At 65.5% G+C, this 110480-nt stretch carries 113 protein-coding genes, 2 tRNA genes, 1 pseudogene and 1 riboswitch (2 of these 117 cut by a window edge); of the genes and pseudogenes, 53 read left to right on the top strand and 63 right to left on the bottom strand.

The window, feature by feature from the left end:
• From ACO2Q5_RS03855 to ACO2Q5_RS03830, 6 genes are all read right to left on the bottom strand, one after another.
• On the bottom strand, positions 1-84 hold the 5' end (the start) of the coding sequence (locus tag ACO2Q5_RS03855) for a TRAP transporter substrate-binding protein (RefSeq protein WP_423288284.1). The gene continues 915 nt to the left of window position 1, outside the view; only the first 84 of its 999 coding nucleotides appear in the window; it begins with the start codon at positions 82-84; its stop codon lies beyond the left edge, outside the window.
• A gap of 109 nt (positions 85-193) precedes the next feature.
• Positions 194-1225 (bottom strand): transketolase family protein, encoded by a 1032-nt coding sequence (locus tag ACO2Q5_RS03850; RefSeq protein WP_423288283.1) that lies wholly within the window; start codon positions 1223-1225, stop codon positions 194-196.
• A complete protein-coding gene (locus ACO2Q5_RS03845; RefSeq protein ID WP_423288282.1) occupies positions 1222-2073 on the bottom strand; it encodes a transketolase in 852 nt (283 codons plus the stop codon). The genes ACO2Q5_RS03850 and ACO2Q5_RS03845 overlap by 4 nt, the downstream gene beginning before the upstream one ends.
• A 12-nt stretch (positions 2074-2085) precedes the next feature.
• The gene (locus tag ACO2Q5_RS03840) at positions 2086-2838 is read right to left on the bottom strand and encodes an SDR family NAD(P)-dependent oxidoreductase (protein WP_423288281.1); all 753 of its coding nucleotides are present in this window, start codon (positions 2836-2838) and stop codon (positions 2086-2088) included.
• 228 nt (positions 2839-3066) lie between these two features.
• Complete coding sequence (locus ACO2Q5_RS03835; RefSeq protein ID WP_423288280.1) at positions 3067-3966, bottom strand: LysR substrate-binding domain-containing protein; 900 nt, start codon at positions 3964-3966, stop codon at positions 3067-3069.
• Positions 3967-4245: 279 nt separating this feature from the next.
• A complete protein-coding gene (locus ACO2Q5_RS03830) occupies positions 4246-5127 on the bottom strand; it encodes a sugar phosphate isomerase/epimerase family protein (protein ID WP_423288279.1) in 882 nt (293 codons plus the stop codon).
• A gap of 198 nt (positions 5128-5325) precedes the next feature.
• On the opposite strand from ACO2Q5_RS03830, the gene ACO2Q5_RS03825 reads away from it, so the two are divergent.
• The 5 genes from ACO2Q5_RS03825 to ACO2Q5_RS03805 all read left to right on the top strand — a co-directional run bounded on the left by ACO2Q5_RS03825 (position 5326) and on the right by ACO2Q5_RS03805 (position 11910).
• Positions 5326-6912 carry a GMC family oxidoreductase gene (locus ACO2Q5_RS03825; RefSeq protein ID WP_423288278.1) on the top strand — a complete coding sequence of 529 codons (1587 nt, stop codon included), beginning with the start codon at positions 5326-5328 and terminating at the stop codon, positions 6910-6912.
• A gap of 402 nt (positions 6913-7314) precedes the next feature.
• Positions 7315-8460 carry a substrate-binding domain-containing protein gene (locus ACO2Q5_RS03820; RefSeq protein ID WP_423288277.1) on the top strand — a complete coding sequence of 382 codons (1146 nt, stop codon included), beginning with the start codon at positions 7315-7317 and terminating at the stop codon, positions 8458-8460.
• A gap of 50 nt (positions 8461-8510) precedes the next feature.
• Positions 8511-10019 (top strand): sugar ABC transporter ATP-binding protein, encoded by a 1509-nt coding sequence (locus tag ACO2Q5_RS03815; protein ID WP_423288276.1) that lies wholly within the window; start codon positions 8511-8513, stop codon positions 10017-10019.
• On the top strand, positions 10016-10963 hold the full coding sequence (locus ACO2Q5_RS03810) for an ABC transporter permease (RefSeq protein WP_423288275.1): 948 nt from the start codon (positions 10016-10018) through the stop codon (positions 10961-10963). The genes ACO2Q5_RS03815 and ACO2Q5_RS03810 overlap by 4 nt, the downstream gene beginning before the upstream one ends.
• Positions 10960-11910, top strand: a complete 951-nt coding sequence (locus tag ACO2Q5_RS03805) for an ABC transporter permease (protein ID WP_423288274.1) — start codon at positions 10960-10962, stop codon at positions 11908-11910. The genes ACO2Q5_RS03810 and ACO2Q5_RS03805 overlap by 4 nt, the downstream gene beginning before the upstream one ends.
• A gap of 55 nt (positions 11911-11965) precedes the next feature.
• On the opposite strand, the gene ACO2Q5_RS03800 is transcribed toward ACO2Q5_RS03805, so the two are convergent.
• From ACO2Q5_RS03800 to ACO2Q5_RS03780, 5 genes are all read right to left on the bottom strand, one after another.
• On the bottom strand, positions 11966-12343 hold the full coding sequence (locus ACO2Q5_RS03800) for a VOC family protein (RefSeq protein WP_423288273.1): 378 nt from the start codon (positions 12341-12343) through the stop codon (positions 11966-11968).
• Positions 12333-13349: a glycoside hydrolase family 3 N-terminal domain-containing protein gene (locus tag ACO2Q5_RS03795; protein WP_423288272.1), complete on the bottom strand. Its 1017-nt coding sequence runs from the start codon at positions 13347-13349 to the stop codon at positions 12333-12335. Before ACO2Q5_RS03795 ends, ACO2Q5_RS03800 begins: the two co-directional genes overlap by 11 nt.
• A gap of 32 nt (positions 13350-13381) precedes the next feature.
• Positions 13382-14749 (bottom strand): aspartate ammonia-lyase, encoded by a 1368-nt coding sequence (locus ACO2Q5_RS03790; RefSeq protein WP_423288271.1) that lies wholly within the window; start codon positions 14747-14749, stop codon positions 13382-13384.
• A gap of 27 nt (positions 14750-14776) precedes the next feature.
• Entirely contained in the window at positions 14777-15472 is a 696-nt protein-coding gene (locus ACO2Q5_RS03785) for a hypothetical protein (RefSeq protein WP_423288270.1), read from the bottom strand.
• Positions 15473-15594: 122 nt separating this feature from the next.
• Entirely contained in the window at positions 15595-16437 is an 843-nt protein-coding gene (locus ACO2Q5_RS03780; protein ID WP_423288269.1) for a helix-turn-helix domain-containing protein, read from the bottom strand.
• A 150-nt stretch (positions 16438-16587) separates the two neighbouring features.
• Here ACO2Q5_RS03780 and ACO2Q5_RS03775 point away from each other — a divergent pair, with 150 nt between their 5' ends.
• The 9 genes from ACO2Q5_RS03775 to ACO2Q5_RS03735 all read left to right on the top strand — a co-directional run bounded on the left by ACO2Q5_RS03775 (position 16588) and on the right by ACO2Q5_RS03735 (position 28470).
• Positions 16588-18390, top strand: coding sequence for a thiamine pyrophosphate-binding protein (locus tag ACO2Q5_RS03775; protein ID WP_423288268.1), 1803 nt, complete (start codon positions 16588-16590; stop codon positions 18388-18390).
• A gap of 105 nt (positions 18391-18495) precedes the next feature.
• Positions 18496-19803: a histidinol dehydrogenase gene (gene hisD / locus ACO2Q5_RS03770; protein WP_423288267.1), complete on the top strand. Its 1308-nt coding sequence runs from the start codon at positions 18496-18498 to the stop codon at positions 19801-19803.
• A gap of 77 nt (positions 19804-19880) precedes the next feature.
• Positions 19881-21134: an ABC transporter substrate-binding protein gene (locus tag ACO2Q5_RS03765; RefSeq protein WP_423288266.1), complete on the top strand. Its 1254-nt coding sequence runs from the start codon at positions 19881-19883 to the stop codon at positions 21132-21134.
• Between the two features lie 80 nt (positions 21135-21214).
• Positions 21215-22111, top strand: a complete 897-nt coding sequence (locus tag ACO2Q5_RS03760) for a carbohydrate ABC transporter permease (protein ID WP_423288265.1) — start codon at positions 21215-21217, stop codon at positions 22109-22111.
• Positions 22101-22979: a carbohydrate ABC transporter permease gene (locus ACO2Q5_RS03755; RefSeq protein ID WP_423288264.1), complete on the top strand. Its 879-nt coding sequence runs from the start codon at positions 22101-22103 to the stop codon at positions 22977-22979. The genes ACO2Q5_RS03760 and ACO2Q5_RS03755 overlap by 11 nt, the downstream gene beginning before the upstream one ends.
• Positions 22980-22984: 5 nt before the next feature.
• Positions 22985-24082, top strand: a complete 1098-nt coding sequence (locus ACO2Q5_RS03750; RefSeq protein WP_423288263.1) for an ABC transporter ATP-binding protein — start codon at positions 22985-22987, stop codon at positions 24080-24082.
• A 10-nt stretch (positions 24083-24092) separates the two neighbouring features.
• On the top strand, positions 24093-25595 hold the full coding sequence (locus ACO2Q5_RS03745) for a GMC oxidoreductase (RefSeq protein WP_423288262.1): 1503 nt from the start codon (positions 24093-24095) through the stop codon (positions 25593-25595).
• 446 nt (positions 25596-26041) lie between these two features.
• Positions 26042-26959 (top strand): LysR family transcriptional regulator, encoded by a 918-nt coding sequence (locus ACO2Q5_RS03740; RefSeq protein WP_423288261.1) that lies wholly within the window; start codon positions 26042-26044, stop codon positions 26957-26959.
• 113 nt (positions 26960-27072) lie between these two features.
• Positions 27073-28470, top strand: a complete 1398-nt coding sequence (locus tag ACO2Q5_RS03735) for an aspartate ammonia-lyase (protein ID WP_423288260.1) — start codon at positions 27073-27075, stop codon at positions 28468-28470.
• Positions 28471-28582: 112 nt separating this feature from the next.
• Here ACO2Q5_RS03735 and ACO2Q5_RS03730 read toward each other — a convergent pair whose 3' ends face one another.
• On the bottom strand, positions 28583-29314 hold the full coding sequence (locus tag ACO2Q5_RS03730; RefSeq protein ID WP_423288259.1) for a LysR substrate-binding domain-containing protein: 732 nt from the start codon (positions 29312-29314) through the stop codon (positions 28583-28585).
• Here ACO2Q5_RS03730 and ACO2Q5_RS03725 point away from each other — a divergent pair.
• From ACO2Q5_RS03725 to ACO2Q5_RS03715, 3 genes and pseudogenes are all read left to right on the top strand, one after another.
• Entirely contained in the window at positions 29257-29568 is a 312-nt protein-coding gene (locus tag ACO2Q5_RS03725) for a TOBE domain-containing protein (protein WP_423288458.1), read from the top strand. The genes ACO2Q5_RS03730 and ACO2Q5_RS03725 overlap by 58 nt on opposite strands.
• A gap of 29 nt (positions 29569-29597) precedes the next feature.
• Positions 29598-30380 (top strand): inositol monophosphatase family protein, encoded by a 783-nt coding sequence (locus tag ACO2Q5_RS03720; protein WP_423288258.1) that lies wholly within the window; start codon positions 29598-29600, stop codon positions 30378-30380.
• 45 nt (positions 30381-30425) lie between these two features.
• Positions 30426-31216 (top strand): annotated as a pseudogene (locus ACO2Q5_RS03715) (DeoR/GlpR family DNA-binding transcription regulator).
• Between the two features lie 199 nt (positions 31217-31415).
• Here ACO2Q5_RS03715 and ACO2Q5_RS03710 read toward each other — a convergent pair.
• Positions 31416-32069: a flavin reductase family protein gene (locus tag ACO2Q5_RS03710; protein ID WP_423288257.1), complete on the bottom strand. Its 654-nt coding sequence runs from the start codon at positions 32067-32069 to the stop codon at positions 31416-31418.
• Entirely contained in the window at positions 32066-32566 is a 501-nt protein-coding gene (locus ACO2Q5_RS03705; RefSeq protein WP_423288256.1) for a M24 family metallopeptidase, read from the bottom strand. The genes ACO2Q5_RS03710 and ACO2Q5_RS03705 overlap by 4 nt, the downstream gene beginning before the upstream one ends.
• 22 nt (positions 32567-32588) lie before the next feature.
• On the opposite strand from ACO2Q5_RS03705, the gene ACO2Q5_RS03700 reads away from it, so the two are divergent.
• The 6 genes from ACO2Q5_RS03700 (at position 32589) to ACO2Q5_RS03675 (ending at position 37979) form a co-directional block, all read left to right on the top strand.
• Positions 32589-33155 carry an NAD(P)-dependent oxidoreductase gene (locus ACO2Q5_RS03700; RefSeq protein ID WP_423288255.1) on the top strand — a complete coding sequence of 189 codons (567 nt, stop codon included), beginning with the start codon at positions 32589-32591 and terminating at the stop codon, positions 33153-33155.
• A gap of 125 nt (positions 33156-33280) precedes the next feature.
• Positions 33281-34183, top strand: a complete 903-nt coding sequence (locus ACO2Q5_RS03695; RefSeq protein WP_423288254.1) for a VOC family protein — start codon at positions 33281-33283, stop codon at positions 34181-34183.
• Positions 34184-34186: 3 nt separating this feature from the next.
• On the top strand, positions 34187-35614 hold the full coding sequence (locus tag ACO2Q5_RS03690; RefSeq protein WP_423288253.1) for an aldehyde dehydrogenase family protein: 1428 nt from the start codon (positions 34187-34189) through the stop codon (positions 35612-35614).
• 27 nt (positions 35615-35641) lie between these two features.
• Positions 35642-36520, top strand: coding sequence for an alpha/beta hydrolase (locus ACO2Q5_RS03685; protein ID WP_423288252.1), 879 nt, complete (start codon positions 35642-35644; stop codon positions 36518-36520).
• 33 nt (positions 36521-36553) lie between these two features.
• Positions 36554-37591, top strand: a complete 1038-nt coding sequence (locus ACO2Q5_RS03680) for an Ldh family oxidoreductase (protein WP_423288251.1) — start codon at positions 36554-36556, stop codon at positions 37589-37591.
• A 13-nt stretch (positions 37592-37604) separates the two neighbouring features.
• Entirely contained in the window at positions 37605-37979 is a 375-nt protein-coding gene (locus ACO2Q5_RS03675; RefSeq protein WP_423288250.1) for a YciI family protein, read from the top strand.
• Positions 37980-38001: 22 nt separating this feature from the next.
• Here the strand turns inward: ACO2Q5_RS03675 and ACO2Q5_RS03670 are convergent, their stop codons facing one another.
• The 12 genes from ACO2Q5_RS03670 to ACO2Q5_RS03615 all read right to left on the bottom strand — a co-directional run bounded on the left by ACO2Q5_RS03670 (position 38002) and on the right by ACO2Q5_RS03615 (position 50312).
• On the bottom strand, positions 38002-39183 hold the full coding sequence (locus ACO2Q5_RS03670) for a CaiB/BaiF CoA transferase family protein (protein WP_423288249.1): 1182 nt from the start codon (positions 39181-39183) through the stop codon (positions 38002-38004).
• Entirely contained in the window at positions 39167-40666 is a 1500-nt protein-coding gene (locus ACO2Q5_RS03665) for a tripartite tricarboxylate transporter permease (protein WP_423288248.1), read from the bottom strand. Before ACO2Q5_RS03665 ends, ACO2Q5_RS03670 begins: the two co-directional genes overlap by 17 nt.
• 3 nt (positions 40667-40669) lie before the next feature.
• Positions 40670-41131, bottom strand: a complete 462-nt coding sequence (locus ACO2Q5_RS03660; RefSeq protein WP_423288247.1) for a tripartite tricarboxylate transporter TctB family protein — start codon at positions 41129-41131, stop codon at positions 40670-40672.
• A gap of 100 nt (positions 41132-41231) precedes the next feature.
• Entirely contained in the window at positions 41232-42200 is a 969-nt protein-coding gene (locus ACO2Q5_RS03655) for a Bug family tripartite tricarboxylate transporter substrate binding protein (protein ID WP_423288246.1), read from the bottom strand.
• A gap of 195 nt (positions 42201-42395) precedes the next feature.
• Entirely contained in the window at positions 42396-43073 is a 678-nt protein-coding gene (locus ACO2Q5_RS03650; RefSeq protein WP_423288245.1) for an FCD domain-containing protein, read from the bottom strand.
• 115 nt (positions 43074-43188) lie between these two features.
• Positions 43189-44022, bottom strand: a complete 834-nt coding sequence (locus tag ACO2Q5_RS03645; RefSeq protein ID WP_423288244.1) for a fumarylacetoacetate hydrolase family protein — start codon at positions 44020-44022, stop codon at positions 43189-43191.
• Positions 44023-44339: 317 nt separating this feature from the next.
• On the bottom strand, positions 44340-45704 hold the full coding sequence (locus tag ACO2Q5_RS03640) for an Nramp family divalent metal transporter (protein WP_423288243.1): 1365 nt from the start codon (positions 45702-45704) through the stop codon (positions 44340-44342).
• 61 nt (positions 45705-45765) lie between these two features.
• Positions 45766-46431 (bottom strand): DsbA family protein, encoded by a 666-nt coding sequence (locus tag ACO2Q5_RS03635; protein WP_423288242.1) that lies wholly within the window; start codon positions 46429-46431, stop codon positions 45766-45768.
• Complete coding sequence (locus ACO2Q5_RS03630) at positions 46428-46817, bottom strand: disulfide bond formation protein B (protein ID WP_423288241.1); 390 nt, start codon at positions 46815-46817, stop codon at positions 46428-46430. Before ACO2Q5_RS03630 ends, ACO2Q5_RS03635 begins: the two co-directional genes overlap by 4 nt.
• Positions 46818-46833: 16 nt before the next feature.
• Complete coding sequence (gene lspA, locus ACO2Q5_RS03625) at positions 46834-47307, bottom strand: signal peptidase II (RefSeq protein WP_423288240.1); 474 nt, start codon at positions 47305-47307, stop codon at positions 46834-46836.
• The gene (locus tag ACO2Q5_RS03620; protein WP_423288239.1) at positions 47307-47945 is read right to left on the bottom strand and encodes a methyltransferase family protein; all 639 of its coding nucleotides are present in this window, start codon (positions 47943-47945) and stop codon (positions 47307-47309) included. The genes lspA and ACO2Q5_RS03620 overlap by 1 nt, the downstream gene beginning before the upstream one ends.
• A gap of 3 nt (positions 47946-47948) precedes the next feature.
• The gene (locus ACO2Q5_RS03615) at positions 47949-50312 is read right to left on the bottom strand and encodes a heavy metal translocating P-type ATPase (RefSeq protein ID WP_423288457.1); all 2364 of its coding nucleotides are present in this window, start codon (positions 50310-50312) and stop codon (positions 47949-47951) included.
• A gap of 366 nt (positions 50313-50678) precedes the next feature.
• Between ACO2Q5_RS03615 and ACO2Q5_RS03610 the strand changes: the two genes are divergently transcribed.
• Entirely contained in the window at positions 50679-50933 is a 255-nt protein-coding gene (locus tag ACO2Q5_RS03610) for a hypothetical protein (RefSeq protein WP_423288238.1), read from the top strand.
• A gap of 79 nt (positions 50934-51012) precedes the next feature.
• Here ACO2Q5_RS03610 and ACO2Q5_RS03605 read toward each other — a convergent pair whose 3' ends face one another.
• On the bottom strand, positions 51013-51678 hold the full coding sequence (locus ACO2Q5_RS03605; RefSeq protein ID WP_423288237.1) for a L,D-transpeptidase: 666 nt from the start codon (positions 51676-51678) through the stop codon (positions 51013-51015).
• A 707-nt stretch (positions 51679-52385) separates the two neighbouring features.
• On the opposite strand from ACO2Q5_RS03605, the gene ACO2Q5_RS03600 reads away from it, so the two are divergent.
• From ACO2Q5_RS03600 to ACO2Q5_RS03580, 5 genes are read left to right on the top strand one after another with little or no spacing between them, the layout of a single operon-like run.
• A complete protein-coding gene (locus tag ACO2Q5_RS03600) occupies positions 52386-52598 on the top strand; it encodes a DUF1127 domain-containing protein (RefSeq protein WP_423288236.1) in 213 nt (70 codons plus the stop codon).
• Between the two features lie 9 nt (positions 52599-52607).
• Positions 52608-53702 carry an ABC transporter ATP-binding protein gene (locus tag ACO2Q5_RS03595; protein ID WP_423288235.1) on the top strand — a complete coding sequence of 365 codons (1095 nt, stop codon included), beginning with the start codon at positions 52608-52610 and terminating at the stop codon, positions 53700-53702.
• A complete protein-coding gene (locus tag ACO2Q5_RS03590) occupies positions 53699-54562 on the top strand; it encodes an ABC transporter permease (protein ID WP_423288234.1) in 864 nt (287 codons plus the stop codon). Before ACO2Q5_RS03595 ends, ACO2Q5_RS03590 begins: the two co-directional genes overlap by 4 nt.
• Complete coding sequence (locus ACO2Q5_RS03585; protein WP_423288233.1) at positions 54559-55356, top strand: ABC transporter permease; 798 nt, start codon at positions 54559-54561, stop codon at positions 55354-55356. Before ACO2Q5_RS03590 ends, ACO2Q5_RS03585 begins: the two co-directional genes overlap by 4 nt.
• 10 nt (positions 55357-55366) lie before the next feature.
• Positions 55367-56368 (top strand): extracellular solute-binding protein, encoded by a 1002-nt coding sequence (locus ACO2Q5_RS03580; RefSeq protein WP_423288232.1) that lies wholly within the window; start codon positions 55367-55369, stop codon positions 56366-56368.
• 143 nt (positions 56369-56511) lie between these two features.
• Here the strand turns inward: ACO2Q5_RS03580 and ACO2Q5_RS03575 are convergent, their stop codons facing one another.
• Positions 56512-57189 carry a response regulator transcription factor gene (locus ACO2Q5_RS03575; protein ID WP_423288231.1) on the bottom strand — a complete coding sequence of 226 codons (678 nt, stop codon included), beginning with the start codon at positions 57187-57189 and terminating at the stop codon, positions 56512-56514.
• A 179-nt stretch (positions 57190-57368) separates the two neighbouring features.
• Between ACO2Q5_RS03575 and ACO2Q5_RS03570 the strand changes: the two genes are divergently transcribed.
• Entirely contained in the window at positions 57369-60470 is a 3102-nt protein-coding gene (locus ACO2Q5_RS03570) for a PAS domain S-box protein (protein WP_423288230.1), read from the top strand.
• On the opposite strand, the gene ACO2Q5_RS03565 is transcribed toward ACO2Q5_RS03570, so the two are convergent.
• From ACO2Q5_RS03565 to ACO2Q5_RS03555, 3 genes are read right to left on the bottom strand one after another with little or no spacing between them, the layout of a single operon-like run.
• The gene (locus ACO2Q5_RS03565; protein ID WP_423288229.1) at positions 60434-61366 is read right to left on the bottom strand and encodes a helix-turn-helix transcriptional regulator; all 933 of its coding nucleotides are present in this window, start codon (positions 61364-61366) and stop codon (positions 60434-60436) included. The two genes, ACO2Q5_RS03570 and ACO2Q5_RS03565, sit on opposite strands and share 37 nt — an antisense overlap.
• Positions 61367-61419: 53 nt before the next feature.
• Positions 61420-62166: a response regulator gene (locus ACO2Q5_RS03560; protein WP_423288228.1), complete on the bottom strand. Its 747-nt coding sequence runs from the start codon at positions 62164-62166 to the stop codon at positions 61420-61422.
• The gene (locus ACO2Q5_RS03555; protein ID WP_423288227.1) at positions 62166-62534 is read right to left on the bottom strand and encodes a YgjV family protein; all 369 of its coding nucleotides are present in this window, start codon (positions 62532-62534) and stop codon (positions 62166-62168) included. The genes ACO2Q5_RS03560 and ACO2Q5_RS03555 overlap by 1 nt, the downstream gene beginning before the upstream one ends.
• A gap of 149 nt (positions 62535-62683) precedes the next feature.
• Between ACO2Q5_RS03555 and ACO2Q5_RS03550 the strand changes: the two genes are divergently transcribed.
• From ACO2Q5_RS03550 to ACO2Q5_RS03540, 3 genes are all read left to right on the top strand, one after another.
• Positions 62684-64366, top strand: coding sequence for a type I secretion system permease/ATPase (locus ACO2Q5_RS03550; protein WP_423288226.1), 1683 nt, complete (start codon positions 62684-62686; stop codon positions 64364-64366).
• A 24-nt stretch (positions 64367-64390) separates the two neighbouring features.
• On the top strand, positions 64391-65659 hold the full coding sequence (locus ACO2Q5_RS03545) for an HlyD family type I secretion periplasmic adaptor subunit (RefSeq protein WP_423288225.1): 1269 nt from the start codon (positions 64391-64393) through the stop codon (positions 65657-65659).
• 63 nt (positions 65660-65722) lie between these two features.
• Positions 65723-66997 (top strand): calcium-binding protein, encoded by a 1275-nt coding sequence (locus ACO2Q5_RS03540; protein ID WP_423288223.1) that lies wholly within the window; start codon positions 65723-65725, stop codon positions 66995-66997.
• A gap of 135 nt (positions 66998-67132) precedes the next feature.
• Here ACO2Q5_RS03540 and ACO2Q5_RS03535 read toward each other — a convergent pair whose 3' ends face one another.
• The 4 genes from ACO2Q5_RS03535 to ACO2Q5_RS03520 form a co-directional block, all read right to left on the bottom strand.
• Positions 67133-68527: a calcium-binding protein gene (locus tag ACO2Q5_RS03535; RefSeq protein ID WP_423288221.1), complete on the bottom strand. Its 1395-nt coding sequence runs from the start codon at positions 68525-68527 to the stop codon at positions 67133-67135.
• A gap of 141 nt (positions 68528-68668) precedes the next feature.
• Entirely contained in the window at positions 68669-69625 is a 957-nt protein-coding gene (locus ACO2Q5_RS03530; RefSeq protein WP_423288219.1) for a M10 family metallopeptidase C-terminal domain-containing protein, read from the bottom strand.
• A 57-nt stretch (positions 69626-69682) separates the two neighbouring features.
• Complete coding sequence (locus tag ACO2Q5_RS03525; protein WP_423288217.1) at positions 69683-69901, bottom strand: hypothetical protein; 219 nt, start codon at positions 69899-69901, stop codon at positions 69683-69685.
• A gap of 450 nt (positions 69902-70351) precedes the next feature.
• Positions 70352-70427, bottom strand: a tRNA-Lys gene (locus ACO2Q5_RS03520).
• 96 nt (positions 70428-70523) lie between these two features.
• Between ACO2Q5_RS03520 and dapF the strand changes: the two genes are divergently transcribed.
• The 4 genes from dapF to ACO2Q5_RS03500 all read left to right on the top strand — a co-directional run bounded on the left by dapF (position 70524) and on the right by ACO2Q5_RS03500 (position 74805).
• Entirely contained in the window at positions 70524-71366 is an 843-nt protein-coding gene (gene dapF / locus ACO2Q5_RS03515) for a diaminopimelate epimerase (protein WP_423288215.1), read from the top strand.
• Positions 71363-72625, top strand: coding sequence for a tRNA (N(6)-L-threonylcarbamoyladenosine(37)-C(2))-methylthiotransferase MtaB (gene mtaB / locus ACO2Q5_RS03510; RefSeq protein WP_423288213.1), 1263 nt, complete (start codon positions 71363-71365; stop codon positions 72623-72625). The genes dapF and mtaB overlap by 4 nt, the downstream gene beginning before the upstream one ends.
• A 61-nt stretch (positions 72626-72686) precedes the next feature.
• A complete protein-coding gene (locus tag ACO2Q5_RS03505) occupies positions 72687-74033 on the top strand; it encodes a TldD/PmbA family protein (RefSeq protein ID WP_423288211.1) in 1347 nt (448 codons plus the stop codon).
• Between the two features lie 13 nt (positions 74034-74046).
• Entirely contained in the window at positions 74047-74805 is a 759-nt protein-coding gene (locus ACO2Q5_RS03500) for a 3'(2'),5'-bisphosphate nucleotidase CysQ (RefSeq protein WP_423288209.1), read from the top strand.
• On the opposite strand, the gene ACO2Q5_RS03495 is transcribed toward ACO2Q5_RS03500, so the two are convergent.
• The 3 genes from ACO2Q5_RS03495 to ACO2Q5_RS03485 are packed head-to-tail and all read right to left on the bottom strand — an operon-like array spanning position 74802 to position 76401.
• Positions 74802-75242 (bottom strand): NUDIX hydrolase, encoded by a 441-nt coding sequence (locus ACO2Q5_RS03495; protein ID WP_423288207.1) that lies wholly within the window; start codon positions 75240-75242, stop codon positions 74802-74804. The two genes, ACO2Q5_RS03500 and ACO2Q5_RS03495, sit on opposite strands and share 4 nt — an antisense overlap.
• On the bottom strand, positions 75226-75510 hold the full coding sequence (locus tag ACO2Q5_RS03490) for an NfeD family protein (RefSeq protein ID WP_423288205.1): 285 nt from the start codon (positions 75508-75510) through the stop codon (positions 75226-75228). The genes ACO2Q5_RS03495 and ACO2Q5_RS03490 overlap by 17 nt, the downstream gene beginning before the upstream one ends.
• Positions 75511-75522: 12 nt before the next feature.
• Positions 75523-76401 carry an SPFH domain-containing protein gene (locus tag ACO2Q5_RS03485; RefSeq protein WP_423288203.1) on the bottom strand — a complete coding sequence of 293 codons (879 nt, stop codon included), beginning with the start codon at positions 76399-76401 and terminating at the stop codon, positions 75523-75525.
• A 158-nt stretch (positions 76402-76559) separates the two neighbouring features.
• On the opposite strand from ACO2Q5_RS03485, the gene ACO2Q5_RS03480 reads away from it, so the two are divergent.
• From ACO2Q5_RS03480 to lpxK, 3 genes are read left to right on the top strand one after another with little or no spacing between them, the layout of a single operon-like run.
• The gene (locus tag ACO2Q5_RS03480) at positions 76560-76802 is read left to right on the top strand and encodes a DUF4170 domain-containing protein (protein ID WP_423288201.1); all 243 of its coding nucleotides are present in this window, start codon (positions 76560-76562) and stop codon (positions 76800-76802) included.
• Positions 76803-76806: 4 nt separating this feature from the next.
• Positions 76807-77994, top strand: a complete 1188-nt coding sequence (locus ACO2Q5_RS03475; RefSeq protein WP_423288199.1) for a 3-deoxy-D-manno-octulosonic acid transferase — start codon at positions 76807-76809, stop codon at positions 77992-77994.
• A complete protein-coding gene (gene lpxK, locus ACO2Q5_RS03470) occupies positions 77994-78980 on the top strand; it encodes a tetraacyldisaccharide 4'-kinase (protein ID WP_423288198.1) in 987 nt (328 codons plus the stop codon). The genes ACO2Q5_RS03475 and lpxK overlap by 1 nt, the downstream gene beginning before the upstream one ends.
• A gap of 4 nt (positions 78981-78984) precedes the next feature.
• On the opposite strand, the gene dxs is transcribed toward lpxK, so the two are convergent.
• The 6 genes from dxs to ACO2Q5_RS03440 all read right to left on the bottom strand — a co-directional run bounded on the left by dxs (position 78985) and on the right by ACO2Q5_RS03440 (position 84231).
• On the bottom strand, positions 78985-80910 hold the full coding sequence (gene dxs, locus ACO2Q5_RS03465) for a 1-deoxy-D-xylulose-5-phosphate synthase (protein ID WP_423288197.1): 1926 nt from the start codon (positions 80908-80910) through the stop codon (positions 78985-78987).
• A gap of 14 nt (positions 80911-80924) precedes the next feature.
• A complete protein-coding gene (locus ACO2Q5_RS03460) occupies positions 80925-81785 on the bottom strand; it encodes a polyprenyl synthetase family protein (RefSeq protein WP_423288196.1) in 861 nt (286 codons plus the stop codon).
• Positions 81782-82021, bottom strand: a complete 240-nt coding sequence (locus ACO2Q5_RS03455; protein ID WP_423288195.1) for an exodeoxyribonuclease VII small subunit — start codon at positions 82019-82021, stop codon at positions 81782-81784. Before ACO2Q5_RS03455 ends, ACO2Q5_RS03460 begins: the two co-directional genes overlap by 4 nt.
• Positions 82022-82030: 9 nt before the next feature.
• Positions 82031-82936, bottom strand: coding sequence for a histone deacetylase family protein (locus ACO2Q5_RS03450; RefSeq protein WP_423288194.1), 906 nt, complete (start codon positions 82934-82936; stop codon positions 82031-82033).
• 75 nt (positions 82937-83011) lie between these two features.
• On the bottom strand, positions 83012-83737 hold the full coding sequence (locus tag ACO2Q5_RS03445) for a response regulator (protein ID WP_423288193.1): 726 nt from the start codon (positions 83735-83737) through the stop codon (positions 83012-83014).
• Complete coding sequence (locus tag ACO2Q5_RS03440; protein ID WP_423288192.1) at positions 83734-84231, bottom strand: MarR family winged helix-turn-helix transcriptional regulator; 498 nt, start codon at positions 84229-84231, stop codon at positions 83734-83736. The genes ACO2Q5_RS03445 and ACO2Q5_RS03440 overlap by 4 nt, the downstream gene beginning before the upstream one ends.
• A gap of 143 nt (positions 84232-84374) precedes the next feature.
• On the opposite strand from ACO2Q5_RS03440, the gene ACO2Q5_RS03435 reads away from it, so the two are divergent.
• Positions 84375-85241: a branched-chain amino acid aminotransferase gene (locus ACO2Q5_RS03435; RefSeq protein ID WP_423288191.1), complete on the top strand. Its 867-nt coding sequence runs from the start codon at positions 84375-84377 to the stop codon at positions 85239-85241.
• Positions 85242-85293: 52 nt separating this feature from the next.
• Here the strand turns inward: ACO2Q5_RS03435 and ACO2Q5_RS03430 are convergent, their stop codons facing one another.
• Together ACO2Q5_RS03430 and ACO2Q5_RS03425 are read right to left on the bottom strand one after the other, a co-directional pair.
• The gene (locus ACO2Q5_RS03430) at positions 85294-85722 is read right to left on the bottom strand and encodes a glyoxalase superfamily protein (protein ID WP_423288190.1); all 429 of its coding nucleotides are present in this window, start codon (positions 85720-85722) and stop codon (positions 85294-85296) included.
• 176 nt (positions 85723-85898) lie between these two features.
• A complete protein-coding gene (locus ACO2Q5_RS03425) occupies positions 85899-86327 on the bottom strand; it encodes an organic hydroperoxide resistance protein (RefSeq protein ID WP_423288189.1) in 429 nt (142 codons plus the stop codon).
• 105 nt (positions 86328-86432) lie between these two features.
• Between ACO2Q5_RS03425 and ACO2Q5_RS03420 the strand changes: the two genes are divergently transcribed.
• A complete protein-coding gene (locus ACO2Q5_RS03420; RefSeq protein WP_423288188.1) occupies positions 86433-86891 on the top strand; it encodes a MarR family winged helix-turn-helix transcriptional regulator in 459 nt (152 codons plus the stop codon).
• Positions 86892-86901: 10 nt separating this feature from the next.
• On the opposite strand, the gene ACO2Q5_RS03415 is transcribed toward ACO2Q5_RS03420, so the two are convergent.
• Complete coding sequence (locus tag ACO2Q5_RS03415; RefSeq protein ID WP_423288187.1) at positions 86902-88047, bottom strand: alkane 1-monooxygenase; 1146 nt, start codon at positions 88045-88047, stop codon at positions 86902-86904.
• Between the two features lie 153 nt (positions 88048-88200).
• Between ACO2Q5_RS03415 and ACO2Q5_RS03410 the strand changes: the two genes are divergently transcribed.
• On the top strand, positions 88201-88821 hold the full coding sequence (locus tag ACO2Q5_RS03410) for a DsbA family protein (protein ID WP_423288186.1): 621 nt from the start codon (positions 88201-88203) through the stop codon (positions 88819-88821).
• On the opposite strand, the gene ACO2Q5_RS03405 is transcribed toward ACO2Q5_RS03410, so the two are convergent.
• Complete coding sequence (locus ACO2Q5_RS03405; protein WP_423288185.1) at positions 88818-89852, bottom strand: A/G-specific adenine glycosylase; 1035 nt, start codon at positions 89850-89852, stop codon at positions 88818-88820. The genes ACO2Q5_RS03410 and ACO2Q5_RS03405 overlap by 4 nt on opposite strands.
• A gap of 91 nt (positions 89853-89943) precedes the next feature.
• On the opposite strand from ACO2Q5_RS03405, the gene ACO2Q5_RS03400 reads away from it, so the two are divergent.
• Positions 89944-90471: a DUF721 domain-containing protein gene (locus ACO2Q5_RS03400; protein WP_423288184.1), complete on the top strand. Its 528-nt coding sequence runs from the start codon at positions 89944-89946 to the stop codon at positions 90469-90471.
• A 10-nt stretch (positions 90472-90481) separates the two neighbouring features.
• A complete protein-coding gene (locus tag ACO2Q5_RS03395; protein WP_423288183.1) occupies positions 90482-91126 on the top strand; it encodes a DsbA family protein in 645 nt (214 codons plus the stop codon).
• A 105-nt stretch (positions 91127-91231) separates the two neighbouring features.
• On the opposite strand, the gene pip is transcribed toward ACO2Q5_RS03395, so the two are convergent.
• A complete protein-coding gene (gene pip / locus ACO2Q5_RS03390) occupies positions 91232-92200 on the bottom strand; it encodes a prolyl aminopeptidase (protein ID WP_423288182.1) in 969 nt (322 codons plus the stop codon).
• A 51-nt stretch (positions 92201-92251) separates the two neighbouring features.
• Between pip and ubiG the strand changes: the two genes are divergently transcribed.
• Complete coding sequence (gene ubiG / locus ACO2Q5_RS03385) at positions 92252-92992, top strand: bifunctional 2-polyprenyl-6-hydroxyphenol methylase/3-demethylubiquinol 3-O-methyltransferase UbiG (protein WP_423288181.1); 741 nt, start codon at positions 92252-92254, stop codon at positions 92990-92992.
• 5 nt (positions 92993-92997) lie between these two features.
• Positions 92998-93954, top strand: coding sequence for a DUF4105 domain-containing protein (locus tag ACO2Q5_RS03380; RefSeq protein WP_423288180.1), 957 nt, complete (start codon positions 92998-93000; stop codon positions 93952-93954).
• Here ACO2Q5_RS03380 and mgrA read toward each other — a convergent pair.
• Positions 93951-94985: an L-glyceraldehyde 3-phosphate reductase gene (mgrA, locus tag ACO2Q5_RS03375; protein ID WP_423288179.1), complete on the bottom strand. Its 1035-nt coding sequence runs from the start codon at positions 94983-94985 to the stop codon at positions 93951-93953. The genes ACO2Q5_RS03380 and mgrA overlap by 4 nt on opposite strands.
• An 86-nt stretch (positions 94986-95071) precedes the next feature.
• On the opposite strand from mgrA, the gene ACO2Q5_RS03370 reads away from it, so the two are divergent.
• The gene (locus ACO2Q5_RS03370) at positions 95072-95941 is read left to right on the top strand and encodes a YihY/virulence factor BrkB family protein (RefSeq protein WP_423288178.1); all 870 of its coding nucleotides are present in this window, start codon (positions 95072-95074) and stop codon (positions 95939-95941) included.
• 211 nt (positions 95942-96152) lie between these two features.
• On the opposite strand, the gene ACO2Q5_RS03365 is transcribed toward ACO2Q5_RS03370, so the two are convergent.
• Complete coding sequence (locus ACO2Q5_RS03365) at positions 96153-96905, bottom strand: SDR family oxidoreductase (protein ID WP_423288177.1); 753 nt, start codon at positions 96903-96905, stop codon at positions 96153-96155.
• A 360-nt stretch (positions 96906-97265) separates the two neighbouring features.
• Positions 97266-98369, bottom strand: a complete 1104-nt coding sequence (gene aroC / locus ACO2Q5_RS03360) for a chorismate synthase (RefSeq protein ID WP_423288456.1) — start codon at positions 98367-98369, stop codon at positions 97266-97268.
• A gap of 297 nt (positions 98370-98666) precedes the next feature.
• Between aroC and ACO2Q5_RS03355 the strand changes: the two genes are divergently transcribed.
• The 4 genes from ACO2Q5_RS03355 to ACO2Q5_RS03340 all read left to right on the top strand — a co-directional run bounded on the left by ACO2Q5_RS03355 (position 98667) and on the right by ACO2Q5_RS03340 (position 103072).
• Positions 98667-99680, top strand: a complete 1014-nt coding sequence (locus tag ACO2Q5_RS03355; RefSeq protein ID WP_423288176.1) for a TerC/Alx family metal homeostasis membrane protein — start codon at positions 98667-98669, stop codon at positions 99678-99680.
• 80 nt (positions 99681-99760) lie between these two features.
• Positions 99761-99869, top strand: a riboswitch (TPP riboswitch).
• Positions 99870-99907: 38 nt separating this feature from the next.
• Positions 99908-100882 (top strand): thiamine ABC transporter substrate binding subunit, encoded by a 975-nt coding sequence (gene thiB / locus ACO2Q5_RS03350; protein ID WP_423288175.1) that lies wholly within the window; start codon positions 99908-99910, stop codon positions 100880-100882.
• A complete protein-coding gene (locus ACO2Q5_RS03345; RefSeq protein ID WP_423288174.1) occupies positions 100858-102381 on the top strand; it encodes a thiamine/thiamine pyrophosphate ABC transporter permease ThiP in 1524 nt (507 codons plus the stop codon). Before thiB ends, ACO2Q5_RS03345 begins: the two co-directional genes overlap by 25 nt.
• A complete protein-coding gene (locus ACO2Q5_RS03340; RefSeq protein WP_423288173.1) occupies positions 102368-103072 on the top strand; it encodes an ATP-binding cassette domain-containing protein in 705 nt (234 codons plus the stop codon). The genes ACO2Q5_RS03345 and ACO2Q5_RS03340 overlap by 14 nt, the downstream gene beginning before the upstream one ends.
• Before the next feature lie 70 nt (positions 103073-103142).
• Here the strand turns inward: ACO2Q5_RS03340 and ACO2Q5_RS03335 are convergent, their stop codons facing one another.
• The 8 genes from ACO2Q5_RS03335 to ACO2Q5_RS03300 all read right to left on the bottom strand — a co-directional run bounded on the left by ACO2Q5_RS03335 (position 103143) and on the right by ACO2Q5_RS03300 (position 107979).
• Positions 103143-103937: a cytochrome c1 gene (locus ACO2Q5_RS03335; RefSeq protein ID WP_423288172.1), complete on the bottom strand. Its 795-nt coding sequence runs from the start codon at positions 103935-103937 to the stop codon at positions 103143-103145.
• 19 nt (positions 103938-103956) lie between these two features.
• Positions 103957-105270, bottom strand: coding sequence for a cytochrome b (gene petB, locus ACO2Q5_RS03330; protein ID WP_423288171.1), 1314 nt, complete (start codon positions 105268-105270; stop codon positions 103957-103959).
• Between the two features lie 11 nt (positions 105271-105281).
• Positions 105282-105842 carry a ubiquinol-cytochrome c reductase iron-sulfur subunit gene (petA, locus tag ACO2Q5_RS03325; protein WP_423288170.1) on the bottom strand — a complete coding sequence of 187 codons (561 nt, stop codon included), beginning with the start codon at positions 105840-105842 and terminating at the stop codon, positions 105282-105284.
• Between the two features lie 187 nt (positions 105843-106029).
• A complete protein-coding gene (locus ACO2Q5_RS03320; RefSeq protein WP_423288169.1) occupies positions 106030-106635 on the bottom strand; it encodes a glutathione S-transferase in 606 nt (201 codons plus the stop codon).
• Positions 106632-106928 (bottom strand): hypothetical protein, encoded by a 297-nt coding sequence (locus tag ACO2Q5_RS03315; protein ID WP_423288168.1) that lies wholly within the window; start codon positions 106926-106928, stop codon positions 106632-106634. The genes ACO2Q5_RS03320 and ACO2Q5_RS03315 overlap by 4 nt, the downstream gene beginning before the upstream one ends.
• Before the next feature lie 74 nt (positions 106929-107002).
• Positions 107003-107635: an FMN-binding negative transcriptional regulator gene (locus ACO2Q5_RS03310; protein WP_423288167.1), complete on the bottom strand. Its 633-nt coding sequence runs from the start codon at positions 107633-107635 to the stop codon at positions 107003-107005.
• A gap of 75 nt (positions 107636-107710) precedes the next feature.
• A complete protein-coding gene (gene ykgO / locus ACO2Q5_RS03305; protein ID WP_100196728.1) occupies positions 107711-107836 on the bottom strand; it encodes a type B 50S ribosomal protein L36 in 126 nt (41 codons plus the stop codon).
• Between the two features lie 68 nt (positions 107837-107904).
• Positions 107905-107979: transfer RNA gene (locus ACO2Q5_RS03300), tRNA-Val, on the bottom strand.
• A gap of 179 nt (positions 107980-108158) precedes the next feature.
• On the opposite strand from ACO2Q5_RS03300, the gene ACO2Q5_RS03295 reads away from it, so the two are divergent.
• Positions 108159-109034 carry an N-formylglutamate amidohydrolase gene (locus ACO2Q5_RS03295; protein WP_423288166.1) on the top strand — a complete coding sequence of 292 codons (876 nt, stop codon included), beginning with the start codon at positions 108159-108161 and terminating at the stop codon, positions 109032-109034.
• 1 nt (position 109035) lies between these two features.
• Here ACO2Q5_RS03295 and ACO2Q5_RS03290 read toward each other — a convergent pair whose 3' ends face one another.
• The 3 genes from ACO2Q5_RS03290 to ACO2Q5_RS03280 all read right to left on the bottom strand — a co-directional run.
• Positions 109036-109350 (bottom strand): H-NS family nucleoid-associated regulatory protein, encoded by a 315-nt coding sequence (locus ACO2Q5_RS03290; RefSeq protein WP_423288165.1) that lies wholly within the window; start codon positions 109348-109350, stop codon positions 109036-109038.
• A 71-nt stretch (positions 109351-109421) separates the two neighbouring features.
• Complete coding sequence (locus ACO2Q5_RS03285) at positions 109422-109976, bottom strand: ActR/PrrA/RegA family redox response regulator transcription factor (RefSeq protein WP_423288164.1); 555 nt, start codon at positions 109974-109976, stop codon at positions 109422-109424.
• A gap of 63 nt (positions 109977-110039) precedes the next feature.
• A protein-coding gene (locus ACO2Q5_RS03280; protein ID WP_423288163.1) for an SCO family protein crosses the window boundary here: on the bottom strand, positions 110040-110480 show its 3' portion. 186 nt of this gene lie beyond the right edge of the window; 441 of the gene's 627 nt are visible here — the last part of the coding sequence; the start codon falls outside the window, past its right edge; its stop codon occupies positions 110040-110042.

Genomic DNA, 110480 nt, shown 5'->3' with positions numbered 1-110480 from the left:
GGCCAGCGCAGGCCCGGTCAGGCCCAGCGTCAGTGAAAATGCCAGCGCGATGCCGGTGGTAAAACGGAATGCGGAATGGGTCATGGTATCCTCCTCATGGCCTTTTGTGATGATCGCCGGCGGTCTCCATCCGGGGGGCCATACCCGGCCCGCGCGGCGATCCTGTTTCAGGTCGGTTGCGATCTTTCCCCGCTCAGATGGCGGCGCGGATCTGCCCGGACAGACGTTCTGTCGAAAGGCCATAGCGGTCGTGCAGGGTCGGCAGGGCGCCCGCATCCAGAAACTCGTCCGGCAGGGCCGCCTGACGGAAGCTGGCAGGCGTCACGCCGTGGCGCAGCAGGGCCGTGGCCACCGCCTCGCCCAGACCACCGATCCTTGTGTGGTTTTCGGCCACGATCACATGGCGTCCGCCCTTGCCCACTTCGGCAAGGATCGTGGCTTCGTCCAGCGGCTTGATCGTGGGCACATGCAGGACCGACACGTCGATCCGGTCGACCTCCAGCGCCTTGGCCGCCTCCAGCGCGCGCATGGTCATGATGCCGGACGAGATGATCAGCACATCGCTGCCCCCGCGCAGCACCTTCGCCTTGCCGATTTCGAAGCGGTAGTCGTATTCGTCCAGCAAAAGCGGCACCTGCCCGCGCAGAAGACGCATGTAGACCGGCCCTTTGTGCGCAGCCATGGCAGGCACGGCCTGTTCGATGTCCAGCGCGTCGCAGGGATCGATGATCGTCATGTTCGGCAGGCCGCGGAAGATCGCCAGATCCTCGGTCGCCTGATGGCTCGGGCCATAGCCGGTGGTCAGACCGGGCAGGGCGCAGGCGATCTTCACGTCCAACATCTCTTCCGCGATGGCCATGGCGATGAAGTCATAGGCGCGGCGGGCGGCAAAAACCGCATAGGTGGTGGCGAATGGCAGGAAGCCTTCGCGCGCCATCCCGGCCGCCGCCCCGAACAGAAGCTGTTCGGCCATCCCCATCTGGTAATAGCGATCCGGATGCGCCTTCTGGAAGATGTGCAGATCGGTGTATTTGCCCAGATCCGCCGTCAGGCCCACGATCTCGGGCCGCTCTTCGGCCAGTTTCGCCAGCGCATGGCCAAAGGGGGCGGGCTTGGTGCGCTGATCGGGACCGGCCAGCGAGGCGATCATGGCCGAGGTGGTCAGCCGCTCTCCGCTGCGCGGATGCGACAGCCAGGCGGGGCGTTCGTATTTGCTGCGTTTCATTGCACATCCTCCGCGTCGATCAGCGCCAGTGCATCCTGCCATTCCTGCGGTTCGACCCGCAGGAAGTGATTGCGCTCGCGCGCTTCAAGGAAGGGCACGCCCTTGGCCATTCTGGTGTCGCAGATCACGATCCGCGGCTTTGGTTCGGTCAGATTGCGGCAGGCATCGAAGGCGGCGACCAGCGCGCCGATGTCGTTGCCGTTCACCCGTTCGACATGCCAGCCGAAGGATTGGAAGCGGTCGGCCAGCGGCTCGAACCCGGTCACATCGCGGGCGGGGCCATCGGCCTGCTGGTTGTTCACGTCCACGATGCCGATCAGATTGTCCAGCTTCCAGTGGGCGGCGGACCATGCCCCCTCCCAGGTGGAGCCTTCGCCCAGCTCGCCATCGGAGAACAGGCAATAGACGAAATTGCCGGATTTCTTGCGCTTCAAACCAAGCGCCACGCCCACGGCGACGGCCAGACCCTGACCAAGGCTGCCGCCGGTCATTTCCATGCCCGGCGTATAGGCGGCCATGCCGGACATCGGCAGGCGGCTGTCGTCTGCGCCGTAGCTTTCAAGCTCGTCCATCGGCAGGATGCCCGCCTCCAGAAGGGCCGCATAAAGCGCGATCGCGTAATGGCCGATCGACAGCAGGAAACGGTCGCGCCCTTCCCATTCCGGGTCTTCCGGGCGGTAGGTCATGGCGTGGAAGTAGGACACGGCCAGAACATCGGCCACGCCAAGGGCCTGCGCGATATAGCCCTGACCCTGCACCTCGCCCATGCGAAGGGCGTGGCGGCGGATGTTGCGGGCGCGCTGGGCCAAGGTCAGCGCATTGGGAAGATCGGGGATCTGCTGGGACATGATGCGGCGCTCTCAGTGGATCAGCATTCCGCCGTTCACATCGATCACCGCGCCGGTGATATATGCGGACAGATCGGAAGCAAGGAACAGATAGGCCCGGCCCACATCGCGGGCCTCGCCCAGACGGCCCAGCGGGATGCCTTCGATGATCTTCGCGCGCAGATCATCGGTCAGCTTGTCGCCGGTAATGTCGGTCTGGATCAGGCCCGGCGTCACCGAATTCACCCGGATGTTGTCGGGGCCCAGTTCGCGCGCCATAGCCTTGGCCAGCGCCATCACGCCGCCCTTCGCGGCGCTGTAATGCGGGCCGCCGAAGATGCCGCCGCCGCGCTGCGCCGAGACCGAGGACATGCAGATGATCGAGCCCGACTTTTGCGCCCGCATCTGCGGCACCACGGCCTGGCTCATGTAAAGCGTGCCGCGCAGGTTCACGTCCAGCACCGCCTGATAGCCTTCGGGGGTGATATCCATCAGCTTGACCGGCTGGGTGATCCCGGCATTGTTCACCAGAACGTCGATACGCCCGGTGGTGTCCAGCACATGGGCGACAGCGGCAAGGCAGGCGTCCTTGTCGGTGACGTTGCAGGCCAGCCCGATATGGCGGCCCTCGCCCAGCGAGGCGGCCGCGGCCTGCGCCGCCTGTGCATCAAGGTCCAGAATAACGACCCGCGCGCCCTGTTCGGCGAACAGTCTGGCCGCAGCCATCCCGATGCCTCGGGGCGATGCCGCCCCGGTGATGATGCATGTCTTGTCAGCAAGCAGCATTGGCCACTCCATATCGGCGCGATGCGCCTGTGGCGCACCGGAATTGCGATTGCGTGGAATGAGTTGGCGCTTGTCGAGCGTCCTGGCGCACCCGCGGCGCGCCCGGTGTGGTTCTCCCGCTCGGCCTCCCCGCCGATCTCCTCCTGAGCTATTCACTAAGCGACTGGCAGGGTTGCAACAAACGAATGTTTGGCACCAATAGGTGACAAGGATTCATCTTTCCGAGCGTCAACCGTCCATGGACGGGCCGCCCACCGCCAGTTCCGCCAACAGCCATGTGCGGAACAGCCGAAGCGGTGCGCGGGGCCTTTGTCCGCGCGGGCAGACGAAGTAGTGTCCGATGTAAGTCAATGGCTTGTTTCGATCTTTCAAAGGCTCCACCAGACGCCCAGCGGCAAGGTCTGCCTGCGCCAGAAGTGTGGATTCCAGCGCAACGCCAAGGCCGTTGGCGGCCGCGATCAGCGCCAGAAAGCTCCGGTCGAAACGTGAACCCAAAGGCACATGAGCATTGGCGGCACCGTTCGCCTCAAGCCATTGCGGCCAGCGGATCTGCTTGAACTCGCTTTGAATCAGCGGGTGCCGCAGCAGGTCTTCGACCGAATGGATATGCTCGGCCAGCTTGGGCGAACAGAGCGGCGTGACCGCTTCTTCACAAAGCGGGGTCACGTCCAGCCCCTTCTGCCGCGGTGGTCCGTAGACGATATCGGCGTCGAATTCATCGGTGTCGAACCGTGCGTAATCCACCCCGGCGGAAAGCCGGACCTCGATCTCGGGATGCAGGGCAAGAAAGCCCGCAAGACGCGGGGTCAGCCAGTTGGCCGCAAAGCTGGGCGCGGAATGCAGCCGCAGCAGATGCGACTTGCGGGCCGAGACCATATCCAGCCCCAGCCGCATTTCCTCGAACGCGCGGGAGGCATGCAGTTTCAGCGTCTCCCCGCTGGCCGTCAGCCGCAAGGACCGGCCCTCGCGCTCGAACAGCACGATGCCGAGCGAATCTTCCATCCGTTTCATGGCGTGGCTGATCGCGCTGGGGGTCAGCCCCAGTTCCTGTGCCGCCGCGTGGAAGGACTGCCAGCGCGCCGCAGATTCGAAAATACGCAGTGTTGCCACCGGAACTTTGAGTGTCATGTCGAACGCTCCCGGTCGTCGGATGGCCAGTGGTATGCAAGCCGTGAACGCTCTTTTGCATCAGGACGGCGGCATCGCGCAATTCAGCTCCGGCGTCATTGGTCTGATTGATGCGCGTCCGGTCACGTTCCGGCCGCCCGGATGGGCCAGCCGGGGACATGCATTGTGGAACCCGGCCGCATTCGCCTGAGGCGATCCTTTGAGGGCAGGGCGAGTTGCGACGAGGACCGCGCCGGGGAGACGATCACCGCAGGGAAGTATCTGCCCGTTTCGGAAACGCTAGAGCACCAGCCGGTCCAGAAGCTTCTTCATCCCGGCGGCAACCGCGAAACTGTCGTCCTGATGCTGTTTGCGGCAGAACAGTTCCCCGCTCCACCAGCCGACATAGCCGGTCGCCTTGACGGCATCCACCCATTCCTGAAGGTTCAGCACACCGCCCCCGGTGGGCACGTCGCGCAGCAATGATTCATCGGGGTGGCCACCGTCATGGCGCAGGGAATCGCAGACATGCACGCCATAGATCATGTCCCGGTCAATCCGCGCGATCACCTCGGGCGTGTCGCCCGAGACGTAGCAATGCCAGAAATCGACCACCATCTTCACATTGGGCCGGGCCGTCCGGTCGATCAGTTCCAGCTGGTCCGAGACGGTGTTGAGCGGGCACCAGCCTAACGCTTCAAGGTAAAGGATCAGGCCTTTCTCGGCCGCCATATCGGCCAGCCGGGCCAGATTGTCGGCAGTGATCCGGATCTGGTCTTCGCGCGGCAGGCCAAGAACACCCGTATAGCCATCGACCGCCAGGCCCGCGCCATGACGTCTGACCGTCGCGACGGAGACGGGGCCGGTAATCACCTGTACGCCCTTGGCTCCCGCAACCTGTGCCAGATGAAAAAGCTGTTCTGCGTCCTGCCACAGCGAGGCGGCGTCCTTGCCGTGCCGTTCGATATCCAGCAGAAAACCCGTGCCGGGAATGTCATAACCGCGCAGGCGGGCGGCCAGATCGGCCTCTGTCCAGCCCGCGGCAAGAAAGGCGCGCATCTTGGCGGCGGAAATCTCGATACCGTCATAACCCAGATCGGCCGCGATCTTCAGGTCTATCGCCATCGGCGCGTCCTTGGCGATCAGCGAATGCAGGAGGATTTTCTGGCGCGGGGCGGACATCGGCATCTCCTTTTCCGGGATAGGGGAACTTTCCGCGCAAGCCACCGTCCTGACAATTGCGCAGCGCAACGAATTCCTGCGCAATCTGACGCAACCTCTGCGCGCCGTTGCGTCATCAGCCTCATGCTTGCGAAATTGCCAAGGCCCCCGCCGCCCAGCTTACTGCGTCAATCATGCCGGAGGACGATTGGGGGAACGATGGACTGGGCGGATTATGTCATCATCGGCGGAGGATCGACCGGCTGCGTCATGGCGGCACGCCTCAGCGAAAACGCGGATGCGCAGGTTGTCTTGCTGGAGGAGGGTCCGCGCGATCTGAACCCCTACATCCATATCCCCGGCGCCTATTACAAGACGGCCCAGGGCCCGTTGCTCAAACGCTTCCCCTGGGAGCCGACGGATGGTCAGAACCGCACCGAACAGCCGACGATGGTGCAGGCCAGCGTGTTGGGGGGCGGTTCTTCGGTCAATGCGATGATCTACATCCGCGGGAACCCCGGCGATTACGCGATGTGGGAACGTCTTGGTGCGACCGGCTGGGGTTACGATGACGTCCTGCCCTATTTCAAAAAGGCAGAAGACAACAACCGCTTCTGCAATGAGGCCCATGGCATCGACGGCCCCTTGGGTGTGTCGGATGTGGACCATATCCATCCGCTGACGCGCGCCTGGCTGAAAGCCTGCCAGCAGAAGGGGGTGCCGCTGAACCCGGATTTCAACTCGGGCGCACAGGAAGGCTGCGGACTTTACCAGATCACCGCCAAAAACGGACGTCGCAGCAGCGCGGCGGTTGCTTATCTGAAACCCGCCCGCAAACGCAGGAACCTGTCCGTGTGCACCGGTGCGCGTGTGGTACGGGTTCTGGTTGAAAACGGCCGCGCGGTGGGCGTCGAATATGTCCACAAGGGTCAGACCCGCACCATCCGCGCCCGACGCGAGGTCATATTGTCGGCGGGCGCCATCAACACGCCCAAGCTGATGATGCTTTCCGGGATCGGCCCGGCAGAGCAGCTGCGTCGCCATGGAATTGAAGTCATCCATGACCTGCCCGGCGTCGGCCAGAACCTGCAGGACCATATCGAGATTTCGCTGATCTATCAGCTGAACGGCCCCCACAGCTACGACAAGTACAAAAAGCTGCACTGGAAGGCTCTGGCCGGGTTGGATTACCTGTTGTTCAAGGGCGGCCCGGCGTCGTCCAACCTGATCGAGGGCGGGGCCTTCTGGTGGGCAGACCGTGCCGAAAAACATCCCGATATCCAGTATTTCATGGTGGTCGGCGCCGGGATCGAAGAGGGCGTCGAGGCGGTTCCGGGCGGCAATGGCTGCACGGTCAATCTGGGCCAGATCCGTCCGCGTTCGCGCGGCGAAGTGCAGCTTAACAGCGCCGATCCCGCGGCCTTCCCGCGTGTGATCCCGAACTATTTCGGCGATCCCTATGATCTGGATGCGATCACCGACGGCACCATGTTCGCATTGGATGTGATGGAGCAATCCCCGATCAGCCGCTATGTGGAGCGTCGCCATCTGCCCGTGCCGGGGCCGGTGTCACGCGATCAGGTGCGCCGCTTCTGCCAAACCACGGCCCATGCGGCGCTGCATCCGGCAGGCACCTGCCGCGCAGGAACCGACGATATGGCGGTCGTCGATCCGCAGTTGCGCGTCCATGGAATTGAGGGGCTGCGGGTCGCCGATGCCTCGATCATGCCGACCTTGATTTCTGGCAATCCGAATGCGGTCTGCATCATGATCGGTGAGAAGCTGTCGGATATGATGCGGAGGTGAGGCGGATAACGCCCGGCACTCTTGGCGGAGGGGGCCGTGGCGGCCATCATCCGCCTTGTCCCTCGGACCGCCGGCCCGGCGCTGGCGGCAGAAGAGACGGTCGCCAGCGAACATCAGGACACGCTGGCCTTCAAGCTGTCCGCAGACCTTCCCCGGCGTCGATGGTCTGGCGGCGCCGGATTGGGGCGACGCTCCGGCCCAATGGCATCAGGTGATCGGGTCGCGGTGGAACGGGCGCCCGGAACTGTCGAATGCTGCGCGTCCAGCCCAAAGTGCCTGACCTGTTCATGACGCACTTGCCCGCTTCAGGTTGCGTCAGGTTTCTTGCGGGCGCGAAGTCGCAAGAATCTATCAATCCCCGATAAATCTCCCGCATCGGAATTCAAAAATGGCGGGGAGCCCATGAAGAAAACGATCCTGTCCTGTTCGCGCCGCGTGATCGGCGCGCTGGCCCTTGGCACCATGCTTGCACCGGTGGTTGCGCATGCCGAATACGATGGCCTGCCGCGCACCTTCATCTGGAATCCGGGCACGACCGATATGGTCGACACCTCGGGCTTCAAGAAGGATGGCCCGTATCGCATCGGTTTTGCCAATGCCTCGCAGGCCGATCTGTGGCTGGTGACATTCGCACAGGGGGTTCAGTTCCAGGTCGCGCAGCGCAAGGACCTGATCGAAAAATTCATAATGACCGATGCGAATTCGGATCCGGCCAAGCAGATCTCGGACATTCAGGATCTGGTCAATCAGGACATCGACCTGCTGATCGTGAACCCCGCCACCGCCGATGCGCTGAACCCCATTCTGGGCCGCGTCATGCGCCAAGGCATCCCGGTCATAACCGTCGCCCGCCGCGTCGAGGATGACGAGAATTTCGTATCCTTCGTCACCGCCTCGGACGCCTCGCTGGCCCGCACCTGCGCCGCCTGGATGGCTGAGACGCTGGGTGGAGAGGGCAAGATCGTGCTGCTGCCCGGACTTGCCGGTTCCAGCCCCGCCGAAGCCCGTCTGACCGCCGCCCGCGAGGTGTTCGCCCAGTTCCCCGGCATCGAGATTCTGGACACGCAATATACCGGCTGGAGCCCGGCGAATGGTAAGCAGATCATGTCCGCGATCATCCAGCGTTCGGGCCGCGAGATCGACGGCGTCTGGTCCGACAGCGGCCTGCAGGCGTCTGGCTCGGTCGAGGCGTTTCTGGCTGCGGGCTTCAAGCCCGAAGAAATCCCGCCCCATACCGGTGGCGACATGAACGGCATGTATAAAGCTGCGCAGACCAATGGCTTCAAGTTCTGTGGTGCCGACTACACCCCGTCCATGGGCATCAAGGCGGTGGATGTGGCGCTTGAGGTGCTTCAGGGCGCTTCGGTGCCGAAACAGGTCGACGTGAACTTCCAGATCGTCGTGTCCGAAGGCGATGACACCGCGTCGATCAAGGCTGATGTTCCGCTGGCGGATTATGTGGCCACTGACAAGCCCGACGATTTCATCATGGGTCATGGCATGGGCCCCGACTATGACCCCAAGACCTTCAAGGTTGAGCTGCCCTGAGACATCGGCAGGGGCGCCCCCCGGGTGCCCCTGCCATCATGGAGAATGAGATGCTGATCGAACTGAAGGCGATCGAGAAGGGCTTTCCCGGCGTCAAGTCGCTGGATGCGGTCGACTTCTCGGTCGCGGCGGGCGAAGTGCATGCGCTGGTGGGCGAAAATGGCGCGGGCAAATCCACGCTGATGAAGGTGTTGTCGGGGAACTATATCCCCGATGCTGGCACCATCTTTTACGATGGTGCCGCCCGGGTCTGGCGCAGCCCGGCCGATGCCATCGCAGCGGGAATTCACGTGATCCATCAGGAGCTGATGCTCTTCCCCGAACGGACCGTGGCCGAAAACATCTTTCTGACCAATCCGCCGCGCAACCGGCTTGGTCTGATAGACCGCAGGGCCATGAACCGGCAGGCAAAGGCCATTCTTGACCGGCTGGGGCATCATCTGGACCCGCGCGCCAAAATCCGCAGCCTCAGCGTTGCCGATCAACAGATGGTCGAGATCGCCAAAGCGTTGTCGTCCGATGTGCGGCTGCTGGTGCTTGATGAACCGACAGCCGTGATTTCGGGGCGCGAGGCCGAGATGCTGTTCGAGCGGATCGAGAAGCTGCGCGCCGATGGCGTCGGCATCGTCTATATCTCACATCGGCTGGAAGAGGTCTTCCGCCTGTCCGACCGCATCACCGTGCTGAAAGACGGTGGACTGGTCCGCACGGTGGTGACGCGCGACATCGACCGCGACCGGCTGATCGCGATGATGGTGGGGCGCGATCTGGCCGACATCTATCCCCCTGCGCGCGCTGTCATACCCGCGGGTCCGCCGGTGTTGCGGGTCAGGAACCTGTCCGCTGCGCCGCGGGTCAAGGATGTGAGCTTCGACCTGTTCCCGGGCGAGATCCTTGGCATCGGCGGTCTGGTCGGCGCCGGCCGGTCGGAACTGGCCCATGCGATCTTTGGTTCAGGGCCCTCGGCGGCCGGAACGGTGGACCTGTCGGGACAGCCGTATAGAAGGCGCAGCCCCGCCGCCTCGATCACCGCCGGCATCGGCTTCGTGACCGAAGACCGCAAAGGCGAGGGGGTCCTGATGCTGATGGACTGCGCGCGCAACATGTCGGCCCCGGTGCTGTCCCGTTTCGCCCGCGGCGGCGTCATCGACCGCTTTGCCGAAGAGGCCGCTGCGGTTGATGAGATCGCCCGGTTCCGCATCGCCATTCCCGGCCCGCGCTTCATGGTCCGCAATCTCTCGGGCGGGAACCAGCAGAAGGTGTTGCTGGCCCGCTGGGCGCGTGCCTGTCACAAGGTGCTGATCCTGGACGAGCCGACGCGCGGCGTCGATATCGGTGCCAAGGTCGAGATCTATCGCTTCATGCGCGAACTGGCCGACAGCGGCATCGCCATCCTGATGATCTCGTCCGAGCTGAACGAGCTTGTGGGCATGTCTGACCGCATCGTGGTGATGCGAGAGGGGCATGTCACCGGCACCCTGAACCGTAACCAGATTTCCGAAGAGGCGGTCATGGCCCTTGCCACCGTGGACATCCCTGCGGGAGCGCATGCGGCATGAGTGGCATGATCCTGAAACGCATCCCGAACCCGGCGCTGGCTATCGCCTCGGTCGCGCTGGTCGCGCTGATCATCGCGGGTCTGACCCTGACCGAGCGGTTCGGCACCGCCCGCAATGTCTCGAACCTGCTGGAACAGGCGGCACCTTTGGGCCTACTGGCGCTGGGGCAGATGCTGGTGGTGCTGGCGGGGGGCATTGATCTTTCCATCGGTACGATCGTCACCGCGACCTCTGTCTTCGTTGCCGTGCTGTGTGACCTTTATCCCGAACTGGCCCCGCTGATCCTTGTTGTGACGCTGCTGCTGGGGATTGTGATCGGTGCGATCAACGGGCTGATCATCAACGGTTCTGGCGTGCATCCCCTGATCGTGACCTTGGGCACATCCTCGGTTCTGGGCGGAGCGGTGCTGCTTTACACGATGCGGCCCGTCGGAGGTGTGCCGGTCTGGCTGGAGGATTTCGCCTATGGCGGGGCAGGCGGCATTCCCTTTGTCGCCATGATCACCGTCGCGGCCTTTCTGATCCTCGGCTTGGTGCTGCGTTCTACCCGCACCGGGCAGGCGATCTATGCCGTCGGCGGCAATCCCGTCGCGGCCAAGGCCGTGGGCATGTCGGTCGGCCGGGTGACGGTGCTGGCCTATGCGGCCTCCGGCTTTTTCGCGGCGCTGGCGGGGATCTATTTCGCCTGCCGCACCGGCACGGGCGATCCGCGTGTCGGCGATGCGATGACGCTGGCCTCGATCACGCCGGTCGTGGTCGGAGGCACTATGCTGGGGGGCGGTGTCGGCACGGTTTTCGGCACCCTGATCGGGGTCGCGCTGGTCGCCGTGCTGGGCAATGTGCTGAATTACATGAATGTCTCGACCTTCGTGCAATGGGTCGTGCAGGGGTTGGTGATCCTTGCCGCCGTCTCGATCTATGTTGACCGGAGCCGCAAATTATGACCGACGCCACCCTGTCACGCCGTCTCCGGCTTCCGCCGGGCCTTGCCCTGCCGCTGGCGCTTGGCGTCCTGCTGATCGCTGCCGGGCTGGTCCAGCCCTCGTTCCTGTCGTTCAGAAACATGCGGGACATCCTGACCCAGGCCGCGCCACTGTGCATCGTGGTGATCGGCCAGACCTTCGTCATCCTTGCGCGGGGGCTGGACCTGTCGGTTGCATCGCTGATGGCGACGGTGGCGGTGATTGCCACATCCTTCAACACCACGGGGAATGAGGTGCTGCCGCAGGTCGTCCTGATGTCGCTGGCGCTGGGCGTTGCGGTCGGCTTCGTCAACGGCTGGCTTGTGGTCCGGCGCAACGTCTCGCCCTTCCTGGCCACGCTGGCGATGATGACGGTGCTTCAGGGCGCCCGGTTCTATTACACGCAGGGCGCACCGGGCGGCAGCCTGCCTTCGGCACTGCGCTTTCTCGGGGCGGGCGAGGTCGCCGGCGTTCCGGTCAATCTGATCGTGCTGCTTGTGTTGCTGGCCGGCGCGGCCTTCCTGCTGGGCCGCACGGTGCCGGGTCGCAAGATCTATATCACCGGCGGCAACCCCCGATCCGCCGAGCTGGTGGGGATCAATGCCGGCCGGACGACGATCCTGTGCTATGTGATCTGCAGCGTGATGGCGGCCATCGCCGGGCTGGTGCTGGTCGGCTATGTCGGCAGCGTTGATAACTGGGTTGGCCGCGGCTATGAGCTGGACAGCATCGTTGCCGCGGTGATCGGCGGCATCGCCCTGACCGGCGGACGCGGATCGGTCGTGAACAGCGTTCTGGGCGCGATCATTCTGGTGCTGACCTTCAACTTCGTGGTGATCGTGGGCCTTCCGGTGCAGGCACAGTTCATCATCAAGGGCGTGGTCATCATCGTCGCGGCGACGCTGTTCAACCGCTTCGCCAACCGTTGACCGATGCGGACCCGTGCCCGGCTGGACACGGGTGGCAGGACACGGGTGACAGCCGTCAGACGGTGATTTCGATATGCATTCCGCCGGGGCCGGCCACCACGGCCTCGTAATAGCCATCGCCGGTCAGGCGCGGGCCTGAATGCAGCAGGCCAAGCATGCGGAACACTTCGGCCTTGTCGCGCACCGCCTGCTCGCTGCCAAGTGACAGGGCGACATGGGCCCAGCCCTCGGCCTCTGGGGCCGGGGCGCCCACCCAGGGGCCGGTCATCAGTTCGATCCGCGCGCCGTCCGAAAGGCTCAGGAAGACCGAGCGAAAGCCGGGCCGGTTGCGGCTGGCATATTCGGCCGAGGCGCAGGCACCAAAATGTGTCTGCCAGAATGCAACCGCCTCGCCCAGATCCCGGGTCCAGAGCGCGACATGCTCAATCCGCATCGCGCGCACCCGTGCTGTCGGCCAGCGTCCGGACCCGTGCGGCCGCCTCGGCCAGCCGGGCGGCGGGCAGGATGCCCTGATCGACGGCGGAAAGGATGCGGTCACGGACCAGCGCCAGATCGTTGGCCCCCGACAGCAGCAGCAGGTCCGAGCCCGCGACCAGCGCCTCGACCGCCGCGGTCGGCACGTCACGCTGATCGCGCAGCGTGCCCTGCGCATCAATGTCGTCGCTGACCACCAGCCCGGCAAAGCCCAGATCGCGCAGCGCGCGGACCGTTGGCGCCGACAGCGAAGAGGGCATGGCCGCATCCATTCCGGGCACAAGCGCCGGCCCGGTCATGATTGCGCGGGTGCCGGCGGCGATGGCGGCACGGAACGGGGTCAGGCCCGGGGCCAGTGCATCGGCATCGCCGCGGACGGTTGCGATCTCGACCGCCGGGTCACCGTCGATGTCGCGATGGCCGGGGAAGTGCTTGGCAGTGGTGACAACGCCTGCCGCCTCAACGCCGCGGATATAGGCCGCGCCGATCCGCGCCACCTCGGCGGGGTCCCGACCCAGCGTGCGGCCCTGCAGCCACGGATTGCTGCCGCTGACCACGTCGATCACCGGGGACAGGAACATTGTCACGCCCAGATCCCGTGCGGCGGCGCCCATGGCGCGGGCGACAGCCTCGATCTCGTCCGAAGACATGGCCTGCAGCGCTTCGGTGCCGGGCAGCTGCGGCACCAGACCGTGCAGGCGACAGATGCCCGAGGGTTCCTGATCCAACGCGATCAGCGCCGGACCGGCCAGCGCGTTGATGGCGCCGGTCAGGGCACGCAAGTCATCCGCGGTCTCGGCCGCGCGGCGCTCCGGCGACATCGCGCGGGCGACGTATTCCGCACGCGTTTCGCCGATCAGGAAGGCGCGGCCACCTTCGGACAAAAACCGGGCCAGCGGGTCGGTCAGGGTAAGGTCGTCAATCGCCGGCAGCAATACGGCATAGGCATCTGCCCGTGAGCTCATGATATGGTCCTTTGCGGAAGAAATCGGATCGGTCACTCGGCCGGACCGCGGCGCCCGAGGCCCTGTGCGCGCAGCAGATCGCCCAGAGCTTCGCCCTCGGCCACGGCCCAGGCGATATCGGCGGCGGCATCGGCGCCGACCAGCGGCACCAGTCCAGCGGTCAGCGTGCCGGGGGCGGCCAGATTTGCGGCGCATACCTCGGCCACCGCGCGGATACCGCTGACGCAGCGTTCGGCAAAAATACAGGCGGCGTTCTCGATCATGCCCAGGCTGGTCAGCAGGCAATGTGCCATCAGGGGCTCGAACGCGTTGCGCTGCAACTGTCCGGCTTCTGCGGCCATGCCGACCGACACATCCATGCCGGCGACATGAAAGGCGACCTGATTGACCATTTCGGGGATGACCGGGTTCACTTTTCCCTTGATCAGCGGCGAGCCGGGCTGGATGGCGGGCAGGGCGATTTCGCCAAAACCACCGCGCGGACCCGAGGAGAGCAGTCGCAGATCATTCGCAATCTTGGACAGCGTCACCGCGATGCCGCGCATCAGCGCCGAAAAGCGCACAAGTTCGGCATTGTTCCAGGCGGCACAGACCAGATCGTCTGCCCGACGCAGCGGCAGGTCGGTCAGGCGCTGCAGCTCGGCGATGACGGCTTCGGCGAAATCGGGCTGGGCGGCCAGCCCGGTGCCGACCATCGTGCCACCCAGATTCAGCCCGGCCAGACTTTGCGTGGCGGGCCAGATCTGCGCCGCGTCATGGCGCAGCGCACTGGCGAAGGCATGGAATTCTTCGCCCAGCGTCATCGGCACCGCATCCTGCAGATGGGTGCGCCCAAGTTTGAGGATGCCGCCGAATTCCTGCGCTTTGGCAGCGAAGGCCTCTGCCAGATTCAGCAGGGCGCGTTCCAGCATCGGCGCGCCCTGCATCAAAGCGATGCGCAGCGCCGTAGCATGGACATCGGTTGTCGATTGCGAACGGTTGATGTCCCGGATCGGGTGAAGGTGTTCATACTGCCCGCAGGCATGGCCCATCAGCTCCAGCCCGCGGTTGGCGATCACCTCGTTCAGGTTCATATGGCTGGAGGTGCCGCCGCCCCCCTGGAACACGTCAATGATGAAATGGCTGGTGTGCTGGCCGGCCATCACCTCTTCGCAGACCCGGCCGATGATCTCGGCCTTGCGGGCGGACAGCTTGCCCAGCCGGTAATTTGCGGCCGCCGCCGCCTTCTTGGTCAGCGCCATGGCGCGGATCAGCGGGACAAGCTGTTCGATCTTCATGCCTGAGACCGGAAAGTTCTCGGCCGCGCGCAGCGTGTTGATCCCGTAAAGCGCCTCGCCGGGCAGCGAACGGCTTCCCAGCCCGTCGGTTTCCGTTCTGGTCCAGGAGCCGGTGGAATTCATGGCGCCTCCTCAGCTTTCAGGCTTCGATCAGCACTTCGGGTGTAGTTCAATTGCCAGCCAGACCGAGTCGGTGTCTGCGTAATAACGGTGCCAGGGATAGGTCCACTGGTTGTGGCCGGTGACCCGGCAGAACGGATCATGCGTATAGCCGATCGGCATGACCACATCCTCATACAGGGCGGTGGCGTCGCGTTGGGCGAATTTCTGCATCCGGCCGATGCCGTGAATCTGGGTATGCACTTCGAGGAAGGGGTGCTCGTTATGGATGAAGCAGTCGGTATCGCCGGGCGACCACCACAGGTTCAGCTTCAGTTCGAACTCCTGGGGTGCCTCGGGGGCGCGACGTTCGTTGGTGAACACGAACGGGTCGGTCGTGACCGAGCCGATGGTGTCCTGCGCCGAGATGAACAGCGGCGTGTCGCGCGGAAAGCTTTTGATGCGATTGCCGAGCCAGTCCCACCCGCGGAACATGCAGCCGCCAAGGTTGGTGGGTTTCAGCACCTTGATGATCGCCGCCCGCTCACCCGAACGAATCGTGCCGCCGTGCAGCCAGGTCGATTTCCAGGCGGGGACGATGGCCGGATGGTCAATGCCGGTCACCATCGGTTCGGTCGACAGGTTGACGACGACGGCGTCCTCTACCACGAAATCTTTGGGATTTTCGATAAGCTGCGCCTGGATGAAGTCATCGGCGAAGGCAAGATCGCGGATCTGGTTGTGCATGGCTGGTCCCGGAAGGATGCTAGGATTTGGCGCAGGACACCATGGAATTCTGCGTCAAACCATTGCGCGACCAATGCAAAACTGAAGCAGACTGGCGCATTGTCACGCGTTTCGATGCGCACTCATGCCGGTTTGATCATCTCCGGGCTTTCGCCAAGATAGTCGCGCGCCTCCCGCGGGATCGAGGGGTCGTTCATGTCCAGCGTGGTTGTGGCCTGCAATTCTGCCCGGCTCAGCAGGCCCGGGCGGCGGTAATGCAGCACGGCGCGGGTGGAGAAGGGTTGCCGGAACATGGTGGCCGCCACGCCACTGACGATGCCGAACATGAAGCGCTTGGCGCTGCGCTGCACCGTCGAAAAGATGCCAAAGGTGAATTCGTTGCGCTGCACCGTCTCGAAGTCGATGGTGAAGACCCGGTCATCAACCGGGAAGGTGAAGCCGTGATATTTGAAGATATATTCTATGCGTGACGGGTCGTCGTAGCTGGGGAAACGCTCGACGTAATAGTGGTTCAGGAAGTCCCCGCTTCTAAAGATGCAGAAGGCCGAGCGCAGGATCTTGCGTGCATAAATTGACGAATACTGATAGCGGTCATAGCAGCCGACATATTCGCCCATGTCGATCTTGTTGGCCACCGCCACCGTGTCGAGGAAGCGCACGACCTGCGGCGCGCGGCGCAGATGGTCCAGCACGTCAAAGAAATTGCCGTCGACCAGTGCGCGGAAATGGTCATGTTCGGTAAACAGCACCTCCGGGCCAAGCCCGAAATAATTTGCGATCACCCGCGTGTTGCCCGATGAGGGCATGTGCCGGCCCGACAGGTATTTGTTGAACTGCTGGCGATTGATCCCCAGCTTGCGGCAGATCTGTGAGATCGACCCCTGCCGGTCGCACAGCAGGCGCAGGTTGGTGGCGAAATTCTCCATCCGGTCAGAAGGGTCGCGCGGCAGGTCGGTCTGGGCCATATCACCATCCTTCGCAGTCGGTGCGTCAGTTTGCGCCATGAATCGAATGGATGCGAAATTGCGACAAATTCGTCAAGCCCGCAGCATGCAGGTCAGTCATTTCAGACATGCGGCACCTGCAAAGCTGCCGCCAACCAGACGGGGAAGCGTATGAAACTCACCGGCGGACAAGTCGTAGCGCGCGCGCTGAAAGAATACGGGGTTGAATATGTGGCGGGCGTGCCCGGTCACGGCATCTGGTCGCTGTTCGACGCCTTCCTGCAGGAAGGTTCGGAGATCCCCTTTATCCAGGTGATGCATGAGCAAAGCGCCGTTCACATGGCTGACGGCTATTTCCGCGCCTGTGGCAAGCCGATGGCCTGTTCGACCTCGGTTGGGCCGGGTGCCGCCAATACCATCATCGGTCTTGCCACGGCCTATACCGACTCGACCTCGCTCTTCTACGTCTCCGGCTCGCCCCAGACCTATATGCAGGGCCATGGCACCATGCAGGAGCTGGAGCGCCAGCAGGACAATGCCTTTCCGCGGATCACAGAACAGGTGACCAAGCGCGCCTGGCAGGCCCATTCGGTCAAGACCCTGCCCTCGATCATGCACCGCGCCTTCAGCGAAATGCTGACCGGCCGGCCCGGCCCCGTCCATGTCGAAGTGCCGATGGATGTGCAGGTCGAGGCCGAGGAGGTGATGATCCATCCGCTGGACAAGCGCCTGCCGACCGGCGTGGCCTATCCCGATCCCAAAGCCATCGAAGCCGCCGCCAGAGTTCTGCTGTCCGCGCGCCGCCCGGTCATCGTCGCCGGCGGCGGTGCGATCACCGCCAATGCCTCGGCCGAACTGACCGCGCTTGCGGAAAAGCTGGGCGCGGCGGTGTCGATCACCTGGAATGGCAAGGGCGCCATCGCCGAAGACAACGATCTGTTTATCGGCGCTGTCGGCCAGACCGGCACCACCTGCGGCAACAAGATCACCGCTTCGGCCGATGTCGTCATCTCGGTCGGCTGCCGCTTCACCGACTGGTCGGCCTCGTCCTATGCGAAGGGCGTGTCCTTCAGCTTTCCGCCGGGTCGCCTGATCCACATCGACCTTGATCCGCGCGAGATCGGCAAGACCTATCCGACCGAGGTGGGCATCGTTGCCGATGCGAAAATCGCTCTGGCGCAGCTGCTCGGCGCGATCAGCGACGCGGATGCCGTCAAACTGCGCGACGACAATGCCGACTTCCTGGCAGATGTTCAGCAGGCCAAGGCCGACTGGCGCGCTTTGGTCGAGCCGCGCGAAACCAGCCGCGAGACCCCCTTCACCTCGCAGCGGCCGCTGGTCGCGCTGCGCAAGGTGCTGCCGCGTGACGGCATCGTCGTCGTCGGATCGGGCAACACCCAGGGCTCGGTCAAGCAGAGCTTCCCGGTCTATGAGCCCCGTACCCACATCACCTCCGGCTCCTATTCGCCGATGGGCTGGGCCGTGCCCGCCGCCATGGGCGCCAAGCTTGCCTGCCCGGAAAAGAAGGTCGTGGCCATCGTCGGCGATGGTGACTTCATGATGTCGCTGCCGGAAATGGGCACCGCGGTCATGAACGGCATAAACGTGGTGTTTCTGGTCCTGAACAATCAGGGCTACATGTCGATCCGCGGCGGTCAGCGCAAATTCATGGGCCGTCACATCGCATCCGAATTCAACCACCACGCCGGAAACGGCCAACCCTATTCGGCCGACATCACCGCCACCGCCAAGGCCTTTGGCCTTGAGGCATGGAAGGTCGAAAAGGATGAGGATCTGGAATCGACGCTGGACAAGGCGTTGAACACGAATGGCCCGACCCTGGTCGAGGTGATCGTATCGCGCGACGCCGCCGGTCCCTTCGCCACCGGCTGGTGGGATTTCCCCTCGCCCGCCTATTACGAAAAAGAACAGGCGGCCTATGCCGAAATGCGCGCGAAAGAGCAGATGCTCTGATCCGCGCGGCGGGAACGGCGCTGCCCGTTCCCGCCTCTCCTCCTCCCATTTTTCCAAATCCAGCACGGGTGGCCAACTGGCGTCACCCCCAGAGGAAAATTTGCCATGATCCGGCATGTGAAGACCGCGCGCCTTTCGCACGGTGACCAGACCGATCCCGCCGTTACCAAGACCGTACAGGATTTGCTGGAGAAGGTGGCCCAGGACGGCGACAAAGCGGTGCGCGAGCTGAGTGTCAGGTTCGACGGGCTTGATCGCGACAGCTATCGCCTCTCGGACGCCGAGATCGCGGCCTGCGTTGACGGGCTGACCAAACAGGAACGCCACGACCTGGATTTCGCGCAGGACCAGATCCGCAACTTCGCCCAGGCACAGCGCGACACGATGCTCGACCTTGAGGTCGAGACGCTGCCGGGCGTGATCCTCGGGCATCGCAACGTGCCGATCCAGAACGTCGGCTGTTATGTCCCGGGCGGGAAATATCCGCTGCTGGCCTCGGCGCATATGACGGTGCTGACCGCCAAGGTTGCCGGATGCGAGCGGGTCATCACCTGCGCCCCGCCCTTCAAGGGCCAGATCGCCGAGAAGATCGTCGCGGCTCAGGCTTTGGCCGGTGCGGATGAGATCTACTGTCTGGGCGGTGTGCAGGCCATTGCCGCGATGGGCTATGGCACCGAGACGATCAGGTCGGTCGACATGCTGGCCGGTCCCGGCAATGCCTATGTTGCCGAAGCCAAGCGGCTGCTGTTCGGCAAGGTCGGCATCGACCTTTTCGCCGGCCCGACAGAGACGCTGGTCATTGCGGATGACAGTGTCGATGGCGAAATCTGCGCCACCGATCTGCTGGGGCAGGCTGAACACGGCGCGAACTCGCCCGCCGTCATGATCACCAATTCCGAAAAACTGGCGCAGGACACGCTGCGCGAGATCGAGCGGCTGCTGAAGATCCTGCCCACCGCAGAGATTGCCGGCAAGGCCTGGGAGGATTTCGGCGAGATCATCCTGTGCGACACGCTGGAGGAGATGGTGGCGGAAGGCGACCGCGTGGCCTCGGAACATGTGCAGGTGATGACGGCAGACCCGGATTATTTCCTGAACAACATGACCAACTATGGGGCGCTGTTCCTTGGCGCGCGGACCAATGTGGCCTTTGGCGACAAGGTCATCGGCACGAACCATACGCTGCCGACCCTGAAATCGGCGCGCTACACCGGCGGGCTTTGGGTCGGCAAGTTCCTGAAAACATGCACCTATCAGAAAGTGCTGACCGATGAGGCCTCGGCGCTTGTGGGCAGCTATGCCTCGCGGCTTTGCCATATGGAAGGCTTCGTCGGCCATGCCGAACAGGCGAATGTGCGCGTCCGCCGCTATGGCAAGCGCAACGTGCCCTATGGCGGTGCCGTCGAGGCCTGACCCGATCCGGCCCGAGACGAGCGGAACGCCACCGGGCCACCCCCCCTTCACCAACCAACCTGCTCAGGGAGAAGACGATGATTACCATTCGTAAGGCGCTGACCACAACTGCGATGGCGTTCGCCGCGGCCATTCCGGCACATGCCGAAACCAAGATCGAGGTGCTGCATCACTGGGTTTCCGAAAGCGAAGTCGCAGCGCTGAACACCGTGCGCGAAGCCCTGGCGGCCAAGGGTTACGGCTGGCAGGACAGCGCCGTGGGCGGCATGTCCGGAGGCAACATGCAGCAGGCCCTTCGCTCGCGTCTCGCTGCGGGCAATCCGCCCGGCGCGATGCAGTTTCTGGGCTGGGAAGGCATCGACTGGTCGAACGAAGGCGTGATGCGCGACCTGAACGCGCTTGCCGCAGCCAATGACTGGGAAGCCACGATTGCCCCGCAGGTGCTGCCGTTCGTCAAGAACGGTGTCAATCTGATCGCCGTGCCGATCAACATGCACCGCCAGAACTGGGTCTGGGCGAACAAGGCCGCGCTGGACAAGGCAGGCATGAGCCAGCCCAAGACCTGGGCCGAACTGATCGAAAGCGGCGAGAAGCTGCGCGCCGCCGGTATCATCCCGCTGGCCATGGGGGATGAGCCCTGGCAGATCCAAGTCATTTTTGATGCGCTGGTTGCAGATATCGGCGGGCCGGATTTCTACAAGAAGGCGATGATCGATCTGGATGAAGAGGCGCTGGCCTCGGATCAGATGAAGCAGGTCTTCGACACGCTGCGGCAGGTGCGCGGGCTGGTCGATGATGGCTTCACCGGTCGTGACTGGGCCGTGGCCACCGGCATGGTCATTGATGGTCAGGCCGCGATGCAGGTCATGGGGGATTGGGCCAAGGGCGAATTCCTGGCCAAGGGCCAGAAGCCGGGGCAGGATTTCCTGTGCTTTGCCACGCCTTCGGAAACGACGTCCTTCCAGTTCATCATCGACAGCTTTGGCATGTTCAAGGTCAACGATGAGAACGTGACCAAGGCACAGGACGCACTGGCCGAGGTGGTGATGGATCCCAAGGTCCAGCACGATTTCAACATGATCAAGGGTTCGATCCCGGCGCGCACGGATCTGAGCGTCGACGATTTCGACGATTGCGCCAAGCTGGGCTTTGCCGAACGTGCGGCTGCCATCGAGAGCGGCGCGATGCTGGGCGCTGCGACGCACGGCTTCGCAGCACAGCCGCAATTCTCGGCGGTGTTCGGTGATGTGGCTGCACAGTTCTTCGTGACGGATATGTCGTCGGAAGATGCGGTCCAGATGCTGGTTGACGGTATCAACAACGCGCGCTGATCCGACCGGGGACGTCCCGCGCCCGTCGCCTTTCTGGCGGGCGCGGACCATCCCATTCCCTTTTTCTGGCGAGGATCATCATGGCCCGAAAGAAAACATTTTCCGACCGGCTGGCGGATTCGCTGCCACGCCTTGTTATGGCGCCGAGCCTTCTGGTCATTCTTGTCGGTGTCTATCTGTTCATCGCCTGGACCGGGTGGATCTCGCTTTCCTCGTCCAGAATGGTGCCGAGTTACGATTTCGTCGGGCTGGAGCAGTATTACCGGCTCTGGGCTACACCGCGCTGGCATACGGCGGTGGCCAACCTGTTCATATTCTCGGCGCTGTTCCTGCTGGTCAGTATCGGTGTCGGCCTGATCATGGCGATCCTTCTGGACCAGAACATCCGCGCCGAAGGGGCGCTGCGGGCGATCTATCTCTATCCGATGGCGCTGTCGTTCATCGTCACCGGCACTGCGTGGAAATGGATTCTGAACCCCGATCTGGGCATTCAGAAGGTGGTGAACGGGCTGGGCTGGGAAAGCTTTGTCTTCAACTGGATCACCCAGCCGAATTTCGCGATCTACACCATCGTCATCGCGGCGGTCTGGCAGTCTTCGGGATTTGCCATGGCGATCTTTCTGGCCGGGCTGCGCGGGATCGACAATTCGGTGATCAAGGCCGCCCAGATCGAGGGGGCCACCCTGCCGCGCATCTATGCGAGCATCATCGTGCCGATGCTGCGCCCGGCATTCCTGTCGGTGATCGTGCTCTTGAGCTATATCGCGATCAAGAACTTCGACCTCGTGCTGGCGATGACCAATGGCGGTCCCGGCAATGCGACCGAGGTGCCTTCGACCTTCATGTTCCAGGCCACCTTCCGCCGCAACCAGATGGGGATCGGCGCGGCCTCGGCCATCATGATGCTGATGACGGTTGCCGCGATCATCATCCCTTACCTCTATTCCGAGCTGAAGGAGAGCCGCGATGGCCATTGAACACGGCTCTGCTGCGCGCACACGCATGATCGGGCGCCTCTTCATCTATGGCAGCCTGATGGTTCTGGCGGCCGTCTACCTGATGCCCCTTTGGGTCATGGTTACCACCTCTCTGAAATCGCTGGATGAAATCTACGGCGGATCGTTCATCGGACTGCCGCAGGCGGTCACCTTCGAGGCCTGGGCAAAGGCCTGGAGCCAGGCCTGTATCGGGACGTCCTGCACCGGGCTGAAGCCTTATTTCATCAACTCGCTGATGATGGTGATCCCGGCGGTGCTGCTGTCCACGGGCATTGGCGCGCTGAACGGCTATGTCCTGACGAAATGGCGTTTCCGCGGATCGAATCTGGTCTTTGGGCTGATCCTGTTCGGATGCTTCCTGCCGTTTCAGGCGGTGCTTCTGCCGATGGCGCAGGTGCTGGGGCGACTGGGCCTGTCGGGCTCGATATCGGGGTTGGTGCTGGTTCATACCGTCTATGGCATCTGCTTTACCACGCTGTTCTTCCGCAACTATTTCGTCACCATTCCGGATGAGCTGACCAAGGCGGCCCAGATCGACGGGGCGGGCTTCTTCCGCATCTTCTTCTCGATCATGGTGCCTGCCGCACTGCCGATCATGGTCGTGTCCTGCATCTGGCAGTTTACCCAGATCTGGAATGACTTCCTGTTCGGCGTGTCCTTCACAGCCGGGGATTCCTCGCCGGTGACGGTGGCCCTGAACAACATCGTCAACGTCACCATGGGCCGCAAACAGTATAACGTCGACATGGCTGCCGCCATGATCGCCGCTCTTCCCACCCTTGTCGTCTATGTCGTCGCGGGCCGCTATTTCGTCCGTGGGCTGACTGCCGGCGCAGTGAAAGGCTGACCGATATGGCTACTCTTGAAATCGATCGCGTCCGCAAGGCCTATGGCAATATGGAGGTGCTGAAAGAGGTCAGCATCTCAATCGGCAGCGGCGACTTTCTGGTGCTGCTGGGGCCGTCGGGTTGCGGCAAATCCACGCTGCTGAACATGATCGCCGGGCTTGAGGGCATCACTTCGGGCGAAATCCGCATCGAAGGCGAAACGGTCAATGATCTGTCGCCCAAGGACCGCGATATCGCCATGGTGTTCCAGTCTTACGCGCTTTATCCCACGATGACCGTGCGCCAGAATATCGAATTCGGCATGAAGATCCGCGGCGTGCCCGCAGCCGAACGCGAAAAGGCCACCCGTGAGGCGGCAGCCCAGCTGCAGATGGAGCATTTGCTGGACCGCAAGCCGTCGCAATTGTCGGGCGGCCAGCGCCAGCGCGTCGCGATGGGCCGGGCGCTGGTGCGCCATCCCAAATTGTTCCTGTTCGATGAGCCGCTGTCGAACCTGGACGCAAAGTTGCGCGTCGACATGCGGACGGAAATCAAGCGCCTTCACCAGCGGCTGAAGACCACCATCATCTATGTGACCCATGACCAGATCGAGGCGATGACGCTGGCGACACGGGTGGCGGTGATGAAGGACGGGATCGTTCAGCACCTCGACGAGCCGCAGGCGGTCTATGACCGGCCGGCCAATGTCTATGTGGCGCGTTTCGTGGGGTCTCCGGCGATGAACATCATCCCCGGCCGGGTGCAGGACGGTCCGGCGGGCCCGGAAATCGTCATCGACCAGCCCGACGGTGGCCAGTCGCGGATCAGCGGCGTGGAGATCAGCGCGGCGGCGCGGCAGCGCTATGCCGGACAGCCTGTGCTGGTCGGTATCCGCCCGGAAGGTTTTTCCCTCGCGGCGGCGGGACAGCAGGCGGTGCAGGCTGCGATAGAGGTCGTCGAACCGACCGGCCCCGATACGCTTGCGATGTTCACATTGGGGGGCGTCGAGGTGATCGCGCGTCTTGCACCCCGGACCGTCGGCGCAGGGCAGAGCGTTCCGCTCGCGGTCGAGACCGCCAAGGTGGTTCTGTTCGATCCGAAAACCGAAATCCGTATCGACTGAGGCAAGCGCTATGACCACCGACAGCGACGTCATCATCATCGGTTCGGGGATCGGCGGCGGCACATTGGCCTCGGCGCTTGCACCCTCTGGGGCCCGCATTCTGGTGCTTGAACGCGGCGAGCATCTGCCGGACAGCCCCGATGCCCGCGATGACATCGCCATCTTCGAACGGGGCGTCTATCGCTCGACCGAGGAGTGGTATGGCTCGGACGGCAAGAAGTTCCTGCCGGGCAACTACTACTATGTCGGTGGCAATTCCAAATTTTACGGTGCGGTGATGTATCGCTACCGCGCCGAAGATTTCCGTGCCCGCCCGCATCTGCAGGGGGCATCTCCCGGATGGGACATGCCCTATGAGGTCATGGAACCCTGGTACGCCCGGGCCGAAGCCCTGTTCAAGGTTCGCGGCGCCGCCGGGCAGGACCCGACCGAACCTCCCCGGTCGGGTCCATTCCCCTATCCGCCCGTGCCGGACGAGCCGGCGCTGCAGAAGGTGCGCGCGCGGCTGGAACGTGCAGGGGTCCATCCCTCCAGCCTGCCGCTGGCCATCGACATCAACGCCTGGCTGCGCCGCGGTCAGACCGGCTGGGATGCCTTTCCGAACACCGGCGGGGCCGGCAAGATCGACGCCGAGGTCGGGCCGCTTGCACAGGCGCTGGAACATCCCAACGTCCGGCTGATGACCGGCGCACAGGTGATCCGGCTGGAAACCGACGCCGCGGGCCGGCAGGTCACCGCCGCCGTCATCCGCCGCAACGGACGCGAGGAACGGCTGACCGCGCGGCATTTCGCAGTGGCAGCGGGGGCTGTGCAAACGGCGGCGCTTTTGCTGCGGTCTGCCAATGCGGCGCATCCGACGGGTCTGGCCAATGGCTCGGACCAGGTGGGGCGCAATTTCATGAACCACAACACCAGCGCGATGATCACGCTGAACCCGTTCATCCGTAACGATTCAGTCTATCAAAAAACCTTTTGTTTCAATGATTTCTATAGTGACGATCCTGACGTCCACGCGCCTCTTGGCAATGTCCAGCTGTTGGGGCGGATCACCGGCAACATTCTGAAGGCCCAGGTTCCGGCACTGACCCGGCCTCTGGCGCGTCTGATGGCCAACCGGGCATTCGGCTGGTTCCTGACATCCGAGGACCTTCCCAATCCCAACAGCCGCGTGCTGGTGCGCGGGGATGACATCATCATGGATTGGCAGCGTTCGAACATGGATGCGCATCACCTGCTGATCAAACGCACGAAACAGGTGATGAAGAAGGCCGGGTTCCCGGTGGTGCTTGTGCGGATCTTTGGCAACAAGACCACATCGCATCAATGTGGCACCGCAAGGCTGGGCAGTAACCCAGGCGCATCGGTCGTTGATCTTGATTGCCGCAGCCATGATATCCCCAATCTCTGGATCACGGATGCCTCGGTCCTGCCGACCTCGGCCGCGGTCAACCCGGCGCTGACTGTTGCGGCACTTGCATTGAAGGCCGGAAGCAAGATGGCCGCACAAATCTGAGGCGGTTGCGCAGCCCCGATGTGCGCCCGCCGCTTGTCGGACGGCACCCCGCGCTGACTTTGCAACCGCTGCCCTGTTGAGCGTCAGGAATGCAGGCTTCCTCTCATATCGGCGGCATGGGGTTTTGCACTTCAGCCGAGGGCGGCACTGTATCGCGCCAGCTGCTGCTGGGCAATTCTGAGGCCTTTAGCGGGGGGCTGTCAGGGGCCACTTTACCGGAGCCGTCCGGAATATGCTTGCCGGAATGACCCGAAAATCGGCGCCCACATGCGGCCTGGGCGTGAAATCCGGCTGGGGACTTCTGCCCACCAGATCAGGGTGTAGAAAGGCAGGGGGGGGGGCGAGGGGTTGCTGCACCTTGTCCGATTTACAATACCAAGATTGGCGCGAACGGCTGGCAGATCGCTTCCTGACCCGGGATGATGACAGGGGGCCGGTTCTTCCCGGTGCGCGCCCGGCACAAAGGCTTTTTGGACCGAGGTATCGGAATGGAACTCAAATGGCTGGAAGATTTCCTTTCTCTGGCAGAGACTCACAACTTCTCGGCGTCGGCCAAAGAACGAAATGTGACCCAATCGGCGTTCAGCCGCCGGATCCGCTCGCTTGAGGTCTGGCTTGGGACTACGTTGCTTGACCGGTCGACCTATCCCATCCGGATGACCCCGGACGGCCGCGCGTTTCGGGAAGCGGCAGAGGAAATCGTCCGCCTGACCTACAAGAGCCGTGCCGCGCTGCGGCAGGACAATTCCGACGGGCCGACGATTGCCGTGACCGCGCTGCATTCGCTTGCCCTGACCTTCCTGCCGCGCTGGTTGTCGCAGGTTCAGACACAGCTTGGCCCCGTGTCGAGCCGTGTCCTGCCCGAGAACTATGCGCTCTGCCTTGAGGCACTGGTGGATGGCGGCTACGATTTCATGATGACCTATCATCATCCATCGGTTCCCGTGCCGCTGGATGCGCTGCGGTTTCCCTTCAAGGTGATCGGGGAAGACCGGCTGACAGCGGTTGCCGCACCGCAGGCCTTGTCAGGCTGGCAGTCCCCGTTGCCATTGCTGCAATATTCGCGTGGTTCCTTTCTTGGCCTGCTGTCCGGGCTGGCGCAAAATCAGCCCGGCGCGCCGGCGACACGGACCGCCCATATCAACGAGAACTCTCTGGCCGAGGCGCTGAAGTTCATGGCGCTTGAAGGGCATGGCCTGGCATGGTTGCCACGTCAGCTGGTGGCGGCGGAATTGTCCGAGGGGCGACTGGTCTGTGTCGCGCCGGAATTGCCGATGGAAATCCGGCTCTACCGAAACGGTGAAAGATCGCGCGCAGTCGTGGAAAAAGCCTGGCGTCACGCAAACTATTCCGTTTCGGAATAAGCGTCTCATTCTTGGCATTGGGCGCAGGGCCGGCAGGCTGGTAGGAAACCGGCGACGAAACCTGCGAGAGCAAGCACAGAGCGTTGTTTTCGCTTCAACATGTGTGAAATCCAATGCCGGGACCGACGCGCCTTGAACATGACCTCATCGGTGATCGTGAGGTGCCTGACGATGCCCTGTGGGGCATCCATACCCTGCGCGCCACCGAGAATTTCTGCATCTCTCGACGGACGATCGCCGACACGCCCGACCTGCTCGTGGCGCTTGCGACAATCAAGGAGGCTGCTGCCGAGGCCAATTCCGAACTTGGCGTGCTGGATGCGTCGCGCCGCGATGCCATCGTCGCAGCCTGCCGCGAGATACGCGCGGGCCATTGGCATGATCATTTCATCGTTGACCCGATTCAGGGCGGGGCAGGGACCTCGACCAACATGAACGCGAACGAGGTCATCGCGAACCGCGCGCTGGAGCTGATGGGGCATCCCCGCGGGGCCTATCATGTCATCCATCCCACCGATCATGTGAATGCGGGCCAATCGACCAATGACGTCTATCCGACCGCACTGAAGCTGGCAGCCAGAGCGGGCGTCCTGCGCCTTTCCGAGGCGATGGAGCGGTTGCGGCTGGCGTTCGCGGACAAGTCGGCCGAATTCGCGGACATCCTGAAAATGGGCCGCACGCAGTTGCAAGATGCGGTGCCCATGACACTGGGCCAGGAATTCGGCACCTATGCGATGATGCTGTCCGAAGACAGGATGCGTCTGGCCGAGGCCGTCGACCTTATCCGTGAGGTGAACCTTGGCGCCACGGCGATCGGAACCGGCATCAACTCGCATCCGGCCTATGCGGCTCTGGTGCGCGAGCGGCTTTCGGGCCTGATCGGCTATGATCTGATTACCGCCCCCGATCTGGTCGAGGCGACGCAGGATTGCGGCGCTTTTGTCCAGCTCTCCGGCGTCCTGAAGCGGATCGCGGTCAAGCTGTCCAAGACCTGCAACGATCTTCGCCTGCTGTCCTCGGGGCCGCGTGCGGGATTGAATGAGATCAACCTTCCCGCGCGGCAGGCCGGCAGCTCGATCATGCCGGGCAAGGTCAACCCGGTCATTCCCGAAGTCGTCAATCAGATCGCTTTCGAGGTCATCGGCCATGACATCACGATCACCATGGCCGCCGAGGCGGGGCAGCTTCAGCTGAACGCATTCGAGCCGATCATCTTTCACAGCTTGCAGCAAAGCCTTTCCCACCTTGCGGCGGGCTGCACGACACTGGAAGTGAACTGCATCCGGGGGATCACTGCAAACCGGCAGAGGCTGGCGGATATCGTGGAAAACTCGATCGGCATCGTCACGGCGCTGAACCCCTATATCGGCTATCGCAATGCCACCGAGGTCGCGATGGAGGCCTACCGCAGCGGCCGTGGGGTGAAAGAAATCGTCCTTGAGCGTGGGTTGCTGGACCGGGAAAAACTGGCCGAGGTGCTGCGCCCTGAAATGCTGACCTCACCGCACTGAGGGGGGCGGCACGCTTAGCCGGGCAGGGGCGGGGTGTTCAGCCCGGCCCTGCCACGTGCAGCCATGCGCGGCAGGGCCGGGGCTTTTTGAGGGGGCTTGGCCTATGCGCAATCTATGCGGGCTGGTCCCGCATCGTCTGCCGTATTTCGCTGATCAGCCATGTGCGGAAGCGGCGCACCGCGGGGTTCTGGCGCTTGGTGTCCGGGCTGACGAACTGGAAGGTCCAGCCGGTGGTTATCGGCGTGTCATGGAGGGCGACCAGGCTTGAATCTGCGACCTCCTGCTCGACCATGAACGGGGGCATCAGCACCGCGCCAAGCCCGCCGGCGGCCGCCCTGATCCCCATCTGATACTGCTCGAACCGATGGCCAAGCGTGGCGCCGGGGCGGGACAGGCCGACCGCCTGAAACCAGTCACGCCAGGCCGTCGGGCGATGGGTGTGCTGGATCAGGGGCAGATCCAGAAGGAGTGCAGCGGATGGCGTCCGGCCCTTGAGCAACATGGGCGGGGCATAGGGCAAGAGTGTCTCTTGCATCAGCGTTTCGGACCGCGCGCCCTCGGGCCAGGCAGAGGATCCGTAATGGATCAGGCAGTCGATATTGCCATGGGCGAAATCGACGATACCGATGCTTTCCACCACGGCCAGCGCGATCTGCGGATTGCGCCGGGTAAAATCCGACAGGCGCGGCGCCAGCCAGAGGCTGCCCATGCTGGGAAGTGTGGCGATGTGCAAAGTATTGACCGCGCTATCAAACCTAGAGAAGCGATGCGTCGCCGCGCCAAGATCTGACAGCAGGCCGCGGATTTCGATCAGATATTGCTTTCCGGCCTCGGTGGTCGTCATGCCACGCGACCGGCAAGGCGGAACTCGCGATACGCCCCAATTCCATCCACATACAGGCCCCCGCACCCGGCCTGTTGTCCGGGCGCATCCGCACCAGCTGCTATCTGGGGGACCACATCGAATATGAGATCGAGACCGAACAGGGTGTGCTTTTCGCCGTCGACACCGCGGTGGAGCGCCAGCTGAGCCATGGCTGCGACGTGGGCATCGGGCTGGCGCCGCGCGGCGTTGCCCTGATCGCGGCCTCATCCTGACCAGTGACAGATTTGCAGAAAGACCACAGATGACCCAGCTTCCCGGCGCCGACTTCATGCATCGTCTTGCCGATGCTGCAGAGCTTGAGACCATGTCGCGCTATCGCAAGCCGATCAAGGTCGACAGCAAGGACAAGCCCGGCTGGCGCTTCGATCCCGTGACAGCCGCAGACCGTGAGGCCGAGCGGGCGATGCGCGCCCTGATCGCCGCCGAATACCCGCATCATGCCATCCTTGGCGAGGAATTCGGCGCTTCGGGAGAAGGCCCGATGTGCTGGGTGCTGGACCCGGTCGATGGCACGCGGCCCTTCCTCTGCGGCATTCCTGTCTGGGGCACGATCTTTGGCATGACGGTCGAAGGCCGTTCAGAGATGGGGATGCTGGCGCAGCCCTTCACCGGCGAACGGTTCTGGGCCACGCCCGAGGGGGCATGGGGATCGCGGGGCGGGCAGCAATATCCGTTGCGCGTGCGCGAGGTGGACACTCTGGCGGATGCCATCCTCCACACGACATCGCCCGAGCCGTTCACGGGCGATCTGGCTGCCAGCTTCGGGCGGCTGACAGAGGCTGTCCGCATGACCCGCTATGGCGGTGAATGCTATGCTTTTGCCATGCTTGCGGCCGGACATATCGACCTTTGTGTCGAAATCGGCCTGCAGCCCTATGATATCGTGCCGATCATTCCCATCGTCGAAAGGGCAGGGGGGATTGTGACCCGGTTCGATGGCAGCCGGGCCGAGGGGGGCGGGAATGTCCTTGTATCGGCTACGCCCCGCCTTCATGAGGCGGCCCTCCGCATCTTGAAAGCATAGGGCTGACTCCTTACCCTTCGCGTCAGCCCGGTCCGCCCAGGGCCAATGAGCCACGGATGGACGATGCCCGCCAAGACCAAGAAGGAACTGCGACAGGAGCGCCTGCTTCAGATCATTGAATCCGGAGGATTTTCCACTGTCGAGGCCTTGGTGGCGCAACTGGATGTCACCAACCAGACCGTCCGCCGCGACACGGCGGAACTGCTGGAGCAGGGGCGGGTGCGGCGCTATCATGGCGGGGTGGCACCTGGCGTCCGGACCGACGATTTCGCCTATCGTCAGCGCCGGGGCTACAACCGTCAGGCCAAGGAGCGGATTGCCCAGGCTGTCGCTGCGGCCATCCCCGACAATGCCTCGGTCTTTCTTGAAGTGGGCGGCACGACAGAAGCGATCGCCCATGCCCTGTGCCGCCACAATGGTCTGCACATCGTGACCCATTCGCTGCGCACCGCCGCCATCCTGAGGAGCGCACAGATTTCCGCATCGCCTTGCCTGCGGGTTATGTCCGCAACGGCGATGGGGCAATTTTCGGCGATGACGTTGCCGCATTCGTCTCGGGCTTCCGTTATGATGTCGCCGTGCTTTCGCCAAGCGGCATCACAAGCGACGGCATGATGACCGTCGAGACCCTGGCCGAGGCGCGGATCCTGCAGGCGGCCATTCGTCAGGCGGCCCACCGGATTCTGGCGGCAGACGCCACCAAGTTTGGTCTTGCTGCGCCAGTATCGGTGGACAGCCTGTCCGGGATGCAGGCGCTGATCACGGATCAGATGCCCGAACCGCATCTGGCCAGCCTTCTGCGCCGTTCCGGCGTCGAGGTAACGGTCGGCGCGTGAGGTGACCCTGTGTCGCTGACCCCGGTTTCCCTGCCGCAGCGCGCTGCATGTGCCGATGCGCTGTTCCGGTGTTTCACGAACCGGACCGCACTTGCCCCACCCTCATGAACCTATCCACGGGACGCCCGCGCCGACGGCCTTGACCGCTGTTTCGGGTGCAAGGCATCGGGCGATCAAGGCCATTTGCGGGCCCTTCGTTTCACCCACGGTGCTGCATGGAATTCGCGGCCGTGAACTGCTCCACCGTTTGGGTCACACGTTCGAACTGGTCAAGCTGGCGGGCGTAGAGATGCCCGCCAAGCCGCCCGACCGCGTCGATGCCGATCTGGTCGACGTAGAGCGTTTCCGGATCGACCAACCCTTCGCGCACGAACATCCGCTTGACCTCGCCCAGTACGATCACCCGGGCGGGGGTGACGGGGACGGTCTGCACCAGATGGCATTCGAACGCAGCGGGAGCGGCCAGGATGCGGGGGCTGCGCACCGTCACGCCCGGTACGGTGCGCAGCCCTGCAACCTGCAATTCGTCCACATCCGGGGGGAACTTGATTGAGCAGATTTCCATCTGATCGACCAGCGCATGGTCCGAGATGTGGACGGTGAATTCCCCGGTGGAAAGGATATTGGCCGCCGTGTCCTTTGGCGTGCCGTCGGGCTTGTATTCGATGCCGACCGCCATGATCGCGGGATCATGGGTCAGGATGTTGAAGAAGCTGAACGATCCCGCGTTCGGCGTGCCATCCTGCGACAGGGTGGTGATCAGTGCGATCGGGCGCGGGATCACGGTGCCGATCAGCAGCTTGTAACGCTCCTTGGGCGTCAGCGCCGCGAAGTCGAGGGCGAGGGAATTCATGCGGCGATCCGATGCGTCTCAAGGGGAGTATGGCGCGAGAGATTCTCGAACCCGTCTCTGGTCACGACATACATGTCGCCGATGTTGCAGCCCGCCGACATCGGTTCCAGCCATTGGGCATGCAGGACGAAGACCATCCCCTCCTCCAGCCGGTCGTAATTGTGGGAGGAGATGTTGAAGGCGTTCTGCCCGCCCGCCATGCCGACCGAATGGCCAAGGTTGGGGTTATGCGGGCCATGGGTCGCGGGGTAGACATGCATCAGGCGGCGGCCCTGCGCCTCATAATCCGCGTCGGGGACATATTGGCGCAGGATCTCGCGCGGGGTGCCGTCCTCTGCGGTGGACCAGTTGTAAGGCATGGTCCGCGCCTCGGCATCCTTCAGCAGGCCGGCCTTGATATAGCTGTCGAAGGCAGCGTTGTTCAGGTCACGGATCAGGGTGCCGGGGCGGATCAGCGCCTCGGCCGCCTTCACACCGCGGGTGCAGGCGTCCAGCACCAGCTCCTGCCGGGCGGTCAGGGTGCCGTGGCCGCAACCCCTGCTCCTGAACCGTACCGCCTGCATTGCGGGTCTTGGGGCCATTTCGCGCGAACTGGCAATCCGCCTACTGCCGTTCGGCATGCGTCTGACCGGCGTTTCCGATGGTCGGGCGGCGGCCCCCGGATTTGACCGCATCTATCCGAGGCGTGACATCGCAGTTGCAGCAAGCGAAGCGGATTTCCTGATCGTGCTGACGCCCTATTCCGCCAGGACCCATCACCTTGTGGATGATACGGTTCTGCGGGCGATGCGGCCCGATGCGGTTCTGCTGAACCTGTCGCGCGGGGGCTGCATCGACGAGGCGGCGCTTCTGCGCCACCTGACTGAGGGGCATCTGAGGGCCGCCGCGCTTGATGTCTTTGCGCAGGAACCCTTGCCGGCCGACAGCCCGGTCTGGTCCGCGCCCCGGCTGATTGTCACGCCGCATGTCGGCGGTCGCAGCGATATCTACCACCATCAGGTGCTGCCCGGAATCAGGGCGAATCTGACTGCATGGCTTCAGGACCCCGATGGTCTCCTGCCCGATCTCGTCATGCGCCCGTCCTAGGGGCGTAGCCCCTGCAAGGCGCTATAATTTCGAATTACTAATCTTTTTCGAAAATAATTGCATCTGTCGATCTCTCGCGCTATGACGATGGTGACAATGGATACTGGACGTGCGGGAGGAAGACGATGGCGCACCTGGTTCATGCTCTTGGGCATGTGAAAATAAATACGAATAATATCAATGATATGATCCGGGATTCGACCGACATCCTCGGCCTGCGCGTCACCCGGCAGAAAGAGGGTGAGGTCTGGCTGAGCTCAAACGGACGGGCCGCCGAGCTGGTGCTGGTCGAGGCTGACGAAAACTCCACCCATACCATCGGGCTGGAGGCTCTGACGCCCGAGGCTGTCCGCGCTGCCGCCTCGCGTGTGGCAGAGGCGGGCTGCACAATTCTGTCCGAAGAGCCCAGCCTTGATGGCGTCGTGGCCAGCGTCACCTTCGCAACCCCCGAAGGTTTGCGGTTCGAGGTGCACACCCCGATTCAGGATGACATGTACCGCCCGCGTTACGCGACCAATGGGGTCGGGCCGCGCCGGCTGGATCACGCCAATATCCTGTCGCCCGATCCCGAAGCCACGCGCATGCAGCTGACCCGGATCTGCGGCATGCGGTTGTCAGAGCGTATGGTGAACGACGCCTTGTCGTGGATGTATGGCGGCAACCGCCAGCACCACATTCTGGGCGTGGTGAAAAGCCATGCCCCGGGGCTGCACCATTATTCCTTCGAATTCCCTGAATTCAACATGTACTGCCGTCTGGGTGACATTCTGGACCGTTACGACCGCCAGTTGATGTGGGGGCCGGGGCGGCATCGGCCGGGTGACAACACCTATGCCTATTACCTCGACAGTGCGGGCTGCATCGTCGAATGTTCGGGCCCGATGATGGTCGTGGCCGATGACGCCGATTTTGAACCGCGGATCATCACCAATCTGGCCCGCCCCGGCAATGTGCGCGACATGAATGTCTGGGGGACGCCTGCACCGCTTGAATGGCGGGAACATTTCTTTCCGTTCCAGGCGCTTTGACCGATGCAGGGAAATCTCGTCAACGGTCGCTGGGTCGAGACCGGGGGCCAAGAGAATATCAACCCCTCGGACACCGATGATGTGATTGGCATCTATGCCACCGGCGATGCGGCGCTGGTTGGCGAAGCCATCGCGGCCGCACGCGCCGCCCTGCCGGGCTGGGCCGCTTCGGGGCCGCTGGTGCGTCATGCGGTGTTGTCGGCAACTGCGCGCGAGCTGTCTGCAAGACGCGCGGAGCTTGGCCATCTGCTGGCGCGCGAGGAGGGCAAGACCCTGGCCGAGGCCATCGGCGAGGTCAACCGTGCTGCGCAGGTCTTCGAATTCTTCGCGGGAGAGGTGTTGCGGCTTTCGGGGGAAACGGGCGTCTCTGTCCGCCCCGGAACAGAGGTGATGGTGACGCGAGAGCCGGCGGGCGTGGTCGGCCTGATCACCCCTTGGAACTTTCCCATCGCAATTCCGGCCTGGAAAATCGCGCCCGCTCTGGCCTGGGGCAATACGGTCGTGTTCAAGCCCGCCTCGCTGGTGCCGGGTTCGGCATGGGCCTTGGTCGACATTCTGCACCGGGCGGGCGCACCGGCCGGTGTGATCAATCTGGTGGTGGGCGGTGGTTCGACCGTCGGGCAGGCTTTGATCGAGGGCGAGATCGACGCCATTTCCTTCACCGGTTCCACCGGGATCGGGGCGCGGATCGCGGCCGCCTCTGCGGCGCGACTGCGGCGCTTCCAGCTGGAGATGGGCGGAAAGAACCCGCTTGTGGTGCTGGACGATGCGGATCTGGACCGGGCCGTCGCCTGCGCGCTGGACGGGGCCCATTTCGCCACCGGACAGCGCTGCACCGCCTCATCGCGGTTGGTGGTCACCGAAGGGATCCATGACCGCTTTGTCGATGCCATCAAAGAGCGGATCGCAGGCCTTCGCGTGGGTCACGCGCTGGATCCGGAAACCCAGATCGGCCCCGTGGTCGATCAGGATCAGCTGAACGGCAATCTTGGCTATGTCGAGACGGGGCTGGCCGAGGGCGCCAGACTTGAGACCGGCGGCATGCGTCTTGATCGTCAGACGCCGGGATATTTCCAGCAACCGGCCCTGTTTACAGAAGTCACCAACGACATGCGCATCGCGCGGGAAGAGATATTCGGCCCGGTCGCCGCCGTGATCCGCGTGAGGGATTACGACGAAGCCCTTGCGGTGGCGAATGACACAGCTTTCGGCCTGACCTCGGGCATCGTGACCCAAAGCCTGAAGCATGCCAGCCATTTCCGCCGCGCCTCGTCCGCCGGGATGGTGACCGTGAACCTGCCCACCGCGGGGGTCGATTTCCACGCCCCCTTCGGCGGGCGCAAGGGATCAAGCTTCGGTCCCCGCGAACAGGGCAGCTATGCCCGCGAGTTCTATTCGGTCGTCAAGACCGCCTATGTCCACGCCGGCTGATCGGTCCGGCGGCCCAGGGAGCACAAGATGCAGGAAAAAGTCACTTTTGAATCCGATGGCCTGAAGATCTCGGCCGTGATCCATGTCCCTGAAGGATATGATGGCACCCCTTTGCCAGCCTTTATCGTCTGCCACGGTTTTGTGGGCACCAAGGACGAAAGCCATGCCCAGCTGCAGGCCGAGATGATGGAGGCGTTCGGCTATGTCGCGCTTCGCTTCGACTTTCGTGGCTGCGGCGAGAGTGAGGGCGCGCGGGCGCAGGTGCGCTGCATGGATCAGGTGGCCGATGCCAAGAACGCGCTGACCTGGCTGGCCAAGCGGCCCGAGGTGGACCCCCTGCGCATCGGCATCACCGGCCACAGCTTTGGCGCTGCGGTATCCGTCTATACCGCCGGGATCGACGAGCGGGTCGCCTGCTGCATCTCTTCCTGCGGCTGGGGCAATGGTGAGCGGAAGTTCCGCGGCCAGCATCCTACGCCCGAGCAATGGGAGCGTTTCACCGGCCTGCTGGACGCCGGCCGCCGGCACAAGCGCGAGACGGGCGAAAGTATGTGGATTTCGCGTTTTGACGCGGTGCCGATCCCCGAGGCTTTGCGCAAGAACCTGTCGCCGAAAGCGATCATGGAAATTCCGGTCGAAACCGCTTGGTCGATGATGGATTTCCGGGCCGATGATGTGGTGGCGAATATCGCGCCGCGGCCCCTGCTGCTGTTCCATACTGCGCATGACATCATCACCCCCACCATCGAATCCGTGCGGATGTTCGAGAAGGCCGGACAGCCGACCGAGCTGCTTCTGGTCGACACCACCGCGCATTTCCCGCTGGCCCCGGCCGATGCGCCGCGGACCAAGGCGGTCATGAAGGGTTGGCTCGACAAGTTCTTTCCCACCCCGCTTGCGGCCTGACCCTTCGAACCGCCGAACCTCCAGGAGAAGACCATGCCCGTCATAACAGCCTCTGCGCTGACCGAATTCTCGCAGAACCTGCTGGTTGCAGGGGGCTTTGCGGCAGATGACGCGCGGCAGATGGCGCGGCTTCTGATCTGGGCCAATCTGCGCGGGACGGACAGCCATGGTGTGCTGCGCATTCCCCGCTATATCGAAATGCTGGGTCAGGGCAGCGTTTCAACCGGGGGCGCGCCGGAGGTGGTCAGCGCTTTCGGGGCGGTGACGGTGATTGACGGCGGGCGCTGCCCGGGCGCCGTCGGGATGGGTCTTGCCGTCGAAAAGGCGGCGGCGCTTGCATCGCGTCTGGGCGTCGGGATCTGTGCCGCGCGCGCCATTTCGCATGCCGGTGCTGTGGGTTTCTTCGCCGAAAGTCTGGCGCGGCAGGGGCAGGTGGGCATCGTCATGACGGCCTCGAAACCGCTGATGAGCTATTTTGGCGCGCGGGGCGAGGCGCTCTCGACCAATCCCATTGCCATCTCCGCCCCGGTTCCCGGCGCAGACCCCGTTACGCTGGACATGTCGACCGCTGCGGTCGCACTGGGCAAGGTTCTTGCCGCGCGCGACACCGGCCGCGCGCTGGAACCGGGCTGGGCCATAGACGAGACCGGGGCCGAAACCACCGATGCAAACCGTGTTGCCGCCCTGTTGCCGATGGCGGGGGCCAAGGGGTCGGGGCTGTCATTGATGATCGAGGTGCTGGCTTCGGTTCTGGCAGGAAATGCGGTGATTGCCCCGGTGCTTCTGGGCCGCAAGAAGGGCGGTTTCAACGGGCTTGTCATCGCGCTGGATCCGGCGGCCTTTGGTCCGCGTGACAGGTTCGATACGGATATGGCCGAACTTGCCGATGCCATCCACGCACTGGTCCCGGCCGAAGGCACCCCTTCGGTATTGCTGCCGGGGGAGCGTGGGGCGGCAACCGCACGCAAGCGACTTGAAAGCGGCATCCCGCTGGCCGTCGGCACCGCCCGGCGTCTGGCAGAAGCCGCCGCGGAACTGAACGTAGCCATGCCGCCCGAACTGGCGGTCTGAAGGAGGAATTGCGATGACCAGCCCGGTCCCCGAAGAACGCCTTGTTGCCACCATGCGCCGGATGGAGCTTTTCGTCATAGAAAGCGGACCGGCCAGCGCGCCCGGCACGCTTGAAGTGCTGCCCGAGCATCTGGCGCATCAGATCCGTCTTGAGCGGGAGGGTATCCTGTTCGGCGCGGGCCCGGTCTGGGAGGAGGGCAGCGACATTCCCGTCGCGGGCATGATCATCATCCGTGCCTCCGGTTTCGAAGAGGCGCGGCGCATCGCCGACAGCGACCCGTTCCATATCCGAGGCCTGCGCAGCTACAGGCTGCGCCGCTGGAATCTGAACGAAGGCGCGATGACCGTGACGGTGCGCCTGTCAGACCAGAGCGCCGAGTTCCGCTGAACCGGCGCCCCGGGCAGCGGCGCTATTTTCCGAAGCTCCACTTTCCTGCGCCGAGTGCGGGGGCGGCGCGGGTGGTGGTGAGGGTGCTTTCGGAGAACCGGATCGGGGTGCGCAGGCCCGGAATCCCCTCGGGGGCGATCTGCAGCCCGCGGGACAGGATCTGCGGTTCGGCCAGCGCCTCGGCCACGTCGTTGATCGGCCCCGCGGGCACGCCCGCCGCCTCCATCGCCGCGATCAGATCGGCGCGCGTCCGCCCGGCCATCGCCGCCGCCAGCTGCGGCACCAGCCTGTCGCGGTTCTGCACCCGGGCCGGGTTCGTGGCATAATCCGGGTCGCGCTCCAGCCCGGCCAGACCCAGCACCCGGCACAGAGCCGCGAATTGCCGGTCATTGCCGCAGGCCACGATCAGATGCCCGTCCGAGGTGCCAAACACCTGATAGGGCACGATATTCGGATGCGCATTGCCCAGACGGTGCGGCACCGCCCCGCCCAGAAGGAAGTTCGTCGCCTGGTTGGCCAGCACCGCCGTGCCGCAGTCCAGAAGCGACAGGTCCACATGCTGGCCCCGGCCCGTCCGTTCCCGCGCGGCCAGCGCCGCCTGCACCCCGATCACCCCGTAAAGCCCGGTGAAAATGTCGATCCAGGCGACACCGACCTTCTGCGGCTCTCCGCCCGGATCGCCGGTCAGGTCCATGATCCCGCACATGCCCTGGATCAGGAAATCATAGCCCGGCTGCGCGGCCCGCGGCCCGTCCTGGCCGAAACCGGTGACCGAGGCATAGACCAGCCGCGGGTTCAGCGCCGAGAGCGTCTCGTAATCCAGCCCGAATTTGCGCAATCCGCCGACCTTGAAATTCTCCACGAGAACATCGGCCCCGGCGATCAGTGCGCGCAGCCGCTCCAGATCGCCCTCGTCCGAGAAATCGCAGGTGACCGAGGTCTTGCCCCGGTTGGCGGCGTGGAAATAGGCCGCCACCCGCTCGGTCCCGCCATGGGCGCGCGGCCGGTCGATGAAGGGCGGGCCCCAGCGGCGGGTGTCATCCCCCTCCGGCGCCTCCACCTTGATCACCTCCGCCCCAAGATCCGCGAGAGTCTGACCGATCCAGGGCCCCGCCAAAATCCGCGCAAGCTCAACAACACGAAGGCCGGTAAATGGGGCGGCGGAGCCATTGTTCTCTTTGGTCACGTCATTCCTCGAACGCATCCTCACGCTTCCGGCGCAGGGCCGGCAGAGCGATCATCAGTACAAGTATCAGGGCCATCAACAGGAACGCCGCGCTGAGCGGCCGGGTCAGGAATACGGTCGCATCCCCGCGCGAGATCAGCATGGCACGGCGGAAATATTCTTCGACCATTTCACCCAGAATGAAGCCCAGCAGCAATGGCGCGGGTTCGCCTCCCAGCTTGATCAGACCGTAGCCGATCAGGCCGAACGCCGCCAGCATCCAGATATCAAAGACCGAATTGCCGATCGAGAAGACACCCACGGCACTGAAGAACACGATGACCGGAAAGATATGCCGGTAGGGCACCCGCAGCATGCTGACCCATATGCCGATCAGCGGCAGGTTCAGCAGAACAAGAAACAGGTTCCCCACCCACATCGAAACGATGATCCCCCAGAACAGCGCGGGCTGCTCGACCATGACCGAGGGGCCGGGCTGGATGCCCTGGATCACCATGGCGCCGATCATCAATGCCATGACCGGGTTCGATGGAATTCCCAGCGTCAGCATCGGGATAAACGACGTCTGCGCCCCGGCATTGTTGGCGGCTTCCGGTCCGGCGACCCCCTCGATGGCACCGGCGCCAAAGGTCTCGGGGTGGCGGGACAGCCGCTTTTCCAGCACGTAAGAGCCGAACGAGGCGAGGATCGCACCGCCGCCCGGCAGAATCCCGAGGATCGAGCCGAGCGCGGTGCCGCGCAGCGCAGGCGGCAGCATCTGCCGCAGTTCCCTTCGCGAGGGCATCAGGCCTTTCACCTTGGCCACCATCACCTCCCGATCCTCGGGGGATTCCAGATTGCGGACCACCTCGGCCACGGCGAAAAGACCCATCGCCACCACGACGAAATCAAGGCCATCCGCCAGATTCAGCTCTCCGAAGGTGAAACGCTGGACGCCCGAGTTCACATCGGCCCCGACCAGCCCCAGCAAAAGTCCGGTCAGCGCCATGCCGATGGCCATCAGCACCGAGCCATTGGCCAGCAGGATAGAGGCGAGGAGGCCCAGGATCATCAGGGAGAAATATTCGACCGCCGTGAATCCCACGGCAATCTTTGCCAGGGGCGGCGCGAACAGGGCGATCACCACCGTGGCGATGGTTCCCGCCAGAAATGAGGCCAGTGCCGCCGTGGCCAAAGCCACCCCCGCCTTGCCCTGCCTTGCCAGCTGATGGCCGTCCAGCGCGGTTACGACAGAAGAGCTTTCGCCCGGAAGGTTGATGAGGATCGCGGTTGTCGATCCCCCGTATTGTGCGCCGTAGAAAATGCCCGCCAGCATGATCAGCGCAGCGGTCGGGTCCAGACCGAAGGTCAGCGGAAGCAGCATCGAAATGGTCGCCACCGGACCCAGCCCCGGCAATACTCCGATCAATGTGCCGAACAGCGCACCGACAAAGCAATAGAACAGGTTCCAGGGGCTGAGCGCCGCTTCGAAGCCGATGGCAAGATTGGTCAGCAGATCCATCGTTCAGAATCTCAGCATCGGGCCGACAAGCGGCAGGGGCAGCCCAAGGCCATAAATGAAGACAGCACCGCCGAAGACCGTGACCACCGCGGCCAGCGACAAGGCGCCGGGCCAGGTGAAGTCCGGATGGGCGCGGGCGCTGAGGAGAACCATGACGACAGTCGCGACACCGAAGCCCGCCAGCGGCAGCAAGAGTGCGAAGGCGGCGATTGAACCGGCGATCAGGGCCAGTGGCCGCCAGGCCAGCCGGCCGATCCGGGGACCCTCCCGCAGCAGGCCGCGCAGCAGGATGACCGAACCGGTCAGGACAAGGAGTGCCGCCACGATTGCCGGAAACACCCCGGCCCCGATGTGGCGTGGCGTGCCGAAAGGGTAACCCAGGGACATGGTCAGAAAGCCTGCACCGATCAGCGCCATGACAAGGCCGCCCATGACCTCGCGCCGCAAAATGGGATTGGTTTGCATCACTACCTCGCCATTGACGGCGGCCGGAGGGCGACCACCGGAAACCCGGGATGCGGAGAGGGCCGGATGCGGATCGACCGCAGCCCTTTCCGCGTCCGGCTTACTGCTTTTCGAGGCCTGCGCCTTCGATCACCTCGGTCCAGCGCGCGACATCGGCGACAACGCGATCATGCATCTCTTCACCGCTCGACAGGACCACGGTGCCACCCACGGTGGATTCGATGGCCTGCTTCACGTCAGGCTCTGCCAGCACTTCGGTGATTGCCGTGCGAAGCCTGTCTTCGATGGACGGGGGCAATCCGGCAGGCGCTGCGATGCCGTGCCAGCTGACGACGTTGAACCCGGGGACGCCCGCTTCGGCAACGGTCGGCACGTCCGGCATCCCGTCCCACCTCTGGTCCGAGGTTACAGCCAGTGCACGCAGGGCGCCCGCCTTGATCTGGGGTTCAAGCGTCACAGGGCCGGCGATGATCAGCGGGATTTCTCCACCCAAGAGGCCGGTTATCGCGGCGGCTTCGCCACGGTAGGGGACATGTTCCAGCTCTACCCCGGCCATGCTGCCAAGAAGCAATCCGGTCAGATGGTGCGTCGTGCCCACGCCGGCCGAGCCGAAGGCGATGTCGCCCGGGGCATCCTTGGCGGCCGCCAGCAGATCCCCAAGTGTCTGGAACGGGCTGTCCGCCGGGACCGCCAGCATGAAATCGAATTCGACGACGGTGGAAAGCCATGTGAAATCGGCAACCGTATCGTAGGGCAGGCTGGCATAAAGACCCGCCGCCACCGCATGGCCGCCGGTGACCAGTCCGATGGTCTGACCGTCAGGCGCGGCCTGCGCCAGCGTGGCCGATGCCAGCGTGCCACCAGCGCCTGTCTTGGACTCCACCACGACAGGGACACCCAGCCGTTCCGACAGCGGGCCTGCCAGAAGGCGTGCCACGGTGTCGGCGCTGCCGCCGGGCGCGAAACCATGCAGCAGGGTGACGGGGCCATTGGGATAATCCTGTGCCGGCGCCATGCCGGCCATCATGATTCCTGCCACCGTCAGTGCGGCAAAGATCTTTGATCTCATGGGCTTTCCTCCCCTCTGATCCCCGGGCCTCCCCGACCTCTGGGGTCACGAATATGTTTCGACATACATCATTAATTTCGAAACTCAAAGTTTATTCGTAAATAATGGGTGCAAAGAGGAATGACCGAAGCGCATGAAGCATCGGTCGACGGCATCTGCATGCCGCCGTTTCAACGGGCTGATGCGGTGGTCACTTCAGAGAAAGGCCAGCGCGCGCTCGGCAGTTTCCCGGATATGGCTTTCCAGCAGGCTGGTCGCGCGTGCGGTGTCGCGGGCAAGAACCGCCTCCATGATCTGGCGGTGTTCCTCGAACTTGCTTTTGCTGCCCTTCTCGCTGGATCGCTTGGTGATGAAGCGGTAGCGGTCCAGCTGGTTGAACATCTGCGACCGCAGCCGGAACAGCCAGATGCCGTTGCAGGCCGATACGAGCGACTTGTGGAATTCGCGGTGACGGTCCACCCATTCGGCATGGCGCGCCATGCGCCCCTCCCAGGGCAGGCCTTCGATCAGGCTCAGCCGGTGGTGCTGCGCAACGATGGTGCTTTCCCAATCCTCATCGCCGTTGGCGATGGATTCGGCCAGGGCCCGCTTTTCGAAGTCAACAAAATGATCGACGATCTCCCGCAGTTCGGCACCCGAAACCGGCGCGACCTTGAACCCTTTGCCCGCATCCAGCGTGACAAAGCCTTCCGACACAAGTTGTGACAGCGCTTCGCGCAGCGTCCCGATGCTGACATCATAGCGTTCGGTCAGATCGGCAAACTTCAGGCGGGTTTCGGGTTCGAAGACAGAGCTGACGATATCCGAGCGCAGCCGTGTCACGACATCGCGTCCGGGCTCTGTATCGGATTTCGTTGCAGCTTTGCGTCCCATTCCATGCCCTTATTTTTGCCTGATGGCGGCCAGATGCCCATTGGATGACCACGCTAGCAACGTCGCCCCGGATGTTCAATTACATTGCATGTTTCGAATATCCGGGGGTCCTGCATCAGCCCTGCATCACCGGATTGCGCAGCAGGCCAAGGCCCGTCACCTCGACTTCGACCACATCGCCGGGGACCAGAAATTCGGGCGGCCGGCGTGTCGCCCCAAAGCCCGAGGGCGTGCCCGTGACGATCACGTCACCCGGGTTCAGCGGCGTGAACGTGGACAGATAGGAGATCAGCCAGGGGATGTCGAAGATGAACCGGTCCAGACCGATGGCCTGCCTGACGATGCCGTTCACCCGCACTTCCATTTGCAGCAAAGCCGGATCGGGCACCTCGTCTGTCGTGACCAGCCACGGCCCGAAGGCGCCGCTTTGCCAGAAGTTCTTGCCCGGTGTGAATTGCGACGAATGCCGCTGCCAGTCCCGAACGCTGCCATCGTTGAAGCAGGCGTATCCCGCCACATGGTTCATCGCCGCCTCGCGCGGAATCCGATGGCCTGCGCGTCCGATCACCACGGCAACCTCGCCCTCGAAATCGAACGAGTCGCTTTCCGGCGGACGCAGCAGCGGCGATCCGTGGCCGACCAGCGTATCGGCGAAACGGGTGAAAACCAGAGGATGCGACGGAAGCGGCCTGTCCGGGGTCTGCATTTCCCTGAAATTGGTGGCAACACACAGGATCTTTCCGGCATCGGGAATCGGCGGCAGCAAGGTGATCTCATCCAGCGGCAGTTGCGGCCCCTCCATCGGCACCGGCTGACCCTCGGCCCGGGCGGCCAGCCAGGACCGCAGTCCCGAAAGCGCATTGTCCTGTCCGCTCAGCACCACGATCTTATGGTCGGCGACGATGCCGAACCCCGCCTGCCCACCCTGTTTGAAGCTTGCCAGCCGCATTTCAATCTTTCTGCCATAAGACAGCGTGTATTCACTGTTGTTCGTAAATGTTTATCATATTCGATAATATGTGGTATGGTCGACAATCTTTGCATGGCGCCGGAATTTCGCAGCCGTTGGTCGGGTTTGCCCGCTCTGGCCCGGGCCTGTTTCAAAGCCCGGTCCTTGCAGCCATGAGGCTGGCTGCAGCCGCCATGTTCTGGCGATGATCGGGGCAAAGACCTGACCCCAAGGCAAGGTCTGTATCCCACGCCGTAAACCCGCGGTGCGGATGAACCTCTGTCCAGAAATGCAGGGGGCGTTGCGTTGACCTTGGGTCAGATCGCGGCGATGGACATCAGCAGGTTGATGTTGAGGAGGATGATCGTGATGGCAATCGCCCCGCACAACACGGTCAGCCAGCCCGGCGCGACAAGATCGCCCATCTTTTTTCGGCTGGCGGTGAAAAGCACCAGCGGCACGATGGCGAAAGGCAACTGAAAGCTCAGCACCACCTGGCTCAGGATCAGAAGCCGTCCCATCCCGTCGCTGCCCCAGATCAGGATGACCGCAACCGCGGGAATGATGGCGATGGAGCGGGTGATCAGCCGCCGCAGCACCGGGCTGATGCGGAAGTTGATGAAGCCTTCCATCACGATCTGCCCGGCCATCGTTGCCGTCACCGTGGCATTCAGGCCTGAGCACAAAAGGGCGATGCCGAACAGCGTCGGCGCCAGCGCGCCGCCCAAAAGCGGGGCCAGCAGGGCATGGGCCTGATCAATCTCGACGATGGCGGTATTGCCCGTCGTGTGGAAGGTGGCCGCTGCAAGGATCAGGATCGATGCGTTGATCAACAGGGCCAGCATCAATGCGATGGTGGAATCCCATGTGGCCATGCGCAGCGCCTGATGCCGCGCCTCGGGCGCGGTGCCCCAGTTGCGGGTCTGCACGATGCCCGAATGCAGATAGAGGTTATGCGGCATCACCGTCGCCCCGATGATGCCAAGCGCGAGATACAGCATCTCGGGGTTGGTCGCGATCTCGACCGAGGGGGCGAACCCGCGGATCACTGCATTCCAGTCCGGGTCCGCCATGGCGATCTGCACGAAGAAACAGGCCGAGATCACCACCAGCAGCGTGATGACAAAGGCCTCGACCCAGCGGAAGCCGCGGTTCTGCAGCCACAGGATCAGGAAGACGTCGATGGCTGTCAGAAAGACGCCGATTTCCAGCGGGATGCCAAACAGCAGGTTCAGGCCGATGGCGACGCCGATCACCTCGGCCAGATCGGTGGCGATGATTGCCGCTTCGGCGAAAAGCCAGAGCGGCCAGGACACCCAGGACGGAAAGGCATCGCGGCAGGCCTGCGCCAGATCGCGCCCCGAACCGATGGCCAGCCTTGCGCACAGGGATTGCAGCAGGATCGCCATGATGTTCGACAAAAGCGCGATGAAGAGCAGCGTATAGCCGAACTTCGCCCCCCCGGCGAGCGAGGTCGCCCAGTTGCCCGGATCCATGTAGCCCACGGCCACCAGATATCCCGGCCCGACGAAAGCCATGAAGCGGCGCCAGGGCGTGCGTCCCCCGGGCACCACGACCGAGCCATAAACCTCGGACAGCGAGGGTGTGGGGCTCTGGCTGCGCCAGCCTTCGGACGGCTGGAAATGTCTTGGCAGGTTCAGGGGGCCTGGGCTGGCGGTCATGTCGGCACAGTTGAGAATGATTTGCGTTTGCAATTTAGCCGCAACAGTGCCGGTGCGTCAATCACCCGCCTGCGGCCGCGCTGACGGCTGCGGTCAGCGCCTCGAAACTGTCCACGCTCAGGGGTTGGCCCTGCAGGAAGAAGGTCGGGGTCGCGCGAACACCGAGTGTTTCGATATCGGCGCGGTCCTGATTGAGGATGGCAACGGTCCCGGGGGAGCGGACCTCATTCGCCCGGTTCGAGATGTCCAGCCCCGCCTGCGCCGCCGCAGCCCAGGCGATCTCCAGATCCGGCCCGTCGTGCAGCGCCCAGTTCGGCTGGGTTTCCAGCAGGGCATTCAGCACCGGCTCGAACAGGTTCTGGCGGCGCGCGGCCTCCAGGATGGCCACCGCCTCGTCCGATCCCTGATGGAAGGCCGCATAACGCATGACGATGCGCAGATCGTCGGGATATTGCGCGCGCAGCTGTTTCAGAACCGGATGGAAGGCGCGGCAGGCCTCGCAGGAGGGGTCGAAGAATTCCACCAGCGTCACCTTCGCGGTCTCCGGACCCAAGACCGGCGCCGCGGGCCGCAGCAGGACGGCATTCAGGTCGGGCACCGCCGCGGCGCGGGCCTTGGCTTCGGCTTCGGCGGTGCGGAATTGCCGGTCAAGGACATACCATGCCCCGCTTGCGAAAACGGCGATGCCAAGGGCACTGGTCCCCAGAAGGAAAAGACGACGGTTCATCGGGTTTGTCCTTTCGGAAGCAGTAGAAGCGTGATCGCGGCAAAGGCCGCGCATGACAGGAACGGGATCGGCAGGCCCAGAATGGTTTGTGCCGCACGGTCGGTGCAGGACGGGCCAGTCTGCGTGCAGGGCAGGATGGGTTCGGGGATCAGCCCGGCATAAAGGCCGGAATGCCAGCTGGCGACCGCCAGCCCGGTCAAGGCCAGCGGCAGCGCATAGATCCGACCGCGCGGGTCGCCGGACCACAGCGCCACGCCAAGCACCGCGACCAGAGGGAACATGGCGATGCGCTGATACCAGCACAATGTGCAGGGCATCCGGCCCAGGATCTCGCCGATGAACAATGCCGACAGCGTGGCGGTCAGCGCGATCAGAAAGGCTGCCATCTGACGGGTGGCAGGATCACGCGTCCTTCACCTCTGTCGGCTGCCGGAAACCGGCGGCAAGGATGGCGGCGGCCCCGAGGAAGATGGCGATATCGGCGCCATTGAAGGCGGGCCAGTGCCAGTCACGCCAATAGAAATCCAGAAAGTCGGTAACGGCCCCCTGACGAAGCCGGTCAAGGATATTGCCCGCCGCGCCGCCGGCGATCAGTGCAAATCCGGCCCCCTCCAGCGCGTGCCTTGCCCGCAGGCCCATCCAGCCAAGGAACAGGGTCAGCACCCCGGTCAGCGCGGCCATCAGAAGCGGCGCCTGGGCCATGGTGCCGGAGAATATCCCGAAACTTGCCCCGGTGTTGAAGCCAAGGGTCAGATTGAAGCCGGGCAGGACCGGGACCGGGCGAAAGGGGTCAAGCGACGCCAGCGCCACCGCCTTGCTGATCTGGTCAAGCCCGGTCGCCAGCAGCGCCAGCCCGAAGAACAGGGGTCTGCGCATCAGCCCTCCGTCCCGGCACGCCCGATCCAGCGCGGCACGCGGGCCATGTAGCGGGCATAGGCCTCGCCATGCGTGGCCAGCAGGATCGTTTCTTCGCTGCGGATCTGGGTGTTTGCCGACCAGACCATCAGGACGGCTGCGATCAGCGTGGGCAGGCAGGGCAAGGCCGCGGCCACGCCGGCCAACAGCATCGCCTGCCCCAGAAAGGTAGGGTTGCGCGAGAGGCTGAACAGCCCCGAGGTCACCAGCGCCCCGGCCTCGCCCTGCCGGACACCGACGCGCCACGAGGCGCCCATCCCGGACTGCGCCAGGAGCGCCAGCAGAGCCCCGGCCCAGGCCAGCAGAGCCCCGGCCCAGGCCAGCAGCGCGCCGGTCCATCCGGTCAGCGGCAGGCCGGATTCGCTCCACAGCGGGTCGGCCTTGTGCAGGACCGGCAGCGCCACCCAGACCAGCGGACCCAGAAGGCCAAGCGCAAAGGCGGCGCGAAAGCCGAAGGCCGCCCCGCGGTCGCGCCCTGTGGCCGTCGTAAACAGCCAGATGCGCTGACCATTGGCCGCCAGCCGCAGGGTGCCAAGGGCGAAGAGGATCAGATAGAAGGAAAGGGCCGCAAAGGCGGCCCAGCCCATGGGAGAGGGCATGGATCAACCCTCCCTTGTCGGATCGAAGCGCAAGAGCCGCAGCGCGTTCAACGTCACCAGAACCGTGGCCCCGGTATCTGCAAGGATCGCGATCCAAAGGCCCGTGATCCCCAGAACCGAAGTGACAAGGAACACTGCCTTCAGGCCGAGCGCCAGGGTCACGTTCTGGCGGATATTGCCCATGGTGGCCCGCGCCAGCCTGATCAGGGCGGGCACATCGACCACCCGGTCGCGCAGGATTGCGGCATCGGCGGTTTCCAGCGCCACATCGGTGCCCGAACCCATGGCCACGCCCACACCCGCCTGCTTCAGCGCCGGGGCGTCGTTGATGCCGTCACCGATCATCATGACGCCGCCTTGCTGGCCCATCTCGCGGATGACGCCCAGCTTGTCCTCGGGCATCATTTCCGCACGGAACTCCATGCCCAGCTGGCCGGCTATGGCCTCGGCGGTGCGGGGGTTATCGCCGGTCAGGATCACCGGCGCGATGCCCATGGCCTTCAGCTGGCGCATGGCCTCGGCCGCGTCACCGCGCGGTTCGTCCCGCAGCGCGATCAGGCCAAGCGGACGCCCTTCGCGGAAGACGACCACCACGGTTTTGCCTTCGGCTTCCAGTGCGGAGGCGTGGCGGATGTGATCGCTGGCCATGCCGCCGCTCTCGGCGGCGTGACGGGGCGAGGCGACCCAGGCTTTTGCCCCGCCGACCAGCGCCTCGACCCCCTTGCCCACGATGGCGCGGGCGCCGGTTGCGGGCAAAGCCTCGACACCGGCCTCTTCCGCACGCTTCAGGATCGCCAGCGCCAGCGGATGCGACGAGCCGGTCTCCACCCCCGCCGCCACGGCCAGCAGATCGCTTTCCGCCACATCGGGGGCCACGACGATATCCGTCACTTTCGGCTTGCCATGGGTCAGGGTGCCCGTCTTGTCAAAGGCGATGCGGCTGACATGCGCCGCAGCCTCGATCACCGCGCCACCCTTCATCAGGAGGCCCTTCTTCGCACCCGAAGACAGCGACGAGGCGATGGAGGCCGGGACCGAAATCACCAGCGCACAGGGGCAGCCGATCAGCAGAAGCGCAAGGCCGCGATAGATCCAGGTGTCCCAGTCGGCGCCCATGGCCAGCGGCGGGATCAGAATCACCAGCGCCGAGACGGCCACGATGGCGGGCATATACCAGCGGCTGAAGCGGTCGATGAAGCGCTCGGTCGGGGCGCGGGCCTCCTCGGCCTCTTCGACCAGCTGGATGATCCGGCTGATCGTGTTGTCAGCGGCGGCTTTGGTCACCGTGACGCGCAGCGCCGCTTCGGTGTTGATCGAACCGGCGAAGACATTTTCACCCGGGCCGCGCGTGACCGGCACGCTTTCCCCCGTCACCGGACTTTCGTCGATGCCGCTTGTGCCCTCGGCAATCTCGCCATCCGCCGGAATGCGGTCGCCTGGGCGGACCAGCACGCGCTGGCCGATCTGCAGGGTTTCGGCCGGAACCTCACGGGTCTTGCCGTCCACCTCCAGAAGCGCGGTTTTCGGCACCAGATTGGCCAGGGCGCGGATGCTGTCGCGCGCCTTGCCCGCGGCCACGCCCTCCAGCACCTCACCCACGGCGAAAAGGAACACGACCAGCGCCGCCTCTTCCGCCGCGCCGATGAACAGCGCGCCCACGGCGGCGATGGTCATCAGGCTTTCGATGGTGAAGGGCTGGCCCAGCCGCAGCGCTTCGAATGCACGTTTGGCCACCGGGGCGACCCCGATCACACAGGCGAGCGCAAAGGCCCAATAGCCCCATTCGGTCGAGGTCAGCAGCTCGAACACCCAGGCGGCGGCGAGCAGGATGCCGGTGAAGATCACCAGCTGCCCCTTCTTGGTGCGATACCAGCTTTTGCCGCGATCTGCGGGATCGTCATGCACATGGCCCGGGCTGCCATGACCGCTGTCGCCGCCGCCCGCCTTTTGCGCCGCGCCATGTGAGTGACCGGCGTGATCATGGTCTGCATGGCCGTCACCGCTATGGTCATGCCCCGCGTGATCGTGGCCACTGTGATCGTGGCCGGTGTGATCAGGATCGTCGTGATCGTGGCCGGTGTGATCAGGATCGTCGTGGTCGTGGTCGTTGCGATCAGGCCCTTGCCCATCGGTGGCCCCACCACTTTCGGGCAGCACGAAGGCCTTTTTGCCCGCGGGCTTTTGACCGCGCGGTGCGATGCCGAAGCCCAGCCGTTTGACGATGCCCTCGATCTCGGCGGTTTCTGTGGTGCCGGGCACAAGGTTCAGGGACAGCCGCTCCGTCATCAGCGCGACCTTCACCTCGCTGACGCCCGGCAGTTTCTCGACAGCCTTCGTGACCTTGACGGTGCAGGAGGCGCAATCCATCCCGCTGACCGTCCATTCCTGCCGCTTCGGCTCGCTCATCTCAGTCTCCTGCCCGGAAATCCGGGCGCTCTTTTCACTGATTCGGATTGCTACAACCTCTGGCAACTAGAGGTTCAAGAGGTTTCCGCACGGCCTTGGGTCCACGGGTGACCCGGGAACGACCCTGCATGCATACCCGGCACAGCCGGTCTGCATGACGATCCGGACGATCCGAGCAAAAGCGCCATGTCTCCTCAGTCGGAGGCAGCGAAACCCGGCATCCCCGAAGTCCCGAAGCATTCACAGGTTTGTGTTGGCAGCGGCGGTGCGGCGTGCATCGGCAGGGTGACTGCGATATGGTGACAGCGGAAAACGGAGAAAAACATGATGTTGCGTATCGTTGTCTGCTGTGCGGCTGCGGGGATGCTGGCCGGCTGTGTGGGGACGACCGGCACTGGAACGGAGCGTCCCACTGTGCCGGAGGCGGTAGCGCTGCTGGCCGCGCCCCATCAGGATCTGTCAACGGCGCGCGTGCTGCCGGAAGACGGATGCTATTGGTATGAGCATGTGGGACCTGTCGAAACCACGCTGATCCCGCTGGTTTCGACCAGCGGACGCCCGATCTGCACAGAGAAGAGCTGACACGGCGAAAAGCTGATACGGCGCAGCCGCAAGAATATCGCGCGGCGCGGGTCACAAGCTGCCCGCGCCGCGACCCGCCTCAGCTTTGCGCGGTAATTCTGTCCTCGCCGGGATAGAGGATTGCGGTCACGCCGGTTTCAACCTGATCGTAAAGCCCGTTGATATGGGCCATCACCATCCGCACACAGCCGGAACTTGCCCGCGACCCGATGGAACGTGGCAGCGGTGTGCCGTGGATGCGCAGATAGGTGTCGCGGTCGCCGACATAGAGATACAGCGCCCGCGAGCCGAGCGCATTGCTGGGTCCGGGCTCTACGCCATCGGCGAATTGCCCGTAGATTTCAGGCTCTCGCGCGATCATATTGGCGGTCGGCGTCCAGTGCGGCCATTTCGACTTGCGCCGGATCGTGTAGGTTCCCGGCTCGTAAAGATCGCCACGCCCGATTGCCACGCCGTAACGCATCGCCGTCCCGTCGTTCCGGATGTGATAAAGATAGCGGGCGACCGCATCGACATGGATGTCACCGGGCCGCAGACCCGCCCGCGCCTCGACCAGCCTTGGCAGGAAACGCGGATGCAGGCCCCAGGGGTTTGAGGTGGCCGGATCATACGGCATCGGCGTCACCTGGGCATCCCACTCGGCCATCTGCGCCGCCGAGGGCGCGGATTTCGCGAAGGCTGGCATGGCGATGGCCTGCGAGAATAGGGCCGCGCTCGTCATGATGAAATGGCGTTTCGTCAGCAAGGGGCTTCCCTCATGATATCAGTGATCTTTCCGCACGTTTTAAAGGAGTGGGGCAGCCCGCCGTCACGGCCGACGCATCTGCCCCCTGTTTCATGATCAGGGCCCGGGCAGGCCCATTCTTGTCCGCTTTATATCGTCTAATTCCTGCCGTCCCTTGTGCTTCAACCTGTTGATCCGGATCGGATGCCGATCTCACGGAAGTTTCAAAGCGCGTGAGCCCGCGTTACGGGGCCAAGCTGATCAGCTGCGGCCCCTGACTGGACTAAACCCCGTCCGCCTTTGCCCGGTTCCGGCACCCGGCGCATTGCCTTTGGGCGCAGGGGGCCGCAGGGACCAAATCTGATCGGTCCTGGCGTTGACCGCGCGGCCGGTCAGATCGTCCTGAAGCGGATTGTCCCATGGCCCGGAATATCCGGATCCGGCGCGTGCCTGCGCATGGGCGACTGGCTGTTCCTGTTCTTCACGTCTCCGCTGTCGCGCACCTCCTGAAAAGCCTGCCATCGATTCGCATGGCTACAACCTCTGGCAACTGGAGGTTCAAGGCGTTTCTGCTCCATGCTCCGACAGGCGCCCCGGGACCTGGCAGTCACAGAGGTGCCTCGCGGTGGTGGCCGCGGGGGCAGGGCCATCGGGCCGCCATGACAACGGGGTGAAACACGGACCCTGCATCCAGCACCCAGTTTCAACCCCGATGCAGGAGCGATGCCATGCCCTTTCTCCCCCTGATCCGTCACCTCTGGTGCCAGCACCAGACCCGGCTTGCGATACGGCGCCAGATCAAGGCGCTCTGGACCCTGGACGACCGGCTGTTGTCCGACATCGGCCTCGACCGTTCCGATCTGGACGAGCTGATGCAAAGCGGTCTCTGGCCCGCGCCTGCGCTGCCGCTGCGGGGCCGTCGCGCCGCCGCTTTGGCTTGAGTGCGGGCGATGTATCTGGAACCCGTGTCACAGGGGGCGGCTGTCGCAACCTGCCCGCTGCCTCCGCCGCTTCTGGCGGTTCAGGGCGTTTCGCATCGCTACGGTGCCACGCCGGTGCTGCGCGACGTCAGCCTTGCGATCCGGCGCGGAGAGATCCTGTGCCTTCTGGGCCGCTCCGGCTGCGGGAAAAGCACGCTCCTGCGTCTGATCGCGGGGCTGGAACCTGTCCAGTCTGGTCGGATGCTGATGGAAGGGCAGGATATCAGCCGTCTGCCCGCGGCGCGGCGGCCGTTCAACACGGTGTTCCAGAATCACGCGCTGTTTCCGCATCTGGATGTGGCGGGAAATGTCGGTTTTGGCCTGCGGATGCAGCGCCGGACGGGGCCGGAAATCCGCAGCCGGGTGGCGCGGATGCTGGATCTGGTCCGCGCAACCGATCTGGCCACGCGGGACATAACCTCGCTTTCGGGCGGACAGCGGCAACGGGTGGCGCTGGCCCGCGCGCTGGCCCCGGCGCCGCGCCTTCTGCTGCTGGACGAGCCGCTTGGCGCGCTGGATCCCGGGCTGCGCCGGATCATGCAGGACGAACTGAAGCAGCTTCAGCGTGCCCTTGGCATGACCTTTCTCTTCGTCACGCATGACCGGGACGAGGCGCTGTTGCTGTCCGACCGGGTCGCCCTGATGGAGGGCGGCCGCATCCTGCAATGCGACACGGCCGAGGCGCTGTATCGCCGTCCCGGCAGCCGCTTTGCCGCCGGCTTTCTGGGTGGGGCGAATTTCCTTGCCGCCACGGGTCTGGTCGATGGCCGGGTAGCGGTGCAGGGGCGGCAGGTCCGCTTGCCCGGCCCGGCCTGCGCGCCCGGCCCGCTGACGCTGATGATCCGGCCCGAGGCGATTGTCCTCGGCGCGGCCGAGGGGCTGACGCTGCCCGCGACCCTGACGGCCCGCAGCTTCTGCGGTGCTGTCGATGACATGCGTTTCCGGCTGGAGGACGGCACGGAGATGACAGTCCTGTCGCGTCAGGGCGGAACTCTGGCCCCCGGTGACCATGCGATGCTGACCCTGCCGCTGGCCGATCTGGTCGCGCTGGAGGATGCGCCATGACCCGCGGTCTCTGGCCGGCCTTGCCGGCGCTTGGCCTGGTGGCCGCCATGACCGTTGTGCCTTTGGGCATCATGGCGGTGGTCTCGGTCCTGTCACCGGCGCCCTGGGGCGGGGTGCAGGCACCGCTTTCGGCCGCGGGCTGGCAAGGGCTGGCCTTCCGGCAGGATGTGCTGGAGGGCACGTTGCATCTTTCTGCCGACCATTTGCTCATTTACGCGCGCAGCTTCGCGCTGGCGCTGGCCACCACGGCGATCTGTCTCGTCCTTGGCTTTCCGCTGGCCTGGGTCATCGTGACCCGTCCGCCGGCACAGCGCAGGCTGTGGCTTCTGGCGGTGACCGTGCCGTTCTGGACCAGCCTTCTGGTGCGCACGCTGGCGATGATGCTGGTGCTGGGCGATCAGGGTGTGCTGAACACCGGGCTTCAGCGGCTTGGCCTGATCGCTGCGCCGCTGCCGCTGCTTTACAACGATGCCGCCGTGCTGGCGGGGCTGGTCTATGCGGCGCTGCCCTTCATGGTGCTGCCGGTCTATGCGGCCCTGGCCCGGATGGATGCCGCGCTGGTCGAGGCGGCGGCCGATCTGCATGCGTCTCGGTGGCAGATCTTGCGGCAGGTGCTGTGGCCCATGGCGCGGCCCGGGGTGCTGTCCGGTGCGGTTCTGGTCTTCGTGCCGACGCTGGGGGCTTATGTCGTGCCGCTGATCCTTGGCGGCGGGCGGGCGATGATGGCGGGCGATCTGATCGCGCTGCAGTTCGGCGCCGGCCGCAACTGGCCGCTTGGCGCGGCCGAGGCGATGGTGCTTCTGGCGCTGTTGGGGTTGGCCTTCGCCCTGCGCCGCCTGCTGGCGGGGAGGGTGTCATGAACCCGCTGCGCCAAAAGGGCTTTGGCCTGATTGCCGTCACGGCCCTCCTGCTGCTGCATGGGCCGCTTCTGGCGATGGCGGTGCTGTCGCTGAACAGCGGCATGCTGTTCCACCGCTGGGAGGGCGTCTCGCTTTACTGGTATGGCCGGGCGCTGGCCAACCCGGGTTTCATCGAGGCCGCGCGGGTCAGCCTGATCGTCTCGGTCTCGGCCACGGTTCTGGCGGCGGGGCTGGCCACCCTTGCGGCGCTTGGCCTTTCCCGCTTGCGGGGCCGGGCGGAGGGCGTGGCTCTGGCGCTCCTCGGCCTGCCTTTGGTGGTGCCCGAGGTGGTCATGGCCATCGCCACGCTGATCCTGTTCTCGCAGGTGCCGGTCTTCGGACAGGGACTGCTCCGGCTGATCCTGGCCCATGCCTGCTTTTGCCTGCCCTTCGCGCTGATGCCGGTCCGGGCTGCGCTGCGCGGGCTGGACCCGGATCTGGCGCAGGCCGCGCGGGACCTGTCGGCGGGCGAGATGCAGGTGCTGCGCATGGTGACGCTGCCGCTTCTGGCGCCCGGTATCGCCGCCGGGGCGGCGCTGGCCTTCGTCGTCTCTTTCGACGATTTCGCCATGGCGCAGATGACCGCGGGTCCGGGCCAGTCGACGCTGCCCGTCTTCATCTGGGCGCAGCTGCGCCGCCCGCTCACGCCCGAGATCAATGCCATGTGCATGATCGTTCTGGCTCTTTCCGTCACCCTTGTCTGCCTTGCCGCCGCGGCCCTGTCGCGCCGGGGGCAAAGCCTGATCCAATCCTGAGGAACCCGAGATGAAACTGACATCCTGCCTGCTTGCCTGCACCCTTGCGCTGCCCGCCCATGCCGAGGGCAGACTGCACATCTACAGCTGGGGCGAATATGTAAGCCCCGCGCTGATCGAACGGTTTTCAGCCCGCTACGGGGTTGAGGTCACGATCGACGAATATGACAGCAACGAGACGATGCTGGCCCGCGTTCAGGGCGGGAACAGCGGCTATGACATTGTCATTCCCGGAGATTATGCCGCCCAGATCCTGATCGAACAGGGATTGTTGGAAGAAACCCGGCCCGACCTGATGGAAAATTTCGGCAATGTCGATCCGGCGCATGTCGATGTCTACTGGGACCCGGGCCGCCGCTTCACCGTGCCCTGGACGGTGGGTTTCACCGGGCTTGCCGTCACTGGCACGATCACGGCGGATATGGCGGCGATCTTCGATCCGCCGCCCGGTCTCTCGGGCCGGATCGCGGTGCTGGACGACATGGTGTCGGTCATCCATGCGGCCGAGCGGTTCGTCGGTGTGCCGCGCTGCACCTCTGACCGTGCTGAACTGGTCCGCGTGCGCGATGCGCTGATGGCCGCCCGGCCGCATTGGCGCAGCTTTGGCGCCGACAGCATCAACCGCCTCGCCTCGGGCGATTCCGATGTGGCCATGACATGGAGCGGATCGGTCGCCGTCCTGCGCGCGCAGATGCCCGATGTGCGTTTCGTCTATGAAGACGGCCCGATGGAGGCGTTTTCGGATTCCCTTGCCGTGCTGAAGGGCGCGCCCAATCCCGAGAATGCCCGGCTGTTCCTGAATTTCATGATGGACCCGGAAAATGCCGCGCTGACCGCCGAATTCGCAGGCTATCCGGTGCCGGTTCTGGGGGTGGAAGACCATCTCTCCGCAGAGATGCGCGCCGCGCCCGAGCTGAACCCGCCTGCCGGCGTCATCCCGGAATTCGTTCCGCCCTGCGCGCCGGAGGTGATTGCCGTCTACAACGCCATCTGGACCGAGTTCCGGAGGTAAGGCCCGATGTTCCGTATTCTTCTTGTCCCCGCGGTGCTGGGCACGGTTTTGCTGGCGGGCTGTGGTCCCAACCCCGCGCGCTGTGCCCTTGGCGCCAAGGGCTGGCCGCTGTGCGGCCTCTGACCGGCCTGGCCCCGCCGCCTTTACCGCGTGCTGTAAAGATAGCCCTTGCCACGCAGGGTGCGGATCGCGCCTTGGGGCAGGCCCGCCGCCTCCAGCTTGCGGCGCAGGCGGCCGATGCGGCTGTCGATGCTGCGGTCCAGCGGATCATCCCGGGCCGGGGCCAGACGCAGGATGTCATCGCGGCTGAGCGGCCGGTCGGGATGGCTGGCAAAGGCCGCCACAAGGTCGACTTCGGTGGGCGACAGGTCCAGCACCTTGCCGCCGCCATCGGTCAGCCGCCACTGCCTGCGGTCCAGCGCAAAGGGGCCGAAGGCCAGATGCGCCCGTTCCCGCCGGCGCCGCAGCACCGCCTCGACCCGCGCGGTCAGATCGGCCGGCGAGAAGGGCTTGGTCACATAATCGTCGGCTCCGTCTTCCAGCCCTTCGATGCGCTGGTCGGGGGCATCGGCGCCGGTCAGCATGATGATGCCCATGCTCTGCCCCGCCGGACCCGTCCGCAGGCGCCGGGCGATGGCCAGACCGTCCTCGCCCGGCAGGCTCCGGTCGAGAAGGCACAGATCGGGCAATGTGCCGTCGGCCATCAGCCGGGTCAGGGCCGTGCCGTCGGGAAGGGCATGCACCTGATGCCCGCGGCCAAGGATTTCGGTCAGCAACAGGCGAAGGGCGGGGTCATCCTCGACAAGGGCAAGAACGGCCATGGCGGTGCGGACCTTCTGAAACGGACAGGCCGCGACAATAGCCGATTCCGCGGCACGGGCTGCGCATGGGGCGAAAGACGAACGGGCATCAGGCGAAATCGGAGGTATGGGCGGTGGACAGCATGAACCGGAGGCGTAACCTCCGCGCCGGGGCGGCGACAAAAGAGGCGGCAGGCAGGATGATCCGGGGACCATCGGTCTGGCTGCCGCTGACGGTTCTGGCTCCGGTGGCCGCGCTTGTGGCGGTGCTGTCGGTGCTGCAATACCGGCAGGAGCGCCAGCTCATCCTGGCCGAGCAGATGCGTCTGACCGGCGAGCAGCACTATGCCGTCAGCCGGGTCTTTGCCGAATCCGATCTGCATCTGGCGCGGATGGCAGAGCGGATGCTGCTGTCGCTGGAGACGGGCAGCGGTCTTTCCGCGGCGCGCGCGGCCGAGCTTGTGTCGGTGGACGGCTCCGCCCCCGGCACGGAATGGCGCCCGGCCCTGATCTCGCCCGAGCGCGGCAATCTGATCGGCCTGCCGGATCTGGCCATGCTGCCCGATCCCGGCCCCGTCGATGCCGCGCTGGACCTGATGACGCAATTGCAGGTGGAGGCGCGTCTGGGGCGCGTCGGGGCATGGAGCTATTTCTTCTCGGCCCGCGGCGATTTCATCACCATCCTGCCGGGCGCGCGTCTGGCGGATTTCCTTGCCGCCACGCCGCAGATCGGCACGGTTCCGGATCTGATCGCCTATTGGCTGGAGTATGACGTGTTCCGGATGGGCACGCCTGCCGAAAATCCTGGCCGCACCCCCTATTGGACCCCGGCCTATGAAGATGCGGGCGGCGCGGGGCGGATGGTCAGCCATGCCATGCCGCTGTGGCAGGGGGACAGCTTCCTTGGCATCGTCGGCACCGACATCCTGCTGTCCAGCCTGTCCGATCTGGCCGAGCATCTGGACAGCCAGATCGGCGTGACGGGAATCGTGAATGACAGCGGCGATGTGCTGACCGGCGACCCGGCCCATGCGGCGCGTCTGGCCGCCGCCGCCTCGGCCCCGCCGGGCGGGGCTGTCCGCTTCGGGCCCGAATGGGTGCTGGTGCGCCCCTTCGACAATACGCCCTTCCGGCTGATCTGGCTGGTGGATGAGGCCGATCTTGCTGCCGTGATCCTGCCGCGCCTTCTGCCGCAGCTTCTGGTGCTGGGCGGTGCGGCGGCGGCCCTGATGGCCAGCCTTGCGGTGCTGAACCGCCTTTATATCCGGCCCGGCATCCGCCTTGCCGCCTTTGTCGAGGCCAGCACCCGTGGGGAGAGCCCCGACCTGCCGGATCTGCCGCCGCGCTGGCAGCCGCAGGCCCGGGCCATCGAGGAGGCTTTCCGTGCGGGCCAGCGCCACGGCGCCGAACTGGCGGCCAGCGAGGCGCGCTACCGCAATGTCGTGAACACCCAGAGCGAGCTGATCGCCCGGCATACGCCCGAGGGCCGCACCACTTTTGTCAACGATGCCTATTGCCGTCAGGTCGGCCTGTCGCGCGCGGAGATCTTCGCCCGCGACATCAGCGATTTCGATTATATCGTTCCCGAGGAACGCGCCCGCCATGATGCCCATATCGCGGCGCTGACCCCGGAGCACCCCAGCGGCACCATCACCATCCGTTCGCATGTGCCGGGGCAGGACCGCGACATCTGGGAAGAATGGACGGACACCGGCATCTTTGACGCCGCGGGTCACATGGTCGAGCTTCAGTCGGTCGGGCGCGACGTGACGGCCCGTGTAGCCGCAGAGCAGGCGCTGGAGGCCAGCCGCAGCTTCATTGCCGATATTCTGGACAATGCTCCGGTGGCGATTCTGGCCTGTGACGATGGGGGCCGCGTCACACTGGCCAACCCCGAGGCGCTGCGCCGCCTTGGTCTGACCGCAACGGCCCTGATCGGCCGGCGTCTGACCGAGGCCTGTCCGGGCGGCGGTGCGGCGGCGATCGGTGCCATGGTCGATGCGGTGCTGGATTCGGATCAGGGGCAGGTGCGCGATCTGTCGCATCCGGAATTCGCCCCTTTCCTGCACAGCCGGGTTCTGGGCTTTGCCCTGCGCGGCGCGGACGGGGCCGCCGGCGGGGCGGGGCTGTTCCTTGTCGATCAGACCGCCGCCCGCGCGACCGAGGCCGAGCTGGACCGCCAGCGCGACGCGCTGCACCAGAATGAGAAGCTTGCCGCCCTTGGCTCGCTTCTGGCCGGTGTGGCGCATGAGCTGAACAATCCCCTGTCCATCGTCGTGGGCTATGCGGGGATGCTGCACGAACTGGCGGAGGATGAACCCACCCGCCGCCGCACTGCCGAAATTCTGCAGGCCGCGGACCGTTGCGCCCGGATCGTGCGCACCTTTCTGGCCATGGCCCGCGCCCGGCCCGCGGAAAAGCACGACACCGATGCCACGGAGATTCTGGATGCGGTGCTGGAACTGGCGGCCTATGGGCTGCGATCGAACGGCATCACCGTCCGGCGCGATACCCCCGCGCCGCTGATCGTCCACGGAGACCGGGATCAGCTGCATCAGGTGCTGATGAATGTGGTGATCAATGCCCAGCAGGCCATGCTGTCGGCCGAAGGGTCGCGGGAGCTGCATATCGCCGGGCGGGTGGATGGCGGCATGGTCGAGATCACGCTGGCCGACACCGGCCATGGTCTGGCCGCAGGCGTGGCCGACCGCGTGTTCGAACCGTTCTTCACCACCAAACCTCAGGGCGTGGGCACCGGGATCGGCCTGTCGGTTTCGCGCGGGATCGTGCAGGCCCATGGCGGCACCATCGCGCTGGAACCCGGGCCGCAGGGCGGCGCACTCTGCCGCATCCGCCTGCCGCGCGGGCAGGGAGAGACCGGCCCCGCACCCGAGGCGGGGGCGCCCGGCCCGGCTGCGGGCCATGTGCTGATCGTGGATGACGAACCCGCCATCGCAGGCTGGATTGCCGAGGCATTGGGGGCGGACGGGTTCCGCACCGAAACCGCACTGACCCCGGATGCGGCCGAAGCGGCAGTGCGCCGTAGCCGGTTTGACGCCGTGCTGACCGACCTTCGGATGCCCGGCCTGCCCGGCAACCGCATGGCTGCCCGTCTGGTGGTGCTGGACCCCGGGCTGGCGGGGCGGGTCATCATTCTGACCGGCGATGCGCTGACCGCGGATGATGCGGTGCAGGGCTGGCCGGTGCTGGAAAAGCCCCTGGACAATGCGGGCCTGCGCGCGGCGCTGCGGCGTCTGATCGCGGCTCAGCCCGCCCGCGTCTCTCCGGGCGCCACGCCATAGTGGCGGCGGAACGCGCGGTTGAAGGTGGAAAGTTCGCGGAAGCCGCAGGCGAAGGCGATGGTGGCAATCCGCTCCCCCCTCCGCGACGGATCGGTCAGGCGCTGCCGGGCTGCCTCCAGCCGCAACCGCAAAAGCGTGGCAGAGGCGGTGGCGCCCGTTTCGGCAAACAGCATCTCCAGATAGCGTGGGCTGATCCGGCGGCGGGCGGCCAGCGCGGCAATGGTCAGATCGGGGTCGCGAAAACGCAGGCCCATGTCGTGGCGGACGGCCGCCAGATGTGCCGCGCGCACGCTCGAGGCCGCCGTCTCCGGCCTGCCCTGACCCAGCACCAGCCCCGCCAGTTCGGCGATCTGCCGCGCGGCAAGCTGGCCCAGCACCCCTTCGGCGGGGGCATCGCGCAGGGCGCGGGCATAGGCCATCAGCAAGGACAGGCCCGGCAATCCTGCGGGCAGCATCCGCATCTGGTCCAGATCCAGCCCCGGCGCGCAATCGGCCAGCGCGGTGCGGCCTACCCAGACGGCCGCCACCTCCTGTCCCTCGGGGTAAAGCCATCGGCTGGGGCGATGCATCGGAGTGACGGTCAGCGTCCCGCCCCCGGCGGCGATCATGTCATCACCGCTGACCGACAGACCGAACCGCCCCGCACTGGCCGAAATCAGCACGCCCTCGCCGGTGATATGGCTGTGGCCCCGGCTGGCCTGCATCGGCGCATAGGTGCCGCCCGCGGCCGAAACCTCGACCTCCGGCGCAGGAAGGACGGCATCCATCGTCACCGACAGCAGTGCCCCGCCCAAAGGAGCAATGTCGCAGCCCAGCGATGACCGCGCATAAACCTCGCGCAGCAGGGCGGCGCGGTCGGTTTCGGGCAGGGTGTCGGTGGAAAAGACAAAACGCATCGCACCGTCCGAAAAAGGGGCTGCCAAAGGCTAGCACCCATGGCTGTTCCCGCCTAGCGCACAGCGTCGGGGTTGTAGAAATAGCCCTCGCCGCGCACCGAACACAGCGTGACCGGCGAGGCGGGGTCCGGCTCGATCCGCTTGCGCAGCCGCGCGATGCGGATGTCGATCGACCGCTCGCCCGGCTCCAGCGGGCGGCCCTGCGCCATCTCGCACAGCCGGTCGCGGGAGAGGATCTGGCGCGGATGCCTGAGCAGGGCGTCCAGCAGCGCGAAATCCACCTCGGTCAGGTCGCTGCCGCTGCCGTCGGGCGCGATCAGAAGCCGCGCATCCGGATCAATCCGCATCCGGCCAAAGGGGATCAGCCGCGCTGCGGGCGGGGCGCATTCGGGCATCCGGCGCAGCACGGCACGAATGCGGGCGGCCAGTTCCGACAAGGCGAAGGGCTTTGCGATATAGTCATCCGCCGCCTCGCCCATGGCGGTGCCGCGCATCTGGTCATTGTCCTGCGCGGTGACCATCAGAAGCCCCGCGCGTTCGCCGCGTGCCCGCAGGCGCCGCGCGATGGACAGCCCGTCCTCACCCGGCATGTTGACATCCAGAAGGATGACATCCGCCCGCCCCAGACGCAGGGCGGCGTCCAGCTGGGTGCCGTCACCCGCCTCGCGCACGGCAAAGCCCATGGCGCCCAGATAATCCGCGATCATCCGCCGCATCGCCGGTTCGTCATCGACGATCAGGATTTCGGCAAGCGGGGGCGGCGGGCTGTGCATCGGACGGGGATTGAAGGCCAGAGACATCATTCGGCTGCCAGTCTGGGCGTATGCACCCGGTATTGCAACGGTGCCGAGGCTTCCAGCCGGCGGCGGGCGGCGGTGATCAGATCGCGCGCGGCCTGCGGGTCGCGGCGGGCCAGCTCTTCCAGCGCATGGGCGGGGCTGCCCTCCGGCCGGGCGCGCAGATGCTGGCTGAGGCGCCAGCCATTCAGCGGGATCAGCAGAAGTTCGGTCAGGATGACCGGCAGGCTGCCCGACAGCAGGCCGTAGCACAGAAAGGCAAGGCTGCTGCCAAGCCCCGTCACGCGCAGCGCGACCGGCCCCTTCATTCCCCAGGCGGCCAGCGTCAGCCCGGTGCCCGTGAAGCCTATCCATTCGATCCAGTCCGGCATGGCGATCCCTTTCCATCGGTTTCGCCACTCTCTGGACAGCCCGTGTTTCAGCCCTTTGCCATCCCTTGCCATGCGGCGGCCTCTGCCACGGCAAAGCGGTGAAACATCCCCCCGCCAGACCCGTGCCGCAGCAACCGCCGGAGAGTGCCATGCCATCGCCCGTTCGTCCCGTCCTTACCGCCCTGCGCGGCCAGATCATTGCGGTGGGGTTATTGTCCGCCATCGTGAACCTGCTGATGCTGAACGGATCGTTCTACATGCTGCAGGTCTATGACCGGGTGATGGCCTCGCGCAGTCTGGCCACGCTGGCGGCGGTGACGGTGCTTCTGCTGTTCCTGTTCGGTGTGCAGGCCGGGGCCGATATCCTGCGCCAGAAACTTCTGGCGCTGACGGCGCGGGAGTTTTCCGCCCGGCTGCGCGGCCCGGCACATCGCGCGGGCCTTCGTCAGGCGGCCACCGGCCAGCATGGCCATCCCCTGCAGGATCTGGAACAGGTCCGCCTTTTCCTGTCCGGCTCCGGTCCGGGGGCGATCCTGGATCTGCCCTGGGTCGCGGCCTTTATGGCGCTGGCTATGGTCATCCATCCGGTGATCGGGCTCGCCACGCTTGCGGGCGCGGTGATGCTGGTCGGGCTGAGCGTTCTGGCCGAACGGCTGACCCGCAGGGCGGCGGCCGAGTCGGGGAAGATGCTCGCCCGCCAGAGGTTCCTGACCGAGGCCGAGCGTCCGCAGGCGGCGACCGCGCTGGCCATGGGCATCGGCCCGGCGCTGACCGCCCGGCATGACCGTCTGGCTGCCGGGGCGGCGGCCGCCGCCGAAGCCGCAGGGTCGCGAAATGCGGGTTTTGCCGCGGTGGCGCGGGTGCTGCGGATGGCGATCCAATCCCTGATGCTGGGCCTTGGCGCGCTTCTGGTCCTCCGTGGCGATCTGACGGCGGGGGCGATGATCGCCACCTCGATCCTGACCGGGCGGGCGCTGGCGCCTATTGACGGCGCCCTGCTGCACTGGCGCCCGGCGGCCGAGGCGCGGGCGGCGCTGCGCCGGCTTGATCAGGCGCTTGCCGCGCAGGACGAGGCCGGACTGGCGCTGCCCCTGCCGCGGGACAGCCTGTCCGTCAGCGCCCTTGCTGTCGGCGCCGGGGGGGCGCCGCTGCTGCGCGGCATCGGCTTTGCGCTGAAGGCCGGGGATGTTCTGGCCATCGTCGGCGCCTCGGGTGTGGGCAAATCCAGTCTGCTGCGCGTGCTGGCCGGGGTGGATGCACCGCTTGCGGGCGAGATCCGTCTTGACGGCACCCGGATGGACCAGTTCGCGCCTGACCGGCTGGGCGGCTCTGTCGGGTATGTGGCCCAGGTGCCCGGCATGTTCGAGGGCACGGTTGCCGAGAACATTGCCCGCATGGCGGAAACGCCCGATCCGCAGCAGGTGCTGCGCGCTGCCGAGGCGGCCGGAGTGCATGGGATGATCCAGCACCTGCCGCAGGGCTATGACACGCCGGCGGGCGATGCGACCCGCCCCCTGTCGGGCGGGCAGCGCCAGCGGATCGCGCTGGCCCGGGCGCTTTACGGTTCTCCCTTCCTGATCCTGCTGGACGAGGCCAATGCCCATCTGGATGCCGAGGGCGATGCCGGTTTTTCCCGCGCCGTCACGGCGGCGGCGGCCACGGGCGCCATTGTCATCATTGCCACGCACCGGATGGCCACCCTGTCCCTCGCCTCGCATGTGCTGGCTCTGGCCGATGGCGGGCAGACCGCCTTTGGCCCCCGGGCCGAGGTGATGCGGCCTCGCACCGAACTGCCCGCCGACCCCGCCCATCCGCTGCGCGCCAGCGCCTGAACCTTGCCCGATCCGGAGGCTGACATGACCGAAGAACTTCACACCATCCGCCGCAAGACTCGCCGCCTGATCTGGGCGGGCTTCGGCACCCTGGCCCTGCTGCTGGGCGGCACTGCGGGCTGGGCCACGCTGGCGCGCATCGACGGCGCCGTGATCGGGCAGGGCGCGCTGGTGGTCGAGGGGCAGCTCAAGGCCCTTCAGCACCCTGCGGGCGGCCGGATCGCAGAGATTCTGGTGTCCGAGGGCGATCTCGTCGCACAGGGGCAGATCCTGATCCGGCTGGACGCCACCCGGGTCCGGGCCGATTTGGCGGTGACGGATGCGCGGATCGGCGCCCTTCAACTGCGGATCGCGCGGCTGGAGGCGGAATTGGCCGGGCAGGACTGGCAGCCCGGTCCCGGGGCCGACGCCGCCGAGGAGGCCGCGCTGTTCCAGGCCCGGCGCGACCGGCAGGACGGGCTGCGCCGGCAGATCGGCGAACAGATCCGGCGGCTGGAGGAAAGCCGGCGCGGGCTGGAGGCCGACCATGCGGCACAGGCCGGGACGCTGGATCTTCTGCGCGCCGAACTGGCGGGACTGGAGACACTGGCCGCGAAAGGGCTGGTCACGGCGTCACGGCTTTACACCCTGCGGCGGGGCGTGGCGGATGCCGAAGGCGTGCTGGCGCAGATCGCGGCGCAGCTTGCCGCGCTGGAGGCCCAGATCGCCGAGGCCACGACCCGCCATGATCAGGTGGCCCGGGACGCCCGCAGCGAGGCCGCGGCCGGCCTGCGCGAGGCGCAGGCAACGCTGGCCGAGCTGACCGGGCGCCGCACTGCGCTTGTGGCCGAACTGGAGGCAACCGAAATCCGCGCGCCGGTCGCGGGCTATGTCCATCAGCTTGCCGTTCACACCGATGGCGGGGTGGTTGCCCCGGGCGCGGTGATGGCAAAGATCGTGCCGCAGGACGCCATTCTGGTTGCGGAACTGGTCATCCCCCCGTCCGAGATCGACCGCATCCATCCCGGTGCGCCGGTGCAGCTTCGGCTGCAGGCCGGGAACCAGCGGCTTGCCTCGGTGATCGAGGGGGAGGTGGCGGACCTTGGCCGGGATGCGGTGACGGACCCCGATACCGGGATCAGCCATTACCGCCTGCGTGCCCGTCTGCCCCAAGGCGCAGCCGAGGCTGCGGGTGTCACGCTGGTTGCGGGCATGCCGGTACAGGGCTTCGTCTCGACCGGCAGCCATTCACCCGCAGAATGGCTGCTTTCGCCGCTGACCGAGCAGATCGTCCATGCCTGGCGCGAGCGCTGACGGCAAAGGCGGGAAACACGGGCAGTGCAGACCTTTGCCACATGACAAGCGAAGGAGCATGAGATGTCATCACGACTGAATCTGCGGGGGCTTTTTATTGCCCGCATCGGCACCGAGGGGAACGATCTTCTGGGGCCCTCCTATGACCGGATCAACACGATTCACGGCATGGGGGGCGACGATACGATCACCGGCGGCAATCTGTCCGATTTCCTCTATGGCGGCACGGGCAATGACCGGATTTCGGCCGGGGGCGGGAACGATATCCTTCAGGGGGGCGCGGGCCGTGACACCATTCAGGCCGGTGCGGGCGATGACCTGATCTATGGCAGCGACAGCAGCGAAGGCGATCAGGTCGATGGCGGCACCGGATTCGACACGATCAGCTATGAAAACCGCAGCCGGGGGGTCGATATCAACCTTGGGGCGGGCTGGGCCAATGACATGACCGGCGGCCAGCTTCTGGACACGCTCATCAGCATCGAGAATGCGCGCGGCACGCAGAAGAACGACATGATCGTCGGAAGCGGCGCCAGCAACCGGCTGGAGGGGCTTGACGGTTATGACTACATTCTGGGCGGTGGCGGCAACGACTTCATCGACGGTGGCAATTTGGGCGATGTGCTTTATGGCGGCACGGGCGACGACACCATCCTTGGCGGCGCCGGCAATGACGAACTGGTCGGAGAAGAGGGCGCCGATCTGCTGGACGGCGGGTCAGGCATTGATACCGCCTTCTTCGGGGCGTCGGGCAGCGGGGTTCTGGTCAATCTGGAAACCGGGCGCGGCCATGGCGGCCATGCCGAGGGCGACCGTCTGATCGGGATCGAGAACCTGTCGGGCAGCAACATGGCGGATACGTTCTTCGGCAATGACGTGGCGAACGTGCTGAACGGCTGGGGCGGCAAGGACAGCCTGTACGGCCATGCGGGCAATGACACGCTGATCGGGGGCCTTGGGGCCGATACGATCGTCGGCGGTGCCGGAGCCGATGTGCTCTGGGGCGGTCAGACGACCGGCGCGGATCAGAGCCGCGATGTCTTTGCCTATCTGACTGTCAGCGACTCCCGGGCGCGGGAGTGGGACAGGATCATGGATTTCGATGCCCGCCATGATGTGATCGACCTGTCGGCCATCGACGCCAATCCCTACCGGACCGGGAACAACAGCTTTGCCTTCATCGGTGATGACGCGATCAGCGGCGTGGGGCAGGTCTCGGTCCGCCAGATTGGCGGGGACACCTGGGTCTATGTGAACACCGATGCCAATGTCCTGCCCGAGATGGCGATCCGGCTGGACGGGCTGCATGATCTGACGGCGGCAAACTTCATCCTCTGAGATCTGCCGCGGGATGACGGGGGCCGGGCCTTGCAGAAGGCCCGGCGCTTTCGTTTCTGCGCGCCCGAAGGCCGGCGCATATGGAAAGACCCCGGCAGCGCTCTGCCGGGGTCGTGAGGTCAGCCGCGCTGCGGGTCAGAGCAGGAAGTCCGTCGCCGCCAGCTCATGCACGCCGTTGATCTGCACGGCGAAATCGGCGCGACCGTCACCGTTCACATCCGCTTCGAGATAAGTCGTGTCCTGCGTGGTCCAATAGCGCAGCTCTCCCGCCCGGCCCGAAAAGGCATTGTCGGCGATGAAGCTGAAGGCCTGATCGCCCACCCGTGTGGTATTGGCGTCGATCTCGCGCAGGTCGATGATATCGCGCACGGCGCCGATCCGGGACGAGCGGTGGAAATCGGTGATGACATCCATGGCGTTCACCGTGGAATCGCTGATCGCGCGGAAGACAAAGCGGTCGCTGCCCCGTTCGCTGATATGGGGGTCGTCACCGGTCAGCACGTCTTGCCCCGCACCGCCGATGATCACGTCATTGCCCCGGCCCCCGATCAGCGTGTCGTGACCACCGGCGCCGATCAGTGTGTCGTCGCCGTTCAGCCCCTCCAGAAGGTTGGCCTGATTGTCACCGGTCAGGGAATCGGATTTGACGCTTCCGGTCACATCCTCGATGCCGGAAAAGGCATCGCCATCTGCATCTCCGCCCGAGGCCTGGCCTGTGGCCAAGTTGATGGTCACGCCGATGTCGGAATAGGTATATCCGATCTTGTCCCGTCCCGCTCCGCCGTAAAGCACATCAGCCCCTTGCGAACCGCTCAGGAAGTCGTCACCCGCACCCCCGATCAGCGTGTCGCGGCCCCAGCCGCCGAAAAGCGAGTCATTCCCCGCCCCGCCATCCAGATAGTCATTGCCGGTGGGATCTGAACCGTACGGGTTGTAATAGCCCTGATCGCCAGAGATCCGGTCGTTGCCTTCGCCGCCATAGAGGCTGTCATTGCCGCCCTCGCCGGTCATGTCATCGTCGCCCTTCAGGCCATAAAGGGCGTTGGCCCCGCCAGAGCCGCGGATGAAATCGTCCAAGTCGCTGCCGATGACATTCTCGACATTGCGGATCGTGTCGCGGACGGCGGACCCGGCGGTGGGCCGCGACTCGGCAAAGCCACCCAACAGATCAACCGTCACGCCGAACCCCGCCTGCGCATAGCTGACCGTGTCGATATCCGCGCCGCCGTCGATGGTATCGCCATCGCCAAGGGCGAAGATCAGGTCATTGCCGCTGCCGCCCAGAATGTTGTCCTGCCCTTTGCCGCCGGTGATGATGTCATTGCCGCCGGCGCCGTGGATCGTGTCATTCCCGGTCTCGCCATACAGATAGTCGTGTCCGGCGCCGCCATTCAGATAGTCGTTCCCGCCGCCGCCGCGCAGGTCGTCTGTGCCATTGCTGCCGGTCAGCGTATCGGCCCCGGCGGTGCCCAGAACGGGTGCGCCGGGCAGTGCGGGAAACAGGGTCAGGGTCTTTTTCAGTCGTGCCATGATCATGTCCTTTCGATTGTCATGTTCATGGCGCCTGTTTCAGGGCGGCCTGTTTCACAGCGATGCTGTCGCCGCCGTGCGAAGGGGCGGCCCCCGTTAAGGAGCCGCCCCAAAAGGCCTGCGTTACAGCCGGGCCGGGTGTCAGAGGATGAAATCGCTGGCGGTCAGATTGTGAAGGCCGGTCAGGCGGATGCCGAAATCCGCCACGCCATCGCCGGTCACGTCCGCCTCGACGATGGTGTCGCCGTTCGCATGGTAATAGCGCAGCTGCCCCCGCGTGTCGGTGAATGCGCCCGTGCCGATGAAGGCGAAGGCGTTGTTGCCGGCCCGGTAGGGATTGGCGTCGATCTCGCTGAGGTCGATCAGATCGCGCACCGTGTTGCCGGTGCCACCGTGGAAATCGGTGATCGTGTCCATTGCGGTCACGATGGAATCCGAAATCGCGCGGAAGACGAATCTGTCGGAACCCTTGCCGCTGATCAAAGGCTGGTCCCCGCTCAGGACATCCTGCCCGGCGCCGCCGACCAGCACGTCATTGCCCCACCCGCCGATCAGGGTGTCATGGCCGCCCGCGCCGAGCAGCGTGTCATTGCCTTCGCGACCGGAAAGCCGGTTGTCGTAAAGATCGCCGGTCAGAGCGTCGGCATAATTGCTGCCGTTGACATTCTCGATGCTGGAAAAGATGTCGCCTTCCGCATCCCCGCCCGAGGCGGTGCCGTTCCCGAGATTGATCTTCACCCCTCCGGTCGAGGCCTCGTAATCGATCGTGTCGCGGCCCGCTCCGCCATGAAGCTGGTCTGCGCCCTTGTCACCAGACAGAAGGTCGTCGCCCATGCCACCGAAAAGCGTGTCGCTGCCCCAGTTTCCGTACAGGCTGTCATTGCCGTTTCCGCCAGACAGGTAGTCGTCGAAACCGCCTGCAGAGGGACGATAGCCCATATAGGACAGGTCATCGCCATTAAGCTGGTCGTCGCCATCGCCGCCGTACAGGCTGTCATTGCCATCCAGACCGATGAGGATGTCATCGTACTTGGACCCGACCATGAGGTTGTTGTTATCGTTGCCGAAGTAGCGGCTCCGAGATACGGATTTTGTCATTTCTTTTTCCATTCATCCTGTGGAACGCCACCGCCCGAAGGGACGGTGGCGCATGGGTCAGCCGATCAGCCAGTCGGCCTGGGCCAGATCGCCATGGTGGCTGTCAAAGCCCGGCATCATCTCGCGCGGGGGTTCGGGCTGCGGGTTGAAGGCGCGGATCGTGCCGGCCGAGGCAGCGCCCGGCATCATCTCGCGCGGGGGCTCGGGCTGGGGGTTGAAGGCACGGATCGTGCCGGGGGTGATGAGAACCGGCGCCGCCAGATGGATCTTGGTCATGGAATGTCCTTTCAGGGTGACGGGCTGCCAAGGTCCGGCCGCCCATGCGCCGGATTTCGCGGCTGAGTGTTTCAGGCGTTGGCCGTCGTGCGGGGATGTTCCCGTTCGGACCGGCTGCCATGCGGCTGGCATGGCAGTGCGGGCAGTGCCCCTGCGGGCCCGGAACGGTGCGGCAGATAGGTGTTGGTAGAACTGTTCCGCAGTGCCGGGTGGTTTGCCGGCGATCCGGCCGCGGGAGGTGATTCACGTCGGCGGGTGAACCTGCGGTGCTAACGGCGGCCGCTTTTATCGGCGGGCGGCAGGTGCCGGGCGTCTGGGACGCCGCGCGGTTCTTTTTGAAAGCAATGGGTTACCCGAAGGACCCAAGGGGCCGGGACAAGATTTGATGCATGTGGCTGTGTATGAAAACACAAAAGGCTCAGGCGTTTCCGCCCAAGCCCTTGATCTGGATGGTGAGCCGTGAAGGATTCGAACCTTCGACAAGCTGATTAAGAGTCAGCTGCTCTACCAACTGAGCTAACGGCCCATCCGGGGGCGCCTCTAAACCCAACCGCAGACGGGCGCAAGGGGGAATCGTCACGCGCCTCTGGCGGGCGGGGCGAAGCGGGCGTATATCGGCGGGATGAGCAAGGATGCCCCCCCCTCCGGCCTGCCCTTCGTTAAGATGCATGGCGCAGGCAACGATTTCGTGGTGATCGACTCGCGTCTGCGGGCCGGGGCCGTGGTCTCGCCTGCGCTGGCGCGCGCACTGGGGGACCGCAACCGCGGTGTGGGTTTCGATCAGCTGGCCGAAATCCGGCCCGCCGAGGGCGCGGATTTCACGCTGGAGTTCTGGAACAGCGACGGCACACGGGCCGGGGCCTGCGGCAATGCCACGCGCTGCGTGTCCGATCTGGTGATGCGGGGTCTGGGCAAGAACGCCGTCACACTGCATACTGCGCGGGGCGAGTTGCACGCCATTCGCCGCGCGGACGGTCTGGTCAGCGTCAACATGGGCCAGCCGCAGCTGGACTGGCAGGCGGTGCCCTTGGCGCAGGAGGTAGACCTGCTGCACCTGCCCCTGCCGGGCGATCCGGTGGCGGTGGGCATGGGCAACCCGCATTGCGTGATCTTCGTCCCGGATGCCGAGGCCGCGGATGTGGCGGGTCTTGGCCCGCGCTATGAGACCGATCCCCTCTATCCGCAAAAGACCAACGTAGAATTCGCCAGCCTGAACGGGCCGGACCGCCTGCGCATGCGCGTGTGGGAGCGGGGGACGGGCATCACCTTGGCCTGCGGTTCGGGTGCCTGTGCCACGGCGGTGGCGGCGCATCTGCGCGGGCTGACCGGACGGCAGGTGACGCTGGACCTTGACGGCGGCGTGCTGGAGATCGACTGGCGCGAGGATGGCGTCTGGATGACCGGGCCGGTGGCGCGGGTGTTCGACGGTCAGCTGTCCGAAGCGTTTCTGGCGGCGCTGGGATGACCGCGCCCGTCTTTGCCACCCTCGGCTGCCGCCTGAACGCCTATGAGACCGAGGCGATGAAGGAACTTGCCGCCGCGGCGGGCGTGCAGGGGGCGGTGGTGGTCAACACCTGCGCCGTCACGGCCGAGGCGGTGCGCAAGGCCAAGCAGGAAATACGCCGCCTTGCACGGGAAAACCCGGGCGCGCCGGTCATCGTCACTGGCTGCGCGGCGCAGACCGAGCCCGAGACCTTTGCCCAGATGCCAGAGGTCACCCGCGTCGTCGGCAACCATGAAAAGATGCAGGCCGAGACGTGGAATGCGCTGCGCATTCCCGATCTGATCGGCACCACCGAGAAGGTGCAGGTCAACGACATCATGTCGGTGAAGGAAACCGCCGGTCATTTGATCGACGGCTTCGGCCGGGTGCGCGCCTATGTGCAGGTCCAGAACGGCTGTGACCACCGCTGCACCTTCTGTATCATCCCCTATGGCCGCGGCAATTCCCGGTCTGTCCCCGCGGGCGTGGTGATTGAACAGATCAAGCGGCTGGTCGACAAGGGCTTTCAGGAGGTGGTGCTGACCGGGGTCGACCTGACCTCATGGGGCGCCGACCTGCCCGGAGAGCCGCGTCTTGGCGATCTGGTCATGCGCATCCTGCGGCTGGTTCCCGATCTGCCGCGTCTGCGCATCAGTTCGATCGACTCGATCGAGGCGGATGAGAACCTGATGCAGGCCATCGCCACCGAACCCCGGCTGATGCCGCATCTCCACCTGTCCCTGCAGGCGGGCGATGACATGATACTGAAGCGGATGAAGCGCCGCCACCTGCGCGACGATGCGATCCGCTTCTGCGAAGACGCCCGCAAGCTGCGCCCGGATCTGGTCTATGGCGCCGACATCATTGCCGGTTTCCCGACCGAGACGGAGGCGATGTTCGAAAACTCGCTGCGGCTGGTTCAGGACTGCGGGCTGACCTTCCTGCATGTCTTTCCCTTCTCGCCCCGCAAGGGCACGCCCGCCGCGCGGATGCCGCAGTTGCAGGGGCCGGTGATCCGCGACCGCGCGGCGCGGCTGCGCGCGGCCGGAGAGGATGCGCTGGCCTGCCATCTGGCCGCGCAGCAGGGCGCCCTGCACCGGGTGCTGACCGAAACCCCGCGGATGGGCCGGACCGAGCAGTTTACCGAAGTGACCTTTGCCGAAGATCAGCCCGAAGGCGTGATCCTGACCGCCCGGATCACCGGGCAGGCGGCACCGCGCCTGACCGCAGTTCCTGCCTGAGCCGCTTGCGCGGCGCGGCGTGGCCCATTACCTCGGGGACAGCAGCCCGGAAGGACCCGTGATGACCGCAGCCCCGCTTGCCGATCTGGCCCATGCCCTGAAAGATGCCGCGCTGAAGGCGGGGGCCGATGCGGCCGACGCCATGGCGGTGCAGGGCACCTCTGTTTCCATCGACATCCGGCAGGGCAAGCTGGAACAGGCAGAACGCGCCGAAGGCACCGATCTGGGCCTGCGGGTCTTTGTCGGGCGGCGGCAGGCCTGCGTCTCGGCCTCGGACGGGTCGCCCGCCACGCTGCGGGCGCTGGCGGAACGCGCCGTGGCCATGGCGCGCGAGGCGCCTGAGGACAACAGCGCGGGTCTGGCCGAACCGGAGCAGCTGGCCCGCGCATGGGACCTTGCCGCGCTGGACCTTGCCGAGGATGCGGCGGAGCCGGGTGCTGCCGCGTTGGAAGAGGCAGCGCGCGCGCTGGAGGCGGCGGCCCTGTCCCGCGCGGGCGTGGTGCAGGCCGAGGCTTCGGCCGGCTATTCCCGCCGCGAGATCCATCTGGCGCAATCCAACGGCTTTGCCGGGGGCTATGGCCGCACCGGGCATTCGCGGTCTGTCGTGGCCTTCGTGGGTGAAGGCACCGGCATGCAGCGCGACCATGCCGGAGAGGGGCGTGCCCATGCGGGCGACCTGCCGGGTGCCGAAGGGATCGGGACGCTGGCCGCCGACCGGGCGCTGGCCCGTCTGGGTGCGGTGAAACCGCCGACCGGCACCTATCCCGTTCTTTATGACGAACGGATCGCCGCCTCGCTGATCGGCCACCTGCTGTCGGCCATCAACGGTGAATCGGTCGCGCGCGGGGCCAGCTGGGCGCGGGGACTGATGGGGCAGGCGGTGCTGCCCGCGGGCCTGTCGCTGACCGAAGACCCGTTGCGCCACCGCGGCCCCGCCTCGCGCCCCTTCGATGCCGAGGGGCTGCCCGCCCGCGCCAAGGCGCTTGTGGCGGATGGTGTGCTGCAAAGCTGGGTGCTGGATCTGGCCACCGGGCGCCGTCTGGGCCTGCCCTCCACCGGCAATGCGATGCGCGGGCCCTCGGCGCCGCCCTCGCCCGGGACGACCAACGTCGACCTGACCCAAGGCAGTGCCAGCCGTGAGGATCTTCTGGCGGGGATGGGGACGGGGCTTCTGGTCACCTCGCTGATCGGATCGACCATCAACCCGACGACCGGGGATTATTCCCGTGGCGCCTCGGGCTTCTGGGTGCAGAACGGGCAGATCTCGCACCCCGTCCATGAATGCACCATCGCAGGCAATCTGCGCGACATGCTGCTCCGCATCGTGCCCGCCAATGACGCCCGGCCGCATCTGTCCTTGCGGGTGCCCTCGCTTCTGGTGGACGGGATGACTCTTGCCGGGGCCTGATCCGCAACAGGACATGGCGCTTCTTCTGGCGGCGGCGCAGGCGGCGGGGCCGATTGCGCTGCGCTACTGGCGGCGCGATCCCAAGGCATGGGAAAAGGAGGCAGGCGCCGGTCCGGTGTCCGAGGCCGATCTGGCGGTGGATGCCGCGCTGAAAGACCATCTGCGCGCCGCCCGCCCGGACTATGGCTGGCTGTCCGAGGAAACGCCCGACGATCCCGCCCGGCTGTCTCATGACCGGGTATTCGTGGTGGACCCGATCGACGGCACCCGCGCCTTTCTGGCCGGGGAGGAGGCCTTTGCCCTGTCGCTGGCGGTGGCCGTGGCGGGCGTCGTGAAGGCCGCGGTGGTGCATCTGCCCGCCCGCGGCCTGACCTATGCCGCCCATGCGGGCGGTCCGGCCACCCGCAATGGTGCGGAAATCCACGCCAGCGCCCGCACCGACCTGCCCGGCGCCGATGTGCTGACCACCCGTGCGACGCTGGCGCCCGAGTTCTGGCCGCGGGGCGTGCCCGATCTGAAGCGCAGCTTCCGCGCCTCGCTGGCGTGGCGGCTGTGTCTGGCGGCCGAGGGCAAGCATGACGCGATGCTGACGCTGCGCGACACATGGGAATGGGACAGTGCCGCGGGCAGCCTGATCGCCGAACGCGCGGGGTGCCGGGTGACGGACCGCCACGGCGCGGCGCTGCGGTTCAACCAGCCGGTGCCGCAGGCGCCGGGGGTAATCGCGGCGCCGCCCGATTTGCATGCCGCTTTGCGGGCGCATCTGGCCTAACCGGGCAGGAAAGCCGCCATCACCCGCCGCACCCGGTCCTGCAGCGGCGGAATGCCCTGCGGATGGGACAGGAAGGCCTGAACCTCCATCGCCTCCCACCTTTGCCCCTCATCGCCGAAGCGGATGGCGGCCAGATCGCCGGGGGTCAGCCGTCCGACAAAGAACACCGCGCGCTGCCCCGGCGCATCCATCGCGGACACATCCAGCCGCAGTTCCAGCCGGGCGGGTGGCAGGATCAGGCCGAATTCCTCGTGCAATTCGCGCAACAGACAGGCTTCAGCCGTCTCCTCCCCTTCGCGCCCGCCGCCGGGCAGGTCCCAGCGGCCCGGCCAGCGCAGGCCGGGCGCGTCGTCGCGCAGATAGCACAGCAGGCGTGACCCGCAGAAGAATGCCGCCTTGGCCCCGCTGAACCAGCCGGGTTCAGGGGTGGTTGTCATTGATGTCGCGGTCCCAGACCTTGACCTGACCCGGACGCTTGCCCGACAGCCGCCGCAACCCGGCCCAGGCGATCAGCGACAGGACGGCGAAGATCAGCAGAAGAAGCGGCAACCCCGCGCCAATGCCCAGCCCAACCAGCACGCCGGTCAGCCCGGCGCCGACGGCAAAGCCCAGAAAGATGAAGCCGGGGGCGAAGATTTCGACCACGCCAAGGGCAAAGCCAAGGACGATCCACGCCCACCACAGCGTCCAGATCTGATCGGGCATCCGAAGGCCTCCTTACTTCGGGCGGAACATTTTGAAGGCGTCGCCAAAAGCCTCCAGCGCGGCGGCGGGCACAAGGATGGTCTGCTTGCCCGCGCCGGTGGCCACGGCTTCCAGCGCCTCGACCTGTTTCAGCGCCACCTGATATTGCACGGCGTCGATGCCGTTCTCCTTGATCGCGGCCGCGATCACGCTGGTGGCAAAGGCTTCGGCCTCGGCCGTCACGCGCTTGGCCTTGGCTTCCTGCTCAGCCTGATACAGCGCCGCATCGGCGGCCAGTTCGACCGCGCGCTTGCGCCCCTCGGCCTCGGTCACCTGCGCGCGGCGGGCGCGTTCGGCGTTCAGCTGCTGCAACATGGCGGATCGGGTGGCATCGTCCAGATTCACGTCCAGAATCTCGGCCCGCGTCACCTCGACCCCCCAGTCATCGACCATGGCGGCCACCTGCTCGCGCACCCTTTCGATCAGGGAGGAGCGGTTGGACTGCACCTGATCCAGTTCCAGCTTGCCGATTTCCGACCGGACGATCCCGGCCACGGTGGTGGCGATGGCGGCGTCGATGTCGCGGATCCGGTAGACGGTCTTTTCCGGTTCGGTCACGCGGTAGAACACGCTGGTTTCCACCTTCACCAGCACGTTGTCGGCAGTGATGGCATCCTGGCTGGCGTTCGGCAGCTGACGTTCCAGAACCGAGACCTTGTGGGCGATCCGGTCCAGGAAGGGCACGACGAAGTTGATGCCCGGCCCCAGCACCTTGGTCAGCCGGCCAAAGCGTTCGACCACATGCTTTTCGGACTGCGGCACGATCCGGACACCCAGAAAGATGCAAAGAATGATGAAGAGGGCAATCGCCAGATAGACGGCGTTCCAGCCCAGAAAATCCTGCGGGTTCATAACGGCGGCTCCTTCCCGGCGACGGGTGCGATATGGCGGTCAATCTGTCCTCTTCGGGCGTTTCCCGCAAGTCCGGATCACCGCCCCGCCTTCCCCCCGGCCGCGGGGCGGGATAATCTGGGGCCGCGATCCCACCTCCTCATGGCGCAAGGACAGACATGACCCAGCGACTTCACCTTGTCTTCGGAGGCGAGCTTGTCTCGCCCGACAAGACCCAGTTCAAGGACGTGAAAGACATCCATATCGTGGGCATGTTCCCCGATTACGCCAGCGCCCATGCCGCCTGGAAGGCCCAGGCGCAGCGCACCGTGGACAATGCCCATACCCGCTATTTCATCGCGCATATCCACCGGCTGCGCGATGAGGAGAAGGCCGCCTCGCCCACCGAGGAACTGGGCTGATCCCATGGTCGTCTCGCTGGGGCGGACACTTTACAACCTTGGCCACCGGCCGGTGCCGGCCGCCGGGGGGAACCGTCCGCCCCGACCCTCCGGCCCTTTGGTGTGGCTGCATGTGGCCGAGGCGTCGGTGACGTCACCCATGCTGGAACTGGCCCGCCGCCTGCAGCAGGAGGACGGGGTGGTGGTGCTTGTCACCTGCCAGGACCGGCTGGAGGCGCCGCCGGGCATCCTGACCGATCCGCCGCCCGCCGATACGATGCCGGAGGTGCGGGCCTTTCTGGACCACTGGAAACCCGCGGCGGCGGTGTTTTCCGGCGGAGAGCTGCGGCCTGTGCTGTTGCAGGAGGTGGTTGCCCGGCGCCTGCCCCGGATGATGGTCGAGGCGCGGGCCCCCTATCTGACCCGCGGGCGGGATGGCTGGTTTCCCGGGCTGATCCGCAGCGCGCTTCTGGCCTTCCCCGAGGTTCTGGCGATTGACGAACCCGCGGCGCGGGCCTTCCGCAAGGCGGGTGCCCCGCTTGTCACAATCGGTGGCCGGATGGAGGAACGTTCGGTCGTACTGCCCTGCGTCGAGGCCGAGCGCGAGTCGCTTGCGCGCCTGACGGCGGCGCGGCCGATCTGGTTCGCCGCCGCCGTGCCGGAGCCGGAAGAGCGCGCCGTGGTGCAGGCGCACCGCACCGCCATGACGCTGGCGCATCGTCTGTTGCTGATCCTTGCCCCGCAACAGCCGGCCCGGGCCGAACCCCTTGCCGCCGCGCTGGAGGCGGAGGGCTGGGTCGTGGCCCTCCGCTCGGCCGAACAGGAGCCGGATGCGGAGACCGAGATTTTCGTTGTAGGAGACCCGGCAGAGCTGGGCCTGTGGTATCGGCTGGCGCCCATCACCTTTCTGGGCGGATCGCTGGCCGGGACAGGCGCGCTGCGCAGCCCGCTGGAACCTGCGGCGCTTGGCTCCGCCATCCTGCACGGACCGCGGCCGGGCGCCTTTGGTCCCGGGCTTGGCCGTCTGGGCGCGGCGCGCGGCGCGCGGGCCGTGGCCTCACCCTCGGACCTGAGCGAGGCTTTGGGCGATCTGCTGTCGCCCGACCGCGCGGCCCGGCTGGCGCAGGCGGCCTGGACCGTCGCCTCGGACGGGGCCGAGGTGACCGACGGTGTGCTGGCCCGCATCCGCGCCATTCTGGACGGAGACCGCTGATGCGCCCGCCTGCCTTCTGGTTCACCCCGCCGGGTCTTGCGGCACGGCTGTTGTCACCCTTGGGCGCGATCTATGCTGCCGGAACCGCCCGGCGGCTGCGGCAGGGCGGTGGCTACCGGGCAAAGGTGCCGGTTATCTGCGTCGGCAATCTGAACGCGGGCGGCGTGGGCAAGACGCCCACCGTCATGGCGCTGATCCAGCATCTGGCCGCGCGCGGGCATCGGGTGGCCGTGGTCAGCCGCGGCTATGGCGGCACGACCCGGGGGCCGCTGCAGGTGGACCCCACCCGTCATTTCGCGGCCGAGGTCGGGGATGAGCCGCTGATCCTTGCCCCCTTCGCGCCGGTCTTCGTGGCGCGCGACCGCGCTGCGGGCGTCCGCGCCGCGGAAGGGCAGGGTGCGCAGGTCATCCTGCTGGACGACGGGTTCCAGAACCCTGCGGTGGTGAAGGACCTGTCCCTGGTGGTGGCGGATGCGGGGCAGGGCTTCGGCAACGGGCTGTGCCTGCCCGCCGGACCGCTGCGCGAGCCGGTGGCCACAGGGCTGGCCCGCGCCGATGCGGTGCTGTCCATCGGCCCCGCGGCGGCGCAGACGGCGTTCCGGGCGCGATGGGGCACGGCGCTTGGCAGGCTGCCGCATCTGACGGGGGAGCTGAAGCCGCTGCAGATGGGGATGGACTGGGCGGGAGAGCGGGTGCTGGCCTTCGCGGGCATCGGCAACCCCGAGAAGTTCTTCGCGACCCTGCGCGCCGAGGGGGCCGAGGTCGTCCGGGCCGAGGCGCTGGATGATCACCAGCCGCTGTCCCCCACCCTGATGGCCCGGATGGAGGCAGAGGCCTTTGCCCTTGGCGCGCAGCTGGTGACCACGGAAAAAGACGCGGCGCGCCTGCCCGCGGCCTTCCGGTCGCGGGTGTTGACGCTGGTCGTCCGGCTGGAGATGGACGATTGGGCACCGCTGGACGCGCTGCTCTCGGCGCGGGGGCTTTAGGTCCTCAGGCCCGGCGGCCCACCACGGCCACGCCCAGAACCTCCAGCACCTTGGCCTCGATCTGGGCGGCATCCATTCCGGCGATGCGATACATCGCTTCGGGGCTGGCCTGATCGATGAAAGTGTCAGGCAGCACCATGCTGCGGAATTTCAGCCCGCGGTCGAAAACCGCCTCATCGGCCAGAAGCTGCGCCACATGGCTGCCGAAGCCGCCGACGGCGCCCTCTTCCACGGTGATCAGCGCCTCATGATGGCGGGTCAGGTTCAGGATCAGGTCGCGGTCCAGCGGTTTGGCGAAACGGGCATCGGCCACCGTGGGCGCCAGCCCCCGGGCGGCCAGTGCTTCCGCGGCCCTCAGCACCTCGGTCAGACGGGTGCCGAAGGACAGGATCGCCACCCGCGCGCCTTCGCGCAGCACACGGCCGCGCCCGATGTCCAGCGGCACGCCGCGGGCGGGCATCTCAACCCCCGCGCCTTCGCCCCGCGGATAGCGGAACGCAATCGGCCCGTCGTCATGCGCGGCCGCGGTGGCCACCATGTGGCGCAGCTCCGCCTCATCGGCGGCAGCCATCACCACCATGCCCGGCAGGTTGGCCATGAAAGCCACGTCGAAAGACCCGGCATGGGTGGCGCCATCAGCCCCGACGAGCCCCGCCCGGTCGATGGCAAACCGCACCGGCAGGCGCTGGATCGCCACATCATGCACCACCTGATCGTAGCCCCGTTGCAGGAAGGTGGAATAGATCGCGCAGAAGGGTTTCATCCCGCCCGCCGCCAGCCCTGCGCTGAAGGTCACGCCATGCTGTTCGGCAATGCCTACATCGAAGGTGCGGCGCGGAAACCGCTTGCCGAACAGATCCAGCCCGGTGCCATCCGGCATGGCGGCGGTGACGGCCACGATCTTCTCGTCCCGCTCCGCCTCTTGGATCAGGCTTTCGGCAAAGACCTTGGTATAGCTCGGTGCGTTGGACGGGGTCTTCTTCTGTTCGCCCGTCACCACGTCGAACTTGGCGCGCGCATGGCCCCGGTCGGGCGAATTCTCGGCGGGCGCATAGCCCTTGCCCTTCTTGGTCAGCACATGGATCAGCACCGGCCCCGCCGCCCGCGCCTTGGCCGTGCGCAGCACGGGCAAGAGCGCGTCCAGATCGTGGCCGTCAATCGGGCCGATGTAGCTGAAGCCCAGTTCCTCGAACAATGTGCCGCCGATGGCCATGCCCTTCAGCATTTCCTTGGCGCGCTTGGCCCCTTCCTGCAACGGCCCCGGCAGCAGCGAGACAAAGCCCTTCGCCACCTCTTTCAGGTCCTGCATCGGCGCCTCGGCATAAAGCCGCGACAGATAGGCCGACAGCGCCCCCACCGGCGGGGCGATGGACATTTCATTGTCGTTCAGGATCACGAACAGCCGCCGCTTCAGTGCGCCCGCGTTGTTCATCGCCTCGAACGCCATGCCCGCGGACATGCTGCCGTCGCCGATCACCGCGATGGCATCGCCCGGATCGCCGCCCAGATCGGCCGCACAGGCAAAGCCAAGCGCCGCCGAGATCGAGGTGGACGAATGCGCCGCACCGAACGGGTCATAGGGGCTTTCGGACCGCTTGGTGAAGCCCGACAGCCCCCCCTCCATCCGCAGGCTGCGGATGCGGTCGCGCCGCCCGGTCAGGATCTTGTGCGGATAGCACTGGTGGCCCACGTCCCAGATCAGCTTGTCCCGCGGCGTGTCGAAGACGGCATGCAACGCGACGGTCAGTTCCACCACGCCCAGACCCGCGCCCAGATGGCCGCCGGTGACGGAGACCGCCGAAATCGTCTCGGCCCGCAATTCCGCAGCCAGCTGGTGCAGTTCGCGGTCGGACAGGGCCTTCAGGTCCGAAGGAAAATGCACCCGGTCCAGAACAGGGGTGGCAGGGCGGTCGGCGGGCGTGTCGGCCATATCCGGGCCTCCTCTCAGGCTTGCCGCGAAATAGTGAAACGCGCTGCGTCAATCAAGCTGGCCGCCGCCCCAGCATAGGGCGAAAGCGCGGATTCGGCTTCGGAAATCAGTGCGGCGGCGCGGGACTTCGCCCCCTCCAGCCCCAGAAGCGAAACGAAGGTGGCCTTTCCGGCCGCGGCATCCTTGCCCACCCGCTTTCCGGTGGCGGCGGTGTCCCCTTCGACATCCAGCACATCGTCCCAGATCTGGAAGGCCAGACCCAGGGCATCGGCATAGCTCCGCAGCGGTGCGGGGTCGGCCCCCGCGATCAGCGCGCCCGCCTCGGCCGAAAACCGGATCAGCGCGCCGGTCTTTCCGGCCTGAAGCGCCGTGATCTGATCCAGTGTCAGCGGCGCGGCCGCGGTTTCTGCGGCGATGTCCAAAGCCTGGCCCAGCACCATGCCCCGCGCACCGGAGGCCCGCGCCAGACCGGCCACCAGCGCCAGCCGCGCCTCGCCCAGAACCGGATCGGTCAGCAGTTCAAAGGCCAGCGTCTGCAAGGCATCGCCCGCCAGAACGGCGGTTGCCTCATCCCATTTGCGGTGCACCGTGGGCTGGCCCCGGCGCAGGTCGTCGTCATCCATGCAGGGCAGGTCGTCATGCACAAGGCTATAGGCATGCAGCGCCTCGACCGCGGCGGCCGCGGGCAGCGCCCGGTCGCCCGCCCCCAGCATCCGCGCGCCTTCCATCACCAGAAAGCCGCGCAATCCCTTGCCGCCGCGCAGGGCATAGCGCATGGCATGGACCACCTGCTGATCGGGATAGTCTGCCAGCACCGCCTCCAGATGCGCCGCGATCTGCGCCGCATCCTCTGCCAGACGCGCCGGAAAGGTCACAGCCCCTCCGCCGGTGCCGTCCCTGTGGCGCGGCCCTCGGCGGCGCGGATCAGTTCCACCTTGGCCTCGGCGTCGGCCAGTTTTTTTGCGCAGTGCTTCTTGAGCTCCGCGCCTCGTTCATACAGCGCAATGGATTGCTCCAGAGGAACCTCGCCCCGTTCCAGCTGCGTCACCACGCCTTCCAGCGCGGTCATCGCCTCTTCAAAGCTCATCTCGGGCACGGGTTTGTCGGTCATGGTCAAGCCTCAGTCTGAACGGGCGGCCATTTCGCCCACATATGCCGCGACCGAGGCCGCCAGCGCGTCCAGATCATAACCGCCTTCCAGAGTCGAGACCACCCGCCCGCCCGAGACTTCCCACAATCGGGCGGCCAACCAGCGGAAATCCTCCGCCTCCCACTCCAACCCTGCGAGGGGATCCGCCTCATGCGCGTCAAATCCGGCGGAAACGATCAGGAGATCCGGCTTCCAATCCGCCACCGCGGGCAGGATCATCTGTTCATAGCCGCGGCGCATCGCGGCCCCGTCGCTGCCTCCGCGCAGCGGCAGGTTCAGGATCTGGCCATGGGCGCCCCGCTCATCCGCGCCGCCGGTGCCCGGATAAAGCGGCATCTGGTGAGAGGAGGCAAAGAGGCATCGCCCCTCGTCCCAGAGCAGGTCTTGCGTGCCATTGCCGTGATGCACGTCGAAATCGACAATCGCCACCCGCGTCAGACCGTGATGGTCCAGCGCCCGTTTCGCCGCAATGGCCGCCGTGCCGAGGAGGCAAAAGCCCATGGCCTTCGCTGTCTCGGCATGGTGGCCCGGCGGGCGCCCGGCGACAAAGGCCGCGCCGCCCCCGGTCACCACCGCATCCACCGCCGCGCAGGCCCCGCCCACGGCCCGTAAGGCCGCCTCCAGCGATCCGGGGGCAAGGAAGGTGTCGCCGTCCAGCTGCGCCCAACCCGTCGCAGGCACCGCCGCCGCCACCCGGTCCAGATAGCCCGCGGGATGGCAGCGCAGCACCTCCTCCCGCGGGGCCGGCGGGCAGGCCCGGCGGTCCAGCACCAACCCGGAAAGACCTGCCGCCACCGCCTGCAGCCGCTCCACCCGTTCAGGGTGTCCCGGCGGGGTCACATGGCCGTCAAACGCGGGGTCTTCAAAAACAAGCACGAACCGGCCCCATTCATCTGTTCATAAATATCCCACGGGGGTCCGGGGGTGTGAAACCCCCGGCGGCGTCTACACTCAGTCCGGCGCCAGCATATAGCCCTCGCCCCGCACGGTTTGCAGATAGCGCGGGGTCTTCGGGTCATCCTCGATCTTGCGGCGCAGGCGGGTGATCTGCACATCCACCGCCCGCTCCTGCGCCTCTTCCTCGCGGCCCAGATCGACGACCAGCCGTTCGCGGCTGATCGCCTCGCCCGGATGGGCGGCGAACAGCCGCATCAGCGCGGCCTCGGTCGCGGTCAGCCGCACAGGTTCGTCCCCGCGCCACAGCTCGCCCCGGTCCATGTCATAGCGCACCGCGCCCATATGCATGACCTTGGGCGCCGCTTCGGCCGCGCGCTGCTGCGGCATCCGGCGCAGGATCGCGCCCACCCGCAGCAAAAGCTCCTTCGGCTCGAACGGCTTGACCAGATAATCATCGGCCCCGGCCTCCAGCCCCTCGATCCGGTTGGCGGCCTCGCCCTTGGCCGTCAGGAGGAGGATCGGCGTCGTCATCCGCGACCGCAAGGCGCGGGTCAGGCTGATGCCGTCTTCGCCCGGCATCATCACATCAAGGACGATCAGGTCGAATTCCAGCCCGGCGAGCAGGCGGCGCGCCTGTGCGGCATCCTTGGCCACGGTGACCATATAACCGGAGCGAACGAGGAACTTCTGCAGAAGTCCCCGGATCCGTTCGTCATCATCGACCACCAGGAGATGCGCGTCTGCCCCGCCCTGCCCGTTGCCCTGTATCAGTGCCGTCATGAACCGCCCTCCTTCAGGCGGTTGTAATGGGCGCGCAGCTCGGGGTCCATCATCGCTTCCAACACCTGACGAAAGCCCGACACCGCGGCAGGCCCCGCGGAGCGATAGGCCGCGCGCATCCGCGCCCTTTGCGCATCGGACAACTGCCGTTCCAGCGCATCGCCCTTCTGGGTCAGGAACAGGTGGCGTTCGCGCGCATCCTGCCGCCCTTTCTCGCTGCGGACGAGGCCATCATCGATCAGCGTACGCAGCACCCGGTTCAGGCTTTGCTTCGTCACGCCCAGAATGGACAAAAGGTTCGAGACCGTCGTTCCCGGGCTCCGGTGGATGAAATGCAGCGCGCGGTGATGGGCACGGCCATATTCCATCGTCTCCAGAATCCGGTCCGGATCGGCGGTAAACCCCCGATAGGCAAAGAACATTGCCTCGATACCTTTCCGCAGCTGCTCATCCGTCAGGAAAAGCAGGCTCTCTCCGCCCGGTCCCTCGGCCATGGCCCGCCTCCTTTTTTGGCGGAATTTATGTCAGCCTTGTTGACTTTCCAAGTCATAAAGCGTAGCGAGTCTCCGGTTTCGCGCAAGATTTTGTCCGAAGTGGACCTATCTGGCGCAACTTTTGCAAAATGGAGGCCGGGAAAATGGCGGCATATGACGATCGTGACGGTTGGATCTGGATGGACGGCAAGCTGGTCCCGTGGAAGGACGCGAATGTCCATATCCTGACCCATGCCCTGCATTATGCGTCGTCGGTCTTCGAGGGCGAGCGCTGCTATAACGGCAAGATCTTCAAGGGCGTGGAGCATTCCATGCGCCTGCGCAAATCGGCCGAGCTGCTGGATATGGAGATCCCCTATTCCGTGCAGGAGATCGAGGCCGCCAAATACGAGATGCTGAAGGCCAACGGCTGGACCGATGCCTATGTGCGCGCCATCGCCTTCCGCGGCGCGGGCGACGAGATGGGCGTCTCGGCCATGGGCAATCCGGTCCGTCTGGCCATCGCGGGCTGGGAATGGGGCGCCTATTACGGCGATGCCAAGATGAAGGGCGCCAAGCTCGACATCTCCAAATGGCGCCGTCCGGACCCGGCCACCATCCCCTCGGCGGCCAAGGCCGCGGGCCTTTACATGATCTGCACCATGTCCAAGCACGCGGCGCAGGCCAAGGGCTGCTCGGACGCGCTGATGATGGATTACCGCGGCTATGTGGCCGAGGCGACCGGCGCGAACATCTTCTTCGTCAAGGATGGCGAAGTGCACACGCCGCTGCCCGATTGCTTCCTGAACGGCATCACCCGGCAGACCGTGGTGGGCATGCTGAAGGAAAAGGGCATCACCGTGCATGAACGCCACATCATGCCGACCGAGCTGGCCGATTTCGAACAGTGCTGGCTGACCGGCACCGCGGCCGAGGTCACCCCGGTGGGCCAGATCGGCGGCTTCACCTTCGAAGTGGGCGCCCTGACCCGCGACATCGCCGAAAGCTATGAGCGGCTGGTGCGGGCCTGATCCTGCGCAGATGAGACAGGAAAGGCCCCGGAGCGATCCGGGGCCTTTTGCCTTACAGCGACAGCCGCAGATGCGGCTCTCCGTCCGAGGTCGTGTCGAAGGACCGGCCAGACGGCCCCACCACTTTGCGGATGCGTTTGCGGAAGTTCGAAAAGCTGTCGAAGGTGACCACATCGACGGGCTGGTCCAGATCCAGTTCCACCTCATAGCGCCCTTCGGACAATTCCCGCACCCCGATCACCTCGGCAAGGAAGGGCTGTTTCAGATAGCGGCCTTCGACGATCTGGCCTAGGGCCACCGGGCAATGCGGCCGGTTGCCGGCAAGGGCGTGAAAGGTGTTCCAGTCGCGGCAGCCATGGGCGCGGGCCACCAGTTCCAGTGCCTCGGCATGGGTGATGTCGCGGCCATCGGCGGCCAGTGCCGCGCGCAAGGCCTTGGCCTGCGCCTTTGCGGCGTCGAGTGAGGGGAGTGCCCCGGTCATCCTGCGTCTCCTGTCAGGGCGCCGGGAACGTTCAATGGGGCCTGCATTGCCATTGCACCCGGCGCGACATGGAGTCTGCGGAACGCGTCTTTCCCGGTTTCACCGTGGCATATGCCTGCAGGCGGCAGGGACCGGGCCCCTGCCGCCGCGATAGGCGCATCCGGCGGGCCTGTCAATCAGGCCAGTTCGGTCACCACGTCGATATTGCCCTTGGTCGCGTTCGAATAGGGGCAGATGAAATGGCCGCGTTCCACGATCTTTTCCGCGACAGCGCGTTCCAGTCCGGGCAGGCTGACCACCAGCTTGACCTTGATGCCAAAGCCGCCGTCAGACCGGGGACCGATGCCGACATGCGCGTTCACCGTGGCATTGTCCGGCACGGTGCCCAGCTTTTCCGACTGGGCGGCAAAGCGCATCGCGCCCATGTAGCAGGCCGCATAGCCCACAGCGAAAAGCTCTTCGGGATTGTGCCCGGCGCCGGAACCGCCCAGTTCCTTGGGGCTTGTCATGGTGATGGTCAGCTTGCCGTCCACCAGTTTCGACAGACCGTTGCGGCCGCCACCGGTTGCCTGCGCCTCGGTCCAGTATTTCGCATCGACGGACATGTCATCCTCCTATCGTATCCGATTTGATCGTAAGCGATCTATATTCACCGAATCGTCGATTGTCAATCGCTTGCGCTCATATCGTATGCGATCTATATCACCCTCATGACCCTTTCTCCCGCCGATATGCTGTGCTTTGCGCTGTATTCCACCGCCCATGCGGTCCAGTCGGCCTATGTGCCGCTGCTGGAGCCGTTGGGGCTGACCTATCCGCAATATCTGGTGCTGTCGGCGCTGGCCGCCAAGGATGGCCAGACGGTGGGAGAGATCGGCGCCGCGGTCCGGCTGGAGACGAACACCCTGACGCCGCTTCTTAAGCGGATGGAGGCGGCGGGCTGGCTGACCCGGCGGCGCGATCCGCAGGATGAACGGCAGGTGCGGCTGACCCTGACCGCGGCCGGTCAGGCGCTGGCCGGGCAGACGCAGGCCGTGCCCGCGGCCTTTGCCGCCCGCACCGGCCTGCCGATGGACCAGATCGCGGACCTGCGCGATGTCCTGAATACGCTGCGCGACCGGCTGAAACCGGGCAAGGCCGCGGTGCCGGCTCAGGGCGCGCAGGACTAGACGGCGAGGGTCACGGCGCGCCCTTCGGCATCGGGTTCTGCGCCTTGTTGTACGGCTTCCAGTCGGTGATGTCGGGGTAGAACTGCCGCCGCCACGCCCGGACCCGCGGGTTCATGAACCGCCGCCACACGGGCGGCACCATGGCCGCGACGGTCATCACCGGATAGCCATAGGGTAGCTGCGGCGCCTCGTCCGCGTCATAGTTCTGCAGCAGCGGAAAGCGGCGGTCGGGCTTGTAATGGTGGTCGGAATGGCGCTGCAGGTTGATCAGCAGCCAGTTGGTCGCCTTGTGCGCCGCATTCCATGAATGGCGGGGCAGGGCGTGTTCATAGCGACCCTCGCCCAGATGGCGGCGGGTCAGCCCGTAGTGCTCGACATAATTCACCAGTTCCAGCTGCCATGTCGCCACCGCGGCCTGCCCCACGAACAAGGCCAGCCCCTGCCAGCCGCCAAGCGCGGCGGCCAGCGCCAGAAAACCGGCCTGCAAGGCCCAATACCGCCAGTAGGGGTTGCTGCGGTGCCACCAGGGCAGGCCCTTGCGCGCCAGCATCGCCTTTTCCGCCCGGAAGGCCGACCGTCGCGTCTCGCGCACCACGCGCGGAAAGAAGCGGTGAAAGCCCTCGTTATACCGCGCCGTCACCGCATCCCGCGGCGTGCCGACATAAAGGTGATGCACCTTCAGATGTTCGGTGCGGAAATGGGAATAGAGGACCGAGGCCAGCAGAAGATCGCCCAGCCAGCGTTCGATCTTCGGCTTCTGGTGCATCAGCTCATGGCTGTAGTTGATGCCAATGGTGCCGGTCATCACCCCAATGCCGAAGGTCATGCCGATGGTCTCCCACGGGCCCAGATCGCTGCGCGGCACATACCACAGGAAGATGCAGAGAAGCGTGAACTGCACCGGGAACCACAGCATCGTCAGGATGCGGTAGAGATAGAGATCGCCCTCGTCAGTGCCCGGATCGGCATTTTCGGTGTTCAGCCCCAGCAGGGCGTCCAGCGCAGAAAACAGCCCCCAGCAATAGGCGGGCAGCAAAAGTACCCAAGGTCCGCCCCATGCCATGCCCAGAAGGGCCGCAGGAACCGTGCCAAGGGATAACCAGAACGGCAGGGCTTGCGAGGGGCTGGCCACCTTGTCCGCGGGAAGAAGCGTCATGTCAGCCTCCGTTTGGTACGATCCTAGCGCCCCGGCCGCGGAAAGATCAACGCGGCGAAACGCCCGCGCTCACGCGGTTGCGCGTTGCAGCCCCGGCCCCGGCAGGGCAGGGAGGGGGAAATAGCAGAAGGTGGGCGGATGATGGGCGACAGAATGGCATTCACCCGGCGCGGGTTCGTGCTGACGGGGCTGGCGGGAACGGCGGCGCTGACATTGCCCGCCGCGGCGCAGAACACGCCGATGCCCGAAGAACTGCGCGAGGCGATCGAGCGGCAGGCCTTCGCCCCTGTTCTGGGCAACCCCAAGGGCAATATCACCCTGACCGAATTCTTCGATTACAACTGCGGCTTCTGCAAGGCCAGCTATCCGGCGCTGGTTGCGGTCATCCGCGACGACCCGGACTTGCGGGTGGTCTATCGCGAATGGCCGATCTTCGGCGACGATTCCCTTGCCGCGGCCCGGGTGTCGCTGGCCACGCTGAAACAGGGGAAATACGCGCCGTTTCATGCGGCGATGATGGCATCGAAGCAACGCGCCGCCGAGGCGACGGCGCTGCGTGCGGCTGAGGCGGCGGGGCTGGATATGGCGAAGCTGAAGGCCGATATGGGTTCGTCCGAGGTGCAGGACCACATCGACCATTCCTTCGCGCTTGGCGATCACATGATGCTGGCGGGCACGCCCACATGGATCGCCGGTCACGGCGGTGCCTTCGGCCAGCAGACCGAGGCCGAGCTGAAGGCCCTGATCGCGCAGGCCCGGGCCGAGCTTCTCTAGACCGCCGCCGCAGCCAGATCAAAAGCCTTGCGCATCACCGTGGGCAGGGCAGCCGGGTCGAAATCTGCCACGACATCGCCCCGTTGCGGGTTCACCGCGGCGCGGGCCACCAGAACCCGCAGGATCAGGTGGAAATGGGTGAAAGTGTGCCGCACCTCGCCCGCGTCCTGCCATGGCAGGTCGGCGGGCGCCGGGCCGCCCGCGCCGTCCCATCCGTCCCCCGGCAGACCCGGCATCCCGCCCAGCAATCCGCGGTCGGGGCGCCGTTCGATCACCCAGCCCCCCGGCGTCAGCAGCGCCCAGACCGTGCCCTGACGCACGGGCTTTTCCCCCTTGGGCAGTTTGCGCGGCAGGCTCGCTTGCACCCCCTCCGCCCGGGCGGCGCAGGGCGTCATCCAGGGGCAGATGCCGCAGGCGGGCGAGCGTGGGGTGCAGATCGTGGCGCCCACATCCATCACCGCCTGCGCATAATCACCGGGCCGGTCGGCGGGCGTCAGCCGCGCGGCCAGCGCCGTCAGCTCCGCCTTGGCGGCGGGCAGTGGCGTTTCCACCAGGAACAGCCGGGACATCACCCGCTCCACATTGCCGTCCACCACCGTCGCCGGCTCATCATAGGCGATCGAGGCGATGGCCGCCGCGGTATAGGGGCCCACGCCGGGCAGCGTCAGCAGACCCGCCGCCGTGTCTGGAAATCCGCCGCGCGCCGCCACTGCGCGCGCGCATTTCAAGAGGTTGCGGGCCCGGGCGTAATAGCCAAGCCCTGCCCATTCGGCCATGACCTCCTCATCCCGCGCGGCGGCCAGCGCCTGCACATCGGGCCAGCGGTCGGTGAAGCGGCGGAAATAATCGCGCACCACGGCCACGGTCGTCTGTTGCAGCATCACCTCGGACAGCCAGACCCGGTAGGGGTCGGGGCGCAGCCCGGCTGCCCGCTCTGCCGGGCCGATGCGCCAGGGCATCAGCCGGGCATGGCGGTCATACCACGCAAGCAGGTGGGCGGAGAGCTGTGCAGTTTCAGCGGTATCACGCAATCTTTAGGCGTCCTTGGTCCGGGCAGGCTGGCCAGCGTCGGGCCTTCGGGTAAGATAGCGCTGAACACGCGCCCCGCAACCTCCGGACAACATGGCCCGCAGCCCCAGCCCCCCCCCTTCGGCAAAACACCGGATGCGTGGATTCGAACCCGCCTTTGCGCTGGTCTCCGGGCAGGTGCGCCATGCGGGCGAAAGCCGCGGCTTTGCCGTCGCGCGGCTGATCACCCATTGGGCCGAGGTGGTCGGCCCCGATCTGGCCCGGGTGACCCGCCCGGTAAAGGTGGGCTATGCGCAGGGCGGCATGGGCGGCACGCTGACGCTTCTGGTGCAGGGCGCCATGGCCCCCATGATCGAAATGCAGAAGGACCGCCTCCGCGAGAAGGTGAATGCCGTCTACGGCTACAATGCCATTTCGCGCGTGGTCTTCACCCAGACCGCCGCCGCGGGCTTTGCCGAAGGACAGGCACAGTTCACCCCCGCGCCCTCTGCTCCGCCCGCGCCGGACCCGGCCGTGCTGCGCCGCGCCGCCGAGGTGACCGGAGAGATTGCCGACGGCGGGCTGAAAGCCGCGCTGGAGCGGCTGGCCACGAATATCTTAACTCGCCCCGCGAAGAAATGAGGACGACCCGATGAATATGATCAACCGCCGCGCCCTGCTGGCCCTGTCGGCCTCGATGGCCGCGCTGCTGACCGCGGCGCCGGTGCTGGCCCAGGAAACCACGCCCGCGCCGGATGCCACGGCGGCCGCGCCGGTGAAGGATTTCTCGATCGGCGATCCGAACGCGCCGATCAAGATGGTGGAATATGCCAGCTACACCTGCCCGCATTGCGCGAATTTCCACGCCACCGTCTACAAACAGCTGAAGACGGATTACATCGACACCGGCAAGGTGCACTTCACCCTGCGCGAGGTGTATTTCGACCGCTACGGCCTCTGGGCCGCGCTGGTGGCGCGCTGCGGCGGCGATCTGCGCTACTTCGGCATTTCGGACATGCTGTTCGATCAGCAGTCCGACTGGGCCGCCTCGTCCGACCCCACCGTCGCGGTGCAGAAGCTGCGCACCATCGGCCTGACGGCGGGGCTGACCAATGAACAGCTGGACGCCTGCCTTGCCGATGCGGCGCAGGTCGATGCGCTGGTCAAGCATTTCGAGGAAGGCATGCAGGCCGACCAGATCGAAGGCACGCCCACGCTGATCATCGACGGCGAAAAGCACGGCAACATGTCATACGCCGATCTGAAGGCGATTCTGGACCCGAAACTGGGCGGCTGATCCACACCCCGGCGGCGCAAGACTTCTGCGCCGCCCCCATTCCAGTTTGCCCAAATATCCCGGGGGAGTCCGAAGGACGGGGGCAGCGCCCCCTCTGCCGCCGGGTCAGCCGCGCAGACGGTCCATGACCCGGACCAAAGCCTCACTGATGCCGGGTTCCGACAGGGCATGGCCCGCCATCGGCACCATGTTCACCCGCGCCTTGCCCCAGCCCTCGGCCAGTTTCCAGGCCGAAACCGGCGGGCAGACCATGTCATAGCGGCCCTGCACGATATCGGCCGGGATATGTTCGATCCGCCCACGGTTCTTCAGTATCCAGCCGTCGTGATCCAGAAAGCCGCCATTGATGAAATAGTGATTCTCCAGCCGCGAGAAGGCACGGGCATAGTCCGCCGGGCTTTCCCCGAACATCCCGTCATTCTGGATCGAGGCCAGCGCGTTTTCCCACTGCGCCCAGAGCCGGGCAAACTGCAGCTCCTCGGCCGCCCGGCCCGAGAACAGGCGCCGGTGATAGGCGGTGATCAGGTCGTCGCGCTCGGCCTCGGGGATCGGGTCCACGAAGCGGGCCCAGAGGTCGGGAAAGAACTGCCCCGCGCCGCCACCATAGAACCAGTCCAGCTCGGCCTTGGTCATCAGAAAGACCCCGCGCAGCACCAGATGGCGCACACGGGTTGGGTGGGTCAGCGCATAGACCAGCGCCAGCGTGGCGCCCCAGCTGCCACCAAAGGCCACGAATTGCTCAATCCCCAGATCGCTGCGGATACGCTCGGCATCGGCCACCAGATCCCATGTCGTATTGGCCCGAACCTCGGCCAGGGGGCGCGACCGGCCACAGCCGCGCTGGTCGAACAGCACCACACGGTAATGCGCCGGGTCGAAGTAGCGCCGCATCGCCGGGCTGCATCCGCCGCCCGGCCCGCCATGGAACACCATGACCGGCGCGCCGTCCGGGTTGCCGCATTGCTCCACATGGACCACATGCCCGTTGCCCACGTCGATCAGGCGCCGGTCGAACGGCTCGACCGGGGGATAAAGATAGTCGGCTGCGCGCTTTTGGCCTGATCTGTGATCCATCCCGTCCTATATAAGCGAACCACGGCGCGAAGTCGAACGAAGGAGCGCAACATGCAGGCCGCAACAACCATTGATCCCGCCGAGGTGGCAAAGTTTCAGGCCATGGCCAGCGAATGGTGGGACCCGAACGGAAAGTTCCGCCCGCTGCATCTGATGAACCCGTGCCGGCTGGACTATATCACCCGCCAGATTGCCGCGGAATTCGGGCGTGATCTGGCCGGACCGGCGCCCTTTGCGGGCCTGCGGATTCTGGACATCGGCTGCGGCGGCGGGCTTCTGTCCGAACCCATGGCCCGGCTGGGCGCCACGGTGGTGGGCGCCGATGCGGCAGAGCGGAACATTCCCGTGGCGCAGCTGCATGCCGAACAATCCGGCCTGAGCATCGACTATCGCCACACCACGGCCGAGGCTTTGGCCGAAGCGGGCGAGCGGTTCGATGTGGTCCTGAACATGGAGGTGGTCGAACATGTGGCCGACCCTCTGGCCTATCTGACCGCCTGCCAGATCCTGCTGAAATCCGGCGGGCTGATGGTCTGCTCCACCCTGAACCGGAACCCGAAATCCTATCTCATGGCGATCATCGGGGCGGAATGGGTGATGCGCTGGCTGCCGAAGGGCACCCATGACTGGCAGAAATTCATCACGCCCGATGAATTGCAGGACCTGATCCGCCGCGCCGGGCTGGACCCGGTGGATCGCAAGGGCATGGTCTTCAACCCCGTTTCATGGCGATGGAGCCTGTCAGACCGCGACCTGTCGGTGAACTATGTCACCGCCAGTGTGAAGCGGTGAAGGCGGTGGTTCTGGCCCTGCTGTTCTGGGCGCTGCTGGTCCTGGGCACGGTCTGGGCCGGGCTGGCGCTTTGGGTGCAGTTTCCCGGGGGGCGCCCGGTCGTTCTGGCTGGGTTGCTGGCGCTCGTGGCGGGCATTGTCTGGCTGCGGCTTGGCCCCGGCTGGGGTTGGACCGGGCTTGCCGTGGCCGCGCTGGCCCTGGGCGGCTGGTATGCCAGCCTGACCCCGCGGCAGGACCGCGACTGGGCCGATGATGTGGCACGAATCGTTCGCGGCACGGTGGATGGCGACCGGGTGACGCTGGAAAACGTCCGGGCTTTCCGCTGGGATACGGCGGACCATGCCTCTGTCCAGAACTGGACCACCCGAACGGTGGATCTGTCCCGTCTGGAGGGAGCCGACATGATCACCTCGGTCTGGGGGAACCCGGATATCGCGCATCTTCTGGTGTCTTTCCGGTTCACTGATGGTCCGCCCGTGACCTTCTCGGTCGAGATCCGGCGCGAGAAGGATGAGAAATTCTCGCCCCTCGGCGGCTTCTTCCGGCAGTTCGAACTGTCGCTGATCGCCGCGGATGAGGCTGATATCGTGCAATGGCGGGCCGTTCCCCGGGGTGAGGAGGTGCGGGTCTATCCGCTGACCCTGACGCCCGGGCAGCTGCGGCAGGTGTTTCTGGGTTATGTCGATCTGGGCAATGCGCTGAACGAACGCCCCCGCTGGTACAACACCGTGACGTCGAACTGCACGACGGTGGTCTGGGGCCTGTCGCGGGTGTTGTCCCCCGATCTGCCCTTGGACCGCAGCCTGCTGCTCTCGGGCTATTTGCCGGAATATCTGGATCGTTTCGGCGCGCTGGCAGGCACCGGCACGCTGGCGGAAAAGCGTGCCCGCGCCCTGATCAGCCCCCGCGCCCGGGAGATGCCCCCGGGCGAGGATTTCTCGCGCTGGATCAGGACGCCCTAATCAAGCTCGGCCGACCGTACCCAGAGGTTCACCGCAGGCTCTTCGGCGATGCGGTCGATGGCGGCCAGTTCTTCGGGCGTGAAGTCCAGATTGCGCACTGCGCCCGCGCAATCGGCCACCTGTTCGGGCTTTGACGCGCCGATCAGCGCGGTGGTGATGCCGCCACCGCGCAGCACCCAGGCCAGCGCCATCTGCGCCAGCGTCTGCCCGCGCGCCGCCGCCAGATCGTTCAGCGCCCGGACCGAGGCCAGCGCCTCGGGCGTGATCACCCCGGGGTCCAGCGATTTGCCCTGGCTGGCGCGGCTGCCCTGCGGGATGCCGTTCAGATATTTGTTGGTCAGAATGCCCTGCGCCAAGGGCGTGAAGGCGATGGAGCCGATGCCCAGATCGGCCAAGGTGTCCTTCAGCCCGTCCGTCTCGACCCAGCGGTTCAGGATGGAATAGCTGGGCTGGTGGATCAGGCAGGGCGTGCCCAGATCCTTCAGAATCGACGCCGCCTCGCGCGTGCGGCGGCTGTTGTAGCTGGACAGACCCACATACAGCGCGCGGCCCGACCGCACGATGGTGTCCAGCGCCTGCATGGTTTCCTCCAGCGGCGTGTCGGGGTCGAAGCGGTGGGAATAGAAAATGTCCACATAGTCGACCCCCAGCCGTTTCAGCGAGGCATCGCAGGAGGCGATCATGTATTTCCGGCCGCCGAATTCACCGTAGGGACCCGGCCACATCTCATATCCGGCCTTGGAGGAGATGATCAGCTCATCCCGCAGGCCGCGGAAATCGTCCCGCAGAATGGCGCCGAAGGCTTCTTCGGCGGAACCCGGCGGGGGGCCGTAGTTGTTGGCAAGGTCGAAATGGGTGATGCCGTGGTCAAAGGCGGTGCGGCAGATCGCCTGCTTTACCGCATGCGGCGTGTCATGGCCGAAGTTGTGCCAGAGGCCAAGGCTGATGGCGGGCAGCATCAGCCCGGACCGCCCGCAGCGGCGATAGGGCATGCGACCGTCATAACGGTCCGGATCGGGGATATAAGACATGCGGCACCTCCTGTTGGCGGTAACATTCCATGGCGCAGGCGCGGCATCAAGTTGCACCCCGGCGCAAGGCATAGGATGGTAGCGCCATGTTTCGTCCCTTCCGTCACATCTGGCGTTTTGTCGTCGCCGTCTGGACCCGCACCGCAGACGGCCATTTCGGCCTGATCGCGGCCGGAGTTGCCTTCTATGCCATGTTCGCGGTCTTCCCCGGTCTGGGGGCCGTGGTCGCCATCTGGGGCCTTGTCGCCGATCCGGGTGTGATTCAGGGCTATCTGGCCGTGGTGGAGCGGTTCCTGCCGGTCGAGGCGCGGACGCTGATCCATGATCAGGTGATGGGGCTGGTGCTGGCCCCGCGGGCGGCCTTGGGCTGGACCACGCTCGTCTCGTTGCTGGTGGCGCTTTATTCGGTGCGCAACGGCGTATCGGCGCTGATTGCCGGGCTGGATGTGGTGCACCGGGTGGACCGGCGCGGCTGGGTCGCCGGGCTGGTGCGGGAACTGGTGCTGACCGCCGCGCTGATCGGGGCGCTGATCGTGGCGCTGGTGACGGTGGTGATCGTGCCCATCCTGATCAGCTATATGCCGCTGGACAGTTACGCCCCCACGCTGACCCGGTTCCTGCCATGGGCCGCGATGTTCCTTCTGGTGCTGTCCTGTCTGGCCATCCTTTACCGTTTCGGGCCGAACCTGCCGCCCGGCACACGGTCGGGCTGGTTTTCTGTAGGGGTGATCTTTGCCGCGCTGGCCTGGTCGGGCGTGTCCTTCGGCTTTTCGATCTATCTGGAAAATTTCAACAGCTACAACCGGATCTACGGCTCCATCGGTGCGGCGATCATCCTGATGATGTGGCTTTATCTTTCAGTCGTCGCCATCCTGATCGGCGGCGCCATCAATGCCGAGCTGGATGCCCGCGCGCGTTTGTACCGGCAGATGGGCCGGGCGCGGAACCGGATCTAGCGCAGGCCGCAATGGCATTCTGTGTGGGGTGAAACGGGGCATGGACCGCGTCCAGGGCGTCCGTCAGCGTAGGGGCCGGATCGACGGTGCGGGCGATCTGCGGAGATACGGTTCCCCTCGGTCCCCGCGCCGGTGGCCGCGATGATCGCAAGGCGCGACGCGGGACGAAGCTGACACTGGCAGGTCCTGAACCAGTGTCAGCTTTGCGCCTCTAGAGCTTACTGATGGAGTTTCCGCCATCGGCGATCATCGCACTTCCAGTCACGAAAGAAGCGTGATTGGAAAGCAGGAAAAGCGCCGCATTGGCGATCTCGGATGGTTCTGCGATGCGTTTCAACGCATGGAATCCACGCACGACCTCATGAAAGCCGGCATCATCCCCGGCCATAGGCGTCATCGTGCCCCCCGGCAGAAGCGCGTTCACACGAATATTCTCCGCTCCGTGCTCCGCTGCGAGTACCCGGGTCATGCCGACAAGCCCCGCTTTTGCCGCGGCGTAGGCCCCCATGCCCGGCAAACCGATGTTGTGCCCGACGAATGAGGACGTGAAGACTATCGAGCCGCCGCCGCGCTTACGCAGAGCCGGTATTTGATGTCTGGCTGCGTAGAACCCGCTGTTGAGATTGACCGCCATCACCTTATGCCAGTTGGTTTCTGTCATATCGGGAATTGGTGCCATGTCTCCAGTGATACCGGCATTGTTGAAAGCGCCATCAAGGCCGCCGAAGCGATCCTCCGCAAGCTTCACCAGCTCCTCTGCATAGGCGCTGTTCTCGACGTTTCCTGCCAGGAAGACCGCTTCTCCACCTTTGGCGGAAATGCCTTCCGTGATTTGCTCAAGCAGTTCGGCGCGGCGGGCTCCGAGAACGAGTTTCGCCCCTTCTTCAGCGAAAATCGCGGCAGCGGCGGCTCCGATTCCGCTGCTTGCTCCCGTGACTATAATTGTCTTTCCATTGAGAAGCATTTCCATCTCCGTGAGTTGATATTCGGGAGATGACTAATGAAGCGGGGGTTTCGAACCGACCCGCTTCTTGCGCAAATGATCTCTATCTGGTCGTCGAAACGGTCATTCGTGCTGCATGCAGTATCCTTGGCCAAGGGCTCGTGGCCGCCACGTGCTGCGAAAAGCATGCCTGAAGTGCTTCGGGACACGAATGTCACATCTGCGCCGATCCCGCCGACGCCGCCCGCGATGACCAGACTGGACGTAATGCCTCAGCTGGCTGCCAGCGGCGCGTCCGGCTGACCGGGGATATCGGCGGCAGGGGCCGGTTCCGGCCAGCCTTCCCCGGGACGCTTTAAGGTCGGGGACGAGTGTGCCGGATCAACCGATCCGGCCGCGAACCCCACCGGTCTGCGCCCGGTCCAGCAGAAGGTGGTCCAGAAGGACGCAGGCCATCATCGCCTCACCCACGGGGACGGCGCGGATGCCGACGCAGGGGTCGTGGCGGCCCTTGGTCACCACTTCGATCTCTTTCCCGTCCACATCGATGGACCGCCGCGGCGTCAGGATCGAGGAGGTGGGCTTCACCGCAAAGCGGCAGACGACCGGCTGTCCGGTGGAAATGCCGCCCAAGATGCCGCCGGCGTGGTTCGACAGGAACAGCGGCTGGCCGTCATTGCCCATCCGCATCTCATCGGCATTGTCCACCCCGGTCAGGGCAGCGGCCGCCATGCCTTCGCCGATCTCCACCCCCTTCACGGCGTTGATCGACATCATGGCCGAGGCAAGGTCGCTGTCCAGCTTGCCATAGACCGGCGCACCAAGGCCTGCGGGCACGCCATGGGCCACCACCTCAATCACCGCGCCGACCGAATCGTGTGACAGGCGCAGCGCGTCCAGATACTCGGCCCATTCCGCAGCGGCCACCGGATCGGGGCACCAGAACGGGTTGCGGCCGATCTCGTCAGCGTCGAACCGGCTGCGGTCGATGGTCTTGGTGCCCATCTGCACCAGATAGCCGCTGATCGTCAGCCCCGGCACCAGCGCGGCCAGTGCCGCCCGGGCAACCCCGCCCGCCGCCACCCGGGCCGCGGTTTCCCGGGCCGAGGACCGGCCGCCGCCGCGATAATCGCGGACCCCGTATTTCAGATGATAGGTCAGATCGGCATGGCCAGGCCGGAACTGCCGGGCGATGTCGCCGTAATCCTTGGACCGCTGGTCGGTGTTCTCGATCATCAACCCGATCGAGGTGCCCGTGGTCACGCCGTCGAACACGCCCGAGAGGATGCGGACCTCATCCGCCTCGCGCCGCTGCGTGGTGAACTTGCTGGTGCCGGGCTTCCGGCGGTCCAGCCACGGTTGCAGGTCCGCCTCGGAGAGGGTCACGCCGGGCGGTACGCCATCGACCGTGCAGCCAAGCGCAGGCCCGTGGCTTTCGCCCCAGGTGGTGACGCGGAACAGGTGGCCAAAGGTGTTCAGGCTCATCGCGCGGTCTCTCCTCAACGTGCCCTGCGCATAGCCCTGCGGCGCCCCGGCATCAAGGATTTCCGGCCGCGCAAAAATATTCACGCCAGATGCATTTTTTCGGGAACGGGGGTTGAAACGCTGCGTTGCCGCACCAGATCACACTGGCAGGCCGGGCCCCTCTGACGACTGAAAGGTCGTGATGTCGGACTGCAATCGGGAAACTTGCGTCCCGATGGTCAGCCCGGCTTTCGCCCCACTTCCCGGCATCTTGCCGCGGCTGATTTATCGGCACGCTGAAACAGGGACAACAGGGGTATGGACTTCCTCTTTTTCGACTTTCTGGGCAAGCCTGTCTGGATGTGGCTGATCTTTCTCGGGATCGTCATCACGCTGATGATCTTTGACCTTGGCGTGCTGAACAAGGGCAACCATGAGCTGGGCGTGGCCGAAAGCCTGAAGCTTTCCGCCTTCTACATCTTTATTGCCGTCCTGTTCGGCGGCTATATCTGGTGGGCCTGGTCGAACGGCACCTTGGTCACGACGGATGGCACCAACCCGGTGGCCAGCTACTTCCAAGGCTATATCATCGAGAAAGTGCTCTCGATCGACAATGTCTTCGTTATCTCGCTGATCTTCGGCTTTTTCGCCATTCCGCGGAAATACCAGTATCGCGCGCTGGTCTGGGGCATCATCGGCGTGATCATCCTGCGCGGCATCATGATCGCCATCGGGGCAGAGCTGATCGCGGCCTATGACTGGGTGACGCTGATCTTCGCGGCCTTCCTGGCCTTCACCGGCCTGAAGATGCTGGTGACCTCCGAAGGTGACCCGGATGTGTCGAAGAACCCGGTCGTGAAGCTGACCTCGAAATACATGAACGTGACGAAAGAACTGCACGGCGAGAAGTTCTTTATCCGCCAGCCGCATCCTGCCAGCGGCAAGATGGTTCTGTTCGTCACGCCGCTTCTGGTGGCGCTGATCGTGATCAACGTGGCCGACCTTGTGTTTGCCGTCGACTCGGTGCCTGCGATCTTCCTGATCACCACCGATACGTTCATCGTCTATACGGCGAACATCATGGCGATCCTTGGCCTGCGGGCTTTGTATTTCGCGCTGGCCGCGCTGGTGCACCGCTTCCACTATCTGAAATATGCGCTGGCCGTGGTGCTGATCTTCATCGGTCTGAAGGGGTTCTACAGCTACTTCTTCGGCAAGTTCGACCCCTACCTGTCGCTGGCCATCACCATCGGCATCATCGCGGCGGGCATCTTCTACTCGCTGTGGAAGACCCGGAACGACCCGCCGGAAGGTGAGATTCCCGCGGAATGACGGCGGACAGGACGATGGACAGGGGGCGCTTCGGCGCCCCTTTTTCCTGTCTTGAACCTGTGCGGCTTTGGTCTATGGTCGCCGATACCTCGGGGTGCCCGGGCCGCAAGGCCGGGGCTGAGATGCGCAAGCGGACCCGTTGAACCTGAACCGGATCATACCGGCGGAGGGAAGGTGCATCGGTTCCCCCTGTGCCCGACCATCCGTCGCAACAGAAGGAAGCGAAGATGCGACTTTCCCTTGCGGCGTGCTTCACCTGTGCGGCGCTGCCCGCCCTGGCTGAAACGCCCGTCCTGACCGTGCTGACCTATGACAGCTTCACCTCGGAATGGGGCCCCGGCCCGGCGGTGGAAAAGGCCTTTGAAGAGGCCTGTGCCTGCGATCTGCAATTCGTGGCGGCAGGCGACGGTGCGGCACTGCTGGCCCGGCTGCAGCTGGAAGGGGCGTCCTCTCCGGCCGATGTGGTGCTGGGGCTGGATACCAATCTGACCGCCGCGGCCGCGGCGACCGGACTTTTTGCCCCGCACGACCAGCCCGCGGCCACCGGACTGCCGGTTGCCTATGACGACCCGCTGTTCCTGCCCTATGACTGGGGCTGGTTCGCCTTCGTCTATGACAAGACGAAGCTGCCGGAACCGCCGGCGAGCTTCGAGGCGCTGGCCGCATCCGACGTGTCGGTTGTCATTCAGGACCCGCGGTCTTCGACCCCCGGGCTTGGCCTGCTGATGTGGGTGAAGGCGGCCTATGGCGATAAGGCTGCCGATATCTGGGGCGGTCTGGCCGACAATATCGTCACCGTCACCCCCGGCTGGTCCGAAGCCTATGGCCTGTTCCTTGAGGGTGAGGCGGATATGGTCCTGTCCTACACCACCTCGCCCGCCTACCACCGGATTGCCGAACAGGACGAGACCAAGGATTGGGCGCCCTTTGCCGAAGGGCATTACCTGCAGGTCGAGGTGGCGGGTGTGCTGGCGGCCTCGGACCAGCCGGAGCTGGCGCGGGCGTTTCTGGCCTTCACCCAGTCGCCCGCGTTCCAGTCGGTGATCCCCGAGACGAACTGGATGTATCCCGCGGTTGAAACCACACTGCCCCAGGGGTTTGAGACGGCACGGCCCGAAACCTCGCTCCTGCTCTCGGCGGATGAGGCGGCTTCGCTGCGCGATGCCGCGCTGACGGAATGGCAAGCGGCGCTGGCGCGATAGGGGCCGCGGCCCTTCTTCTGGTCATCGCGCCCCTGGGTGCGGTGGTCCTGCATGCGGGCGGGTTGTCTCTGTCCGCCGCCGATTTGGCGGCGCTGCGCTTCACGCTGCTGCAATCGGTGCTGTCGGCGCTGTTGTCGGTGGCGCTGGCCGTGCCTGTGGCCCGTGCACTGGCGCGCAGGCGGTTCCCGGGGCGCGGGCTGCTGATCACCCTGATGGGGGCGCCGTTCCTGCTGCCCGTCATCGTGGCGGTCCTTGGTCTGTTGGCGGTTTTCGGGCGCGCGGGCCTTCTGAATGATCTGCTGGCCGCCGCGGGGCTGGGGCGCCTTTCGATCTACGGGCTGCAGGGCGTTCTTCTGGCGCATGTCTTCCTGAATCTGCCCCTTGCCACAAGGATGATCCTGCAGGGCTGGCAATCCATCCCGGCCGAGCGGTTCCGGCTGGCCGAGAGCCTGTCTTTCCGCCCCGGCGACATCGCCCGTCATATCGAACGCCCGATGCTGGCCAAGGTGCTGCCCGGGGCGCTCGCCACGGTCTTTGCGATCTGCCTGACCTCGTTCGCCGTGGCGCTGACGCTTGGTGGGGGCCCCAGGGCCACCACGCTGGAGCTGGCGATTTATCAGGCTGTGCGGTTTGAGTTCAATCTTGGCCATGCGGCCGGGCTGGCACTGGTGCAGGCGGGCTTTGGCGGCGCGGCTGCGCTTCTGGCCTGGCGGCTGGCGCAGGGCACCGGATTCGGCGCGGGGATGGACCGCGCTCTGCCTTTGCGCCCGCCGGGAGGGTGGCACCGGCTGGCGGATGCCGCGGTGCTGCTGCTGGCGGGGGCCTTCCTGCTGCTGCCGCTGCTGGCACTGGCGGTGCGGGGGGTGCCGGGGTTGTCCGATCTGCCCGCCTCGGTCTGGCCTGCGGCGGGCAGGTCCGTCGCGGTGGCCCTGATCTCCACCGCCGTGGTGGTGCCCGCGGCGCTGTCGCTTGCATTGGCCAGTGCCCGGGGTGCCGGCCGCTGGATCGAGCTGGCGGCGGTGTTGCCGCTGGCCCTGTCCGGGCTGGTGCTGGGAACGGGGCTTTTCCTGCTGGTGCAGCCTGTGCTGCCGCCCACAAGGCTGGCGCTGCCGGTGACGGTGCTGGTCAATGCGCTGATGACGCTGCCTTTTGCCTTTCGCCTGATCCTGCCCGAGGCGCAGGTGCTGGTGCAGGACTACGGCCGCCTTGCCGCCTCGCTGGACCTGCGCGGCTGGCCCGCGCTGCGGTATCTGGTGCTGCCCCGGCTGGCCCGGCCCCTGGGATTTTCCGCGGGGGTGGCCTCGGCCCTGTCGATGGGCGATCTTGGGGTGATCGCGCTGTTTGCCGACCGGCAGGAGGCGACCTTGCCCCTGATGGTCCAGCATCTGACCGCGGCCTACCGCACGCAGGCGGCAGCGGGGGCAGCACTTTTGCTGGTGGGGCTGAGCTTCGCCTTGTTCTGGGCTTTCGATGCAGGGGGGCGCCGTGCTGCAGCTTGACCATCTGGTGCTGGAACAGGATGACTTTCGCCTGACGGCCAACTGGTCGGTGCCCAAGGGTCTGCGGGTGGCTCTGATCGGGCCGTCGGGTGCGGGGAAGTCCACGCTGCTGTCGGCGATTGCCGGGTTCTTCGCACCGACTTCGGGCCGTGTCCTTTGGGACGGGCAGGACCTTTCCGCGCTGCCACCGGGCCAGCGTCCGCTCTCGGTCCTGTTTCAGGACCAGAACCTGTTTCCGCATCTGACCGTGGCGCAGAACCTTGGTCTGGGGCTGCGGCCCGACCTGCGCCTGTCCACGGCCGAGAAGGCGCGGGTCGAGGACGCGCTGGACCGGGTGGACCTGCTTGGCATGGGCGGGCGGAAACCGGCACAGCTGTCGGGTGGTCAGGCCAGCCGGGCGGCACTGGCGCGGGTCCTGCTGCGGGCGCGGCCGCTTCTTCTGCTGGACGAGCCGTTCTCGGCCCTTGGTCCGGCGTTGAAGGACGAAATGCTGGCGCTTCTGGCAGAGGTCGCGTCCGAGACGGCGGCAACGGTTCTGATGGTGACCCATGCGCCGGGCGAGGCGCGGGCCTTTGCGCAGCAGACGGTGCTGGTGGCCGATGGCGCGGCCGCGCCGCCGATGCCGACATTGCGGCTGTTCTCCGATCCGCCGCCCGCGTTGCGCGCCTATCTGGGCAGTGGTCCAGCCTGAACACATGGGCCGGCAATGCAAAAGCCCCGCCAGTGGCGGGGCTTTCGGTTTTTTGTAGCCGGGGCCCGGATCAGGCGGTGAATTCCTTGCCCTTCACCTTGGCCCACAGCTTCTTGTTGGTCAGATACAGCAGCACGGACAGGCCGATCAGGAAGATCACCGCCACGAAGCCAGCCTGCTTGCGCGCCATCAGCTTCGGTTCGGCCGACCACATCAGGAAGGCCGAGACATCGGTGGAAATCGCATCCAGCGTGGTCGGGCTGCCGTCCGCGAAGGTGACGCTGTCATCCGACAGGGGCGGGGGCATCGAGATCCAGCCGCCCGGGAAGGCGTGGTTCTCATAGAAGGTGGTGCCGGCTTCTTCCTTGGTCTCACCGGTGTAGCCGGTCAGGATCGCATGGATGTATTCCGGACCGCCGATGCCCTTGGTCAGCTGGTTGATCCCGGTGCCATAAGGCCCGTGGAACCCGGCGCGGGCCTTGGCCATCAGCGAAAGGTCCGGTCCCATTCCCAAACCCGAGCGGGCGGGGAACTTGTCGGTCCATTCGCGCGGACGCGATTCGCCGCCCGGCAGTTCCACATCGTCCAGGTTTGCCGCATAGGCGCGGACCTGATCGGGGGGCAGGGCGGGGCCGCCCTCATCCGCAAGGGTGCGGATGGGGACGAATTTCATGCCGTGGCAGGCCGAGCAGACTTCGGTGTAGACCTGCAGGCCACGCTGAAGCTGGAATTCGTCGAACTTGCCGAACGGACCTTCGAAGCTGAAGTCGATGTCCTCGATATGCCCGGCTTCGGTGCCAGCGGCCATGGCGGCGCCCGAAAGGGCCAGCGCCGAGGTGGCTGCGAGAATGATCTTGCGGAACATTTGCATCAGATCCTTGTCCTCACTCGGCCGCGTGCGGGTAGTGCGATTTGAAATCTTCCTCGATCGTAGCCGGCTGCGGCAGCGGCTTTTCGATGACGCCCAGCAGCGGCAGGATGATCAGGAAGTAGGCGAACCAGTAGGCCGAGGCGATCAGCGAGATCGTGGCATAGGGTTCTTCGGCGGGCATGGCACCGCACCACATCAGCACCACAAAGTCGATGCAGAGAAGGGCGAACCACCATTTGAACATCGGACGATACTTGCCCGACCGCACCGAGGAGGTATCCAGCCACGGCACCAGCGCCATGCACAGGATCGCGCCGAACATCGCCACCACGCCAAAGAACTTGGCGTCGACGATGCCGAAGGTGATCCATTCGGCGGCGATCACGACCCAGACATCGGCGGTGAAGGCGCGCAGGATGGCGTAGAACGGCAGGAAGTACCATTCCGGCACGATATGGGCCGGGGTGGCGAGGGGGTTCGCCTCGATATAGTTGTCGGGGTGGCCAAGGAAGTTCGGCATGAAGCCGACGACCGCGAAGAACACGGCCAGGATCACGGCCAGCGCGAACAGGTCCTTGATCACGTAGTAGGGCCAGAAGGGCACGGTGTCCTTCTTGGCGGCTTCCTTCGACTCGCGCCGCACTTCCACGCCGGTCGGGTTGTTGTTCCCGGTGGTGTGGAAGGCCCAGATGTGCACGGCGACCAGCGCCGCGATCACGAAGGGCAGCAGATAGTGCAGCGAGAAGAAGCGGTTCAGCGTGGCATTGTCCACGGCCGGCCCGCCCAGCAGCCAGGTCTGCAGCGTCTCGCCGATGCCGGGGATCGCGCCGAAGAGGCCGGTGATCACGGTGGCGCCCCAGAAGGACATCTGACCCCAGGGCAGAACGTAGCCCAGGAAGCCGGTGGCCATCATCAGCAGATAGATCAGCATGCCGACGATCCATGTGATCTCACGCGGGGCCTTGTAGCTGCCGTAGTAGAGACCGCGGAAGATATGCAGATAGACGGCAAAGAAGAACAGCGAGGCGCCGTTCGCATGCAGATAACGCAGCATCGTGCCGCCGTTCACGTCACGCATGATATGCTCGACCGAGGCGAAGGCCAGATCGACATGCGGCGTATAGTGCATCACCAGCACGATGCCGGTGACGATCTGCAGCGCCAGACAGAAGGCAAGGACGATGCCCCAGATCCACATCCAGTTCAGGTTCTTGGGCGTGGGGATCATCAGGGTGTCATAGGCCAGCCCCAGAATGGGCAGGCGCTTGTGAACCCATTTTTCAATGCCCGACTTGGGCTCGTAATGGTCGTGCGGAATTCCGGCCATGTCTTGCTACCTCAGCCCAGAAGGATGGTGGTGGCGTCGGTGAACTGGGCCACCGGCACATTCAGGTTGCGGGGCGCCGGTCCTTTGCGGATGCGGCCCGCGGTGTCGTAGTGCGACCCGTGGCAGGGGCAGAACCAGCCGCCGAATTCGCCCGCGCCATTGCCCAGCGGAACACAGCCCAGGTGGGTGCAGACGCCCATCATCACCAGCCATTCGCCCGCTTCGTCCAGCGTGCGGTTGGTGTCCGAGGCATCGGCGCCCGGCTTGTTGTTGTTCTCGGCGCCCTGGTCGATCAGATCGCCCAGGTTCACCGCCCGTGCCGCCTCGATCTCTTCGGGGGTGCGGCGGCGGATGAACACGGGCTTGCCGCGCCATTTCACCGTCAGCTGCGTGCCGACTTGAACGCCGGACACATCGACATAGATCGATGCAAGCGCGCGCGTGTCGGCCGAGGGGTTCATCTGGTTCACCAGAGGCCAGACGGCGGCCCCGGTGGCGACAACGCCGGCCCCGGCGGTGGCGTAGTACAGGAAATCGCGGCGGGTGCCTGCGTGGTCTTCTGCGTGGGACACGAGTTCCTCTCCCTGGCAAGGCCGCGAGGCGCGACCATGAATAGCGGGGGTGGGCGGAGACCCGCCTACCCTGTCCGCGGCGGTTTTAGACAAGGCGCACGGGATCGTCCAGCGGACATTCGGGCGCAGTTGCCGCAGGTGCAATCTTCGCGGCCGATGGTGTCGCAGATGCCGCAGCCGCCCATGGTCAGGCCTGCGGAACGGTGGCGGCCATTGCGGGGCGGGCGGAGAATTCGGCCTCCCATGCGGCAAGGTCGGGGTGGGCGGCCCGCCAGGCCCGGCCGGAATGGCGGAAATCCAGATAGCCAAGCGCGCAGCCCACGGCGATCTGGCCCATGTCCAGCGGCCCGTAGAGGTGATCCATCCAGCGCGTTTCCAGCGCATCCATCGCGCGCGCGATCTTGGCCCATTGCGCTTCGACCCAGGGGACGAAGCGGATGTCCTCGGGGCGGATGCGGGTTTCGTAGATCATCAGGACCGCCGCTTCCATCATGCCGTCGCCGGTCGCCTCCAGCGTCAGGGTCTGCCACAGGCGCGGCGCGGGCGGGTAAAGCGTGCCTCCCGCCAGATCGTTCAGATAGCGGCAGATCACCCGGCTGTCATAGAGCGGGAGACCGTCATCGGGAATCAGTGCGGGGATCTTGCCCAAAGGGTTGTGGTCCACCGGCAGGCTGCCCGGCTCCACCGGATGGCCCGAGGCGCCGATCTCTTCGATGCCGGTCAGGCCGGTTTCGGCAATGACCACGCGCACCTTGCGCACGAAAGGCGAGGCGGGGGCGGCGTAAAGCTTCATGCCTGCCGCTCCCGCAGGCGCAGACGGGCCACAAGGCCGGCGTCCAGCTCCCATTCGCGGCCGCGGAAGCGGATCACCCGGCGCAGGCGGGCGGTGGCGTTGGTCTGGCCCTGCGGTTGCCGCTGCTGCGGGCGGCGCAGCGTCAGCCCCTCGTCCAGATCATCCAGCGCATCCTCGGCCCGCTGATCCAGACGGCCGGGATGGCTGTTCGACAGGACCCACCGGCCGGCGGCATAGCCGGCCATGGCTGCGGCGCCCAGACGAAGGGCGATGGGGAAAAGGGGCAGGGGCATGGCGACCTCGTATTCGGACCCGGGCGGACAGGGCGAATCGTAGGCGCAAGGGGCCGGGGTGTAAACGGAAAGGATCAGTCCGTTGCGTCCGGCAGGCCGCGCATCAGTGCGGCAATGGCCACCGCCCCCGCATCACCTGCGGCCAGCGCCGTTGCCGCACGGGCGCGGATCTCCGGCGTCTTGTTCTGGTTCAGCTTCCATGTCCCGTCCGTGGTGGCCACCGACAGCCGGAACGGCAGGATCATCCGCATCATCCGCTCCATGGCGCCTTCGGACATCTTGGCCGAGGTCCACGGCGCCTTGCCCGCAATCCGGCCCTCATGCTCGGCCGACAATTCGTCCAGATGGGCGCGCAGCGCCTCGGGCGGCAGGGGCGACAGCATGCCGCGCAGATGAACGGCCACGTAATTCCACGTCGGCACCTGATCGGGCACCTCGGCATGGGGGCCATACCAGTCGGGCGAGACATAGGCATCGGGGCCGGAAAGGATCAGCGCCGCCGCCGCCGGCAGCGCGGCCCGCGCGATGGGGTTCGACCGCGCCAGATGCAGATCGGCCGTGGTGCCATCCGCCGACAGGACAAAGGGCACATGCGCGGCCAGCGGCCCCTCGTCCCCGTTGACGGTCAGCACACCGAAGCCGCGCTGCCGCGCGAAGGAAAGGTTCGCATCGGCCGGGGTCTGGCGGAAGGCGGGATTGGGATGCATGCCGGATGTCCGAAAAAGAAGAAACCGCCGCTGGTTTCCCGGCGGCGGTCCTGTGAATCCGTATCGCTGGAAGCCTCAGCCCTGACGGGCTTTGTAGCGCTTCTGCGTCTTGTTGATCACGTAGACCCGGCCTTTGCGGCGCACGATCTGGCAATCGCGGTGACGCGTCTTCAGCGAACGGAGCGAGTTCGCAACTTTCATGGCTCTCTCCTTCCCTTCGCGGCGCATCACGCGCCAGTTCTGACCCGTGCCCCTTGCGGAGCGTCGAATGGTGGGCGGTACTGGGATCGAACCAGTGGCCACTACGATGTCAACGTAGTGCTCTACCGCTGAGCTAACCGCCCACAACGACGCGCGTTCCTCCCTCGTCCCCCCGTTCAAAACGAAAAGGACGCGGGCTGTCCGCGTCGGCGTGGGGGGGTCTATAGCCAGACTCGACAGAAGCTGCAAGGGGGTATGGCGCGGGCCATGCAGCCTGTTGTTCTTGCGGCAAAGCCCATTCGCACGGCATGCTGCACAGAAGATGACAGGCCTTCGCACGACAACCGATTCGTATCACCTGACGCGGCCGGCGGAGGTTTCCGTTCCGCTGGTCCTGTCCTCTCCGCATTCCGGGCAGGAGTATCCGGCCGATTTTCTGGCCCGCAGCCAGCTGGACCGGCTGGCGATCCGGTCGTCCGAGGATGCCTTTGTCGATCAGCTGTTTGGCGATGCGCCCGCGGCAGGCGCCCCCCTGCTGGCGGCGCGTGTGCCGCGCGCCTTTCTGGACCTGAACCGCTCCGCCGAGGAGCTGGACCCCGCCGTGGTTGAGGGGATCGAGCGGACGTCCCACAATCCGCGCATTTCCTCGGGCCTTGGGGTGGTGCCCCGGGTGGTTGCCGGCGGGCGGGCGATCTATTCGGGCAAGCTGTCCCGGGTCGAGGCCGACTGGCGCATCCAGCGCTACTGGCACCCCTGGCACCGCATGCTGCATATGCTGATCGAAGAAACCCGTGCGCGTTTTGGGCAGGCGGTGCTGCTGGATTGCCATTCGATGCCGCATGAGGCGATCGAGGTGCAGGCCCGCGCCGGCTCCCGTCCGGCCGAGGTGGTGCTGGGCGACCGTTTCGGCGCCTCGGCCGGGCGCGATGTGATGGACCGGGTGGAGGCCGCATTCGTGGCGGCCGGTCTGCGAGTTGCGCGCAATTCGCCTTTTGCAGGGGCCTATATCACCCAGACCTACGGCCGCCCTTCGCGCAATGTGCATGCCATTCAGGTCGAGATCGACCGGGCGCTTTATATGGACGAGGCCCGGATCGAGCCTCGTGCCGATTTTCAGCTGTTCCGCGGCAGGATCAGCGATGTGATCGCGCGGATTGCCGGAGACCTGCGGCAGCAAAACCCGCTGGCCGCCGAATAGGTCAGACTTCCAGGGATTCTGCCGATTGGCCCGACGCCAGCGCTTCCGAGAACCAGCGCGGCTTGCGGCCGCGGCCGGACCAGGTGTCGGCCGGATTGGCCGGATTGGCATATTTCGCCACCGAGGCCGATTTCTTGCGTGCGGGCTGAAGTCCGGTCAGTTCCGCAAGGGTAAAGCCCAGTTCGCGGGCTTTTTCTTCCAGCTGGTCCAGTGCCTTCTTTTTGACACGATCTTCGAACGAACCGATGGCTTTTGCTACCCGAGATTGAAGATCCTTCAACTCTTTCAGCGAAAGGTTTTCAAGGTCATAGGACATCCGCGTTTCCTTCCACGGTTGATGTGGGGCCGATTAAAGGCATTCGGAAAGGTGATGCAAATGTTAATTGCCTATTTCGGGCTGCGCTTTGCCAGAATGCGCTGCAATGTTCGCCGGTGCATATTCAGCCGCCGCGCCGTTTCCGAAACGTTCCGGTCGCACATCTCATAGACGCGCTGGATATGTTCCCAGCGGACCCGATCCGCAGACATCGGATTTTCGGGTGGCAGCGGCAGCGCCTCGCCCCGGGCCAGAAGGGCATTCGTCACGTCATTGGCATCGGCGGGCTTTGACAGGTAATCGGTGGCGCCGATCTTCACCGCAGCCACCGCCGTTGCAATGGCGCCGTATCCGGTCAGCACCACGATGCGGCAATCGGGGCGCTTTTCGCGCAGCGCCTCGACCACATCCAATCCGTTGCCATCCTCCAGCCGCAGGTCGACCACCGCATAGGCGGGCGGGCGGCTTTGCGCGATCAGCCGCCCGGCGGCCACGCTTTCGGCGGTCTCCGGAAGGAAACCGCGTTTTTCCATCGCCTTGGCCAGACGTTTCACGAAAGGTTCGTCGTCATCGACCAGAAGCAGCGTGCGGTCGGGGCCGATCAGCGCCTCGAAATCCTCGGTCATGTCCGGTCACCCTTTCGTTCTCGCAGCCCGGCAAGGCTAATGTTGTTTTCCGGCCGGGTCAATTTACCCGGCCGAAGCCTCCAGCATGCAGCTGACGCCCTGGGCCACCTCTTCCGCGGGGGCGCCATGCTTGTAGAAATCGGCAAAGCCGATGCCGGGCAGCATCAGATAGGTGAAGGCGGAATGATCCATCAGGTAATATTCGTCATCGCCTTCCTGCTTTTTGTAATAGACGCGATAGGCCTTCGCGGCGGCGGCGATCTGTTCGGCCGATCCGCTGAGCCCGACGGCATCGGGATGGATGTTCTGCGCGAATTCTCCGGACAGCTGCGGCGTATCGCGGTCAGGATCAATGGTGATGAAAAGCAGGTTCACCTTCTGGCCCTTCTCGGCCAGAAGATCCGCAACATCGGCATTGCGCGACATATCCAGCGGGCAGACATCGGGGCAGAACGTATAGCCGAAATAGACCAGCGTCGGCCCGGTCAGCACATCCTTTTCGGT

This window comes from Neotabrizicola sp. VNH66, from assembly GCF_049445895.1.
In the GTDB taxonomy this organism is placed as follows: Bacteria; Pseudomonadota; Alphaproteobacteria; order Rhodobacterales; family Rhodobacteraceae; genus Pseudogemmobacter.
The sequence above is the reverse complement of the archived record's forward strand: the minus strand, read 5'-3'. Positions and strand labels throughout refer to the sequence as shown.

Coding starts and splice junctions, on each gene's coding strand:
- ACO2Q5_RS03480 (WP_423288201.1), top strand. CDS start 76,560: ATGACCCAGCGACTTCACCTTGTCTTCGGAGGCGAGCTTGTCTCGCCC.
- ACO2Q5_RS03410 (WP_423288186.1), top strand. CDS start 88,201: ATGGCATTCACCCGGCGCGGGTTCGTGCTGACGGGGCTGGCGGGAACG.
- ACO2Q5_RS03595 (WP_423288235.1), top strand. CDS start 52,608: ATGTATCTGGAACCCGTGTCACAGGGGGCGGCTGTCGCAACCTGCCCG.
- ACO2Q5_RS03345 (WP_423288174.1), top strand. CDS start 100,858: ATGGCAAGCGGCGCTGGCGCGATAGGGGCCGCGGCCCTTCTTCTGGTC.
- dapF (WP_423288215.1), top strand. CDS start 70,524: ATGAGCAAGGATGCCCCCCCCTCCGGCCTGCCCTTCGTTAAGATGCAT.
- ACO2Q5_RS03320 (WP_423288169.1), bottom strand. CDS start 106,635: ATGAAGCTTTACGCCGCCCCCGCCTCGCCTTTCGTGCGCAAGGTGCGC.
- ACO2Q5_RS03580 (WP_423288232.1), top strand. CDS start 55,367: ATGAAACTGACATCCTGCCTGCTTGCCTGCACCCTTGCGCTGCCCGCC.
- ACO2Q5_RS03440 (WP_423288192.1), bottom strand. CDS start 84,231: ATGGCCGAGGGACCGGGCGGAGAGAGCCTGCTTTTCCTGACGGATGAG.
- ACO2Q5_RS03455 (WP_423288195.1), bottom strand. CDS start 82,021: ATGACCGACAAACCCGTGCCCGAGATGAGCTTTGAAGAGGCGATGACC.
- thiB (WP_423288175.1), top strand. CDS start 99,908: ATGCGACTTTCCCTTGCGGCGTGCTTCACCTGTGCGGCGCTGCCCGCC.
- ACO2Q5_RS03400 (WP_423288184.1), top strand. CDS start 89,944: ATGGCCCGCAGCCCCAGCCCCCCCCCTTCGGCAAAACACCGGATGCGT.
- ACO2Q5_RS03785 (WP_423288270.1), bottom strand. CDS start 15,472: ATGCACAACCAGATCCGCGATCTTGCCTTCGCCGATGACTTCATCCAG.
- ACO2Q5_RS03835 (WP_423288280.1), bottom strand. CDS start 3,966: ATGACACTCAAAGTTCCGGTGGCAACACTGCGTATTTTCGAATCTGCG.
- lpxK (WP_423288198.1), top strand. CDS start 77,994: ATGCGCCCGCCTGCCTTCTGGTTCACCCCGCCGGGTCTTGCGGCACGG.
- ACO2Q5_RS03395 (WP_423288183.1), top strand. CDS start 90,482: ATGAATATGATCAACCGCCGCGCCCTGCTGGCCCTGTCGGCCTCGATG.
- ACO2Q5_RS03720 (WP_423288258.1), top strand. CDS start 29,598: ATGACCCAGCTTCCCGGCGCCGACTTCATGCATCGTCTTGCCGATGCT.
- ACO2Q5_RS03545 (WP_423288225.1), top strand. CDS start 64,391: ATGACCGAAGAACTTCACACCATCCGCCGCAAGACTCGCCGCCTGATC.
- ACO2Q5_RS03830 (WP_423288279.1), bottom strand. CDS start 5,127: ATGTCCGCCCCGCGCCAGAAAATCCTCCTGCATTCGCTGATCGCCAAG.
- aroC (WP_423288456.1), bottom strand. CDS start 98,369: ATGAGCCTGAACACCTTTGGCCACCTGTTCCGCGTCACCACCTGGGGC.
- ACO2Q5_RS03585 (WP_423288233.1), top strand. CDS start 54,559: ATGAACCCGCTGCGCCAAAAGGGCTTTGGCCTGATTGCCGTCACGGCC.
- ykgO (WP_100196728.1), bottom strand. CDS start 107,836: ATGAAAGTTGCGAACTCGCTCCGTTCGCTGAAGACGCGTCACCGCGAT.
- ACO2Q5_RS03790 (WP_423288271.1), bottom strand. CDS start 14,749: ATGAATTCCACCGGCTCCTGGACCAGAACGGAAACCGACGGGCTGGGA.
- ACO2Q5_RS03645 (WP_423288244.1), bottom strand. CDS start 44,022: ATGCGGCTGGCAAGCTTCAAACAGGGTGGGCAGGCGGGGTTCGGCATC.
- ACO2Q5_RS03760 (WP_423288265.1), top strand. CDS start 21,215: ATGGCCCGAAAGAAAACATTTTCCGACCGGCTGGCGGATTCGCTGCCA.
- ACO2Q5_RS03620 (WP_423288239.1), bottom strand. CDS start 47,945: ATGCCCTCTCCCATGGGCTGGGCCGCCTTTGCGGCCCTTTCCTTCTAT.
- ACO2Q5_RS03655 (WP_423288246.1), bottom strand. CDS start 42,200: ATGAGATCAAAGATCTTTGCCGCACTGACGGTGGCAGGAATCATGATG.
- ACO2Q5_RS03370 (WP_423288178.1), top strand. CDS start 95,072: ATGTTTCGTCCCTTCCGTCACATCTGGCGTTTTGTCGTCGCCGTCTGG.
- ACO2Q5_RS03505 (WP_423288211.1), top strand. CDS start 72,687: ATGACCGCAGCCCCGCTTGCCGATCTGGCCCATGCCCTGAAAGATGCC.
- ACO2Q5_RS03820 (WP_423288277.1), top strand. CDS start 7,315: ATGAAGAAAACGATCCTGTCCTGTTCGCGCCGCGTGATCGGCGCGCTG.
- ACO2Q5_RS03365 (WP_423288177.1), bottom strand. CDS start 96,905: ATGCTTCTCAATGGAAAGACAATTATAGTCACGGGAGCAAGCAGCGGA.
- ACO2Q5_RS03730 (WP_423288259.1), bottom strand. CDS start 29,314: ATGACGACCACCGAGGCCGGAAAGCAATATCTGATCGAAATCCGCGGC.
- ACO2Q5_RS03335 (WP_423288172.1), bottom strand. CDS start 103,937: ATGTTCCGCAAGATCATTCTCGCAGCCACCTCGGCGCTGGCCCTTTCG.
- ACO2Q5_RS03755 (WP_423288264.1), top strand. CDS start 22,101: ATGGCCATTGAACACGGCTCTGCTGCGCGCACACGCATGATCGGGCGC.
- ACO2Q5_RS03640 (WP_423288243.1), bottom strand. CDS start 45,704: ATGACCGCCAGCCCAGGCCCCCTGAACCTGCCAAGACATTTCCAGCCG.
- ACO2Q5_RS03295 (WP_423288166.1), top strand. CDS start 108,159: ATGACAGGCCTTCGCACGACAACCGATTCGTATCACCTGACGCGGCCG.
- ACO2Q5_RS03780 (WP_423288269.1), bottom strand. CDS start 16,437: ATGGCCCAGACCGACCTGCCGCGCGACCCTTCTGACCGGATGGAGAAT.
- ACO2Q5_RS03795 (WP_423288272.1), bottom strand. CDS start 13,349: ATGAGCTCACGGGCAGATGCCTATGCCGTATTGCTGCCGGCGATTGAC.
- ACO2Q5_RS03570 (WP_423288230.1), top strand. CDS start 57,369: ATGATCCGGGGACCATCGGTCTGGCTGCCGCTGACGGTTCTGGCTCCG.
- dxs (WP_423288197.1), bottom strand. CDS start 80,910: ATGGCCGACACGCCCGCCGACCGCCCTGCCACCCCTGTTCTGGACCGG.
- ACO2Q5_RS03680 (WP_423288251.1), top strand. CDS start 36,554: ATGCCCGTCATAACAGCCTCTGCGCTGACCGAATTCTCGCAGAACCTG.
- ACO2Q5_RS03685 (WP_423288252.1), top strand. CDS start 35,642: ATGCAGGAAAAAGTCACTTTTGAATCCGATGGCCTGAAGATCTCGGCC.
- ACO2Q5_RS03285 (WP_423288164.1), bottom strand. CDS start 109,976: ATGACCGAGGATTTCGAGGCGCTGATCGGCCCCGACCGCACGCTGCTT.
- ACO2Q5_RS03615 (WP_423288457.1), bottom strand. CDS start 50,312: ATGGATTGCGCCTCCTGCACCGTCAAGGTCACGAAGGCTGTCGAGAAA.
- ACO2Q5_RS03550 (WP_423288226.1), top strand. CDS start 62,684: ATGCCATCGCCCGTTCGTCCCGTCCTTACCGCCCTGCGCGGCCAGATC.
- ACO2Q5_RS03665 (WP_423288248.1), bottom strand. CDS start 40,666: ATGGATCTGCTGACCAATCTTGCCATCGGCTTCGAAGCGGCGCTCAGC.
- ACO2Q5_RS03535 (WP_423288221.1), bottom strand. CDS start 68,527: ATGGCACGACTGAAAAAGACCCTGACCCTGTTTCCCGCACTGCCCGGC.
- ACO2Q5_RS03575 (WP_423288231.1), bottom strand. CDS start 57,189: ATGGCCGTTCTTGCCCTTGTCGAGGATGACCCCGCCCTTCGCCTGTTG.
- ACO2Q5_RS03435 (WP_423288191.1), top strand. CDS start 84,375: ATGGCGGCATATGACGATCGTGACGGTTGGATCTGGATGGACGGCAAG.
- ACO2Q5_RS03565 (WP_423288229.1), bottom strand. CDS start 61,366: ATGCGTTTTGTCTTTTCCACCGACACCCTGCCCGAAACCGACCGCGCC.
- ubiG (WP_423288181.1), top strand. CDS start 92,252: ATGCAGGCCGCAACAACCATTGATCCCGCCGAGGTGGCAAAGTTTCAG.
- ACO2Q5_RS03525 (WP_423288217.1), bottom strand. CDS start 69,901: ATGACCAAGATCCATCTGGCGGCGCCGGTTCTCATCACCCCCGGCACG.
- ACO2Q5_RS03695 (WP_423288254.1), top strand. CDS start 33,281: ATGGCGCACCTGGTTCATGCTCTTGGGCATGTGAAAATAAATACGAAT.
- ACO2Q5_RS03710 (WP_423288257.1), bottom strand. CDS start 32,069: ATGAATTCCCTCGCCCTCGACTTCGCGGCGCTGACGCCCAAGGAGCGT.
- ACO2Q5_RS03840 (WP_423288281.1), bottom strand. CDS start 2,838: ATGCTGCTTGCTGACAAGACATGCATCATCACCGGGGCGGCATCGCCC.
- ACO2Q5_RS03310 (WP_423288167.1), bottom strand. CDS start 107,635: ATGCATCCCAATCCCGCCTTCCGCCAGACCCCGGCCGATGCGAACCTT.
- ACO2Q5_RS03690 (WP_423288253.1), top strand. CDS start 34,187: ATGCAGGGAAATCTCGTCAACGGTCGCTGGGTCGAGACCGGGGGCCAA.
- ACO2Q5_RS03485 (WP_423288203.1), bottom strand. CDS start 76,401: ATGAACCCGCAGGATTTTCTGGGCTGGAACGCCGTCTATCTGGCGATT.
- ACO2Q5_RS03845 (WP_423288282.1), bottom strand. CDS start 2,073: ATGTCCCAGCAGATCCCCGATCTTCCCAATGCGCTGACCTTGGCCCAG.
- ACO2Q5_RS03850 (WP_423288283.1), bottom strand. CDS start 1,225: ATGAAACGCAGCAAATACGAACGCCCCGCCTGGCTGTCGCATCCGCGC.
- ACO2Q5_RS03765 (WP_423288266.1), top strand. CDS start 19,881: ATGATTACCATTCGTAAGGCGCTGACCACAACTGCGATGGCGTTCGCC.
- hisD (WP_423288267.1), top strand. CDS start 18,496: ATGATCCGGCATGTGAAGACCGCGCGCCTTTCGCACGGTGACCAGACC.
- ACO2Q5_RS03670 (WP_423288249.1), bottom strand. CDS start 39,183: ATGCGTTCGAGGAATGACGTGACCAAAGAGAACAATGGCTCCGCCGCC.
- ACO2Q5_RS03495 (WP_423288207.1), bottom strand. CDS start 75,242: ATGACAACCACCCCTGAACCCGGCTGGTTCAGCGGGGCCAAGGCGGCA.
- ACO2Q5_RS03315 (WP_423288168.1), bottom strand. CDS start 106,928: ATGCCCCTGCCCCTTTTCCCCATCGCCCTTCGTCTGGGCGCCGCAGCC.
- ACO2Q5_RS03775 (WP_423288268.1), top strand. CDS start 16,588: ATGAAACTCACCGGCGGACAAGTCGTAGCGCGCGCGCTGAAAGAATAC.
- ACO2Q5_RS03800 (WP_423288273.1), bottom strand. CDS start 12,343: ATGCGGATTGAGCATGTCGCGCTCTGGACCCGGGATCTGGGCGAGGCG.
- ACO2Q5_RS03430 (WP_423288190.1), bottom strand. CDS start 85,722: ATGACCGGGGCACTCCCCTCACTCGACGCCGCAAAGGCGCAGGCCAAG.
- ACO2Q5_RS03555 (WP_423288227.1), bottom strand. CDS start 62,534: ATGCCGGACTGGATCGAATGGATAGGCTTCACGGGCACCGGGCTGACG.
- mgrA (WP_423288179.1), bottom strand. CDS start 94,985: ATGTCTTATATCCCCGATCCGGACCGTTATGACGGTCGCATGCCCTAT.
- ACO2Q5_RS03825 (WP_423288278.1), top strand. CDS start 5,326: ATGGACTGGGCGGATTATGTCATCATCGGCGGAGGATCGACCGGCTGC.
- ACO2Q5_RS03560 (WP_423288228.1), bottom strand. CDS start 62,166: ATGTCTCTGGCCTTCAATCCCCGTCCGATGCACAGCCCGCCGCCCCCG.
- ACO2Q5_RS03810 (WP_423288275.1), top strand. CDS start 10,016: ATGAGTGGCATGATCCTGAAACGCATCCCGAACCCGGCGCTGGCTATC.
- ACO2Q5_RS03805 (WP_423288274.1), top strand. CDS start 10,960: ATGACCGACGCCACCCTGTCACGCCGTCTCCGGCTTCCGCCGGGCCTT.
- ACO2Q5_RS03290 (WP_423288165.1), bottom strand. CDS start 109,350: ATGTCCTATGACCTTGAAAACCTTTCGCTGAAAGAGTTGAAGGATCTT.
- lspA (WP_423288240.1), bottom strand. CDS start 47,307: ATGCGCAGACCCCTGTTCTTCGGGCTGGCGCTGCTGGCGACCGGGCTT.
- petB (WP_423288171.1), bottom strand. CDS start 105,270: ATGGCCGGAATTCCGCACGACCATTACGAGCCCAAGTCGGGCATTGAA.
- ACO2Q5_RS03635 (WP_423288242.1), bottom strand. CDS start 46,431: ATGAACCGTCGTCTTTTCCTTCTGGGGACCAGTGCCCTTGGCATCGCC.
- ACO2Q5_RS03540 (WP_423288223.1), top strand. CDS start 65,723: ATGTCATCACGACTGAATCTGCGGGGGCTTTTTATTGCCCGCATCGGC.
- ACO2Q5_RS03445 (WP_423288193.1), bottom strand. CDS start 83,737: ATGACGGCACTGATACAGGGCAACGGGCAGGGCGGGGCAGACGCGCAT.
- ACO2Q5_RS03745 (WP_423288262.1), top strand. CDS start 24,093: ATGACCACCGACAGCGACGTCATCATCATCGGTTCGGGGATCGGCGGC.
- ACO2Q5_RS03600 (WP_423288236.1), top strand. CDS start 52,386: ATGCCCTTTCTCCCCCTGATCCGTCACCTCTGGTGCCAGCACCAGACC.
- ACO2Q5_RS03650 (WP_423288245.1), bottom strand. CDS start 43,073: ATGGGACGCAAAGCTGCAACGAAATCCGATACAGAGCCCGGACGCGAT.
- ACO2Q5_RS03500 (WP_423288209.1), top strand. CDS start 74,047: ATGGCGCTTCTTCTGGCGGCGGCGCAGGCGGCGGGGCCGATTGCGCTG.
- ACO2Q5_RS03355 (WP_423288176.1), top strand. CDS start 98,667: ATGGACTTCCTCTTTTTCGACTTTCTGGGCAAGCCTGTCTGGATGTGG.
- ACO2Q5_RS03610 (WP_423288238.1), top strand. CDS start 50,679: ATGTTGCGTATCGTTGTCTGCTGTGCGGCTGCGGGGATGCTGGCCGGC.
- ACO2Q5_RS03815 (WP_423288276.1), top strand. CDS start 8,511: ATGCTGATCGAACTGAAGGCGATCGAGAAGGGCTTTCCCGGCGTCAAG.
- ACO2Q5_RS03750 (WP_423288263.1), top strand. CDS start 22,985: ATGGCTACTCTTGAAATCGATCGCGTCCGCAAGGCCTATGGCAATATG.
- ACO2Q5_RS03420 (WP_423288188.1), top strand. CDS start 86,433: ATGACCCTTTCTCCCGCCGATATGCTGTGCTTTGCGCTGTATTCCACC.
- ACO2Q5_RS03660 (WP_423288247.1), bottom strand. CDS start 41,131: ATGCAAACCAATCCCATTTTGCGGCGCGAGGTCATGGGCGGCCTTGTC.
- ACO2Q5_RS03475 (WP_423288199.1), top strand. CDS start 76,807: ATGGTCGTCTCGCTGGGGCGGACACTTTACAACCTTGGCCACCGGCCG.
- pip (WP_423288182.1), bottom strand. CDS start 92,200: ATGGATCACAGATCAGGCCAAAAGCGCGCAGCCGACTATCTTTATCCC.
- ACO2Q5_RS03415 (WP_423288187.1), bottom strand. CDS start 88,047: ATGACGCTTCTTCCCGCGGACAAGGTGGCCAGCCCCTCGCAAGCCCTG.
- ACO2Q5_RS03675 (WP_423288250.1), top strand. CDS start 37,605: ATGACCAGCCCGGTCCCCGAAGAACGCCTTGTTGCCACCATGCGCCGG.
- ACO2Q5_RS03425 (WP_423288189.1), bottom strand. CDS start 86,327: ATGTCCGTCGATGCGAAATACTGGACCGAGGCGCAGGCAACCGGTGGC.
- ACO2Q5_RS03590 (WP_423288234.1), top strand. CDS start 53,699: ATGACCCGCGGTCTCTGGCCGGCCTTGCCGGCGCTTGGCCTGGTGGCC.
- mtaB (WP_423288213.1), top strand. CDS start 71,363: ATGACCGCGCCCGTCTTTGCCACCCTCGGCTGCCGCCTGAACGCCTAT.
- ACO2Q5_RS03630 (WP_423288241.1), bottom strand. CDS start 46,817: ATGGCAGCCTTTCTGATCGCGCTGACCGCCACGCTGTCGGCATTGTTC.
- ACO2Q5_RS03490 (WP_423288205.1), bottom strand. CDS start 75,510: ATGCCCGATCAGATCTGGACGCTGTGGTGGGCGTGGATCGTCCTTGGC.
- ACO2Q5_RS03530 (WP_423288219.1), bottom strand. CDS start 69,625: ATGACAAAATCCGTATCTCGGAGCCGCTACTTCGGCAACGATAACAAC.
- ACO2Q5_RS03735 (WP_423288260.1), top strand. CDS start 27,073: ATGCCGGGACCGACGCGCCTTGAACATGACCTCATCGGTGATCGTGAG.